The 115,343-nt window shown below is 46.8% G+C and carries 97 protein-coding genes, 14 tRNA genes, 6 rRNA genes and 1 riboswitch (2 of these 118 only partly in view); of the genes, 48 read left to right on the forward strand and 69 right to left on the reverse strand.

Annotated features, from left to right (window positions below):
* The 17 genes from thiH to DBX26_RS15195 all read right to left on the reverse strand — a co-directional run.
* Positions 1 to 694, reverse strand: the 5' portion of a protein-coding gene (thiH, locus tag DBX26_RS15115; RefSeq protein ID WP_014233368.1) for a 2-iminoacetate synthase ThiH. 434 nt of this gene lie to the left of the window's left edge; only the first 694 of its 1,128 coding nucleotides appear in the window; it begins with the start codon at positions 692 to 694; the stop codon falls past the left edge of the window.
* Between the two features lie 15 nt (positions 695 to 709).
* Positions 710 to 1,477: a thiazole synthase gene (locus tag DBX26_RS15120; protein WP_014233369.1), complete on the reverse strand. Its 768-nt coding sequence runs from the start codon at positions 1,475 to 1,477 to the stop codon at positions 710 to 712.
* Positions 1,478 to 1,482: 5 nt separating this feature from the next.
* Positions 1,483 to 1,746: a sulfur carrier protein ThiS gene (thiS, locus tag DBX26_RS15125; RefSeq protein ID WP_162889711.1), complete on the reverse strand. Its 264-nt coding sequence runs from the start codon at positions 1,744 to 1,746 to the stop codon at positions 1,483 to 1,485.
* 19 nt (positions 1,747 to 1,765) lie between these two features.
* Positions 1,766 to 2,542, reverse strand: coding sequence for a thiazole biosynthesis adenylyltransferase ThiF (thiF, locus tag DBX26_RS15130; protein WP_118119836.1), 777 nt, complete (start codon positions 2,540 to 2,542; stop codon positions 1,766 to 1,768).
* Complete coding sequence (locus tag DBX26_RS15135; protein ID WP_118119654.1) at positions 2,532 to 3,857, reverse strand: thiamine phosphate synthase; 1,326 nt, start codon at positions 3,855 to 3,857, stop codon at positions 2,532 to 2,534. The genes thiF and DBX26_RS15135 overlap by 11 nt, the downstream gene beginning before the upstream one ends.
* Positions 3,857 to 5,797: a phosphomethylpyrimidine synthase ThiC gene (gene thiC, locus DBX26_RS15140; protein WP_020333407.1), complete on the reverse strand. Its 1,941-nt coding sequence runs from the start codon at positions 5,795 to 5,797 to the stop codon at positions 3,857 to 3,859. Before thiC ends, DBX26_RS15135 begins: the two co-directional genes overlap by 1 nt.
* Positions 5,798 to 5,947: 150 nt before the next feature.
* Positions 5,948 to 6,046: riboswitch (TPP riboswitch) on the reverse strand.
* Positions 6,047 to 6,225: 179 nt separating this feature from the next.
* Positions 6,226 to 6,612 carry a fluoride efflux transporter CrcB gene (gene crcB / locus DBX26_RS15145; protein WP_020333408.1) on the reverse strand — a complete coding sequence of 129 codons (387 nt, stop codon included), beginning with the start codon at positions 6,610 to 6,612 and terminating at the stop codon, positions 6,226 to 6,228.
* Positions 6,613 to 6,750: 138 nt separating this feature from the next.
* On the reverse strand, positions 6,751 to 8,130 hold the full coding sequence (locus tag DBX26_RS15150; protein WP_118119656.1) for a multicopper oxidase family protein: 1,380 nt from the start codon (positions 8,128 to 8,130) through the stop codon (positions 6,751 to 6,753).
* 259 nt (positions 8,131 to 8,389) lie between these two features.
* A tRNA-Trp gene (locus DBX26_RS15155) sits at positions 8,390 to 8,466 on the reverse strand.
* A 168-nt stretch (positions 8,467 to 8,634) separates the two neighbouring features.
* A tRNA-Asp gene (locus tag DBX26_RS15160) sits at positions 8,635 to 8,711 on the reverse strand.
* Positions 8,712 to 8,752: 41 nt separating this feature from the next.
* A 5S ribosomal RNA gene (rrf, locus tag DBX26_RS15165) occupies positions 8,753 to 8,868 on the reverse strand.
* Between the two features lie 92 nt (positions 8,869 to 8,960).
* A 23S ribosomal RNA gene (locus DBX26_RS15170) occupies positions 8,961 to 11,850 on the reverse strand.
* A gap of 279 nt (positions 11,851 to 12,129) precedes the next feature.
* Positions 12,130 to 12,205: transfer RNA gene (locus DBX26_RS15175), tRNA-Val, on the reverse strand.
* Between the two features lie 13 nt (positions 12,206 to 12,218).
* Positions 12,219 to 12,294, reverse strand: a tRNA-Ala gene (locus DBX26_RS15180).
* A 14-nt stretch (positions 12,295 to 12,308) separates the two neighbouring features.
* Positions 12,309 to 12,384 (reverse strand) — tRNA-Lys (locus DBX26_RS15185).
* Between the two features lie 2 nt (positions 12,385 to 12,386).
* Positions 12,387 to 12,462 (reverse strand) — tRNA-Glu (locus DBX26_RS15190).
* A 90-nt stretch (positions 12,463 to 12,552) separates the two neighbouring features.
* A 16S ribosomal RNA gene (locus DBX26_RS15195) occupies positions 12,553 to 14,103 on the reverse strand.
* Between the two features lie 493 nt (positions 14,104 to 14,596).
* Between DBX26_RS15195 and DBX26_RS15200 the strand changes: the two genes are divergently transcribed.
* The gene (locus DBX26_RS15200; RefSeq protein WP_014233376.1) at positions 14,597 to 15,145 is read left to right on the forward strand and encodes a gamma carbonic anhydrase family protein; all 549 of its coding nucleotides are present in this window, start codon (positions 14,597 to 14,599) and stop codon (positions 15,143 to 15,145) included.
* Positions 15,146 to 15,161: 16 nt separating this feature from the next.
* Here the strand turns inward: DBX26_RS15200 and DBX26_RS15205 are convergent, their stop codons facing one another.
* From DBX26_RS15205 to DBX26_RS15220, 4 genes are all read right to left on the reverse strand, one after another.
* Positions 15,162 to 15,425, reverse strand: a complete 264-nt coding sequence (locus DBX26_RS15205; RefSeq protein ID WP_118119658.1) for a DUF1488 domain-containing protein — start codon at positions 15,423 to 15,425, stop codon at positions 15,162 to 15,164.
* A gap of 3 nt (positions 15,426 to 15,428) precedes the next feature.
* Entirely contained in the window at positions 15,429 to 16,262 is an 834-nt protein-coding gene (gene aroE, locus DBX26_RS15210) for a shikimate dehydrogenase (protein ID WP_020333538.1), read from the reverse strand.
* Between the two features lie 102 nt (positions 16,263 to 16,364).
* Positions 16,365 to 17,282 (reverse strand): oxygen-dependent coproporphyrinogen oxidase, encoded by a 918-nt coding sequence (hemF, locus tag DBX26_RS15215; protein WP_118119660.1) that lies wholly within the window; start codon positions 17,280 to 17,282, stop codon positions 16,365 to 16,367.
* A gap of 48 nt (positions 17,283 to 17,330) precedes the next feature.
* On the reverse strand, positions 17,331 to 17,888 hold the full coding sequence (locus tag DBX26_RS15220; RefSeq protein ID WP_065303036.1) for an L-threonylcarbamoyladenylate synthase: 558 nt from the start codon (positions 17,886 to 17,888) through the stop codon (positions 17,331 to 17,333).
* A 204-nt stretch (positions 17,889 to 18,092) separates the two neighbouring features.
* On the opposite strand from DBX26_RS15220, the gene purE reads away from it, so the two are divergent.
* Positions 18,093 to 18,578, forward strand: coding sequence for a 5-(carboxyamino)imidazole ribonucleotide mutase (gene purE / locus DBX26_RS15225; protein ID WP_005394016.1), 486 nt, complete (start codon positions 18,093 to 18,095; stop codon positions 18,576 to 18,578).
* A gap of 4 nt (positions 18,579 to 18,582) precedes the next feature.
* On the forward strand, positions 18,583 to 19,716 hold the full coding sequence (locus tag DBX26_RS15230) for a 5-(carboxyamino)imidazole ribonucleotide synthase (RefSeq protein ID WP_118119662.1): 1,134 nt from the start codon (positions 18,583 to 18,585) through the stop codon (positions 19,714 to 19,716).
* 60 nt (positions 19,717 to 19,776) lie between these two features.
* Here DBX26_RS15230 and DBX26_RS15235 read toward each other — a convergent pair whose 3' ends face one another.
* The 4 genes from DBX26_RS15235 to DBX26_RS15250 all read right to left on the reverse strand — a co-directional run bounded on the left by DBX26_RS15235 (position 19,777) and on the right by DBX26_RS15250 (position 23,096).
* Positions 19,777 to 20,346 carry a type I DNA topoisomerase gene (locus tag DBX26_RS15235; RefSeq protein WP_065297560.1) on the reverse strand — a complete coding sequence of 190 codons (570 nt, stop codon included), beginning with the start codon at positions 20,344 to 20,346 and terminating at the stop codon, positions 19,777 to 19,779.
* Between the two features lie 80 nt (positions 20,347 to 20,426).
* Positions 20,427 to 20,906 (reverse strand): DUF494 family protein, encoded by a 480-nt coding sequence (locus tag DBX26_RS15240; RefSeq protein WP_031779194.1) that lies wholly within the window; start codon positions 20,904 to 20,906, stop codon positions 20,427 to 20,429.
* Between the two features lie 2 nt (positions 20,907 to 20,908).
* Complete coding sequence (gene dprA, locus DBX26_RS15245) at positions 20,909 to 22,018, reverse strand: DNA-processing protein DprA (RefSeq protein ID WP_118119664.1); 1,110 nt, start codon at positions 22,016 to 22,018, stop codon at positions 20,909 to 20,911.
* On the reverse strand, positions 22,002 to 23,096 hold the full coding sequence (locus DBX26_RS15250) for a LysM peptidoglycan-binding domain-containing protein (RefSeq protein ID WP_118119666.1): 1,095 nt from the start codon (positions 23,094 to 23,096) through the stop codon (positions 22,002 to 22,004). Before DBX26_RS15250 ends, dprA begins: the two co-directional genes overlap by 17 nt.
* A 138-nt stretch (positions 23,097 to 23,234) precedes the next feature.
* Between DBX26_RS15250 and def the strand changes: the two genes are divergently transcribed.
* The 6 genes from def to DBX26_RS15280 all read left to right on the forward strand — a co-directional run bounded on the left by def (position 23,235) and on the right by DBX26_RS15280 (position 29,615).
* Positions 23,235 to 23,753 (forward strand): peptide deformylase, encoded by a 519-nt coding sequence (gene def, locus DBX26_RS15255; protein ID WP_014233386.1) that lies wholly within the window; start codon positions 23,235 to 23,237, stop codon positions 23,751 to 23,753.
* A 34-nt stretch (positions 23,754 to 23,787) separates the two neighbouring features.
* Positions 23,788 to 24,735: a methionyl-tRNA formyltransferase gene (fmt, locus tag DBX26_RS15260; RefSeq protein WP_118119667.1), complete on the forward strand. Its 948-nt coding sequence runs from the start codon at positions 23,788 to 23,790 to the stop codon at positions 24,733 to 24,735.
* 82 nt (positions 24,736 to 24,817) lie between these two features.
* The gene (rsmB, locus tag DBX26_RS15265; RefSeq protein ID WP_118119669.1) at positions 24,818 to 26,101 is read left to right on the forward strand and encodes a 16S rRNA (cytosine(967)-C(5))-methyltransferase RsmB; all 1,284 of its coding nucleotides are present in this window, start codon (positions 24,818 to 24,820) and stop codon (positions 26,099 to 26,101) included.
* A gap of 63 nt (positions 26,102 to 26,164) precedes the next feature.
* Entirely contained in the window at positions 26,165 to 27,541 is a 1,377-nt protein-coding gene (trkA, locus tag DBX26_RS15270) for a Trk system potassium transporter TrkA (RefSeq protein ID WP_014233389.1), read from the forward strand.
* Between the two features lie 9 nt (positions 27,542 to 27,550).
* Positions 27,551 to 28,996 carry a TrkH family potassium uptake protein gene (locus tag DBX26_RS15275; protein ID WP_014233390.1) on the forward strand — a complete coding sequence of 482 codons (1,446 nt, stop codon included), beginning with the start codon at positions 27,551 to 27,553 and terminating at the stop codon, positions 28,994 to 28,996.
* A gap of 25 nt (positions 28,997 to 29,021) precedes the next feature.
* On the forward strand, positions 29,022 to 29,615 hold the full coding sequence (locus DBX26_RS15280; RefSeq protein WP_118119671.1) for a DUF3157 family protein: 594 nt from the start codon (positions 29,022 to 29,024) through the stop codon (positions 29,613 to 29,615).
* Between the two features lie 33 nt (positions 29,616 to 29,648).
* On the opposite strand, the gene DBX26_RS15285 is transcribed toward DBX26_RS15280, so the two are convergent.
* Both DBX26_RS15285 and DBX26_RS15290 read right to left on the reverse strand, forming a co-directional pair.
* Positions 29,649 to 30,302, reverse strand: coding sequence for a hemolysin III family protein (locus tag DBX26_RS15285; protein ID WP_065297568.1), 654 nt, complete (start codon positions 30,300 to 30,302; stop codon positions 29,649 to 29,651).
* Between the two features lie 65 nt (positions 30,303 to 30,367).
* Positions 30,368 to 31,180, reverse strand: coding sequence for a sporulation protein (locus DBX26_RS15290; RefSeq protein ID WP_065297569.1), 813 nt, complete (start codon positions 31,178 to 31,180; stop codon positions 30,368 to 30,370).
* A 297-nt stretch (positions 31,181 to 31,477) separates the two neighbouring features.
* Between DBX26_RS15290 and DBX26_RS15295 the strand changes: the two genes are divergently transcribed.
* The 5 genes from DBX26_RS15295 to DBX26_RS15315 all read left to right on the forward strand — a co-directional run bounded on the left by DBX26_RS15295 (position 31,478) and on the right by DBX26_RS15315 (position 35,400).
* Positions 31,478 to 31,645, forward strand: coding sequence for a hypothetical protein (locus DBX26_RS15295; protein WP_014233394.1), 168 nt, complete (start codon positions 31,478 to 31,480; stop codon positions 31,643 to 31,645).
* A gap of 110 nt (positions 31,646 to 31,755) precedes the next feature.
* The gene (locus DBX26_RS15300) at positions 31,756 to 32,022 is read left to right on the forward strand and encodes a YihD family protein (protein ID WP_065303042.1); all 267 of its coding nucleotides are present in this window, start codon (positions 31,756 to 31,758) and stop codon (positions 32,020 to 32,022) included.
* Positions 32,023 to 32,301: 279 nt separating this feature from the next.
* The gene (gene ccoG / locus DBX26_RS15305) at positions 32,302 to 33,723 is read left to right on the forward strand and encodes a cytochrome c oxidase accessory protein CcoG (RefSeq protein ID WP_118119675.1); all 1,422 of its coding nucleotides are present in this window, start codon (positions 32,302 to 32,304) and stop codon (positions 33,721 to 33,723) included.
* 54 nt (positions 33,724 to 33,777) lie between these two features.
* Complete coding sequence (locus DBX26_RS15310) at positions 33,778 to 34,764, forward strand: serine/threonine protein kinase (protein WP_118119838.1); 987 nt, start codon at positions 33,778 to 33,780, stop codon at positions 34,762 to 34,764.
* Positions 34,765 to 34,797: 33 nt separating this feature from the next.
* Complete coding sequence (locus tag DBX26_RS15315; protein WP_118119677.1) at positions 34,798 to 35,400, forward strand: thiol:disulfide interchange protein DsbA/DsbL; 603 nt, start codon at positions 34,798 to 34,800, stop codon at positions 35,398 to 35,400.
* Positions 35,401 to 35,443: 43 nt separating this feature from the next.
* On the opposite strand, the gene DBX26_RS15320 is transcribed toward DBX26_RS15315, so the two are convergent.
* Positions 35,444 to 36,322 (reverse strand): acyltransferase, encoded by an 879-nt coding sequence (locus DBX26_RS15320; protein ID WP_118119679.1) that lies wholly within the window; start codon positions 36,320 to 36,322, stop codon positions 35,444 to 35,446.
* A gap of 239 nt (positions 36,323 to 36,561) precedes the next feature.
* Between DBX26_RS15320 and DBX26_RS15325 the strand changes: the two genes are divergently transcribed.
* A complete protein-coding gene (locus DBX26_RS15325) occupies positions 36,562 to 37,518 on the forward strand; it encodes a DUF2860 domain-containing protein (protein ID WP_118119681.1) in 957 nt (318 codons plus the stop codon).
* 31 nt (positions 37,519 to 37,549) lie between these two features.
* Here the strand turns inward: DBX26_RS15325 and DBX26_RS15330 are convergent, their stop codons facing one another.
* On the reverse strand, positions 37,550 to 39,073 hold the full coding sequence (locus DBX26_RS15330) for a YifB family Mg chelatase-like AAA ATPase (RefSeq protein WP_118119683.1): 1,524 nt from the start codon (positions 39,071 to 39,073) through the stop codon (positions 37,550 to 37,552).
* Between the two features lie 467 nt (positions 39,074 to 39,540).
* Here DBX26_RS15330 and ilvG point away from each other — a divergent pair, with 467 nt between their 5' ends.
* From ilvG to ilvA, 4 genes are all read left to right on the forward strand, one after another.
* Positions 39,541 to 41,187, forward strand: coding sequence for an acetolactate synthase 2 catalytic subunit (gene ilvG, locus DBX26_RS15335; RefSeq protein ID WP_020333557.1), 1,647 nt, complete (start codon positions 39,541 to 39,543; stop codon positions 41,185 to 41,187).
* A gap of 11 nt (positions 41,188 to 41,198) precedes the next feature.
* Positions 41,199 to 41,483, forward strand: coding sequence for an acetolactate synthase 2 small subunit (gene ilvM / locus DBX26_RS15340; RefSeq protein WP_014233403.1), 285 nt, complete (start codon positions 41,199 to 41,201; stop codon positions 41,481 to 41,483).
* A 167-nt stretch (positions 41,484 to 41,650) separates the two neighbouring features.
* Positions 41,651 to 43,492, forward strand: coding sequence for a dihydroxy-acid dehydratase (ilvD, locus tag DBX26_RS15345; RefSeq protein WP_020333559.1), 1,842 nt, complete (start codon positions 41,651 to 41,653; stop codon positions 43,490 to 43,492).
* Positions 43,493 to 43,494: 2 nt separating this feature from the next.
* The gene (gene ilvA / locus DBX26_RS15350; RefSeq protein WP_014233405.1) at positions 43,495 to 45,042 is read left to right on the forward strand and encodes a threonine ammonia-lyase, biosynthetic; all 1,548 of its coding nucleotides are present in this window, start codon (positions 43,495 to 43,497) and stop codon (positions 45,040 to 45,042) included.
* 47 nt (positions 45,043 to 45,089) lie between these two features.
* Here ilvA and punR read toward each other — a convergent pair whose 3' ends face one another.
* A complete protein-coding gene (gene punR / locus DBX26_RS15355; RefSeq protein ID WP_014233406.1) occupies positions 45,090 to 45,992 on the reverse strand; it encodes a DNA-binding transcriptional activator PunR in 903 nt (300 codons plus the stop codon).
* A gap of 153 nt (positions 45,993 to 46,145) precedes the next feature.
* On the opposite strand from punR, the gene punC reads away from it, so the two are divergent.
* Positions 46,146 to 47,345, forward strand: a complete 1,200-nt coding sequence (gene punC / locus DBX26_RS15360) for a purine nucleoside transporter PunC (RefSeq protein ID WP_118119685.1) — start codon at positions 46,146 to 46,148, stop codon at positions 47,343 to 47,345.
* Between the two features lie 63 nt (positions 47,346 to 47,408).
* Here the strand turns inward: punC and DBX26_RS15365 are convergent, their stop codons facing one another.
* Complete coding sequence (locus DBX26_RS15365) at positions 47,409 to 48,185, reverse strand: transporter substrate-binding domain-containing protein (protein WP_118119687.1); 777 nt, start codon at positions 48,183 to 48,185, stop codon at positions 47,409 to 47,411.
* 115 nt (positions 48,186 to 48,300) lie between these two features.
* Between DBX26_RS15365 and DBX26_RS15370 the strand changes: the two genes are divergently transcribed.
* Positions 48,301 to 49,044, forward strand: a complete 744-nt coding sequence (locus DBX26_RS15370; protein WP_118119840.1) for an amino acid ABC transporter permease — start codon at positions 48,301 to 48,303, stop codon at positions 49,042 to 49,044.
* 85 nt (positions 49,045 to 49,129) lie between these two features.
* Here DBX26_RS15370 and glmU read toward each other — a convergent pair whose 3' ends face one another.
* The 23 genes from glmU to DBX26_RS15485 all read right to left on the reverse strand — a co-directional run bounded on the left by glmU (position 49,130) and on the right by DBX26_RS15485 (position 69,372).
* The gene (gene glmU, locus DBX26_RS15375; RefSeq protein WP_014233410.1) at positions 49,130 to 50,491 is read right to left on the reverse strand and encodes a bifunctional UDP-N-acetylglucosamine diphosphorylase/glucosamine-1-phosphate N-acetyltransferase GlmU; all 1,362 of its coding nucleotides are present in this window, start codon (positions 50,489 to 50,491) and stop codon (positions 49,130 to 49,132) included.
* Between the two features lie 149 nt (positions 50,492 to 50,640).
* A complete protein-coding gene (locus tag DBX26_RS15380) occupies positions 50,641 to 51,063 on the reverse strand; it encodes a F0F1 ATP synthase subunit epsilon (protein ID WP_014233411.1) in 423 nt (140 codons plus the stop codon).
* Between the two features lie 18 nt (positions 51,064 to 51,081).
* Positions 51,082 to 52,485 (reverse strand): F0F1 ATP synthase subunit beta, encoded by a 1,404-nt coding sequence (atpD, locus tag DBX26_RS15385; protein ID WP_014233412.1) that lies wholly within the window; start codon positions 52,483 to 52,485, stop codon positions 51,082 to 51,084.
* 35 nt (positions 52,486 to 52,520) lie between these two features.
* Complete coding sequence (gene atpG / locus DBX26_RS15390; protein WP_014233413.1) at positions 52,521 to 53,387, reverse strand: F0F1 ATP synthase subunit gamma; 867 nt, start codon at positions 53,385 to 53,387, stop codon at positions 52,521 to 52,523.
* A gap of 44 nt (positions 53,388 to 53,431) precedes the next feature.
* Complete coding sequence (gene atpA / locus DBX26_RS15395) at positions 53,432 to 54,973, reverse strand: F0F1 ATP synthase subunit alpha (RefSeq protein WP_014233414.1); 1,542 nt, start codon at positions 54,971 to 54,973, stop codon at positions 53,432 to 53,434.
* Positions 54,974 to 54,986: 13 nt separating this feature from the next.
* Positions 54,987 to 55,520, reverse strand: coding sequence for a F0F1 ATP synthase subunit delta (atpH, locus tag DBX26_RS15400; protein ID WP_014233415.1), 534 nt, complete (start codon positions 55,518 to 55,520; stop codon positions 54,987 to 54,989).
* A 14-nt stretch (positions 55,521 to 55,534) separates the two neighbouring features.
* Positions 55,535 to 56,005, reverse strand: a complete 471-nt coding sequence (gene atpF / locus DBX26_RS15405) for a F0F1 ATP synthase subunit B (protein ID WP_014233416.1) — start codon at positions 56,003 to 56,005, stop codon at positions 55,535 to 55,537.
* A gap of 71 nt (positions 56,006 to 56,076) precedes the next feature.
* Positions 56,077 to 56,331 carry a F0F1 ATP synthase subunit C gene (atpE, locus tag DBX26_RS15410; RefSeq protein WP_002540812.1) on the reverse strand — a complete coding sequence of 85 codons (255 nt, stop codon included), beginning with the start codon at positions 56,329 to 56,331 and terminating at the stop codon, positions 56,077 to 56,079.
* 56 nt (positions 56,332 to 56,387) lie between these two features.
* On the reverse strand, positions 56,388 to 57,200 hold the full coding sequence (atpB, locus tag DBX26_RS15415) for a F0F1 ATP synthase subunit A (protein WP_014233417.1): 813 nt from the start codon (positions 57,198 to 57,200) through the stop codon (positions 56,388 to 56,390).
* Between the two features lie 8 nt (positions 57,201 to 57,208).
* A complete protein-coding gene (locus DBX26_RS15420; RefSeq protein WP_014233418.1) occupies positions 57,209 to 57,598 on the reverse strand; it encodes a F0F1 ATP synthase subunit I in 390 nt (129 codons plus the stop codon).
* Between the two features lie 189 nt (positions 57,599 to 57,787).
* Complete coding sequence (locus DBX26_RS15425) at positions 57,788 to 58,669, reverse strand: ParB/RepB/Spo0J family partition protein (RefSeq protein WP_118119690.1); 882 nt, start codon at positions 58,667 to 58,669, stop codon at positions 57,788 to 57,790.
* A 24-nt stretch (positions 58,670 to 58,693) separates the two neighbouring features.
* The gene (locus DBX26_RS15430) at positions 58,694 to 59,467 is read right to left on the reverse strand and encodes a ParA family protein (RefSeq protein WP_014233420.1); all 774 of its coding nucleotides are present in this window, start codon (positions 59,465 to 59,467) and stop codon (positions 58,694 to 58,696) included.
* A 12-nt stretch (positions 59,468 to 59,479) separates the two neighbouring features.
* The gene (rsmG, locus tag DBX26_RS15435) at positions 59,480 to 60,115 is read right to left on the reverse strand and encodes a 16S rRNA (guanine(527)-N(7))-methyltransferase RsmG (protein WP_020333571.1); all 636 of its coding nucleotides are present in this window, start codon (positions 60,113 to 60,115) and stop codon (positions 59,480 to 59,482) included.
* On the reverse strand, positions 60,115 to 62,010 hold the full coding sequence (gene mnmG / locus DBX26_RS15440; protein WP_065297604.1) for a tRNA uridine-5-carboxymethylaminomethyl(34) synthesis enzyme MnmG: 1,896 nt from the start codon (positions 62,008 to 62,010) through the stop codon (positions 60,115 to 60,117). The genes rsmG and mnmG overlap by 1 nt, the downstream gene beginning before the upstream one ends.
* A 476-nt stretch (positions 62,011 to 62,486) precedes the next feature.
* A complete protein-coding gene (gene mioC / locus DBX26_RS15445; RefSeq protein WP_118119692.1) occupies positions 62,487 to 62,921 on the reverse strand; it encodes an FMN-binding protein MioC in 435 nt (144 codons plus the stop codon).
* 96 nt (positions 62,922 to 63,017) lie between these two features.
* The gene (mnmE, locus tag DBX26_RS15450) at positions 63,018 to 64,379 is read right to left on the reverse strand and encodes a tRNA uridine-5-carboxymethylaminomethyl(34) synthesis GTPase MnmE (protein WP_014230416.1); all 1,362 of its coding nucleotides are present in this window, start codon (positions 64,377 to 64,379) and stop codon (positions 63,018 to 63,020) included.
* A 133-nt stretch (positions 64,380 to 64,512) separates the two neighbouring features.
* Entirely contained in the window at positions 64,513 to 66,135 is a 1,623-nt protein-coding gene (yidC, locus tag DBX26_RS15455; protein ID WP_014230417.1) for a membrane protein insertase YidC, read from the reverse strand.
* A gap of 2 nt (positions 66,136 to 66,137) precedes the next feature.
* Positions 66,138 to 66,395, reverse strand: a complete 258-nt coding sequence (gene yidD, locus DBX26_RS15460) for a membrane protein insertion efficiency factor YidD (protein WP_005378822.1) — start codon at positions 66,393 to 66,395, stop codon at positions 66,138 to 66,140.
* Positions 66,362 to 66,685: a ribonuclease P protein component gene (gene rnpA, locus DBX26_RS15465; protein WP_020333575.1), complete on the reverse strand. Its 324-nt coding sequence runs from the start codon at positions 66,683 to 66,685 to the stop codon at positions 66,362 to 66,364. The genes yidD and rnpA overlap by 34 nt, the downstream gene beginning before the upstream one ends.
* 46 nt (positions 66,686 to 66,731) lie before the next feature.
* The gene (gene rpmH / locus DBX26_RS15470; RefSeq protein WP_005378825.1) at positions 66,732 to 66,866 is read right to left on the reverse strand and encodes a 50S ribosomal protein L34; all 135 of its coding nucleotides are present in this window, start codon (positions 66,864 to 66,866) and stop codon (positions 66,732 to 66,734) included.
* Between the two features lie 241 nt (positions 66,867 to 67,107).
* Positions 67,108 to 67,845 carry an amino acid ABC transporter ATP-binding protein gene (locus DBX26_RS15475; RefSeq protein WP_020333576.1) on the reverse strand — a complete coding sequence of 246 codons (738 nt, stop codon included), beginning with the start codon at positions 67,843 to 67,845 and terminating at the stop codon, positions 67,108 to 67,110.
* On the reverse strand, positions 67,842 to 68,513 hold the full coding sequence (locus tag DBX26_RS15480; protein ID WP_118119694.1) for an amino acid ABC transporter permease: 672 nt from the start codon (positions 68,511 to 68,513) through the stop codon (positions 67,842 to 67,844). The genes DBX26_RS15475 and DBX26_RS15480 overlap by 4 nt, the downstream gene beginning before the upstream one ends.
* 112 nt (positions 68,514 to 68,625) lie before the next feature.
* Entirely contained in the window at positions 68,626 to 69,372 is a 747-nt protein-coding gene (locus DBX26_RS15485) for an amino acid ABC transporter substrate-binding protein (RefSeq protein WP_014230421.1), read from the reverse strand.
* Positions 69,373 to 69,797: 425 nt separating this feature from the next.
* Here DBX26_RS15485 and dnaA point away from each other — a divergent pair, with 425 nt between their 5' ends.
* The 5 genes from dnaA to DBX26_RS15515 all read left to right on the forward strand — a co-directional run bounded on the left by dnaA (position 69,798) and on the right by DBX26_RS15515 (position 76,760).
* A complete protein-coding gene (gene dnaA / locus DBX26_RS15495; RefSeq protein WP_014230422.1) occupies positions 69,798 to 71,204 on the forward strand; it encodes a chromosomal replication initiator protein DnaA in 1,407 nt (468 codons plus the stop codon).
* 63 nt (positions 71,205 to 71,267) lie between these two features.
* Positions 71,268 to 72,368: a DNA polymerase III subunit beta gene (gene dnaN / locus DBX26_RS15500; protein WP_014230423.1), complete on the forward strand. Its 1,101-nt coding sequence runs from the start codon at positions 71,268 to 71,270 to the stop codon at positions 72,366 to 72,368.
* A 9-nt stretch (positions 72,369 to 72,377) separates the two neighbouring features.
* The gene (gene recF / locus DBX26_RS15505) at positions 72,378 to 73,457 is read left to right on the forward strand and encodes a DNA replication/repair protein RecF (RefSeq protein ID WP_020333577.1); all 1,080 of its coding nucleotides are present in this window, start codon (positions 72,378 to 72,380) and stop codon (positions 73,455 to 73,457) included.
* A gap of 13 nt (positions 73,458 to 73,470) precedes the next feature.
* Entirely contained in the window at positions 73,471 to 75,888 is a 2,418-nt protein-coding gene (gene gyrB / locus DBX26_RS15510; RefSeq protein WP_065296039.1) for a DNA topoisomerase (ATP-hydrolyzing) subunit B, read from the forward strand.
* A gap of 434 nt (positions 75,889 to 76,322) precedes the next feature.
* Positions 76,323 to 76,760, forward strand: coding sequence for an Hsp20 family protein (locus DBX26_RS15515; protein ID WP_020333579.1), 438 nt, complete (start codon positions 76,323 to 76,325; stop codon positions 76,758 to 76,760).
* A gap of 64 nt (positions 76,761 to 76,824) precedes the next feature.
* Here DBX26_RS15515 and DBX26_RS15520 read toward each other — a convergent pair whose 3' ends face one another.
* The 4 genes from DBX26_RS15520 to glyQ all read right to left on the reverse strand — a co-directional run bounded on the left by DBX26_RS15520 (position 76,825) and on the right by glyQ (position 83,622).
* The gene (locus DBX26_RS15520; RefSeq protein WP_020333580.1) at positions 76,825 to 78,078 is read right to left on the reverse strand and encodes a valine--pyruvate transaminase; all 1,254 of its coding nucleotides are present in this window, start codon (positions 78,076 to 78,078) and stop codon (positions 76,825 to 76,827) included.
* A 226-nt stretch (positions 78,079 to 78,304) separates the two neighbouring features.
* The gene (locus DBX26_RS15525) at positions 78,305 to 80,389 is read right to left on the reverse strand and encodes an alpha-amylase (protein ID WP_118119696.1); all 2,085 of its coding nucleotides are present in this window, start codon (positions 80,387 to 80,389) and stop codon (positions 78,305 to 78,307) included.
* A gap of 231 nt (positions 80,390 to 80,620) precedes the next feature.
* Positions 80,621 to 82,687: a glycine--tRNA ligase subunit beta gene (gene glyS / locus DBX26_RS15530; RefSeq protein ID WP_118119698.1), complete on the reverse strand. Its 2,067-nt coding sequence runs from the start codon at positions 82,685 to 82,687 to the stop codon at positions 80,621 to 80,623.
* A 14-nt stretch (positions 82,688 to 82,701) separates the two neighbouring features.
* On the reverse strand, positions 82,702 to 83,622 hold the full coding sequence (gene glyQ, locus DBX26_RS15535) for a glycine--tRNA ligase subunit alpha (RefSeq protein ID WP_014230431.1): 921 nt from the start codon (positions 83,620 to 83,622) through the stop codon (positions 82,702 to 82,704).
* A gap of 483 nt (positions 83,623 to 84,105) precedes the next feature.
* Between glyQ and DBX26_RS15540 the strand changes: the two genes are divergently transcribed.
* A complete protein-coding gene (locus DBX26_RS15540; protein WP_020333583.1) occupies positions 84,106 to 84,660 on the forward strand; it encodes a TMEM165/GDT1 family protein in 555 nt (184 codons plus the stop codon).
* Positions 84,661 to 84,866: 206 nt separating this feature from the next.
* Complete coding sequence (locus DBX26_RS15545; RefSeq protein WP_020333584.1) at positions 84,867 to 85,127, forward strand: hypothetical protein; 261 nt, start codon at positions 84,867 to 84,869, stop codon at positions 85,125 to 85,127.
* Positions 85,128 to 85,160: 33 nt separating this feature from the next.
* Here DBX26_RS15545 and tusA read toward each other — a convergent pair whose 3' ends face one another.
* Entirely contained in the window at positions 85,161 to 85,409 is a 249-nt protein-coding gene (tusA, locus tag DBX26_RS15550; protein WP_014230434.1) for a sulfurtransferase TusA, read from the reverse strand.
* Between the two features lie 132 nt (positions 85,410 to 85,541).
* On the opposite strand from tusA, the gene DBX26_RS15555 reads away from it, so the two are divergent.
* On the forward strand, positions 85,542 to 85,724 hold the full coding sequence (locus tag DBX26_RS15555) for a hypothetical protein (RefSeq protein WP_065298927.1): 183 nt from the start codon (positions 85,542 to 85,544) through the stop codon (positions 85,722 to 85,724).
* 165 nt (positions 85,725 to 85,889) lie between these two features.
* Positions 85,890 to 86,831 (forward strand): LysR family transcriptional regulator, encoded by a 942-nt coding sequence (locus DBX26_RS15560; protein ID WP_065303049.1) that lies wholly within the window; start codon positions 85,890 to 85,892, stop codon positions 86,829 to 86,831.
* A 55-nt stretch (positions 86,832 to 86,886) separates the two neighbouring features.
* Here the strand turns inward: DBX26_RS15560 and DBX26_RS15565 are convergent, their stop codons facing one another.
* The 3 genes from DBX26_RS15565 to fadB all read right to left on the reverse strand — a co-directional run bounded on the left by DBX26_RS15565 (position 86,887) and on the right by fadB (position 91,488).
* The gene (locus DBX26_RS15565; protein ID WP_118119702.1) at positions 86,887 to 87,867 is read right to left on the reverse strand and encodes an MDR family oxidoreductase; all 981 of its coding nucleotides are present in this window, start codon (positions 87,865 to 87,867) and stop codon (positions 86,887 to 86,889) included.
* 258 nt (positions 87,868 to 88,125) lie between these two features.
* Positions 88,126 to 89,301: an acetyl-CoA C-acyltransferase FadA gene (fadA, locus tag DBX26_RS15570; protein ID WP_020333587.1), complete on the reverse strand. Its 1,176-nt coding sequence runs from the start codon at positions 89,299 to 89,301 to the stop codon at positions 88,126 to 88,128.
* Between the two features lie 15 nt (positions 89,302 to 89,316).
* On the reverse strand, positions 89,317 to 91,488 hold the full coding sequence (gene fadB / locus DBX26_RS15575; protein ID WP_118119704.1) for a fatty acid oxidation complex subunit alpha FadB: 2,172 nt from the start codon (positions 91,486 to 91,488) through the stop codon (positions 89,317 to 89,319).
* 272 nt (positions 91,489 to 91,760) lie between these two features.
* Between fadB and DBX26_RS15580 the strand changes: the two genes are divergently transcribed.
* The 9 genes from DBX26_RS15580 to rrf (DBX26_RS15620) all read left to right on the forward strand — a co-directional run bounded on the left by DBX26_RS15580 (position 91,761) and on the right by rrf (DBX26_RS15620) (position 100,198).
* On the forward strand, positions 91,761 to 92,384 hold the full coding sequence (locus DBX26_RS15580; protein ID WP_014230440.1) for a YigZ family protein: 624 nt from the start codon (positions 91,761 to 91,763) through the stop codon (positions 92,382 to 92,384).
* A gap of 46 nt (positions 92,385 to 92,430) precedes the next feature.
* Entirely contained in the window at positions 92,431 to 93,888 is a 1,458-nt protein-coding gene (locus tag DBX26_RS15585) for a TrkH family potassium uptake protein (RefSeq protein ID WP_014230441.1), read from the forward strand.
* A 9-nt stretch (positions 93,889 to 93,897) separates the two neighbouring features.
* A complete protein-coding gene (gene hemG / locus DBX26_RS15590) occupies positions 93,898 to 94,425 on the forward strand; it encodes a menaquinone-dependent protoporphyrinogen IX dehydrogenase (RefSeq protein WP_065301793.1) in 528 nt (175 codons plus the stop codon).
* 451 nt (positions 94,426 to 94,876) lie between these two features.
* A 16S ribosomal RNA gene (locus DBX26_RS15595) occupies positions 94,877 to 96,428 on the forward strand.
* Positions 96,429 to 96,519: 91 nt separating this feature from the next.
* Positions 96,520 to 96,595 (forward strand) — tRNA-Glu (locus DBX26_RS15600).
* 2 nt (positions 96,596 to 96,597) lie between these two features.
* Positions 96,598 to 96,673 (forward strand) — tRNA-Lys (locus DBX26_RS15605).
* Between the two features lie 28 nt (positions 96,674 to 96,701).
* Positions 96,702 to 96,777 (forward strand) — tRNA-Val (locus DBX26_RS15610).
* A gap of 321 nt (positions 96,778 to 97,098) precedes the next feature.
* A 23S ribosomal RNA gene (locus DBX26_RS15615) occupies positions 97,099 to 99,989 on the forward strand.
* A gap of 92 nt (positions 99,990 to 100,081) precedes the next feature.
* A 5S ribosomal RNA gene (gene rrf / locus DBX26_RS15620) occupies positions 100,082 to 100,198 on the forward strand.
* A gap of 286 nt (positions 100,199 to 100,484) precedes the next feature.
* On the opposite strand, the gene ilvY is transcribed toward rrf (DBX26_RS15620), so the two are convergent.
* Complete coding sequence (gene ilvY / locus DBX26_RS15625; protein WP_014230443.1) at positions 100,485 to 101,375, reverse strand: HTH-type transcriptional activator IlvY; 891 nt, start codon at positions 101,373 to 101,375, stop codon at positions 100,485 to 100,487.
* Positions 101,376 to 101,512: 137 nt separating this feature from the next.
* Here ilvY and ilvC point away from each other — a divergent pair, with 137 nt between their 5' ends.
* Positions 101,513 to 102,997 carry a ketol-acid reductoisomerase gene (gene ilvC, locus DBX26_RS15630; protein WP_014230444.1) on the forward strand — a complete coding sequence of 495 codons (1,485 nt, stop codon included), beginning with the start codon at positions 101,513 to 101,515 and terminating at the stop codon, positions 102,995 to 102,997.
* Between the two features lie 289 nt (positions 102,998 to 103,286).
* Here the strand turns inward: ilvC and DBX26_RS15635 are convergent, their stop codons facing one another.
* The 4 genes from DBX26_RS15635 to DBX26_RS15650 all read right to left on the reverse strand — a co-directional run bounded on the left by DBX26_RS15635 (position 103,287) and on the right by DBX26_RS15650 (position 108,526).
* Positions 103,287 to 103,538 carry an accessory factor UbiK family protein gene (locus DBX26_RS15635; protein WP_014230445.1) on the reverse strand — a complete coding sequence of 84 codons (252 nt, stop codon included), beginning with the start codon at positions 103,536 to 103,538 and terminating at the stop codon, positions 103,287 to 103,289.
* A gap of 148 nt (positions 103,539 to 103,686) precedes the next feature.
* Positions 103,687 to 106,809 carry a multidrug efflux RND transporter permease subunit gene (locus tag DBX26_RS15640; RefSeq protein WP_065298935.1) on the reverse strand — a complete coding sequence of 1,041 codons (3,123 nt, stop codon included), beginning with the start codon at positions 106,807 to 106,809 and terminating at the stop codon, positions 103,687 to 103,689.
* A gap of 11 nt (positions 106,810 to 106,820) precedes the next feature.
* A complete protein-coding gene (locus DBX26_RS15645) occupies positions 106,821 to 107,927 on the reverse strand; it encodes an efflux RND transporter periplasmic adaptor subunit (protein WP_014230447.1) in 1,107 nt (368 codons plus the stop codon).
* A gap of 17 nt (positions 107,928 to 107,944) precedes the next feature.
* Entirely contained in the window at positions 107,945 to 108,526 is a 582-nt protein-coding gene (locus tag DBX26_RS15650) for a TetR/AcrR family transcriptional regulator (protein ID WP_014230448.1), read from the reverse strand.
* A gap of 197 nt (positions 108,527 to 108,723) precedes the next feature.
* Here DBX26_RS15650 and rep point away from each other — a divergent pair, with 197 nt between their 5' ends.
* On the forward strand, positions 108,724 to 110,739 hold the full coding sequence (gene rep, locus DBX26_RS15655) for a DNA helicase Rep (protein WP_065298937.1): 2,016 nt from the start codon (positions 108,724 to 108,726) through the stop codon (positions 110,737 to 110,739).
* Between the two features lie 83 nt (positions 110,740 to 110,822).
* On the opposite strand, the gene DBX26_RS15660 is transcribed toward rep, so the two are convergent.
* The gene (locus DBX26_RS15660; protein WP_014230450.1) at positions 110,823 to 111,236 is read right to left on the reverse strand and encodes a cytochrome c5 family protein; all 414 of its coding nucleotides are present in this window, start codon (positions 111,234 to 111,236) and stop codon (positions 110,823 to 110,825) included.
* A gap of 336 nt (positions 111,237 to 111,572) precedes the next feature.
* Between DBX26_RS15660 and DBX26_RS15665 the strand changes: the two genes are divergently transcribed.
* The 5 genes from DBX26_RS15665 to DBX26_RS15685 all read left to right on the forward strand — a co-directional run bounded on the left by DBX26_RS15665 (position 111,573) and on the right by DBX26_RS15685 (position 112,133).
* Positions 111,573 to 111,649: transfer RNA gene (locus tag DBX26_RS15665), tRNA-Arg, on the forward strand.
* Between the two features lie 33 nt (positions 111,650 to 111,682).
* Positions 111,683 to 111,758 (forward strand) — tRNA-His (locus tag DBX26_RS15670).
* Between the two features lie 72 nt (positions 111,759 to 111,830).
* Positions 111,831 to 111,907: transfer RNA gene (locus tag DBX26_RS15675), tRNA-Pro, on the forward strand.
* Positions 111,908 to 111,956: 49 nt separating this feature from the next.
* Positions 111,957 to 112,032, forward strand: a tRNA-His gene (locus tag DBX26_RS15680).
* A gap of 24 nt (positions 112,033 to 112,056) precedes the next feature.
* Positions 112,057 to 112,133: transfer RNA gene (locus DBX26_RS15685), tRNA-Pro, on the forward strand.
* A gap of 410 nt (positions 112,134 to 112,543) precedes the next feature.
* Here DBX26_RS15685 and DBX26_RS15690 read toward each other — a convergent pair.
* Entirely contained in the window at positions 112,544 to 113,269 is a 726-nt protein-coding gene (locus tag DBX26_RS15690) for an HAD family hydrolase (protein WP_118119706.1), read from the reverse strand.
* Positions 113,270 to 113,717: 448 nt separating this feature from the next.
* Between DBX26_RS15690 and DBX26_RS25805 the strand changes: the two genes are divergently transcribed.
* Together DBX26_RS25805 and DBX26_RS15700 are read left to right on the forward strand one after the other, a co-directional pair.
* Positions 113,718 to 113,966, forward strand: coding sequence for a hypothetical protein (locus DBX26_RS25805; protein WP_118119708.1), 249 nt, complete (start codon positions 113,718 to 113,720; stop codon positions 113,964 to 113,966).
* Positions 113,954 to 115,343: the 5' portion of an ABC transporter ATP-binding protein gene (locus tag DBX26_RS15700; RefSeq protein WP_020336243.1), read on the forward strand. Its footprint extends 326 nt past the window's final position; the window shows 1,390 of its 1,716 coding nt (coding positions 1–1,390); it begins with the start codon at positions 113,954 to 113,956; its stop codon lies off the right edge, out of view. The genes DBX26_RS25805 and DBX26_RS15700 overlap by 13 nt, the downstream gene beginning before the upstream one ends.

The following is a 115,343-nucleotide window of genomic DNA, read 5'->3' on the forward strand; positions in this document are numbered from 1 at the left end:
TTCGCCACTCTTCTAACCCGATAAGCGCGCCAATACCTATTTTGTCGATTCCCGCCCTAGCTAACCGATCTGGTGTTTCTAAGCGGTATCGGAAGTCCATTTTGTTTCCGCGCAGGTGATGCTCCGCGTAGGTCGATGGATGATACGTTTCTTGATAAACCATCACGGCATCCAAACCCAGCGATTTAAGCTCGGCATATTCATCTTGATCCAGCGGCTGTACTTCCATCGCCAAATAGTTAAAGCGCTGTTTTATCATCGGCACCATTTCGCGAAAGTACTTCATTCCTACTTTGGTTTCATGCTCGCCGGTTACCAGCAAGACACTGTCGAATTTCATTCGCTTGATAGCTTCAATTTCCGCCGCCACTTCTTCTTTGTTTAGCGTTCTACGCTTAATGCGATTTTCCATAGAGAAACCACAATAAGTGCAGGCATTGGCACAAAGGTTAGAAAGGTACAATGGAATATAAAGCGACATGGTATTGCCGAAGCGCTTACGTGTCAGAGAATAAGAAAGCTTCGCCATCTGCTCAAGATACGGTTCTGCAGCGGGAGAAATGAGCGCTTTGAAATCTTCCAAATCTCGCTTGGGTTTTGCCAGCGCCCTTTCCACATCCTTGGCCGTTTTGGCGTATATCGACATGGAAATATCATCCCAGTTGAACTGCTTAAAGTGGTCATAAAAGCTCATGTTAAGACCTCTCTTTTACAGATCATCAAGAAAAGCCGTTAGCGGGCTTGAAGCAACTGCATGAGAAACCTGCCCTGCAAGACCTGCTTCATAAGCCATCCGACCCGACTCTACTGCCATCTTAAATGCTTTTGCCATAGCAACTGGATCGCTTGCTGCGGCGATCGCTGTATTGACGAGTACTGCATCCGCACCCATTTCCATCGCACGTGCAGCATGTGAAGGTGCACCAATTCCAGCATCAACCACGACAGGCACATTTGCCTGATCGATAATGATTTCTAGAAAGTCATGAGAAACAATGCCCTTGTTCGAACCGATCGGTGCACCTAACGGCATAACAGCTGCACAGCCAACTTCTTCTAGTCGTTTACACAACACAGGGTCGGCATGGCAATATGGCAAAACAATAAAGCCTTCTCGAACCAGTTGTTCTGCAGCAGCTAAAGTTTCAATCGGATCAGGCATTAAATATTTCGGGTCAGGGTGAATCTCGAGTTTGACCCAATTGGTTCCTAACGCTTCGCGCGCGAGCTGAGCGGCAAAAACTGCATCTTTAGCATTTTTGGCACCCGAAGTGTTCGGTAACAAATTAACGCCAGCATGAATCAAAGGCTGCAAAATATCATCTTGCTGATCATTTACGTCTACACGCTTAAGTGCCATCGTTGCCAGTTGAGAGCCTGAAACCTGAATTGCTTCAGCCATAAGAGCGCTATTGGAAAACTTGCCCGTTCCCGTGAACAAGCGAGATTGAAATTCTTTATCACCAATTTTCAGCATCGACATTATCCCCCTGCGATGGCTTGAAACAGAGAGATACTATCTCCCTCTGACAGTACCGTGCTTGCCCATTCGCTACGCGGTACAACTTGATTATTTATGGCAAAAACACAGCCTACCTCCGGTAGAGAAAACTGTGTGATGATTTGCTGTAAGTTAGCGTTTAACGCGACCTGCTGAGGTTGGTCATTAATAGTGATGATGACCAACTTATCTTTTCCACATGTGGCGTCGTTCAATTCAGTTATCGAATGATTTGGTGGTGTCATTTGTGACTCCTCTCCTAACTCAGTGCTGTGGCTCGTTCGCGTTTCTACAAACCTGGCATTCTTGGTCTTTGTTGATCACCATGGTTTGCCAAGTCATACGTGCACCATCAAACAGGTGCAAGTGACCACTAGCCACATGAAACTTACCTGTCGCCAGCTTTTGAATAGCAGCCAAGGCCTGGTAGTTTCCTAATGTTCCAACCACAGGACCGACAACCCCCATTTCGCCGCACTTCATGCCTTGCTTCAACTCATCAAATGGATACAGGCAACGGTAACACCCCGAACTCTGTTGTTCCTCTGAGTAATCAAACACAGCAAACTGACCCTGCCAACCAATAGCAGCCGCAGATATCAAAGGCGTATTTTGCTGAAAACAGACTTGATTAATCAGCTGCCGAGTTGGCATGTTGTCACTACAGTCGAGCACAACATCGGCAAGCATCACTTCCAATTGCAGCTGAGATTTATCGAGACGTTTCGGAATAGTTCTAACTTGAACCAGTGAATTGAGGGCACCTAACTGTTGAGCAGTAGCTTCAGTTTTCATCCGGTTGATATCATGCTCTCGATAAACAACCTGTCGTTGTAAGTTGCTACTATCGACATGGTCATCATCAACAACAACCAACTTACCCACTCCAGCGGCTGACAAATACAACCCCGCGGCGCTTCCTAGTCCGCCACACCCAATAACCAAAACGTGAGATTGGCTGAGTTTAGCTTGTCCTGATTCACCGATTTCAGGTAACGCAATTTGACGCTGATAGCGAATGAATTCTTTATCAGTAAGCACTTTCATTCTCCACTACCTGCAATGGCTGAGCGCTACCCATCAATTGATTGAAAAACTCAATCACCGATTTTGGCGACTCAGACAACGTTATGGCTCTCACCACAGCTAGACTGGATACACCGCATCGCCAAACAAGCTCTGCATTTGATTGATCAATACCGCCAATAGCGACAGTTGGATAGCCAACTTGCTTTCCATATGGAATGCTGTCTATCAGCTTTTGATACAAAGCTAAACGAATCAAACCTTGTGGCTTTGATGGCATTTGCTTAGTCGTGGTCGGAAAGATATGACCTAGCGCGATATAGCTTGGATTGATTTGGACAATTCGCAGCAGCTCATAGTAACCATGCGTTGACAGTCCTAAATGAATCCCCGCTTCACTCAACTGAATCAAGTTAGATTCTTCGATATCTTCCTGACCAAGGTGCACACCAAACGCGCCGTGCTGAATAGCAAGCTGCCAATAGTCATTAATAAAGACCTGCGCATCATATTGACGTCCCAGTTCAATAGCGCGAATAATCTGTTCTTCGAGATCAGACTGGTCAGGATTTTTGATACGCAGCTGGATGGTCTTAATACCCAACGGCAGAAGCCGCTCTATCCAACTGACGTCATCAACAACGGGATAAAGCCCTAAGCTCTCTTTATCAAGGCAGGGAAAACTGACCGCCTCGCTTTGCGATGACCAACCAACTGGAATACCCAAGCGAGCGTCTTCTAGAATCGGAGTTGGAAAATCAGTAAAGTGAGATGCCCACTCGTGAAGCGTGCATGTTTCACCGTTAAACAGTGTTTCACGTGAAACATTCGTCATTGCACGAGCTAATGTCAAAGCGTCTTCAATTGGAAATTCGAGAGCCAACAGCGTCACTGTCCAAGCTAAGTGATGCTCTGCTTGGAAGGTGTTTGATGCTGACAAATTCGCTGACAACGCTCTTACTTCATCAGTAATTGGATGACGCCAGATATCTAACAGAGCGGTGTTGTCATCGCTGTTTGGCGTTGGAGAAGTATCCGCAATACCAATAAAAATAGACGAGGAACTTTGCTGACTCGTTTCCTTCAAAGGTAAATTCGATTGGTAATAAAGCGTAAAATCACCAGTTAAAGCTTCATCGAATCCATCAACTAGATCCGTGCCTACGCTCAGTGTTTTATTTGGGTCGAGAACAAGCTGAATTAGATGAGTTGGGCTAATGCCCAACTCAAATTTTTCAGTACTAAAACCCTGTTCTTTCGCCAATAATAAACTTTGCTGAACGAAACCCGTTAGCTCTATTAATGGTGACGGAATAAGGATTTTAGTCATTACTCATCCACCTCAGCGTGTACAGCTGGGTGATAAAGTTCTGACCCTGTGGCACGAAACTCTTCTGACTTTTGACGCATGCCTTCTAACGGATCATCCAGCATTTTGATAGAAATCGCCTGATCAGCAGCAACTTGCTCAGTGTCTTTCGCGTATTCTCTTACTTCCTGAGAAATCTTCATCGAACAGAATTTAGGACCACACATTGAACAGAAGTGAGCCACTTTCCCAGACTCTTGCGGCAATGTTTCGTCATGGAAAGAACGCGCGGTATCAGGGTCCAATGACAAGTTAAATTGGTCTTCCCAACGGAATTCAAAACGTGCTTTAGATAGCGCATTATCACGGACCTGTGCACCTGGATGCCCTTTGGCCAAGTCAGCAGCATGAGCAGCCAGCTTGTAGGTGATCATGCCGGTCTTTACGTCTTCCTTGTTCGGTAGCCCCAAGTGTTCCTTAGGTGTGACATAACACAACATTGCACAGCCATACCAACCAATCATCGCCGCACCAATACCGGAAGTAATGTGGTCGTAGCCCGGGGCAATATCAGTAGTTAGCGGGCCTAAGGTGTAGAACGGTGCTTCATGACAATGCTCCAGTTGCTGATCCATGTTCTCTTTGATCATGTGCATTGGGATATGTCCTGGGCCTTCGATGATCACCTGTACGTCATACTCCCAGGCAATCTTAGTCAACTCACCAAGGGTTCTTAATTCAGCAAACTGTGCTTCGTCATTAGCGTCTGCGACTGAACCAGGACGTAGGCCATCACCCAACGAAAGTGCAACATCATACTTCGCACAGATTTCACAGATTTCGCGGAAGTGAGTGTAAAGGAAGCTCTCCTGATGATGCGCTAAACACCATTTAGCAATGATGGAGCCACCGCGAGAAACGATGCCAGTAACACGTTTAGCCGTCATCGGAACATAACGGAGTAACAAACCTGCGTGAATGGTAAAGTAATCCACACCTTGCTCTGCCTGCTCGATTAAGGTGTCACGCATCACTTCCCAGTTTAGGTTTTCCGCAATACCATTTACTTTTTCTAGCGCCTGATACATTGGAACTGTACCAATTGGCACCGGACTATTACGTAAAATCCATTCACGGGTTTCGTGGATGTTGCGCCCGGTAGAGAGATCCATAACGGTATCCCCACCCCAACGCGTGGCCCATACGAGTTTTTCTACTTCTTCTTCGATTGAAGATGTCACCGACGAGTTACCAATGTTCGCATTCACTTTGACTAAGAAGTTACGCCCGATAATCATTGGTTCTGATTCTGGGTGGTTGATATTTGATGGAATGATGGCACGACCTTCTGCCACTTCTTTGCGGACAAACTCAGCAGTAATGTCTTTTGGTAGATTGGCTCCAAAGTTTTGACCTGGGTGCTGCTGGTTTAGCACTTCATCACGATACTTAGCGCGCCCCATGTTTTCACGTAGAGCGATGAACTCCATTTCAGGCGTAATAATCCCTTTACGTGCGTAGTGAAGCTGAGTAACACAGTGCCCTTCTTTAGCACGTCGAATATGAGGCAGATTGCCGTAACGCAGCTCGTCCAACGTTTCATCTTCCAAACGCTCTTTTGCGTAAACAGAGCTGACATCTTGAAGAACTTCAGTGTCGTTTCGTTCTTCAATCCAGCCCTCTCTAAGCTTCGGTAAGCCATTGTAAAGGTCGATAGAGTGATTTGGGTCGGTGTATACACCAGAGGTGTCATAAACACGTACTGATTCGTTTGGCTCGAAAACAGGAGCCTCTTTGGTACCACCGATAAGGCTGTCAGCTAAAGAGATCTCACGCATCGGGACGCGGATATCCGGGCGTGAACCTTCTACATAGACTTTGTTTGAATTTGGGTACGGCTGTACCGAGAGAGTTTCAATAAACTGTTTTGCTTCCAGTCTCGCTTGCTTGCGATTCGACATAGCATTTTTCCTTGCTTGTTATTTTTAATAAAAAGTATTGGGATAAAAATGCTTGGCGGATAGATGCGACAAGAGGGGTCGAATAAAGAACTGACAGAGCTCTAAAACAACATTCGACGTTTTGATAGGTTAGCCAGATTAGATCTGGTGTAGGTATCTTCTCCTGTTCCCTTCGCTGGTACTAACCAGATCAGGTTCAACGGATCCCGAATTAACGGTCTCAGCCTTATGGCACTCCGACAAGTAAATCGATTATAGAGAAAGGAAATTAGTTAACCAAGTATAAAAGTCGTATTTTTAATCAATTTTATGTATCTCAAGTACCAAAAGGTGACATATGACTGGATTTAAATAGAGACAGGTTTGAATTAACTACAAGGCAGGAAAAGACCCAGGAGAGCAGAAACTCACCTGGGATGATTTGAAAATTACTTAGGTATAATCAACCAATGGTACGCGAACCATGCTGCAGAAATGCTTAACAGCACATTTAGTAGCACGTTAAATCCCATTTTTAAAAATGCGCCTTGTTGCATCAGTAACACGTTATCCATGGAGAAAGTAGAAAACGTAGTTAATGCGCCAAGAAAACCTAACCCAATAATTTGGCGCCATGGATATGGAGCTAACCACTCATTTTCTACCGCGGCAATAAGCAGCCCCATAATAAATGAACCGGCGATGTTAACGGTTAGCGTACCGTATGGGAAAGAGCGACCAAAAAGTGTCACACAATATTCAGATACTAGATAACGTGAACAAGCTCCTATCGCTCCACCGATTGCGATAAGCCCTAAAATTGCGAATTGTCCCATGGCCCCTCCAAATATAATTTCAACTATTGTACTTATTTATTAGGCTCAATTGGGACAAAACGAGTGAAAATAATGTTCTCAAAATACGCAACTTAGGCTTCAACAATTTGCATTTATAAAAAAGTTACAGGAGTCACTTTATGCAACTTCAATAAAACCCATCAATCCGGTTTTCATGTGTTCTATCACATGACAGTGATACATCCACTGACCAGGGTTATCTGCGACAAAAGCAGCTTTTGCTGATCCATTTTTACCTAATAAAACCGTGTCGGTATGAAATGGTTTTTCGACGGGCTTTCCATCAAGCTCCAATACGGTAAACGTATGACCGTGCAAGTGAATCGGATGATGGTATTGAGTGACATTACGTAAATTAAAAATGTAAGTTTTACCCAACTCCAATTTTGCGAGGGGCTCTGGAATACTTTCAGCACTCATGCCCTCCCAAGCCCTTTTATTCGTTAACCAAAATTTAGGTACCGCTTGTCCCGAGCTATCTGCAGGTGTGACCGCACCTTCCCACTCAAACACGAAGTCAATCAATTCAGCATTATCTAAATCAACAGCGGGAACAGGATTTAATGGTAAAGCGGGAATACTTTGGTTTTCAGCCAAGCTAGATTCCTGGCATTTAAAATCACATAGTGGGAATGGAAACTTTCCTTTCATCTGACGAACACTTACAAGGTTACCCGCAGGAGGAGCAATGAAGGCGACATCAAGCCGCATACCCGGACCAATCTTATGCTGAGTTAGCTTATAAGGCGTTTTAATCGGATTTCCGTCAATAGCAACGACCCAGGCATCAACCCCTTCGACAGCGATTGGGTACGTAATGGTGTTATCTACATTAGCTATGCGCAACCGTACTGTTGCGTTTTCCTTAAGGCTATAGGTTGGATTATGTTGACCATTAACTGTCCCCCACTCACCTGGAGTACCCATACGCGCACTATAGCGAGGGATCATTAAATCTTTCCACTGACCAGTTTTATTCAGGTGCCAGTGTTTAAGTGCCAGCTCGTGCTCTTCATCAAACTCAACGGGTTGTGCTTCTTCCACCACAATCAGGCCAACAAGCCCCATTCCTAACTGCTTTACGCTATTCATATGTGGGTGATACCAAAACGTACCAGCATCGGGCGGAGTAAATTCATAGACGAAAGTTTCACCGGGCATGATTGGTTTCTGACTTAGAAAAGGTACGCCATCCATACCTATTGGGATACGCAGACCATGCCAATGAATCGTTGTTGGTTCATCAAGCTTGTTGGTAAACCGGATAGTAACCTTCTCGCCTTGGCGACAACGTATTGTTGGAGCAGGGATAGAGCCATTAAAACCAAGTACTGGTGTCTGATGTCCAGGAACCAATTCAGCAGTTGCTGGTTCAGCAGTAAGCGCATAAGCATAACCTTGGCTGCTGACCGACTTCTTAAGAGAGCATGCAGGCAAAAGAGCTGACATACCCAAAATAGAGCTCATTGAAAGAAAGCGACGGCGAGTTAGTTCCATTTCTACTCCAACTGAAACAGTATAGTGAAGGGGTAATAAAACGTATTCTCACCATAATGTAAATATAAGAGGTCAGATAAAAGCAACGTTAAAGCGTTTTATCGTTAATTTACTTTATAACAGTACTATTTCTGCCATTGCGCTTTGCTATATACAAAGCAGAACCATACCAGCCATAAACATTGATTGATAATTGCAGGTTAAAATCGCCAAGTACAAACGCAAAAAAGCCCCAGTCTTTCGACTGAGGCTTTAAACATGGCAGGGGTGGAGAGATTCGAACTCCCAACACGCGGATTTGGAATCCGCTGCTCTGCCAATTGGAGCTACACCCCTAGAAATAGGTAATCAAATTGTCGATGGTTTAGGAGATTAAAACTCCCAACACGCGCCATCTCGCAAACTTTAGGGAATTCGCTGCTCTGTCAATTAGAGCTGCACCCTTAAAAATTTTGTATCTTTTAAATTCGACAAAACCTCGCATAAGCGAGGCTTCTGAATAAGTGGCGGAGTGGACGGGACTCGAACCCGCGACCCCCGGCGTGACAGGCCGGTATTCTAACCAACTGAACTACCACTCCGCAGTGGTATCACTCGCTGACGCAAGTGTCCAAAATTTAAAGCCTGGCGATGTCCTACTCTCACATGGGGAAACCCCACACTACCATCGGCGCTATTTCGTTTCACTTCTGAGTTCGGAATGGAATCAGGTGGGTCCAAAACGCTATGGTCGCCAAGCAAATTCTTTAATTCGGAAAGCTGTTTTTAATTCTCGTTATTACACATTCAACGTTCTTACATTGAGTCCATCAAAACCCCTTGGGTGTTGTATGGTTAAGCCTCACGGGCAATTAGTACAGGTTAGCTCAACGCCTCACAACGCTTACACACCCTGCCTATCAACGTCGTAGTCTACGACAACCCTTTAGGATACTTAAAGTATCAGGGAGAACTCATCTCAAGGCTCGCTTCCCGCTTAGATGCTTTCAGCGGTTATCGATCCCGAACTTAGCTACCGGGCAATGCGTCTGGCGACACAACCCGAACACCAGAGGTTCGTCCACTCCGGTCCTCTCGTACTAGGAGCAGCCCCTTTCAATTCTCCAACGCCCACGGCAGATAGGGACCGAACTGTCTCACGACGTTCTAAACCCAGCTCGCGTACCACTTTAAATGGCGAACAGCCATACCCTTGGGACCGACTTCAGCCCCAGGATGTGATGAGCCGACATCGAGGTGCCAAACACCGCCGTCGATATGAACTCTTGGGCGGTATCAGCCTGTTATCCCCGGAGTACCTTTTATCCGTTGAGCGATGGCCCTTCCATTCAGAACCACCGGATCACTATGACCTGCTTTCGCACCTGCTCGAATTGTCATTCTCGCAGTCAAGCGGGCTTATGCCATTGCACTAACCTCACGATGTCCAACCGTGATTAGCCCACCTTCGTGCTCCTCCGTTACGCTTTGGGAGGAGACCGCCCCAGTCAAACTACCCACCAGGCACTGTCCGCAACCCCGATAAGGGGTCGACGTTAGAACATCAACACTACAAGGGTGGTATTTCAAGGACGGCTCCACAGATACTGGCGTACCTGTTTCAAAGCCTCCCACCTATCCTACACATGTAGGGTCAATGTTCAGTGCCAAGCTGTAGTAAAGGTTCACGGGGTCTTTCCGTCTAGCCGCGGGTACACTGCATCTTCACAGCGATTTCAATTTCACTGAGTCTCGGGTGGAGACAGCGTGGCCATCATTACGCCATTCGTGCAGGTCGGAACTTACCCGACAAGGAATTTCGCTACCTTAGGACCGTTATAGTTACGGCCGCCGTTTACCGGGGCTTCGATCAAGAGCTTCGACCGAAGTCTAACCCCATCAATTAACCTTCCGGCACCGGGCAGGCGTCACACCGTATACGTCATCTTACGATTTTGCACAGTGCTGTGTTTTTAATAAACAGTTGCAGCCACCTGGTATCTGCGACTCTCAATAGCTCCATCCGCAAGGGACTTCACCGTCGAGAGCGTACCTTCTCCCGAAGTTACGGTACCATTTTGCCTAGTTCCTTCACCCGAGTTCTCTCAAGCGCCTTGGTATTCTCTACCCGACCACCTGTGTCGGTTTGGGGTACGATTCCTTACAATCTGAAGCTTAGAGGCTTTTCCTGGAAGCATGGCATCAATGACTTCACTACCGTAGTAGCTCGACGTCGTGTCTCAGCCTTAAAGAGAGCCGGATTTACCTAACTCTCAAGCCTACGCACTTGAACCTGGACAACCGTCGCCAGGCCCACCTAGCCTTCTCCGTCCCCCCATCGCAATTGTAAGAAGTACGGGAATATTAACCCGTTTCCCATCGACTACGCCTTTCGGCCTCGCCTTAGGGGTCGACTTACCCTGCCCCGATTAACGTTGGACAGGAACCCTTGGTCTTCCGGCGAGGAGGTTTTTCACCCCCTTTATCGTTACTCATGTCAGCATTCGCACTTCTGATACGTCCAGCATGCGTTACCACACACCTTCAACCGCTTACAGAACGCTCCCCTACCCAATGCACAAAAGTGCATTGCCGCAGCTTCGGTTTACTACTTAGCCCCGTTACATCTTCCGCGCAGGCCGACTCGACCAGTGAGCTATTACGCTTTCTTTAAATGATGGCTGCTTCTAAGCCAACATCCTGGCTGTCTGAGCCTTCCCACATCGTTTCCCACTTAGTAGTAATTTGGGACCTTAGCTGGCGGTCTGGGTTGTTTCCCTCTCCACGACGGACGTTAGCACCCGCCGTGTGTCTCCCGGATAGTACTTACTGGTATTCGGAGTTTGCAAAGGGTTGGTAAGTCGGGATGACCCCCTAGCCTTAACAGTGCTCTACCCCCAGTAGTATTCGTCCGAGGCGCTACCTAAATAGCTTTCGGGGAGAACCAGCTATCTCCAGGTTTGATTGGCCTTTCACCCCTAGCCACAAGTCATCCGCTAATTTTTCAACATTAGTCGGTTCGGTCCTCCAGTTGATGTTACTCAACCTTCAACCTGCCCATGGCTAGATCACCTGGTTTCGGGTCTATATCCAGAGACTGAACGCCCAGTTAAGACTCGGTTTCCCTACGGCTCCCCTAGATGGTTAACCTTGCCACTGAATATAAGTCGCTGACCCATTATACAAAAGGTACGCAGTCACACCACGAAGGTGCTCCTACTGCTTGTACGTACACGGTTTCAGGTTCTATTTCACTCCCCTCACAGGGGTTCTTTTCGCCTTTCCCTCACGGTACTGGTTCACTATCGGTCAGTCAGTAGTATTTAGCCTTGGAGGATGGTCCCCCCATATTCAGACAGGATATCACGTGTCCCGCCCTACTCGATTTCACTGAACACACATCGTCAACTACGGGACTATCACCCTGTATCGTCGGCCTTTCCAGACCGTTCGTCTAACGTGTGTAAAGCTTAAGGGCTAGTCCAATTTCGCTCGCCGCTACTTTCGGAATCTCGGTTGATTTCTTTTCCTCGGGGTACTTAGATGTTTCAGTTCCCCCGGTTCGCCTCCTGTTGCTATGTATTCACAACAGGATACTTACTTATGTAAGTGGGTTTCCCCATTCGGAAATCCCAGACTCAAGTGGCTTTTACTGCCTAATCTGGGCTTATCGCAAGTTAATACGTCCTTCATCGCCTCTGACTGCCAAGGCATCCACCGTGTACGCTTAGTCACTTAACCATACAACCCGAAGGAGTTTCGAATTGAAGTTAAACAACCAAAGTTGCTGTCTCATTATTTGAATGAGCGAGACAGCTTTCGATTTTGCCGGACTCAAATTCCAAGAACACTTGAATGTGTTTTTAGTTGTATTCCATTAGGAATACTTTGAGAACTTTACAATCAAACTTAAAAAGTTTGATTTGTCAGCTTTCCAAATTGTTAAAGAGCTAGATTCATTTAAGAACCATTTTTAAGAACACTTAAGACTTTCTGTTTCAAAAGAAATGCGCTTAAAGATGGTGGGCGATACCGGGCTCGAACCAGTGACCCCCTGCTTGTAAGGCAGGTGCTCTCCCAACTGAGCTAATCGCCCATTGAATCAAGAATGGTGGAGCTAAGCAGGATCGAACTGCTGACCTCCTGCGTGCAAGGCAGGCGCTCTCCCAGCTGAGCTATAGCCCCATATCTTGAGATAATGGTGGGTCGTGCAGGATTCGAACCTGCGACCAATTGATTAAAAGTCAACTGCTCTACCAACTGAGCTAACGACCCAATGGTATCCCGTAGGGGAGTCGAACCCCTGTTACCGCCGTGAAAGGGCGGTGTCCTAGGCCTCTAGACGAACGGGACACTAAGTTGAACATCTTGGGGATGTTCTATCTCTTAAACTTCATAAACCGTATCAATCTGTGTGGACACTCATCGTGAGTAATCATCGTATAAGGAGGTGATCCAGCGCCAGGTTCCCCTAGCGCTACCTTGTTACGACTTCACCCCAGTCATGAACCACAAAGTGGTAAGCGTCCCCCGAAGGTTAAACTACCTACTTCTTTTGCAGCCCACTCCCATGGTGTGACGGGCGGTGTGTACAAGGCCCGGGAACGTATTCACCGTGGCATTCTGATCCACGATTACTAGCGATTCCGACTTCATGGAGTCGAGTTGCAGACTCCAATCCGGACTACGACGCACTTTTTGGGATTCGCTCACTTTCGCAAGTTGGCCGCCCTCTGTATGCGCCATTGTAGCACGTGTGTAGCCCTACTCGTAAGGGCCATGATGACTTGACGTCGTCCCCACCTTCCTCCGGTTTATCACCGGCAGTCTCCCTGGAGTTCCCGACATTACTCGCTGGCAAACAAGGATAAGGGTTGCGCTCGTTGCGGGACTTAACCCAACATTTCACAACACGAGCTGACGACAGCCATGCAGCACCTGTCTCAGAGTTCCCGAAGGCACCAATCCATCTCTGGAAAGTTCTCTGGATGTCAAGAGTAGGTAAGGTTCTTCGCGTTGCATCGAATTAAACCACATGCTCCACCGCTTGTGCGGGCCCCCGTCAATTCATTTGAGTTTTAATCTTGCGACCGTACTCCCCAGGCGGTCTACTTAACGCGTTAGCTCCGAAAGCCACGGCTCAAGGCCACAACCTCCAAGTAGACATCGTTTACGGCGTGGACTACCAGGGTATCTAATCCTGTTTGCTCCCCACGCTTTCGCATCTGAGTGTCAGTATCTGTCCAGGGGGCCGCCTTCGCCACCGGTATTCCTTCAGATCTCTACGCATTTCACCGCTACACCTGAAATTCTACCCCCCTCTACAGTACTCTAGTCTGCCAGTTTCAAATGCTATTCCGAGGTTGAGCCCCGGGCTTTCACATCTGACTTAACAAACCACCTGCATGCGCTTTACGCCCAGTAATTCCGATTAACGCTCGCACCCTCCGTATTACCGCGGCTGCTGGCACGGAGTTAGCCGGTGCTTCTTCTGTCGCTAACGTCAAATCTATACGCTATTAACGCATAAACCTTCCTCACGACTGAAAGTGCTTTACAACCCGAAGGCCTTCTTCACACACGCGGCATGGCTGCATCAGGCTTGCGCCCATTGTGCAATATTCCCCACTGCTGCCTCCCGTAGGAGTCTGGACCGTGTCTCAGTTCCAGTGTGGCTGATCATCCTCTCAGACCAGCTAGGGATCGTCGCCTTGGTGAGCCCTTACCTCACCAACTAGCTAATCCCACCTAGGCATATCCTGACGCGAGAGGCCCGAAGGTCCCCCTCTTTGGCCCGTAGGCATCATGCGGTATTAGCCATCGTTTCCAATGGTTATCCCCCACATCAGGGCAATTTCCTAGGCATTACTCACCCGTCCGCCGCTCGACGCCGTTAACGTCCCCGAAGGTTCAGTTAACTCGTTTCCGCTCGACTTGCATGTGTTAGGCCTGCCGCCAGCGTTCAATCTGAGCCATGATCAAACTCTTCAATTTAAGATTTTGTTCGGCTCAATGAATACTGAACATTACATAAAGTAATGTTTGAATTGACTGTGCTGAATCCGAAGATTCAATGGTCACTTCGTATCATTGAAACCTAATTTGAAACCGAAGTTTCTAATTGGATTATCATCAACGAGTGCCCACACAGATTGATAGGTCTATATTGTTAAAGAGCTTTCCTATTGAGCTTCGCTCAAATCGGACGGCCATTTTAGCGAGTTAAAGTTTAGTGTCAATCACTTTTTTCAAACTTTTTTCAAGCGTTTCCGCTTGGCTAATTTGGCTTGCTAACCCTGGCTCGTTTCTTTCGAAGCGTTGCCGTGTCAGCGAGGTGGCATTATAGAGATTGCGATCACATTGGCAAGCCCTTTTTGAGGTTTTTTTTGATTTATTTGTCGTTTGGGTGTTTTTTATTCTAAAAGGCGAGTTTTTACTACTCTTCTACCCCTATATACCCTTTAATCGCCCATAATAAGGAGAAAAGATGAGTTCAATAAGAAGTTATAAAGGTATAAAGCCTCAGCTTGGTGAGCGAGTTTACGTCGATTCAACATCTGTTTTAGTCGGAGACATCGTTATTGGGGACGATTCTAGCGTTTGGCCGTTGGTTGCTGCGCGTGGTGACGTTAATCATATCCACATCGGCGAACGAACAAATATCCAAGATGGCAGTGTATTACACGTGACACACAAGAATCAGGAAAACCCAAACGGCTATCCATTAATTATTGGTAATGATGTCACTGTCGGTCACAAAGTCATGCTGCATGGTTGTGAGATTCACGATCGCGTATTAGTAGGTATGGGAGCAATCGTTCTTGATGGTGCAGTTATACAATCTGAAGTGATGATTGGCGCTGGCAGTTTAGTTCCGCCTGGCAAAGTATTAGAAAGTGGTTACCTCTATGTTGGTAGCCCGGTAAAACAAGCACGCCCACTGTCAGAAAAAGAGCGCGCTTTTTTACAAAAATCTTCAGATAACTACGTCCAGAATAAGAACGACTACATTAATGAAGTCGAAATCATTGGTTAGTCATCCGATAACCTAGTTAATCAATTACAATGTGGCCTTCTTCATTGAAGGCTTCATCTTCTATGAGCTCTTCGGCCATTTCTTCCAGATCAAAGCGTAAGGCTAAAAATGCTTCTACAGCTTTTTGCTCATCTTCAATATCCAAGCCACTCATTTTTGAGAGTTCTTGTTTCGTGACGTAGCATTCAATCAGTGCGCCCGATTGCTGCGCAGGAAAGTGGATTGATTGTGATGATTCATCCCAGGACTGGATGTCTGGGAATAAAATGGATTGATTCATCGATTATTGACCTTCAAGATTCTTTCTAAGCTCACGTAAAATCTGTTTAGCACCAGGACGCAAACCACGCCAGAGCATAAAGCTTTCAGACGCTTGACCGACCAACATTCCTAAACCGTCATAAGCTTGAGCTGCACCATGTTCTTTAGCCCATTGGTTAAACTTGGTATCACCACCGCCATACATCATGTCATAGCTTGTGCTGTTGGGAGCAAAGATAGCTGACGATATTTCAGGAAGTTCTCCACTCAGCGAAGCTGACGTTGAGTTAATAATGACGTCGTATTCTTGAGTAATACTATTCATCTCTTTCGCTGCCACAGGCCCGTAATCTGAAAACAGCGCTGCCAATTCTTTAGCTTTAGAAAATGTACGGTTGGTGACCGTCAATGAAGCAGGCCTTTGCTCAAGTAACGGCAGAATTACTCCTCTAGAAGCGCCACCAGCTCCGATGATTAGGATACGAGCGCCTTCTAAAACGACTTGGTGCTGCAGTAGGTCTTGCACCAGACCAGCACCGTCGGTGTTGTCACCGATGATTTCACCATCATCAAGCTTTTTGAGTGTATTGACTGCTCCGGCAAGTTGGGCACGCTCGGTCAAACGAGTGGCAAACTGATACGCCTGTTCTTTAAAAGGCAAAGTGACATTACATCCTTTACCACCTTCAGCAAAAAACACGTTCACGGCTTCAATAAACCCGTCGACAGGGGCACATTCGGCTGTGTAAGTCAGCGATTGATTCGTTTGGCGAGCAAAGAGTGTGTGAATAAATGGCGACTTGCTGTGCCCGATGGGATTACCAAACACCGCATAGCGATCAACTTGCTGAGTCATTTCCTTACCTTTATTCCTTACCTTAATATAGAGAAAAACAGGGCCATCTGATTAAAGATGACCCTATCACTATCTTTCTATATAGAAAAGGAGATTCAGCGCTTACCAGTCACGTGGTTTTAGGTATCGCTCGTAAAGCTCGGCTTCAGGTGTCCCAGCTTCAGGCTGATAACTGTATTCCCAGCGTGCTAGTGGCGGCATGGACATAAGAATCGACTCCGTACGTCCACCGCTTTGCAAACCAAACAAAGTGCCACGGTCATACACCAAGTTAAACTCAACATAACGGCCACGACGATACAACTGAAACTCTCGCTCTCGCTCGCCAAACTCAATATCTTTACGTCGCGCAACGATAGGCAGATAAGCCTGACAGAAGCCTTCACCCACCGCTTTGATGTAATCGAAACATTTGTCGAACTCCCAATGGTTCAAATCATCAAAGAACAAACCACCGACACCACGAGTTTCGTTTCGATGTGGAAGGAAGAAATACTTATCGCACCAAGCTTTGTGATCCGAATAGACTTCATCACCGAACGGGGCACAGATTGCCTTCGCGGTATCGTGCCATGACTGGCAGTCTTCTTCGAAAGGATAGAACGGCGTTAAGTCAAAGCCACCACCGAACCACCAAATCGGATCTTCTCCGTCTTTTTCTGCGATAAAGAAGCGCACATTGGCATGTGAAGTCGGCACATACGGGTTTTTAGGGTGGATAACCAAAGACACTCCCATCGCTTCAAAACGGCGCCCCGCTAATTCAGGACGATGCGCTGTTGCTGACGCTGGCATTTCTTTGCCTTCTACATGAGAGAAGTTCACTCCACCTTGCTCAAACACGTCGCCATCACGCAGAACACGTGAACGGCCACCACCACCAAGACGCTCTCCCGGTTCACGATGCCACGCATCTTCGACAAAGACGGCCTTTCCATCTTCTTTTTCTAACTGCTGACAAATGGAATCCTGAAGCGACATCAGGAACTGCTTTACGGCATGCTTATCGATTGCTGACATACGTTATTACCTATTATCTGGTACCTATTTGAAGGCTGGTAGGCAGGGTTAGCCCTGTCTTAATATTTGCGAGGTTTTGGCGTCACGAATTTCACTTGGCTTATCACGACCGCTGGTTTCACCACGAAGAATCGCCACCAGCTTATCACCCAGTTGCAGCTCAACTTCTTCCGTCGTCATACACGGCGGCAAGCCTGAAAGATTCGCGCTGGTAGAGGTTAACGGCTTTCCGAATGCATTACACATTTTTTGCACCAAAGGATGATCGGTCACACGAACTGCAATCGAATCAAACTGCCCTGAAACCCAATTAGAGACTTTATCGCTCGCAGGCATGATCCAAGTGTAAGGACCAGGCCAGGTAGCATGAACTTTATCTAACTGCGCTTGCGTCAGCTGAGACTCGTCAATGTAAGGTAATAGCTGATCATAGCTGGCAGCAATAAGGATGAGCCCCTTTTCTACCGGGCGCTGTTTTAGTTCCAGCAGCTTTTGGATTGCCTCTGGATTATCAGGATCACACCCGACGCCAAAAACACCTTCTGTTGGGTAGGCAATCACTTCGCCTTGCTGTAGTGCATTGAGCACCTGTTCAAAGTTATCCACCGATTACTTCCTGATTATCTGACTGTATTATTTTCTCTATACCTAAGTGTACAAAGATTCATTCTCAGAGACTAAAGCAATTTTTTATAAAATGTATCAATAGCATTTACAAAGGCGCGCAAACGTTTGCTTGAGATAAAAATCCCCGTATAATGCGCACAAATTTATCAGCTCACCTAATTTTGCAGCTTGAAGGAGTTTGAGATGAAAGTCGGTATCATCATGGGTTCTAAATCAGATTGGCCAACCATGAAACTAGCAGCGGACATGCTGGATCAATTTGGCGTGTCTTACGAAACAAAAGTGGTGTCAGCTCACCGTACTCCTCAACTATTGGCTGATTACGCAAGCAGTGCGAAAGAGCGCGGCATCAAAGTAATCATCGCAGGTGCGGGCGGCGCAGCTCACCTACCAGGTATGGCGGCGGCATTCACAAGCTTGCCAGTACTTGGCGTTCCAGTTCAGTCACGTGCTCTGAAAGGAATGGACTCTCTGCTGTCTATCGTACAAATGCCTAAAGGTATTGCGGTCGGCACGTTAGCGATTGGCGAAGCAGGTGCAGCAAACGCAGGTATCCTCGCAGCACAAATTCTGGGTACGCATGATGAAAGTATCATGGCGAAGGTAGAAGCATTCCGCAACGAACAGACGGAAACTGTGCTGGCTAACCCAAACCCAGCTGAGGACTAATCGGATGCACGTACTGGTTCTAGGAGCTGGTCAGTTGGCTCGTATGATGTCTCTGGCTGGTGCACCACTGAATATCCAAATCTCTGCTTACGATGTGGGTAGCGGCAATATCGTTCACCCTCTTACTCAACATGTGCTTGGTCATGGTCTGGAAAATGCCATTGAGCAAGTCGATGTTATCACCGCGGAATTCGAACATATCCCTCACGATGTACTCGACATCTGTGAAGAGAGTGGAAAGTTCCTTCCGAGCACAGAAGCGATCAAGGCAGGCGGTGACCGTCGTCTTGAAAAAGCTCTACTCGACAACGCTGGCGTGCGTAATGCGAAATACTACGTGATTGAAACACGTGAAGATTTTGACCGCGCGATTGAACACGTGGGTATGCCAATGGTACTGAAAAGTGCATTAGGCGGTTACGATGGTAAAGGCCAATGGCGCTTGAAAGAAGCTTCTCAGGTAGACGCTATCTGGACGGAAATGGCCGAGTGCATCGCAGCAACACCAACCCAAGCTATAGTGGCTGAAGAGTTTGTTCCATTTAACTGTGAAGTATCTTTAGTTGGTGCTCGCGGTAAAGATGGCAGCATTGAAGTTTATCCACTGGCAGAGAACGTGCACACTAATGGTGTACTGAGCCTTTCTACCGCCATTGATGAACCAGAACTTCAATCCCAAGCCAAGCAGATGTTTACTGCGGTTGCAGAAAGTCTGGGTTATGTTGGCGTATTAGCCCTAGAGTTTTTCGATGTTGATGGCACTTTACTGGTGAATGAGATCGCGCCACGCGTTCATAACTCAGGTCACTGGACACAGCAAGGTGCAGAAACCTGTCAGTTTGAAAACCATTTGCGCGCGGTTTGTGGTTTGCCACTAGGCAGCACGAAACTGGTTCGCGAAACGTCGATGGTTAATATTCTCGGTGAAGACACTTTGCCAGAAGCCGTATTAGCGATGGATGGTTGCCATATTCATTGGTATGGCAAAGAAAAACGTGCAGGACGCAAGATGGGCCACATTAATGTGTGTGGAGACTATCCTGGCGAACTTCATCGCAGACTATGTGCGTTAGGCAAAGTACTGGATGCAGAGGCTTTCCCTGCCGTGCATGATTTTGCCAAGCAGTCTCAAGCTTAGAATCCAGCTAAAAACAACAAAGGGTCGCATCATGCGACCCTTTTTAATTGGTAGTTTCGTTTACTTAGCTTGCGTATGCTGACACTTGCGGTTAGCGCACTGTAACTTCACCCCGCTGGCGAGCTTCTTTTCAACCAATAAAGTAAAGCCGCACGCTTCGCAACGGCCTTTGACCGGTGGCAGATTCACGGCAAACTTACATTTCGGGTAGTTATCACACGCATAAAATGTTTTGCCGAAGCGGGTCTTACGCTCAACTAAATGACCTTTACCACATTCAGGACAAGCATGCTGTTCTTGTGACTGCTTTTCCGGCTCTGGCTGGTTAATAGACTCAATATGATGACAAGCTGGGTAACTGCTGCACCCGACAAACATGCCATAACGACCCTGGCGCAACACCAACTCATTGCCACAGTCAGGGCAAGGTACGCCCAATTCTTTGACGATGTGACCATCGTTACTGTGTAGTGCTTTGATGTAATCACAACCTGGGTACTGGCTACAGCCAAGGAATGGACCGTGCTTACCGTGCTTGAGCGTCAAGTCTGACCCACACTTAGGACACGGCTCATGTTCGAGCGCATGTTCATGGGCAGAGAAAAGGCTGTTGTCGATTTTACTACTCATACTTACCGTTTAATTGAAAGACACCAAATACACAAGCCCGTGTTCACATTCAACGGAACACGAACTTGTTGGGATTAGGCTTAATGAAGGATCCCTTGTTCTTTGGTGTACAACAGCTCTTCCATCAGCGTATAAGCGTTCTCATTGCCGGGTACATTAAACAGCACCATCAGAATGATCCATTTGAGGTCTTCAAGCTCAAATTCGTTTGTTTCCAGTCCCATCACCCGATCAATCACCATTTCACGAGTTTCTGTTGTTAGGACATTAATTTGCTCGAGGAATAACAAAAAGCCTCGGCATTCCAGATCCAAACGCTGCATCTCTTTCGCAGTGTAGATACGAGTCGATGACGATGCGATACAAGCCGATATAGCAGAAGATGTATCACTTTGCTGCAGCGCGGCAAGCTCTTCTAACCAGACAAGGGCCTTGTAGATATCTTTTTGCTGGAAGCCTGCACGAAGCAACTCATCTTCCAACTCGTCTTGTTCGACCTGTAACTCTGCATCGCTATGGATGTAGGTTTCGAATAGATACATCAGTATATCCATCATCATAGCTAGCCCCTCCCCTTTCGAATATAGCCACCTGAAACTGCAACAACGTGCCCTGAGAGCTCAAGCTCTAAGAGCTGCATCATGACTTCCTGGACAGGTATATTGGTCCTGCTTGCAAGAATATCAACTGGTGTAGCCTCATGTCCTACGTTAGCTAACAGCTGAGGAAATGGCAATTCTTCTTCATCAATTAAGGTAGAAAATAAATCTCTGCTCTGATTAACAGACCAATCAAGCAATGACTGTATTTCATCGAGTACATCTTTTGTCTTTTCTACGAGGCAAGCACCATTGCGAATCAAATGATTTCCGCCACTGGCATTTTTCGCATTAATAGAAGCAGGCAGAGCAAACACTTCTCGTCCTTGCTCAAGCGCATAACGGGCCGTAATTAAAGAACCGCTTTTCTCTGCCGCTTCGACAACAAACACCCCCAGAGATAACCCACTAATAATTCGGTTGCGACGTGGAAAGTGTTCCGGCCTTGGTTTCGCATTGGGGCGAAATTCTGAAATCAGTGCACCGCTCTCTGCGACGCGCTGCGCCAACCCACGGTGCCGGGCAGGGTAAATATGAGCTAAGCCAGAACCAAGAACCGCGATCGTCTTTCCTCCCGCTTGCAACGCTCCGTCATGCGCATGGCCATCAATGCCCAAAGCTAATCCACTGGTTACAATAAGATCATTACTAACGAAGTCTGCAGCAAAATGACGAGCATAATGCAATCCGTCAACACTCGCGTTACGGCTTCCCACCATAGCAATCTGAGGCTGAGATAAACACGTAGGATCGCCTTGCAAAAACAATAGTGGCGGCGGTGCAACAATCTGTTTAAGTAGCGGAGGGTAAAGCGGGTCATCTAAAGTCAGAATATGGTGACTCGAAGCGAGCTCTTTCCAATTGAGGCAAGCTTCAACTTCTTTATCGGCTGACGTCCAAGCCTGAAGTTGCTTCTGACTTAATCCAAGGCGCTGCAGGTATTCATGAGAGGAGTTGATGATGTTTCGAGGTGTATCTTTAGCGAGTAACTTATTCAGCTTGACCCCACCTATGCCTGGCAAGCAACTTAGCTTTAGCCAGGCAACAAGGTCATTCTCATTGAGTGGTTTCATCTGTGACAGGCACTTCAGCGAGAGGCGAAACCACCGTTACCTCATTACTAATTGGTTTAGTACTGTTAGTGATCAAAGCCAAGCTGAAGTATTCATAAGGACGGATTACCAGCAGCTCACCTACCTTACTTTGGGGCAGAATGATTGGTTTATCGAACAACCCCACCTCTTTTTGGAAGCCATTGCCATCTTTAGCAACCGGATGAGCGTCTTCTTTGAGGTCAAAAACACTGCCTTGTTTCAGCTTATCCGCCGTTCCTTTATCAATCACAACAACCTGATTGGTTGAACTGAAGCGAATACCTTCGATATTTCCCAGGAGCTTCGCAGTGCTACCCTGCGGCGAAGGAAGGGGATAGAACGTCGTGGAAAACTCGCCACTCTCTACCATTTGATTTGGTAAGGCGATGTCATTACGGAGAATTTCTTGTAACTGAGCGGTGATTTTTAATCCAGAAAACGCTTCAGATGCATCCACCAACTCCCCTTTTGCGATCAAGCGCAATGCGGTGATTTCCTTTGAAACGTCTTCACGAGAGAAAGTCTCGACCGGACGGTAAATCGCCCATTCCGTCGCGGTCTGCTCACCGCTGATGTACAACACATCTTCTGCGGTCAAATACCGACTGCCTTTGGAACTGCCCATCACTTTGACTGCATTGTCGAGCGTCTCTTTATCCACCAGTCGGTCAGAACTGAGATAAGGCATCACCAGACCTTCCGCAACCGTCGGCACAGCCTTCTTTTCGGTAATACGAGCCTGTGGACTCAGTTTTTTAACGGGCTTTAAGCTCAGGACTGGCTGACCGTTAATCCATACCAGTGACAACTTATCGCCGGGATAAATCAAATGTGGATTATCTATCTCTGGGTTAATTTGCCACAAGCGGGGCCACAACCACGGACTGTCCAGGTACATCGCCGAAATGTCCCACAGGGTATCGCCTTTCACTACCACATAGGTTTGTGGGGCATCCGCTTTGACTGCGAGCGGTTTAGAGTCAGCATTTGCTGCTGCAGTGAAGGAGAATAGTAACGGCAACATAATGCTGGAAACATTGCGAAAAATGCGATTCATGCCCCTCATCCTTGGTCTATTAAGCAGTAGTTGGTATGGAAATTAATGCAAGGATGCTGTCATTTAGGTCATAAAATGTCTAGAATTGAGCCAACAAGGTTTGTGCTGTTTCGGCACAGTTCAATATTTCGAGTGAATATGTCTGTATTACAAGTATTAACATTTCCAGATGATCGCCTACGCACAGTAGCTAAGCCTGTGGAAGAGGTGACACCTGAAATTCAAAAAATCGTCGATGATATGATTGAAACCATGTACGACGAAGAAGGTATTGGCCTTGCTGCAACGCAGGTTGATATTCATAAGCGTATCGTAGTGATTGATATTTCAGAAACTCGTGATGAGCCAATGGTGCTTATCAACCCTGAGATTCTGGAAAAGCGCGGCGAAGATGGCATCGAAGAAGGCTGTCTATCGGTACCGGGTGCTCGCGCCCTTGTGCCTCGCGCGGCTGAGGTTACCGTTAAAGCATTGGATCGCGACGGCAAAGAATTTACCTTTGACGCTGACGACCTGCTAGCGATTTGTGTTCAACACGAACTCGATCACCTACAAGGTAAATTGTTTGTTGATTATCTATCGCCTCTGAAGCGTAAACGCATTCAGGAAAAGCTGGCGAAGATCAAACGCTACAACGAAAAGCAGCTAAACGCTTAATCGCGACCCATACCAATTTAGAAGGAAGTCTACCTTGAGTCAGTCTTTACGTATTGTCTTTGCAGGTACTCCGGATTTCGCCGCCCGTCACTTGGCGGCGTTGTTGTCTTCGGAGCACGAAGTAATTGCAGTGTATACTCAACCAGACCGCCCTGCGGGTCGCGGTAAAAAGCTTACTGCAAGCCCGGTTAAAAACATTGCACTAGAACACGACATCCCTGTTTATCAACCAGAAAACTTCAAATCAGATGAAGCGAAACAAGCGCTGGCTGATCTGAACGCCGATATCATGGTTGTTGTTGCTTATGGCCTTCTGCTACCACAAGCAGTATTAGACACGCCTAAGCTCGGTTGTATTAACGTACACGGTTCTATCCTGCCTCGCTGGCGTGGTGCGGCACCAATCCAACGTTCTATTTGGGCAGGTGATGCAGAAACAGGCGTAACCATCATGCAGATGGATATTGGCCTGGATACGGGTGATATGCTGAAAATCGCGACCCTGCCAATCGAAGCGACGGATACCAGCGCATCTATGTACGAAAAGCTTGCCGACCTTGGCCCGCAAGCGCTGATTGATTGTCTGGCAGATATCGCTGCGGATAAAGCAGTGCCAGTTAAGCAAGATGATGAGCTCGCAAACTACGCGAAAAAGCTCAGCAAAGAAGAAGCTCGCATCAACTGGAGCGAAGACGCAGCACACATCGAGCGTTGCGTTCGTGCATTCAACCCATGGCCAATGAGCCATTTTGAAGCGGCTGAGAACAGCATCAAGGTTTGGCAAAGCCGAGTGGCTGAGCAAACCAGCGATAAGCCAGCAGGCACGATTGTGCAAGCAGACAAAACAGGTATCTATGTAGCGACAGGCAATGGCGTATTAGTTCTGGAGCAACTACAGGTTCCGGGTAAAAAAGCCATGCCAGTTCAAGACATTCTGAATTCGCGTGCATCTTGGTTTGAAGTTGGCACCCAGCTGATTTAAGCCATACTAGGGTGAGTTATTCCCCTAATAATACGAACTTTTAGAGGGCAGAGATGCCCTCCTTTACTTTAAGGTACTCATCATGAATGTTCGCGCTGCGGCTGCCAACGTCCTGTATCTTGTCGTCGACAAGGGCCATTCTCTTTCTAGCGCTCTACCAGCGGCTCAACAAACCATCCGACCTCGTGATCACGCGCTTTTGCAAGAGATCTGTTACGGAGCACTTCGCTACTTACCTCGCCTTGAAACCATTTCAAGCCAGCTAATGGATAAGCCTCTGAAAGGTAAACAGCGTGTTTTCCATCACTTAATCCTGGTTGGTATTTATCAGCTGAGCTTTATGCGTATTCCTGCGCATGCAGCCGTTGGTGAAACCGTTGAAGGCACTAAAGATTTAAAAGGCCCTCGCCTGCGTGGTCTGATTAATGCGGTATTGCGTAATTACCAACGCAACCAGGAAGAGCTTGACCAGATCGCTGTTAGCCACAACGCTGGTAAATATGGCCACCCAAGTTGGCTACTTAAGCTGCTGCAAGACGCTTACCCAGAGCAGTGGGAAAGCATTGTCGAAGCCAACAATCAGAAAGCGCCAATGTGGCTGCGAGTAAACCACCAGCACCACACTCGTGATGAATATCTGGCACTACTCAAAAATGAAAACATTGAGGCCACGCCGCACACAAAGGCAATGGACGCGCTAAAATTGGCTGCGCCATGCGATGTGACCAAGTTACCTGGGTTTGAGAAAGGCTGGGTATCGGTACAAGATGCTGCCGCTCAACTTTCAATTAACTACCTAGAGCCAAAAGATGGTGAGTTGATTCTGGATTGCTGCGCAGCACCAGGTGGCAAAACCGCACATATTCTTGAGCGTACATCCGGTAGTGAAGTGGTCGCGATTGACTGTGACGACACTCGCCTGAAACGCGTACATGAAAACCTGAAGCGTCTCAATCTTCAGGCAAAAGTGGTTTGCGGCGATGCACGTAATCCTCAAGAATGGTGGCAAGGTGAGCAATTTGACCGCATCTTGCTGGATGCGCCGTGTTCTGCGACGGGCGTGATTCGTCGTCACCCTGATATCAAATGGTTGCGCCGAGCCGACGACATTGCGGCATTAGCAGAGCTGCAAAGCGAAATTTTCGATGCGATGTGGACACAACTAAAACCAGGCGGCACAATGGTTTATGCAACTTGTTCAATCACTCCACAAGAAAACGTAGAGCAAGTGAAAGCATTCTTAGCTCGCACCGCTGATGCGAAATTGCTGGATTCTGACCCTGAGCACCCTGGTCGTCAAATTCTACCAGGTGAAGAAGACATGGATGGATTCTACTACGCTGTGCTGACGAAAACACACGCGTAACAGCAGGCTAAATAGGGCGATTGGAGTCATTCAATCGCCTTTTTCAGATAACGAGAAAAGAGTATGAAGATCATTATTCTTGGTGCTGGTCAGGTTGGCGGCACACTGGCAGAAAACCTGGTTGGTGAGAACAACGACATCACCATCGTCGATAACAATTCTGACCGACTGCGTGAACTACAGGACAAATATGACCTGCGCGTGGTCAATGGTCACGCAAGCCATCCGGATGTACTCCACGAAGCTGGCGCGCAAGATGCCGACATGCTGGTTGCAGTCACCAACACTGACGAAACCAATATGGCAGCATGTCAGGTAGCCTTCACTCTGTTTAACACACCTAACCGTGTTGCACGTATCCGTTCGCCAGAGTATCTGGCAGAAAAAGAAGCCCTATTTAAGTCTGGTGCGATCCCCGTCGACCACCTGATTGCACCAGAAGAGCTGGTAACCAGCTATATCGAACGTCTGATCCAATATCCTGGCGCACTACAGGTAGTCAGCTTCGCTGAGCAGAAAGTCAGTCTGGTTGCTGTAAAAGCCTACTATGGCGGCCCATTGGTCGGTAACGCACTCTCGGCGCTACGAGAGCACATGCCTCATATCGATACCCGTGTAGCAGCAATCTTCCGTCAAGGTCGTCCGATTCGTCCGCAAGGCACGACTATCATTGAAGCTGATGATGAAGTGTTCTTTGTCGCGGCAAGTAATCATATTCGCTCCGTAATGAGTGAACTACAGCGCCTTGAGAAGCCTTACCGCCGTATCATGATTGTTGGTGGTGGTAACATCGGCGCAAGCTTAGCCAAACGCTTAGAGCAGACCTACAGCGTGAAATTAATCGAGCGTAACTACCAACGCGCTGAACAGCTGTCTGAGCAGCTCGGTAACACCATCGTCTTCTGTGGTGATGCAGCAGATCAAGAGTTGCTGACCGAAGAAAACATCGACCAGGTCGACGTGTTCATTGCGCTGACGAACGAAGATGAAACCAACATCATGTCCGCGATGCTGGCAAAACGCATGGGTGCCAAAAAGGTAATGGTACTGATTCAGCGTGGTGCCTATGTCGATCTTGTACAAGGTGGTGTGATTGATGTGGCTATTTCGCCTCAGCAAGCGACCATTTCCGCATTGCTGACCCACGTTCGCCGTGCCGATATTGTTAACGTATCTTCGCTACGCCGCGGTGCAGCGGAAGCGATCGAAGCCGTTGCCCACGGTGATGAAACCACATCGAAAGTTGTCGGTCGCGCCATTGGGGATATTAAACTTCCACCAGGAACCACCATCGGTGCCATTGTTCGTGGCGAAGAAGTACTTATCGCTCACGACCGCACTATCATCGAACAAGATGACCATGTTGTGATGTTCCTGGTCGACAAAAAATACGTACCAGACGTCGAAGCTCTGTTCCAGCCGAGCCCATTTTTCCTCTAGGACTCTCTTATGGTCAACTTACGTCCCGTACTGTTTGTTATCGGGCTGGTTTTATCCAAACTGGCCCTTTTCATGTACGTGCCTACTTTGGTCGCTTTCTTCACTGGTACGGGCGGGTTTCTCGACTTCGCCCAAGCCGTCTTGATTACGCACCTGGCTGCGTTTATCTGCCTGAGTATCGGCCGAACGGCTAAATTCAAACTCAGTGTGCGCGACATGTTCCTCATTACCAGCTTAGTCTGGACCATCGCCAGTGCTTTCGCAGCGTTACCGTTTGTTTTCATTAACCACATCAGTTTTACCGATGCCTATTTCGAAACTATGTCGGGGATCACCACCACGGGTTCAACCGTTTTAAGCGGCTTGGATGATATGGCACCGAGTATCTTATTGTGGCGTTCAATTCTGCAGTGGCTTGGTGGTGTGGGCTTTATCGTGATGGCGGTAGCCGTTTTACCTATGCTTAACGTCGGTGGTATGAAGCTGTTCCAAACGGAATCTTCTGACTGGTCTGATAAAAGTAGCCCAAGAGCCAAGACCGTGGCGAAAAACATCGTGCTGGTTTATCTGATCTTAACCGGAATGTGTATCGGCGGTTACATACTGACAGGTATGACGGTATTTGAAGCAATAAACCATGCTTTCACCACCCTGTCGACAGGTGGCTACTCGACCTCTGATGGCTCAATGAATCACTTCTCAAATGGAGCGCACTGGGTAGCAACAACCTTTATGTTCTTGGGCGGATTGCCTTTCTTGCTATTCGTGGCGGCACTGAGAAAACGTCGCATTGATATATTACTCAAAGACGCCCAAGTTCGTGGTTTTGCTTACCTGTTCCTCTTCTCAAGCCTAGTGATTGCCAGTTGGCTGGTGATTCGTGATGGTTACACCATGGTCGATGCACTGCGTGTCTCAATGTTTAACATCGTGTCCGTCGTGACGACCACCGGATTTGGCCTGGAAGACTTCACAGCATGGGGAGCATTACCAACCACACTATTCGCCTTCTTGATGATTGCAGGTGCTTGCTCAGGTTCAACATCTGGTGGGATCAAAATATTCCGTTTTCAGGTTGCCATGACCCTGCTGAACAAGCAGATGCTGAAACTGGTTCACCCTTCCGGTGTGTTCGTCCAGCGTTATAACCAACGCCCTGTGAATGACGACATTGTGCGCTCTGTAGTTGCATTTGTTTTGATGTTCTTTATCACCATCATCTTTATCGCTGGTTGTCTGAGTGCACTCGGTTTAGACCCAATAACCAGCATATCTGGCTCAATTACGGCAGTCGCCAACGTAGGCCCGGGGATGGGCTCTGTGATTGGCCCAACAGGTAACTTTGCTCCATTACCAGACTCCGCCAAATGGCTATTAAGTTTTGGCATGTTAATGGGCCGTCTGGAAATTCTGACTATTCTTGTATTGTTCTTTCCAGCCTTCTGGCGTCGTTAACGGCAATGAAATAAAAGGTACAACAATGAAAACTTGGATTACTTTGGCTACTCTGCTGGCCACATCATCGGTCTATGCTGCCGAGGTAGTAACGTTAGCTGATGGAAGAAACGTAAAGTTAAATGATGATTTTACTTGGGAATATGTGGTTGAGAACTCGGCACCTAAAGCTACTGCTGCTTCAGCAACCAAAGCGGTCACCGCAGCGACTGAATCAGTTGCTGTTCCAGTAATAGCGACCATTCCTGTCGTCTCGAAAACCGTGGGCACGACGGTTACCGTCAATGCAAAAAAACCAACCATGCAGCTATCAGATTCAGGTGTGGATATATTGATTGGCTCTGCAAGTTACGAAGGCGGCGAACTGGTTTTTCCTACTTCGATCACTAATCAAAGCTCGCAGTCAGTAATTCAGATTGAAGTCGAAGTTCAGGTGTTCGATATGTCTGGAGAGGCATTGGCGAAAGAAAAGGTCACTGTTTGGCAGTCAATCAAGCGTATGGCAGATACCTATCTTCGCCCACAACAAGCTGAGCAAGGTAAAACCATCAAACTGGCAGTGCCGCAATCGCAGCAATACCAGTTTTCGGCAAAAGTGGTCGAAGTACAAACGCGCTAATACGCCTACGTTGTCGAGCTGATTTAGCCAAGCTTAGATCGGCTCGACAAAATAGTAGATAGCGAAGAAGTGGCACACGCACCCCGCCAGAACAAAGCCGTGCCAAATCGCATGATTAAATGGAATACGTTTAGCCACGTAGAAAATAACACCAAGAGAATAGATCAAGCCACCTGCGGCTAGCAGCGTCAGACCTCCGATATCTAGGTTGATCGCCAACTCATAGATAACAATCAGCGATAACCAGCCCATCACCAGATAGCTCGTCAGTGACAGATGCTTAAAGCGATGAATGAACGCGACCTTCATGATGATGCCAAGCAAGGCAATACTCCAAATCACGATCATCAAACCAATCGCGAGAGGCGTACGTAAGCTCACCAATAAAAACGGCGTGTAGCTACCCGCTATCAATAAGTAGATAGCGCAATGGTCAAACGTTTTCAGCCAGCGTTTAGCTTTCGGGTGCGGAATAGCATGGTAGAGTGTTGATGCGAGAAACAGCACAATAATACTTGAGCCGTAGATCGCCATGCTGGTTATGGTCAGGGTATCAGCTTGCTGATCCAATGCTCTTACTAGCAGCAGAATCAGCCCTACAATACCTAGAACCATCCCGAGGCCATGGGTGAGAGAATTGGCAAATTCTTCACTCTGACTGTATTCAGGTTTCTGTGATGATGACATCGAAGCACCTATACTAGAGCGTGTGATTTCACTCTAGTATGGCACATTAGGCGTACACGTGTAAGCTAAAATTCAGAGTCGTGAGCGGCCGTAGTTTGGTCGAGATAATTTAGCACCATCTCTCCCACATCTTCAGGGCTGGTCGTCACTGGAATCGTCAGTTCTCGGTTGAGCTTACCGCTTCCGAGCAAGCTTGCCAGCATCCCTCCAGCACCGCTGCGCGTGCGGTCGACTTCAAACCATAGTTTCAACTCGTCCTCGCTGCGATGGGCAACAAATTCCAACTCACGCCATACACCATGGTACGGCCCATCAGTTGGCACCATTTCAAATTCCTGAACAAATGGCAGATCGAAACCATTCACTTCTTCACACTCCACTTGGCGAATACGTAATCCTTGCGCTTCAAATGCCGACAAAATGGCGTCCATAAGCGGATCAGGTCGAATGGTGAGCGTGTCTTTATCGGTTGGATCAAGTGAGGCGGCAACGTCCAACCCTGTTTCAAGCCATACTTTCGCATCGCCAATCGTGACTGGGGTATTCCAGGGAACATCGAGCTTCACATCAAAGGTACGCTCTTCTGCGGAATGAATGGTGAACGAGTAAGGGAGGCTCCATTCAGCCAAGACATGAGTCTGTGGCACTCGACGCATGTTATGCCCTTCTCGAGAGCCTCGGTCATCAGGTGCCTCAGCAATGTAGCGACAACAGAGCTTCATATCGATGTTATCGATCTTTTGTTCTGTCGCTCCACCATAAACATGGATAGACACATCCACACTCTGACCGGGGTATATCACATCCTGATTGAGGATCGAATCTACCTTAGCACTGCCGATACCAAAACTCGCAAGTGTCTTCTTTAAAAATGACATATGCACCTCCTTTGTAGAGATCTCATACTACTACTGCTGATCAGGGGATCAAAACAAATTTTTGCACTCATTTTCGGTTTAAAATGACAAAATCGAAAGAATTCAATTGCTCAAGTATCGACCAATTATAACAAGAGTGCTAACCTATTATTTGATATGCATGCATATCGTTATTCCTGACTCACTAACTGGATTGGCGCGAGCCAAAAGAGCGAAGCTTTAAGCAGTTTGAGACTAGCTCGTAGTGCTTCAGGGCATTAGAACGGCAATGGATATGCCTGACAGTTAGGTAACTAAATGCGCCCAACAACAGTCAGGTTCGCACACACCAATAGTAGTGCAATGCGTCGCCGCAGTGGCTTTGCTGCTGCACCAAAGGCACACCAAGTTGCGCCTGCTAAAACATTGGTTGAGAAAAAAGCGGTAACGTCGAAAGCTCCGTCCAAAGTTATCAAAGCAGCTTAATAAAAAGCGCGGCATCAGCTGCGCTTTTTCTTTTCCTCTCACGCCTATTTGTATCCTCTCTACAATTTGATACCTTAAACAAAATACCTATAAAATTTGTGGAGAAAGAAATGAAGTGTCATCGTATCGAAGAGCTACTTGAGCTGTTAGAGCCAGAGTGGCAAAAAGACCAAGACATGAATCTGCTACAGTTCATTATCAAGCTGTCTGAAGAAGCCGGTTATGAGGGCAAACTGGAAGACCTCACCGACGATGTTCTGATCTACCATTTGAAAATGCGTAACAGCAGTAAAGATGAAATGATCCCAGGTTTGAAAAAAGACCAGGAAGACGATTTCAAAACGGCTCTGTTGCGTGCACGTGGCATCATCAAATAAACCACCCACCGGCAAAATTCCAAGCGACTCAATTGAGTCGCTTTTTTACAACCGAACGTAAGAGATAATAGGAAGTTAAAACTGTTCAGCCAATTATCAGGTTAACTGTGCTGACTTTTGTTGTTAAACATTGACTACGTTAAAGAAAAGGAAATGTTATTGGTTGTATAATCACCGTTTATCAGCATTAACTAAAATAGTTAACGAATAGCAATGTCATAGAGCGACATCATCAGAAATGACGCCGAACATTATAAAAAGCCTAAGAAGGATGAGTACATGAGTCAGGATAAAATCGACATTAAAGATGTGACTCCGAAAACTTTTAACCCCAAAACCCACAAAGGTAACGGGGATCGTTTTAACCCAAGCAATCGCATCTATGTACGTGAAAGTAAAGGAACCTATCAAAAACTAAGACGCTACGGCGGCTGGTTTTTACTGCTACTGTTTGCTTTGACACCTTGGATTCCGTACGGAGATCGCCAAGCGATTTTATTGGATATCGGTAATCAGCAGTTCAACTTTTTTGGCACCACACTCTATCCGCAAGATCTTACTCTGCTGGCACTGCTGTTTGTTATCGGGGCATTTGGTCTGTTCTTCATCACCACCTTTTTAGGTCGGGTCTGGTGTGGTTATCTATGTCCACAAACCGTCTGGACTTTCATGTACATCTGGTTTGAAGAAAAACTCGAAGGCAGTGCGAATAAGCGCCGTAAACAAGACGCCAATAAGCTCACCGCCAACTTAGCCATGCGTAAAACGCTCAAGCATATCGCCTGGTTTTCGATAGCGCTGATCACCGGATTCACCTTTGTCGGTTACTTTGTGCCAATGAAGCAACTGGTGATCGATTTCTTCACGTTTAACTCCAGCTTCTGGCCTGTTTTCTGGGTGATGTTCTTTGCAATCTGTACCTACGGTAATGCCGGCTGGATGCGATCTATCATGTGTATTCACATGTGCCCTTACGCACGTTTCCAGTCCGCCATGTTCGACAAAGATACCTTTATCGTTGGTTACGACACCAAACGTGGTGAAAAACGCGGCCCACGCTCACGAAAGGCCGATCCAAAGCAACTTGGTTTGGGTGACTGTATCGACTGTGATTTATGTGTGCAGGTGTGCCCTACTGGCATCGATATCCGCGACGGTTTGCAATATGAGTGCATTAACTGTGGTGCTTGTATTGATGCGTGTGACCAAACCATGGATCGCATGGGTTATGAAAAAGGGTTGATCAACTACACCACCGAACACCGTTTATCTGGTAAACATACGAAGGTTATGCGTCCGAAACTGATCGGCTATGGTGCAGTATTCCTGATTATGATCGGCTTATTCTTCGCTCAAATTGCGTCCGTTGATCCGGCTGGTATGAGCGTGCTTCGAGACCGCAACCAACTGTTCCGCATCAATAGCGCGGGAGAAGTCGAGAATACTTATACGCTCAAAGTAATCAACAAGACCCAGCAAGTGCAAGAGTACCAACTGGATGTGAAAGGCATGAGCGATGTGAGCTGGTATGGAAAACAGACCATTCAGGTACAACCTGGAGAAGTATTGAACTTACCAATGAGTCTTGGCGCAGATCCTGACAAGCTAAACTCTGCGATAACCACAATTCAGTTTATACTCACCGATAAGAGCAATGAATTCACCATCGAAGTGGAAAGCCGGTTTATCAAGAAACTCTGATTTCAAATTCGATGACTAACGGAAAAAGGCTCAGTAATGAGCCTTTTTATTTATATGTCCCAAGGTACGTTTAACTTTGACGCACTCACACCCGATTTTATGTGGTATGCGTTAGAAAGCATTGGTATTCGCGCGGAATCTGGCTTTCTCCCTCTCAACAGTTATGAAAACCGCGTTTATCAGTTTACCGATGAAGAGCGTCGCCGCTATGTGGTGAAGTTCTACCGCCCTGAGCGTTGGAGCAACGAACAAATTCAGGAAGAGCACGATTTCACTTTAGAGCTTATCGAAAACGAAATCCCGGTCGCTCCACCTGTCATTCTTAACGGTCAAACATTACATCACTACCAAGGCTACGGTTTTGCCCTGTTTGAAAGTGTTGGCGGACGCCAGTTTGAAGTCGACAATCTAGATCAACTGGAAGGCGTCGGTCGATTTTTAGGTCGAATCCATAAGGTTGGCGGTAAAAAGACCTTTCAACACAGGCCAAGCATCGGTTTACAAGAATACCTCTATCAGCCTAGAGAGATTTTGCAAAATTCGAACATGATTCCAATGCATCTGGAGAACAGCTTCTTTAACGACCTGGATATCCTGATCAAAGCTATCGAAAACCACTGGCAGGACAGCTTTAGCACTATTCGTCTGCATGGCGACTGCCATCCAGGTAATATTCTTTGGCGCGATGGACCGATGTTCGTCGACCTGGATGACGCCCGAAACGGACCCGCAGTACAAGATTTGTGGATGCTGTTGAATGGTGAGCGACAAGATAAGCTGATGCAGCTGGATATCGTTCTGGAAGCTTATCAAGAGTTTTGTGATTTTAACTCCGCAGAATTGAAACTAATTGAACCACTTCGCGGTCTACGAATGGTGCATTACATGGCATGGTTAGCAAAACGTTGGCACGACCCTGCATTTCCGTTGGCTTTTCCATGGTTTAATGAGCCAAAATATTGGGAAGGTCAGGTTCTTGGCTTTAAAGAGCAGATTGCCAACTTAGAAGAAGCACCCCTTTCTTTAATGCCTCAATGGTAAGTCAGCCAACTAATTCAAAATGGAGATATATAAATGAAAAAGCTGTTCGCACTGTTTTCTATGCTGATGCTGAGCCTTTCAGCACAAGCCGCACAATTCAACGAAGGTGAACACTACAAAGTATTAGATCTAGAGGCTTCTAATAAGCCTGTAGTGACTGAATTCTTCTCATTTTACTGCCCACACTGTAATTCGTTTGAGCCAATTATTCAGCAACTTAAAAATCAGTTACCTGAAGGCGTGAAGCTACAAAAGAACCACGTATCCTTTATGGGTGGCAGCATGGGCCCTTCAATGAGCAAAGCATTCGCAACTATGGTTGCGCTTAAGGTTGAAGATAAAATGGTACCTGTGATGTTTAACCGCATTCACAATTTGCGCAAAGCGCCGCGCGACGATGCGGAACTGCGTCAAATCTTCTTAGATGAAGGTGTGGACGAGAAGAAGTTCGACTCAGCATTCAAAGGTTTTGCTGTCGACTCTATGGTTCGTCGTATGGACAAACAGTTTGAAGACAGTGGCCTGACAGGTGTTCCGGCAGTGATTGTAAACAACAAATACCTGGTACAAGCGCAAAGCATCAAAACCATGGATGAGTACTTTGCTCTGGTAAACTACTTATTAGAACTTAAATAATCCGTCTAGATTGCACAAAGGGGAGCTTCGGCTCCCCTTTGTTTTATCTGTGTATCTCTTGCAGTAACTGGTCTTTCTCTTGCCAGACATCACCCAACCACTGCTGAAACTGACGCTTGTAGGGTTTATCGTTAAAGTAATCACCCTGCACTTGTTCATCGACCGGCAGTACCTTCACACGAACCACTATCTTGCTCATACGGCCCATTAACATGTCTCTGAATGGTTTATGGGTATTTTCCGGATAAGCCAACGTGACATCAATAATACTATCAAACTGATCACCCATCGCAGCCAGCGTGTAAGCGATGCCACCAGACTTTGGCTGCAACAAATGTTGATATCGTGCTTTGCTCTGGCGTTGCTTTTCTAGTGTAAAACGCGTGCCTTCTACGTAATTGACTACCGTCGTGGGAGTATGCTTAAACTTAGCGCAAGAGCGACGCGTGGTTGCCAAATCCTGACCACGCTTATGCGGGTTACGGATAAGATATTCGCGCGAATAACGACGCATAAACGGCATATCCAGAGCCCAGCAAGCCATGCCAATAAATGGTACATACAACAGTTGCTGTTTGAGGAAAAACTTTGGCATTGGGATACGATCTTTAAACACACAACACAGCACCACAATGTCAGTCCAACTCAGATGATTGCTGATCAAAAGGTACCAACCATCTTTCTTTAGCTCATCGCCACCTTGCACATCCCATTCAACGCGATTGGACAGCGCGAGTATCCCCGCATTTACCGTTGCCCACGCCCACATCACCTTGTTAGCGGCTTCGGTTCCCTTCGCTTTTAGCTTTACGCCTGGAATTAACAGTTTAATCACGGCGATAAAGCAAATAACCAATGAACAGATCGCCGAATTGATTATGACTAGAGACGCATTAAGAAGAAGTAACAAATATGCCAACATGATAACAGCGCTAAGGTGTGAGTAATAAAACAGCGTGTAATTATACTGTCACATTGCTACATTGAAACATTTATGAGAATGGTCTGATTAGTTACCACTTATCCGCTTGACCTTGCACAATATGAAATAAAGGGAATATATTGTTGTATCAGTTGGGCAAAGAAATTAAGCCACTCTCCAATACAAATAAACGCTCAACCATTGCTCGAACCATTCATTCGCAAATAGGGAGATCATGAATGAAACCAAGACTAACGGTCTTGACCTTGGCCTTTATCGTCAGTTCAGCTCAAGCTCAGCTCGCAGAAACCGCTGGATTCAGCGGTGAGATTTCACTTAACGCTGCCTTTATTGCATCAGAATCTAACTTTAATACCGATAACAACAAGACCATCGATTCACTCAATCACAGTGCAGACAGCGATAGCTCGGTAGTCGCAGCGCCGCTTGGAAACATCGCCTATACCTTCGGTACGCAGCTCAACCAGCAAGTCTATGCAGGTACCACTCGCTCAGATGTGGCCATTGGAACACTTGCATTTCAGCTAGGCTATCAATACCAATTGCCATCAGGCACCGTACTCGATGTATCGTACTTGCCAACCATATTAGAAGGCGAAACCTGGCGTAATCCGTATCAGGTGGGCGTGGCTAGGCGCACAACCGATGAGGGCGGTAACGCGTACCGTTTTCAGGTTAAAGGGCTGATTGATAAAAACTTCAATCTTGATCTTGCCTATGCCAACAAAGAAATTGATAAAGAGGAAGTGACGGATCGCTCGTTGACTCGTGATGCTGATATTTACTACATTAAAGGTGACTATCGAATTTCGCTTGATCGGACTTCCATCCTGCAACCTGCATTTACTTACATTAACCAAGATGCCGATGGTAAAGCAGAATCCTTCGACTCGTATGGGTTTGAACTGAGCTGGTTTAAGTTCATCAATCGTCACCGCTTAGCACTCACTGGTGGTTATACCCTTGAGGATTATCAATCTAAAAGCCAGACCTTCACCAAGACGCGCAGTGACGATACGTTGAGCCTGTTTGCCGCTTACGAATACCAAAATGTGTTTGATTGGCAAGACTGGTCTTTCATTTCATTCGCTGGCTATAGTCAAACCGACTCAAACATTACTTTCTATGACGAGAAGGAATACCTGTTCTCGTTAGGCTTCAGCTATCGCTTTTAATTCGCTGGCCGCTATTTTGGGTAAGGACTGATTACACAGCCTGAGCAGTAAGCTGTTTCAGTAATCGGTCCATTGCTCGATATCCAAGGGCTTCCGCCAGATGGGAGCGCTCAATCCGCTCTTCCCCATCCAGATCAGCAATAGTGCGGGCAACTTTAATGATTCGGTGATACGCACGAATGGACAGTCCCAGTCTGTGTAAGGCTGTCTCCAGAAACTCAGCATCACTTTTTTGTAATGGGCAAAACGCTTCTATCTCACGACTACCCAGCAAAGCGTTCACCTTACCGCTGCGATTTAACATCTGCTGACGTGCGTCATTCACGCGCTCTTTCACAACCACTGTTGGCTCACCGCGGTCCCCACCCTCAGATAATGTGCCCTTTGGCAAAGCAGGAATTTCCAGAGACATATCGAATCGATCCAGTAGCGGTCCCGACAGACGACCTAAATAACGCAGAATGGCTTGTGGGTTAGTGCGTGCCTGATTGCCTTCGTAGTAGCCAGTCGGGCTGGGGTTGAGAGCGCCCACCAGCTGAAAGCGGGCAGGAAATCGGGTTTTGCCCTGAGCCCGAGAGATGATAATTTCGCCCGACTCCAGCGGTTCTCGCAGCGAATCCAGCACCTTACGATCGAACTCCGGCATTTCATCCAGAAACAACAAGCCATTGTGAGCCAGAGAAATTTCTCCCGGCCTCGGAACCGAACCTCCGCCGACTAAAGCCGCCATCGAACTGGAGTGGTGTGGAGAACGAAACGGCCGTATCTTCCAGTTATGCTCATTGATTTCGCTTTGTGTTAATGACGCGACGGATGCGGTTTCCATCGCTTCATCATCACTCATTTCAGGTAACAAATCGCATAAGCGCGACGCTAACATGGTTTTTCCGGTACCGGGTGGTCCTAAAAATAATAAGTTATGGTTACCTGCCGCCGCGATCTCAAGCGCTCGCTTACCCTGTTGCTGGCCAATGATGTCCTGTAAATCTCGGTTATGGCTTTGTGGTGTTTTACGCTTAGGTGATATATGCAAATTAAGCCGATGTTGACCACACAATTCAGCACACACCTCAAGCAGCGACTGAGCGGATTTATGCTGTTCTTTACCCACCAGCGCCGCCTGATCACCATTCACATGTGGCACGACCAAATGGCGCTGAAACTTGCTTGCAGCGAGTGCGGCAGGTAGCACCCCTTTTACTGGCCTTAAGCCTCCAGACAAAGCTAACTCACCAACAAATTCGTAGTTTTTGAGCTTATCTGTCGCGATTTGCTCTGAAGCGGCCAAAATACCCAGCGCAATGGGTAAATCAAAGCGTCCACCCTCTTTGGGTAGATCCGCCGGAGCTAAGTTGACCGTAATGCGCTTGGCAGGAAATTGAAAATTGGAATTGATAATGGCACTGCGTACCCGATCTTTCGATTCTTTTACCGTGGTTTCTGGCAGCCCAACCAGAGTAAAGCCCGGCATACCGTTACTAATATGTACTTCCACACTAACTGACGGCGCTTGTACACCGACGCTTGCCCGACTATGAATGATTGCCAGCCCCATACGATCCCCAACCAGTTATTGATTGCTTTATAAACAAATGTTTTCACTATGTGTTTATGTTATATACCGCGTCTTAATTGGGAGTTAATGTGAAAAAAGAATGACTTTTTGCTTGTCATGCAGAGGAATTGTGTGATACCACTAATGACGCAAACAATTTCGTAGAACATTACACAACAAAATTTAACGAAAACAGAACGACAGACAGATGAATCTTTTCGCTTACATTAACTCACTGCTAGCCCTGATTATCGTGGTCATTATTGGCACCGCGCGGGGTATTGTGGGCGAAAGATAACCACAAATTACAAAAAACCCCCGCACTGAAAGGTCCGGGGGTTTTTTTACAACTACAAGTTGTCATCTGTCTAACCCTTAGACAGTTTAACGGGAAGAATGGGAGTGCACATGAAGTGCAAAACAAATGGTAATAGCTACGAGCCGCAACGTAGCAAAGGAGGTTTACGATGACTGGTGCACAACTTGTCGTAGCCGCTTTAAGACAGCAAGGTATCAAGACCATCTTTGGTTACCCCGGTGGGGCGATCATGCCAATCTACGATGCTTTGTATGACGGAGGTGTAGAGCACATCTTATGTCGTCATGAACAAGGGGCAGCCATGGCTGCAATCGGTATGGCTCGCTCGACTCAGGACGTTGCAGTTTGTATGGCAACTTCTGGCCCTGGCGCGACCAACCTAGTGACCGGCCTTGCCGACGCTTTCCTTGATTCAGTTCCACTGGTAGCCATCACAGGTCAGGTTGCCAGCTCTCATATCGGTACCGACGCTTTCCAGGAAATGGATGTGATTGGTATGTCTCTAGCCTGTACTAAGCACAGCTATCTGGTTACCGAGATCGAAGATCTTGCCCCGACTCTGGCTGAAGCCTTTGAAGTAGCGAAAACCGGACGTCCGGGTCCTGTCATTGTTGATATCGCGAAAGATGTTCAACTCGCTCAAGCACCAACCGATTTACTGACTCCATACGTTGCTCCAGCAATTGAAGATGTCGCTGCCGAAGATATTAAACGTGCGCAAGAAGTGCTAGCAGCTTCTACTCGCCCGGTTTTATACGTGGGTGGTGGTGTTCAGTTAGCGAAAGCGACCGATGCAGTACGAGAGTTCTTACGTCTGAACCCGATGCCAGCGGTAAGCACTCTGAAAGGCCTAGGCACGATTGAACGCCATGACCCTCACTATCTAGGCATGTTAGGCATGCACGGCACTAAAGCGGCCAACCTCGTCGTTCAGGAAGCCGATCTGCTGATTGTGGTCGGTGCACGCTTTGACGACCGTGTGACGGGCAAGCTTGATACTTTTGCACCCAATGCGAAAGTGATTCACATCGATATCGATGCGGCAGAAATTCATAAATTGCGCCACGCAAACGCACCACTACGTGGCGATATCAATACCATTCTTCCTCAGCTTGAACTTACACAAGACATCACACCTTGGGTTCACCACAGTGAAAGCTTACGCAGTGGCTTCAAGTGGCGTTACGACCATCCGGGTGAACTGATCTACGCACCACTGCTGCTTAAGCAGTTGTCTGACATGATGCCGGATAGCTCTATCGTCTCAACAGACGTAGGCCAACACCAAATGTGGGCAGCGCAGCATATTCAGCCACGTGATCCACAAAACTTCATCACTTCTGCCGGTCTGGGCACCATGGGTTTTGGTCTTCCAGCCGCAATGGGCGCTGCAGTCGCACGTCCGGATGATCAGTCTATCCTTATTACTGGTGACGGTTCATTTATGATGAACGTACAGGAATTAGGTACGCTAAAACGTCGCCAGATTCCGGTGAAGATTGTTCTTCTTAACAACCAACGTCTTGGCATGGTCCGCCAATGGCAGTCATTGTTCTTTGATGGCCGACACAGTGAAACTATCCTTGATGACAACCCTGACTTCGTGATGCTGGCAAAAGCATTCGACATTCCGGGCAAAACCATCACCAAAAAAGAAGAAGTGGAACCGGCTCTGAAAGAGATGCTGGAAAGCAAAACTTCTTACATGCTTCACGTGTTAATCGACGAAGAAGAAAACGTGTGGCCTTTGGTGCCACCTGGCGCATCAAACAGTGATATGTTGGAAAACACCTAGGAGACGATCACATGGACAGATATTTACTCGACATCAAAGCCGATGACAAACCGGTATTGTTAGAGCGCGTTCTACGTGTGATTCGTCACCGAGGCTTCGTGATCAAACAAGTTGCTGCGACTCAAAACCACGAAAGTAAAGTTGCCAGTGTGGAAATCATCGTCGACAGCGATCGACCAATCTCATTTTTGATCAATCAAATTGAAAAACTGTGGGATGTTCGCAAAGTTGAGGTACTAAAAATCCGCAACGATGAACTGCCAAATCACAACTTACAACAACAGGTAAGTGCATAAGAGCCCTGTGGCAACAAGCGAAACAATGGAAATGGACAGCGCCGAGCGTTGTCCAACAACTAAACTACTGCAAGAGGCCGACGATGGCCTATTTAACAGCACCACGAAAGAGAAGTGGGCTGTTTAGACTGTGTGTACTCAGAGCAGAAGTAAGAAGGAATTAGGAAATGCCAAAATATAGATCAGCAACCACCACACATGGTCGTAACATGGCGGGCGCACGCGCGCTTTGGCGTGCAACTGGCGTAAAAGATGAAGACTTTGGTAAGCCAATCATCGCTGTGGTGAACTCGTTTACTCAATTTGTACCTGGCCACGTACACCTGAAAGATATGGGTCAATTGGTTGCAGGTGAAATCGAAAAAGCAGGTGGCATCGCAAAAGAATTCAATACCATTGCTGTCGACGACGGTATCGCAATGGGTCACGGCGGTATGCTTTACTCACTGCCTTCACGTGAATTGATTGCCGACTCTGTAGAGTACATGGTCAATGCACACTGTGCCGATGCTATGGTGTGTATCTCTAACTGTGACAAAATCACTCCAGGAATGATGATGGCCGCTATGCGCCTGAACATTCCGGTTATCTTTGTTTCTGGCGGCCCTATGGAAGCTGGTAAAACCAAGCTTTCTGATCAAATCATCAAGCTAGATTTGGTTGATGCGATGATCCAGGGCGCAGATCCAACCGTGTCAGATCAACAGAGCGAACAGGTAGAACGCTCGGCTTGTCCAACCTGTGGCTCATGCTCAGGCATGTTTACCGCCAACTCAATGAACTGCCTGACAGAAGCGCTAGGCCTCTCTCAACCAGGCAATGGTTCGATGCTGGCAACACACGCAGATCGTGAACAACTGTTTATTAACGCTGGTAAACGTATCGTTGATCTGACTCGACGCTACTACGAACAAGATGACGAGTCCGCCTTACCACGCAACATTGCTAACCGCGACGCCTTTGAAAACGCAATGGCGCTGGACATCGCAATGGGTGGCTCAAGCAACACCGTTTTACACCTTTTAGCTGCGGCTCAGGAAGGTGAAATAGACTTCGATATGAACGATATCGATGAAATGTCTCGTCGCGTACCACACTTGTGTAAAGTGGCGCCATCGACACAGAAATACCACATGGAAGATGTACACCGTGCGGGTGGCGTAATGGCTATCTTAGGTGAACTCGACCGTGCTGGTTTGCTAAACGGCAGTACGAGTACGGTATTGGGCATGACTATGCAGCAGCAGCTTGCCGAGTACGACATCATGCAAACGGAAAACGAAGAAGTACTTAAGTTCTTCCGAGCAGGCCCTGCGGGTATCCGCACCACCCAAGCATTCTCACAAGACTGCCGCTGGGATCGCCTAGACGATGACCGTGAAAATGGCTGTATCCGTTCAAAAGAGAACGCATTCAGTCAAGAAGGTGGCCTAGCCGTTCTCTCAGGCAACATTGCGGTTGATGGCTGTATAGTCAAAACGGCTGGTGTTGATGAGGAAAACCTTAAGTTCCAAGGCCCTGCGATTGTTTTTGAAAGCCAAGATTCAGCAGTTGATGGCATCTTAGGTGGTAAAGTTAAAGCGGGTGAAGTCGTAGTTATTCGTTATGAAGGTCCTAAAGGCGGTCCGGGTATGCAGGAAATGCTCTACCCAACTACTTACCTGAAATCGATGGGATTAGGCAAATCTTGTGCCTTGCTAACAGATGGTCGCTTCTCAGGTGGCACATCGGGTCTGTCAATTGGTCATGCATCCCCAGAAGCAGCCAGTGGCGGTACGATTGGCTTGGTTCAAGATGGCGACATCATCACCATTGATATCCCAAGTCGCTCTATCACCCTCGATGTAGCAGAAGATGAGCTGGCAGCACGTCGTGCAAAACAAGATGAACTCGGTTGGAAACCAGTTGATCGCCAACGTGAAGTTTCTTTTGCACTTAAAGCGTACGCTAGCATGGCAACCAGTGCTGACAAAGGTGCAGTACGAGACAAGTCTAAGCTAGAGGGCTAGCAATGATGGAATCTCAACCCGCAAAGAAAGTAAATCAAACTGGCGCAGACTATCTGCGCCAAATCCTGCGTGCGCCAGTTTATGAAGTCGCAACGGTTACGCCACTGCAAGATATGCCGCGTCTGTCGGCACGCATTGGCAACAATGTGCAAATCAAACGTGAAGATCGCCAGCCAGTGCACTCTTTCAAGCTGCGTGGCGCTTACAACATGGTTGCCAGCCTGTCTGAAGAGCAAAAAGCTGCTGGTGTCATTGCTGCGTCGGCGGGCAACCATGCTCAAGGGATGGCGTTATCGGGCACTAAACTAGGCATCAAAACCACGATCGTAATGCCAAAAACCACGCCGGACATCAAGGTTGATGCGGTACGTAGCTTTGGTGGTAACGTTGTGCTGCATGGCAACAACTTTGATGAAGCAAAAGCAGAAGCTGAACGCCTGTCAGAAGAACATGGCTACACCTTTGTGCCACCGTTCGATCATCCATTGGTGATTGCTGGTCAAGGCACCATTGGTATGGAAATGCTGCAGCAAAATGGCCATCTGGACTACATCTTTGTTCCGGTTGGCGGTGGTGGTCTGGCGGCAGGTGTCGCGGTATTGGTTAAACAACTGATGCCGGAAATCAAAGTGATTGCTGTCGAGCCAGAAGATTCTTCTTGTTTGAAAGCTGCCTTAGATGCCGGAGAGCCTGTCGTACTTGATCAAGTCAGTATGTTTGCCGATGGTGTGGCGGTAAAACGCATCGGTGAAGAGACATTCCGTTTATGTCAGAAATACATTGATGGGCATATTGCGGTATCAAGCGACGAAATCTGCGCAGCCGTGAAAGATATCTTTGAAGATACACGAGCGATAGCAGAGCCTTCAGGCGCGCTTGCTCTGGCAGGTTTGAAGAAGTTTGCTGAACAGAACAAACTCAAAGACAAAAACCTCGGTACAGTACTGTCTGGTGCCAACACCAACTTCCATGGCTTACGTTATGTCTCTGAACGTTGTGAACTAGGTGAAAAGCGTGAAGGCTTACTCGCTGTCACGATCCCAGAACGCCAAGGCGCTTTCTTTGAGTTTTGTAACTTGATTGGTGGCCGAGCGGTTACTGAGTTCAACTACCGTTACAACGATGATGAACTGGCAAACATCTTTGTTGGTGTACGTCTTCAGGGCGGCCAGGAAGAGCTGGATCATATTATTCGCGATCTACGCGAAGGTGGTTATCCGGTGGTGGATCTATCTGATGATGAAATGGCAAAGCTACACATTCGCTACATGATCGGTGGAAAACCTTCCAAGAAGCTCAAGGAACGTCTTTACAGCTTCGAGTTTCCGGAATATCCGGGCGCGCTGCTGAAGTTCTTAAGCACACTTGGTACCCACTGGAATATCAGCCTGTTTAACTACCGCAACCATGGTGCAGATTACGGGCGTGTTCTTTGTGGTTTCGAGCTAGATGAAAGCGATTTAGCCCAATTTTCCGCACATTTACGCGAACTTGGCTACCAGTGTAAAGACGAAACGGATAACCCATCCTATAAGTTCTTCTTATCATAAACAGCCCAAAAAACACCTCGCTATAGCGAGGTGTTTTTATTTGATATTTAAGCCTGCAACCAATCCTGATGTAGCTGACTGGATGATCCTAAGTAATCCACCATCCATTGGATCAAATTATGGTTCTCATCTTTACGCCATACTAAACAACAACGGCTTACGGGCTTGTCGTCCGGTAGAACCTTCTCCACCAGCACGCCATCATTGATCAATGGCATTGCGATATGGCGCGGCATAAACCCGACCCCAACTCCATTTTTCAGACATTCAATCGCGGCGTACCAGTTTGGCAGTAATAGACGACGCTGATGGGGATAATGACCTGTGTGTCGCTTAGGCAATACGTTAGAAGTATCATCCAGGCAGATAGCAGGAAACTGGCTGACATAGGCTTCCGTTAACGCCTGCTGACGTACACAGGGATGCGCTGGAGACATAACGAATGCCCAGTCCAGCATTCCCATGTCTCTGACTTCAAAGTCACCACCAACCGGAATGGCACTTGTTGCTCCAATCACAATATCCGCCCGCCCCTGCGCAATTGCCTCCCAAGAGCCGTTAAACACTTCCATGTTGATCTGCAGCTCGGCAAACTCAAATTCGCGATAAAAATCTTCAATCAATGGTTTTAGCTTTTCCAGTTTCACCACGTTATCCAAAGTCAGCTTGAGCGTCGTCTGCCAGCCATGTGCCGCCCGGCGAGTCTGGGCTTTAACCTCTTCCATTTGACGCAATAACACTCGCGCCTCTGAGATAAACAACTCTCCCGCAGGTGTCAGCTCAACCTTTCTTGGCAAACGGCGAAACAGCACTACGTCCAGATCTTGCTCTACCTGACGGACACCATAACTGATTGCTGAAGGCACTTTGTGCAACACCTCAGCAGCAGCGGTAAAGCTCCCCAACCGGGCAACGGTATCCAGCATTTCTAATGAAGATTTGGAAAACATCACTAAGTACCTTTCAAATTTTTTGATTGATAGTGAACAATTTTAACGTTTTATTTTTTGTAAATCGAAAAATAGAATAAAAGAACAAGTAAATCAGGGTTGGCGCCAACTGATATTGGTTAAAAAGTAATTAAATAATTTGATTGGTTAATAATGAAAATATCAAAACTACAACTCGTTTATCTTGCAGTGCTGTCGATGCTTGGCTTTGTTGCTACCGACATGTACCTGCCAGCTTTTAAAGCAATGGAAATCGACTTCGCGACAGGTCCGGAACAAATTGCCCTGTCTCTTACCGTATTTTTAGGGGGAATGGCATTTGGTCAGCTGATGTGGGGGTTGGCTTCGGATAAGTTTGGCCACCGCAATACACTAGCCGCAGGTTTAGTTGTATTTACTCTTGCTTCATTCGGTCTGGCATTCTGCGATCAGGTTTGGCAGCTACTCACGCTGCGATTTGTCCAAGCTATCGGCGTCTGCGCACCAGCGGTTATCTGGCAAGCGATGGTTATTAAACGTTACTCGAGCAGCAGCCAGCAGATTTTCGCCACTATTATGCCTTTGGTTGCCTTATCACCAGCGCTTGCTCCTCAATTAGGTGTGGTACTTGCGGACAACTTTGGCTGGCACAGTATTTTTATCACTTTAACACTGGTTGGCGTATTGCTTGTCGTGGCAACCATGATGCAGAAAGACGAAAAGGTGGAAGTAAAGCAGACCAGCATCTCAACAGATATTAAAGCACTGCTGGGCTCTAAGACTTACCTTGGCAACGTGACTATGTTTGCCACCGCTTCTGCTGCATTCTTTGCTTACCTAACCGGTATGCCAGAAATCATGGCGCAACTGGGTTATGAAGCCAAAGACATTGGTATGAGCTTTATTCCACAAACTATTGCGTTCATGGCTGGTGGCTACTTAGGCAAAGTCGGTGTGCGAAAATATGGCGACAAAAACGTTTTACGCCAGTTGATAGGCTTATTTAGTGTCGCGGCACTGATGGTATTCGTTGCGTCACAATGGACGTTAACCTCTATCTGGCCAATTCTGGCGCCTTTCTGTCTGATCGCTGTCGCAAACGGTGCGCTATACCCAATCGTAGTAAACCGAGCGCTAGAGAGTGCTCATCAAAGCCCAGCAACCGCAGCTGGTTTGCAAAACAGCTTACAGATCTGCGTGAGTAGTCTTGCCAGCGCATTTGTTGCTGCGATGGCCAGCCAGGCTCAATCAGTCACTGGTATCGCGATTGTGATTTGTATGGCTGGTTTGTGGGTCGGCTACATTCTGTCTAATCGAGAGCTGGCTAAGCACTTTGCTGCACCAGACAATTCTCGCGTGGTCAGCGAAGAGTAACGCTAAACCAGAGTTCGATGACAACCTAGTTAACAAGAGCCGTTCTATACGGCTCTTTGCATTTTATAGGCTTTTTAAACCCCACTTTTCAGCAACTTGTTTGAAGAACCCTTGGGTTTCTTTCAGCTTCACCCAGTGATTGATGTAGTTAATCCAGACTTGATCATCTTGTGGCAGTAACATGGCTATCGGTGTTGGCCTGCGCGGCGTTTCAACTGGGACTATCGCCAACTGACTAAATTTCTCCACCAGCGTGGCGGCTTCTACATTCGACGTCACTGACACGTCAGCGCGGCGGGCTAATAGCTCCTGAAAATCTCGCGCGGGCGCTTCTATCACAATATGTTGCGCGGAAGGGAAAAACTCTTTCACCATCTTTTCTTGTACCGTGCCTAATGTCGCCGCGACTTTCACCTCAGAGTTATCAAAATCAGCCCAATCGGTATATTTCCCAAGATCGCTCTTCTGTACAACAGGCACAAACGCAAGATAAAAATAAGGCTGACTATATCCGGCCACTTTGGCACGTGACATATTTAATGACGCGCTTCCGGTGATGTCATACTTGTTGGCGGTAATTCCGTTCACCAACGTCTTCCAGTCTGTGGCTACGTATTCCACTTTTACCCCAAGATCTTTAGCTAGCTCCGTCATCACATCAATATCGAACCCTCGATAACTATTCGTTGCGGGATCTTTCATTGTCATCGGGTTCCAGTCACCCGTAGTGCCGACTCTCAATACCCCTTTATCTAAAATATCTTGAAGACGACTCTGGGCGTACGCAACTTGAGTCATGGTGAGTAAACATATGCCTAAAGTGAGCAAAATTTTTTTCATGTTTATTCCCTTAACATTAATGACCTTATACAGGTTACTGATTAACCTTTATTACAACCCCATTGAAAAACATAGCAGTAACAATGGAAATGTTTGGTTAATTCAGGAAATCAACGTGAATTATCGATATCTATGGCTCACCACTTCACTACCATTACTGACTGGCTGCTCTGATTATCAATGGGGCTGGTACGTGCTCGACCCCTCAACAGAACAAGGACGGACAAACCTTCGATTCCTGGTGTCTGGGTTTAATGACACGATTCAAGTATCACTTCTGAGTATGCTGTTTGCCATGACTCTGGGGTTACTCATCGCCTTACCCGCCCTATCTAATTCGCCTGCGCTTAAATGGATAAACCGTATTTATGTTGAAGTGATTCGCGCAATTCCGGTCCTGGTACTGCTGCTGTGGGTGTATTACGGCATGCCTACGTTACTTTCAGTCTCACTCAATCACTACTGGGCAGGCGTGATCGCGTTAACCATTGCAGAGAGTGCATTTATGGCAGAAGTGTTTCGTGGTGGGATTCAGGCAATCAGTCGCGGTCAGCATGAAGCGGCAGAGTCGATAGGTTTAAATTACTGGCAAAAGATGCGCTTGGTTATTTTGCCTCAGGCGTTCAGGCAAATATTACCGCCGCTGGGCAATCAGTTTGTCTATATCCTCAAAATGAGTTCACTGGTCAGTGTCATTGGACTGAGTGATCTTACACGTCGGGCTAACGAGCTGGTGGTCAATGAGTACTTACCATTAGAGATATACTCTTTCTTAGTGTTGGAGTACTTATTATTGATTCTCTTGGTCTCTCAGGCTGTACGCTGGCTGGAGAAACGCATCGCAATTCCAAGCTACTAATCCAAACAGTGTAATCGGAAAGGAAAACAACAAAGCCGCTCAAATTGAGCGGCTTTGGTTTAAATTTGTTTTACGCTGAGATGTGTTACTTTTTCTTTACCGGACGTTGCCAGCCTGTGATTCTGCGCTCTTTAGCACGAGTAATCACTAACTCACCTTCGGCTACGTCTTTAGTCAGCGTCGTACCTGCACCAATAGTCGCACCATCAGCGATAGCCACAGGTGCCACTAACTGGCTATCCGAACCAACGAAAACATCATCACCGATGATGGTTTTGAACTTGTTCGCACCGTCGTAATTACACGTAATCGTGCCAGCGCCAATGTTAGTGCGTTGGCCGATTTCAGCATCGCCCAGATAAGTCAGGTGGTTCGCTTTAGAGCCTTCACCAATACGCGCATTCTTCACTTCCACAAAGTTACCAACGTGAGAGTCGTTACGCATATCCGCGCCAGGACGCAGACGAGTGAATGGACCAACGGTACAATCTTCACCAACGGTCGCGCCTTCAATCACGCTGTATGGACGTACGATCGTGTTGTCATCAATCTCACAATCTTTCAACACACAGCCAGCACCGATAACCACGTTATCACCAAGCGATACACTACCTTCGATAATAACGTTCACATCAATTTCGCAGTCCATACCGCATTGAAGTTCACCACGAAGATCGAAACGAGCTGGATCACGTAGCATAACGCCCTGTTCAAGCAGCTTTTGCGCTTGCATCGATTGGAATGCGCGCTCTAGACGAGCAAGCTGGGCACGATCATTCACGCCTTCAACTTCAATCGCATTAACAGGATGGACAGCTTCCACTGCACGACCTTCATCGTGAGCAGCAGCAATGATGTCAGTAAGGTAGTACTCACCTTGCGCATTGTTGTTGTTTAAGCCTGACAACCAGCGCTTCAGATCACCACCAGTCGCAACCATCACACCTGTGTTGATTTCTTTGATCTGTTTTTGTTCTTCGGTGGCGTCTTTCTGCTCGACGATAGCAACGACAGGACCATTCTTACGCACGATACGTCCATAACCAGTCGGGTTATCCAGAACTACCGTCAGCAACGCGATACCACCCGTTGGCTGGGCATCAAGTAAGCTCTCAATAGTTTCCGCAGAAATCAGTGGTACATCCCCATACGAGATAAGAATTTTCTCGTCATCTTCGAACTGTGCTGAAGCCTGATCCACCGCATGACCAGTACCTAGCTGCTCCGCCTGAAGTACCCAGTTTACTGGCTCTTCCGCTAGCACCTGTTTCATTTGATCACCACCATGACCATAAACTAGGTGAATATTTTGAGCACCAAGACCGGTACACGTATCAATGACATGTTTTGCCATTGGCTTCCCTGCCAAAGTATGAAGCACTTTAGGCATGTTCGAATACATACGGGTTCCTTTACCCGCAGCAAGAATTACAGCACTGAATTTCATGGACAACCTATTGACGTTATTTATTTAATCGGCGGATATTTTAGACAGCTTGAAGGGATAAGTTAATGGTGAAAGGTCAATTTCTAACTAAAAATAATCAAAAAGGCGACCATTTGGCCGCCTTTTTCATGCAACGTTGCTAATTGAGCTTAGCGACGCTTTTTGGTCAGCTCGATAACTCGTAGCTGAGCAATGGCTTTAGCCAGTTCACTGGCCGCTTGTGCGAAGTCCATATCGCCATGCTGATTCTGGATATTCTCCTCAGCACGACGCTTAGCTTCTTCTGCCTTCGCTGCGTCTAGATCTTCACCACGAATCGCTGTATCAGCCAGTACTGTAGCAGTACCAGGCTGAACTTCGACCATACCACCAGAGACATAAATGAACTCTTCGTGGCCGTGCTGTTTCACAATACGCACCATACCAGGCTGAATAGCGGTCAGAAGCGGAGTATGGCCATGGAAAATACCAAGCTCACCTTCGCTACCGGTCACCTGAAACGTCTCTACACGACCAGAGAAAATGCGTTTCTCAGCGCTTACTACGTCTAGGTGAAAGGTTATTGGTGCCATATCGCCTCCTAGTTAGCCTTATAGCTTCTTAGCATTCTCAATAGCATCATCGATGCTACCGCAGTACATAAATGCCTGCTCTGGAATGTCATCGTATTCACCAGCTAGTAGACCTTTAAAGCCACGTAGAGTCTCTTTAAGAGGTACGTAAACGCCCGGGTCACCTGTAAATACTTCCGCTACGTGGTAAGGCTGAGTAAGGAAACGCTCAATCTTACGTGCACGAGATACAACTTGCTTATCTTCTTCAGATAGCTCGTCCATACCTAGAATCGCGATGATGTCTTTCAGCTCTTTGTAGCGCTGAAGTGTCTGCTGAACGCCACGAGCGATGTCGTAGTGATCTTGACCTACTACTAGCGGGTCTAGCTGACGAGACGTTGAATCTAGTGGGTCGATCGCTGGGTATAGACCCATTGCTGCGATGTTACGGTTAAGTACAACCGTTGCATCCAAGTGCGCGAACGTTGTTGCTGGAGACGGGTCAGTCAAGTCATCCGCAGGTACGTATACCGCCTGTACAGACGTGATAGAACCTTGCTTAGTTGACGTGATACGCTCCTGAAGTACACCCATCTCTTCTGCAAGAGTTGGCTGGTAACCTACCGCAGAAGGCATACGACCTAGAAGTGCTGATACCTCTGTACCTGCAAGTGTGTAACGGTAGATGTTATCAATGAACAGTAGTACGTCACGACCTTCGTCACGGAAACGCTCTGCCATTGTAAGACCAGTCAGTGCAACACGTAGACGGTTGCCCGGTGGCTCGTTCATCTGACCGTAAACCATTGCTACTTTAGATTCTTCAGGATTCTCAACGTTTACAACGCCCGCTTCCTGCATTTCAAAGTAGAAATCGTTACCTTCACGAGTACGCTCACCAACACCAGCAAATACTGATAGACCTGAGTGTTGTAGTGCGATGTTGTTGATAAGTTCCATCATGTTAACGGTCTTACCTACACCTGCACCACCGAATAGACCGATTTTACCACCCTTAGCGAATGGACAAATTAGGTCGATTACTTTAACACCCGTTTCTAGAAGTGCTGTTTCGTTTGATTGCTCTTCGTAGCTTGGTGCTGCACGGTGGATAGAGTAAGTCTCTTCCGCACCGATTTCACCACACTCATCAATCGCGTCACCTAGGACGTTCATGATACGACCTAGAGTTTTAGTACCTACTGGTACTGAAATTGGAGCGCCAGTGTTAACCACTTCTACTCCACGACGTAAACCATCAGAGCTACCCATTACGATACAACGAACTACGCCACCGCCTAGCTGTTGTTGAACTTCAAGAACTAGACGCTCTTTTGAGTCCGTTACGTTTAGAGCGTCATATACACTAGGTACATCGCTCTGTGGGAACTCTACGTCGACTACCGCACCGATGATCTGTACGATCTTACCTGTAGCCATCGTTAATCCTCTAAACTATTTCGTTTTACCTAAGCTTAAACCGCAGATGCACCACCAACGATTTCCGACAGTTCTTGTGTGATCGCAGCCTGACGGGCTTTGTTGTACACAAGTTCCAAATCATCAATCAAGTTGGTTGCGTTATCCGTTGCAGCCTTCATCGCAATCATTCGAGCCGCTTGCTCACAAGCAAGATTCTCTACCACACCTTGGTATACCTGAGACTCTACATAACGCACTAGTAGCGTATCCAGTAGAGGTTTTGGCTCAGGCTCATAGATGTAGTCCCATGAGTGCTCACGCTGCATCTCTTTGCTGTCCGATTTAGGCAAAGGTAGCAATTGATCGATCGTTGGTTGCTGAACCATAGTGTTCACAAATTTGTTGAACACTACGTATAGACGGTCCAGTTCACCTTCATCGTATTTCTTAAGCATTACGCCAACAGAACCGATTAGGTCTTCCAGACTTGGATTATCACCAAGGCCAGAAACCTGTGCCGCAACTTTTGCGCCACCATGTTTAAAGAAACCGGTCGCTTTTGAGCCAATTACCGCTAGCTCAATTTCCGCACCTTTTTCTTTCCATGCTTGCATGTCTGTAACGGCTTTCTTGAACACGTTAATGTTCAAACCACCACACAGACCACGGTCTGTCGAAACGATGATGTAACCAACACGTTTAGCTTCACGCTCTTCTAGGTACGGATGACGGTACTCTAGATTTGCGTTTGCCACATGACCGATCACTTTACGCATTGTTTCAGCGTATGGACGAGAAGCTTCCATTGCATCTTGAGAGCGACGCATTTTTGAAGCTGCTACCATTTCCATCGCTTTCGTAATTTTCTGCGTGCTTTTAACACTACCGATTTTATTACGTATCTCTTTTGCGCCGGCCATCGTTACTCTCCGTTAGTTGGTGGCAGAAACTGCCACCGACCTAATTACCAAGTTTGGGTTGCTTTGAAGTCGTCAGTCAGTTTCTTCAACTGAGCTTCGATTTCATCGTTGTAAGCACCAGACTTGTCGATCTCAGCTGCTAGTTCAGCGTATTGACCGCGAGCGTACGATAGTAGAGCCGCCTCGAAATCTAGAACTTTGTTCAGTTCTATATCATCAAGGTAACCGCGCTCTGCCGCGAAGATAGTTAGCGCTTGGTCAAATACAGACATTGGAGCGTACTGCTTCTGCTTCATTAGTTCTGTAACTTTTTGACCATGGTCTAGCTGTTTCTTCGTTGCTTCATCAAGGTCAGAAGAGAACTGAGCAAATGCTGCTAGTTCGCGGTATGCAGCTAGTGCTGTACGGATACCACCTGATAGTTTCTTGATGATTTTCGTCTGAGCTGAACCACCTACACGAGATACTGAGATACCTGGGTCAACAGCTGGACGTACGCCTGCGTTGAATAGCTCAGTTTGTAGGAAGATCTGACCATCGGTAATTGAGATTACGTTAGTCGGTACGAATGCTGAAACGTCACCTGCTTGAGTTTCGATGATAGGAAGAGCAGTCAAAGAACCAGTCTTACCTTTCACTTCACCGTTAGTGAAACGCTCTACGTACTCTTCGCTTACACGAGCTGCACGCTCTAGTAGACGAGAGTGTAAGTAGAATACGTCACCTGGGAATGCCTCACGGCCTGGTGGACGTTTAAGTAGTAGAGAGATCTGACGGTAAGCTACTGCTTGCTTAGATAGATCATCGTAAACAATCAGTGCGTCTTCGCCGCGATCGCGGAAGTATTCACCCATCGCACAACCTGCGTATGGCGCTAGGTATTGTAGCGCTGCAGATTCAGAAGCGGATGCAACTACAACGATAGTGTTTTGTAGTGCGCCGTGCTCTTCTAGTTTGCGAACCACGTTAGCAATAGTCGATGCTTTCTGACCGATTGCTACGTAGATTGAGAAAATACCAGAGTCTTTCTGGTTGATGATCGCATCGATCGCCAGTGCTGTTTTACCAATCTGACGGTCACCGATGATAAGCTCACGCTGACCACGACCGATTGGGATCATTGAGTCAACTGACTTATAACCAGTTTGCACAGGTTGGTCTACCGATTTACGGTCGATTACACCTGGTGCGATCACTTCAACAGGCGAAGTCATTTTCGCTTCGATTGGACCTTTACCATCGATAGGCTCACCCAGCGTGTTTACTACGCGGCCTAGTAGTTCTGGACCAACTGGCACTTCAAGAATGCGGCCAGTACCTGTAACTTTCATGCCTTCCCTAAGGTCAGCATATGGGCCCATTACAACTGCACCAACCGAGTCACGCTCAAGGTTAAGTGCCAGTGCAAAACGGCCACCCGGTAATTCAATCATTTCACCTTGCATCACGTCCGCTAGGCCGTGGATGCGGATGATACCATCGCTTACCGATACGATAGTACCCTCGTTACGAGCTTCACTAACAACTTCGAAAGATTCGATACGTTGTTTGATCAGATCGCTAATTTCCGTGGAATTAAGTTGCATGCTCCAATCCCCATTAAGACTGCAATGCATCGCTCAGGCGGTTCAAACGACCACGCGCTGAGTCATCGATGACTAGGTCTCCGGCTCGAATAATAACCCCACCAAGTAGGGTCTCATCTACACTGCAATTCAGCTTCACTTTACGTTCAAGACGCGCTTCAAGTTTGCTGCCGATATTTGCAAGCTGCTCATCAGAAAGTTCTGACGCTGAAATTACTTCAACATCAATTTCTTTCTCATGCTCTTTCTTCAGAATGAAGAATTGCTCACAAACATCGGGAAGGGCCGTTAAACGACCATTCTCAGCCATTACCTTTAAAAGGTTTTGACCGTTTGCATCAACTTGGTCACCGCAAACTGCAACAAATATTTCTGCCATTTTTTCAGCAGAGAATGAACTGGTTAGCAGTTCACTCATTTGTTCGTTTTTAGCAACTTCAGCAGCAAAAGACAGCATTTGACCCCATTGGTCTAGTTGGTCTTTTTCTACCGCAAAGTCGAAGGCTGCTTTAGCATAGGGGCGTGCGATTGTAGTCAAATCAGACATATGCGCCCCCAGACTTAAAGTTTTGCAGTAATGTTGTCGAGAATATCTTTTTGCGCATCTTTATCGATAGTACGCTCAAGGATTTTCTCAGCACCAGCTACAGCCAGAGTAGCAACTTGTTTGCGCAGCTCATCGCGTGCACGATTACGCTCAGCTTCAAGTTCAGCTTCTGCTTGCGTTAGGATTTTCTGGCGTTCTGCCTGAGCTTCCTCGCGAGCTTCTTCTAGAATTTGAGACTTACGCTTATTCGCTTGCTCGATGATCTCAGTTGCTGTGCGCTTCGCTTCTTTCAACTGATCAGAAGCGTTGGCTTGTGCTAGATCCAAGTCTTTAGCAGCACGTTCAGCTGCTTGAAGACCGTCAGCGATTTTCTTTTGACGTTCTTCGATCGCTTGCATCAATGGTGGCCATACATACTTCATGCAGAACCACACAAATAGTGCGAACGAGATTGCTTGACCTAGCAGAGTTGCGTTTATGTTCACAACAGCTACCCCTCTATTTGGACTTAGTGTTAATCAGTGACAAGCCGAAGCTCGTCCCGAGTTAAAGGTGATTAACCTAGTTGACCAACGAATGGGTTTGCGAAAGTGAATAGTAGCGCGATTACGATACCGATCATTGGAACCGCATCAAGTAGACCTGCGATGATGAACATCTTAACTTGTAGCATAGGAGCCATTTCTGGTTGACGTGCTGCACCTTCTAGGAATTTACCACCTAGCAGTGCGAAACCAATCGCTGTACCAAGAGAAGCAAGACCGACGATAATACCTACGGCGATTGCAGAAAAGCTCAGTAAAGTTTCCATTACTATCTCCAATTTATAGTTGTTGGCTTAGTGCCCAAATAAAAAAGCTAAAAAAATTAATGATCAGGATCTTCGTGTGCCATTGACAGGTAAACAATTGTCAACATCATGAATACGAAGGCTTGAATCGTAATAACCAAGATATGGAAGATTGCCCACGGTAGTGAACCCATCCATTGTAAGTACCATGGTAGCATTGCCGCACAAAGAATGAATACAACCTCACCCGCGAACATGTTACCGAATAGACGCATACCAAGTGATAGAGGTTTCGCAAGTAGCGATACCACTTCAATCAGTAGGTTAAACGGAATCATCAGTGGGTGATTGAATGGATGTAGTGCAAGTTCTTTTGCGAATCCACCTAGACCTTTCACTTTGATGCTGTAGAAAATCATCAATGCAAAAACGCCTAGAGCCATAGCCATGGTGATATTCACATCAGCAGACGGTACGACCTTAAGGTAAGGAATACCAAGCCAATGTTCTGCTGGGTATGGTAAGAAGTCGATCGGGACTAAGTCCATCACGTTCATCAAAAATACCCAACAAAAGATAGTCAGTGCTAAAGGCGCGATCAGTGGGTTGCGTCCATGGAACGTATCTTTGACGTTATCAGCGACAAATTCTACGATCATTTCTACAGCACACTGAAGCTTACCCGGTACACCCGCTGTTGTTCTCTTCGCTACTTTGTAAAAAATTCCGAGGAAAATTAAACCAGTAAACCAAGAAAAAAACAGGCTATCGATATGTACGTTCCAGAAACTTGTCTCCTCCGCAACTAAGCCTAACTTGTATAACGATAGGTTAGAAAGGTGGTGGGCAATGTATCCGGACGATGTTAGCGCTTCACCTGGCGCAGCCATAACTCATCCTATTTTTTGTTGTTAATGAATAGCACTGGTGCAAAGATATTAATACCTAGTACCAGCAAATAGGTTAGTTTGAGGGGAACAAGTTCCACCTGCATATACATGTAGGCGACATAGAACAGTGCAACCGTGATGAGAATTTTCAGTACTTCACCTGTATAGAAGGAGGCAGCGATGCGCTTGGCAGCGCGAGCTCCACTAAACATGAAAGCACATAATGCGAAAACTGCATTGGCAATGACAAAAATGCCCCCACCAATTAACGCTGAAAGTCCCCAATCAGGATTTACGGCTAACGCCATTCCTGCAGCCACAAAAATAACCGCGCCAGACTCGATCATTAACAATTGCCTTGCAAGCTCTCGTCCTGGTCTAGCTAACGCAGCTACCATGTATTCGTACCTCTAGTAATATCCACTTCGCACTAAACTCTCTGTGCAGGGAAATTGGCGAAAATTATACGTTCAGTCCAACCGAATGCAATTAAATTGCATCAAAAACTTACAGTTTTGTTTACAAAACGACAACTTTCGCACAAAATTCGAATTATTCAGTTAATTGACCTAAATCAATTATCTCACTTAGGCCTCAAGCTTGGCAATAAGTTGCTCTAATTTGTGAGGTTCATCAATACTTATCGTCAGTTTCGCTTTTCCGCTTGCAGAACGAACCAAAGAAACTTTAGCGTCAAGCATCTGGCTTAATTTATGCGACATTTGCATAGCTTCGGTATCTTCTTGTTGCCCTTTTTGCTCATTTTGTGGCGCTAAACACTTTTTTACTAACTGTTCGGTTTGACGAACAGTCATTTGTTTGTTTGCAACCTGCAAAGCGACTTCGATTTGCTGCTCACCTTCAAGAGCTAAAAGTGCACGGGCATGGCCCATTTCTAGTTTTTTATCAGCAACTAAGCGCTTTACTTCAAGCTTAAGCTGATTCAAACGCAGTAAGTTACTGACCGTCGTTCTTGATTTACCAATCACGTCAGCAACCTGCTGGTGAGTCAGGGTAAACTCATCTTGCAAACGCTCCAGAGCCTGTGCCTCTTCGATGACATTGAGGTCTTCACGTTGAATGTTCTCAATCAACGCCATTGCAATCGCAGCGCGGTCTTCTACCTTTTTCACTAGGCATGGAACACGCTTCAATCCTGCTTGCTTAGCAGCGCGCCAACGTCGTTCACCGGCAATGATCTCGTATTGGCCACTATTCACCTGACGGACCACAATCGGCTGAATGATGCCTTGCGATTGAATTGAAGCCGCCAATTCTTCCAGCGCTTCTGGTGCCATATCTTTACGCGGTTGGTAGACACCCGGCTGCAATTGACCAATCGCGAGTTCAATTAACTCACCGTCTGCTGATAAGGCTTGGCTTTGCGATGCAATATGCTGTTTCTCACGAGCAAATGAACTGGTCGACAACAACGCATCCAGTCCTTTTCCTAGACCACGCTTAGACATGGGATTGAATTCCTTAGGTTAGAGTTAAACTGGGATTTCTTCGCGGCGAAGCATCTCACCCGCTAAGGCAAGATACGCTTTGGCACCCGCAGAGTACTTATCGTAATACATGGCAGGTTTACCATGGCTAGGCGCTTCGGCCAGACGAACATTACGTGGAATCACTGTGCGGTAAACTTTGGTACCAAAGTGCTTTTTAAGTTGATCGGATACTTCATTAGATAAGCGGTTACGCGGATCGTACATAGTGCGTAACAAACCTTCAATTTTAAGGTTTTCATTCACTACCGCCGCTAATTTGCTAATCGTATCCATAAGAGCAGTTAAACCTTCTAACGCAAAGTATTCACATTGCATTGGCACCAACACTGAATCAGCTGCAGCCATAGCGTTGATTGTAAGAAGGTTTAGAGAAGGGGGACAATCGATAAAGATGAAATCATAGTTATCACGAACTGACGATAACGCATTTTTCAGGCGAACTTCGCGTGCGAAAACTTCCATCAGTTTGATTTCTGCTGCGGTAACATCACCGTTTGCTGCGATAAGATCATACTTTCCGGTTGTTTCAGAGCACACCACTTGTTCAAATGGCGTGTCTTCCACTAAAAGATCGTATGCGGTGGCATCCACCATGTACTTATCAACACCACTGGCCATCGTAGCATTACCTTGAGGGTCAAGATCGATAACCAAAACTTTGCGCTTTGTTGCCGCCATCGAAGCCGCTAAGTTAATGCACGTTGTTGTTTTGCCGACCCCACCTTTCTGGTTGGCGATTGCTACAATTTTACCCACACGACTACCTCGCTAATTTTCCTTGCGCGATAAGATTACTAGATGACGATCCCCTTCCAACTCAGGAACAGTCAAAGATACGACATCGGTCACATAACACCACTCAGGAAGCAGATCTATTTCATCTTTAGGGTGCTGACCTTTCAATGCAAGAAACAATCCATTTTCCTGTTTTGGCAGATGGTGACACCATTCCACCATATCCGTCATTGAAGCAAAAGCACGACTCAACACACCATCGAATTTTTCTTCAGGCTGGAACTCTTCTACGCGGCTTTGGACCGGAGTGACGTTCTTCAGACCTAGTGTGTGCACGACCTGTTTTAGAAAACGAATGCGTTTACCCAAGCTATCGAGCAGGTAGAATTCTTTGTCCGGATTCATGATCGCTAATGGGATACCCGGTAATCCAGGGCCAGTGCCAACGTCGATAAAGCGCTTACCTGGTAAGTGAGCGCTAACCACTATGCTATCAAGAATATGTTTCACTAACATCTCAAGTGGGTCACGTACTGACGTCAAATTGTACGCTTTGTTCCATTTGTCGAGCAGTTCAACATAACCGACCAGCTGATCACGTTGCTTCTCTGAAACTTCAAGGTCGGTTTGAGCAATCAATGCATCCAGTTTAGTTCGAAGTACACTCATTACTCATCCTCACCTTTTTTCAGTAAGCCATGCTTCTTCAGGTGAACCAGTAGAATAGAAATAGCAGCTGGTGTAATTCCTGAAATACGAGAAGCAATACCGATGCTTTCCGGCTTCGCTTCACTTAATTTTGCCACTACCTCGTTCGATAGACCTTTTACTTGTTTGTAATCCAGATCAACCGGTAACTTGGTGTGTTCGTGGCGGAGTGACTTCTCGATCTCATCTTGCTGACGCTTGATGTAGCCATCGTATTTCACCTGGATTTCAACCTGCTCAGCAGCCTGTTGATCGTCCAAAGCTGGTGCAAATGCGTCTAATTGAGTCAACTGAGAGTATGAGATCTCTGGTCGACGCAGCAGATCCTCACCACTGGCTTCACGCGCCATTGGTGTTTTTAGCAGTTTGTTGAGCTCATCAATGCCCGCTGAGTTTGGATTCATCCAGGTTGACTTAAGGCGTTGACGTTCCGTTTCCATGTTTTCGATTTTTTCATTGAATCGTGCCCAACGCACATCATCAACCAAACCAAGCTCACGCGCTTTTTCCGTTAAACGTAAATCAGCATTGTCTTCACGTAGCAACAGACGGTATTCCGCGCGAGACGTAAACATGCGGTACGGTTCTTTGGTGCCCATGGTGGATAGGTCATCAATCAATACGCCCATGTAAGCCTGATCACGACGTGGGTTCCAGCCTTCTTTGCCCTGGCTGTACAAACTTGCGTTCAAACCCGCCATCAAGCCCTGAGCGGCCGCTTCTTCGTACCCGGTTGTACCGTTAATTTGGCCTGCAAAGAACAAACCATGGATAAATTTCGTTTCGTACGTCTGCTTCAAGTCACGAGGATCAAAGAAATCGTACTCAATCGCGTAACCCGGACGCACAATGTGTGCGTTCTCAAAACCTTTCATTGAACGAACAATTTGTACCTGAACATCAAACGGCAAGCTGGTCGAAATACCATTCGGGTACAGCTCGTTGGTTGTCAGGCCTTCTGGCTCGATAAAAATCTGGTGACTGTTTTTGTCAGCAAAACGCATCACTTTGTCTTCAATCGATGGACAGTAACGAGGACCAATGCCTTCGATAACGCCAGCGTACATCGGACTGCGATCAAGGTTAGCGCGGATCACATCGTGTGTACTTTCGTTGGTGTGAGTGATGAAACACGGAATTTGACGTGGATGTTGCTCACGATTACCCAGGAATGAGAATACTGGTGTTGGGTTATCTCCGTGTTGCTCTTCGAGTACAGAGAAATCAACGGTGCGAGCATCAATACGTGGTGGTGTCCCTGTTTTGAGACGATCCACGCGGAATGGCAGTTCACGTAGACGATCAGCAAGTGCGATCGATGGTGGATCACCTGCACGGCCACCAGAAGAACTTTCCATACCGATATGGATCTTACCACCCAGGAAGGTACCAACAGTCAATACAACCGATTTGGCGTGGAATTTAAGACCCATTTGAGTCACGACGCCAACCACATGATCCTGTTCAACAATCAGATCATCTACCGATTGTTGGAATAGCGTTAGGTTTGGTGCATTTTCTAATGCACTGCGAACGTAGGCTTTGTAAAGGGCACGATCAGCTTGAGCACGAGTTGCTCGTACTGCCGGGCCTTTAGAGGCATTAAGCGTTCTAAATTGAATACCTGCATGGTCAATAGCTTGCGCCATCAAACCGCCCATTGCATCCACTTCTTTAACTAAATGACCTTTACCAATACCACCAATCGCCGGATTACAAGACATTTGGCCTAATGTATCGATGTTATGGGTAAGGAGAAGCGTTTTTTGTCCTGTACGTGCAGATGCGAGTGCGGCTTCCGTTCCAGCATGTCCGCCACCAACAACAATGACGTCAAAATTTTCGTGATAAAGCATGAACCGACCTCAGGTATTCAAAGGATTTATTGGACAGATAAAGGAGCAGCATTTTACCTGCTTTATGCCACAGAGAAAATCGTTTTCTCGCTTTATCCATTTTAAGCTCCAAGTAATATATATATAAGATCTATATATATGATCTTTTATTAGATCTATTATTAGGATCGACCGTTTCTGTGGATAACCGAAAAATGATCAATAAGATCATGGATCTTCTTTGGATCATATCTTGTGATCTTGCTTGGATCTGATCGAGGATTAGCTGGGATCAAAATGGGTGGTTATACACAGGGGGGTAAAAAGATCAAAGTTGTTCTTTGGATAACTAAAGGAAAGTAACTGGATACTAGCTTACTTATCCACAGTCTGGTTGCTCATTTTTTAATCGGTTGATTGGCTGCTTAGAGAAAAAGTTATTCACATTGGGTAGGACAGAGCCGCAATGCGACTCTGTAAGTAGGAGAAAATGGCAGTTAAAATCGTTCGATGTTCTCTTTTAGCCATTCTTCTGCGGCGTCTTCTGGCACTTCATGGCTAAGGACATCAATCGTTAAGCAGTCGGTGATTGGTGTTGCACCAATGTCTTCCAGTAAATCATACGCATGCTGTCCAGCGGCACAGAACGTATCATAGCTTGAGTCACCAATTGCAATCACAGCAAACTTAACATCCGTCATCTTTGGCGGTGTATTCTGTAGTGCGGCGATAAAAGGCTGAATGTTATCTGGGTATTCACCTGCACCGTGAGTAGAGGTGATCACCAGCCAGGTGCCGTGATTGTCAATTGACGCCAATTCCGGTTGGTTGTGGATCGTGGTTTCAAATCCTTTCTCGATAAGTAGATCACTCAGGTGATCCCCCACGTATTCAGCGCCACCCAGGGTACTGCCTGTAATTATGTGGATCATTTATCTTCCTTATAAGCCATACTTGCGCTCGTACAGATGAGCGAGGGTACAAAAAGAAACGCGGTGATAAACCTAAGCTTAACACCGCGCGTTATATTATTTGCCGATACAGAATGAAGAGAAAATACGGCCGAGCAGATCGTCTGAGCTGAACTCCCCGGTAATCTCGTTCAGATGTTGCTGAGTGATGCGCAGCTCTTCTGCGAGTATCTCACCCGCCATATAGCCTTCAAGCTGCTCCTGACCGATTTGAAGGTGCTGTGCAGCACGTTCTAATGCATCCAGATGACGGCGACGAGCCATAAAGCCACCCTCGGTATTACCCGAGAAGCCCATGCACTCTTTCAAATGTGCACGTAAGGCGTCAACACCAGTCCCTGTTTTTGCCGACAGGCGGATCAAAGTGGGGTTATTCACATGACAGATCCCCATCTCTTCACCGGTTTGATCGGCTTTGTTGCGGATCACCGTCATACCAATACTGTCTGGCAGGCGATCGACAAAGTCGGGCCAGATGTCCTTTGGATCGGTCGCATCAGTTGTGGTGCCGTCGACCATAAACAGAACTCGGTCTGCTTGTGCTATTTCATCCCAAGCGCGCTCAATACCGATTTTCTCGACTTCATCGGAGGCGTCACGCAAGCCAGCAGTATCGATGATGTGCAGTGGCATACCATCAATGTGGATGTGTTCTCTCAGTACGTCACGAGTGGTGCCCGCGATATCAGTCACGATGGCTGATTCTTTACCAGAGAGTGCGTTCAGAAGACTGGATTTACCTGCGTTAGGGCGACCCGCGATAACCACCTTCATACCTTCGCGCATAATTGCGCCTTGATTGGCTTCACGGCGCACGGCATCAAGGTTATCGATGATAGTTTGCAGATCTCCAGCCACTTTGCCGTCGGCAAGAAAATCAATTTCTTCTTCTGGGAAATCAATGGCAGCTTCTACATAGATACGCAGGTGAATCAGTGATTCCACCAGCGTTTGAATGCGTTGAGAGAACTGACCTTGCAGTGATTGCAGGGCTGATTTCGCCGCTTCTTCAGAACTGGCATCAATCAGGTCAGCAATCGCCTCTGCTTGCGTCAGGTCCATTTTATCGTTGAGGAATGCACGTTCAGAGAATTCCCCCGGGCGCGCAGCACGCACGCCTTCAATGCCCAGAATACGTTTAATCAGCATGTCCATGACGACAGGGCCACCATGGCCTTGCAGTTCAAGTACATCTTCGCCGGTAAACGAATGTGGGTTAGGGAAGTACAGAGCGATGCCCTGGTCAAGCACTGTCCCGTTCTCTGCCTGAAATGGCAGATATTCTGCGTAGCGAGGTTTGAGTGTTTTACCCGTCACTTCCTCTGCCACCAAATTGGCCTTGGGGCCGGAAACACGAATAATGCCGACACCGCCACGACCAGGTGCGGTCGCTTGAGCGACAATCGTATCTGTAGTCATAATCTTGCCTTTTGAGCTGGGCTGTAGGGTTTATCTCCCTAGGGAGCCAGAACCAATTAATTAGCTGAATTGTAATCAGCCAAAAACAAAAAGGCGACCTTTTGGCCGCCTTTCTCAATCATTTCCTAAAGGATTACTTAGTGTGTAAGCCTTTTTTCTCTAATCCTTTATAGATCAGAGTTTGCTGGATAAGCGTAACGATGTTCGAAACCAACCAGTAAAGAACCAGACCTGATGGGAAGAACAGGAAGAAGAAGGTAAACATAACCGGCATGAAGGTCATGATCTTCTGCTGCATAGGATCCGTTACTGTTGTTGGGCTCATCTTCTGGATCATGAACATTGAAGCACCCATCAGTAGTGGCAGGATGTAGTATGGGTCCTGCGCTGAAAGGTCATGAATCCAACCGAAGAATGGAGAGTGACGTAGCTCAACCGACTCCATTAGTGCCCAGTATAGCGAGATGAAGATTGGCATCTGCAGGATAAGAGGTAGACAGCCACCAAGTGGGTTTACTTTCTCTTTCTTGTACAGTTCCATCATCTCTTGGCTCATACGCTGGCGGTCATCACCGATACGTTCACGCATTGCTTGCAGCTTAGGCTGTAGCATGCGCATTTTCGCCATAGATGTGTATTGAGCTTTTGTCAGTGGGTACATTGCACCACGAACCACGAAGGTCAACAGGATGATTGCCACACCCCAGTTAGACACGAAGCCGTGAATCATAGACAGTAGCCAGTGTAGTGGCTTCGCGATGAACCATAGCCAGCCGTAATCCACAACAAGGTCTAGGTTAGGCGCAACGGCTTCCATTTGGTCCTGAAGTTTTGGACCTACCCATAGCGTTGCTTCAAACTTCGCTTGGTCACCATTTGCAATGGTCTTGTTCGGCATACGTACGCCGATATCGCCCATATTACCGATTACACGAGTGTAAAGGTTTGTGCCTGGCTCGTTACGTGGAATCCAAGCAGCAGCGAAGTAGTGTTGGATCATTGCTGCCCAACCTTGGCCGTCTGCTAGGTTGATAGACAGGTTACGATCCTGCATATCATCAAAGCTGTATTTTTTGTAACGCGTGTCTTCTGTAGAGAAAGCACCGCCGCGGTATGTTGGCATCGTGATGCTGCCGCCATCGTCCATTAGGTTTTGACGCAGGTGAGCGTACATACCAAATGTTGCGTTGTTACCTGAGTTGTTAACTACATCGTACTCAACGTTAAGTGCGTAGCTGCCGCGCTTAAAGATGTAAGTCTTCGTGTACTCAAGGCCGTTTGCTGTGAAAGTCATCGGAACGCGTAGTTCGTCTTGACCATCAGCAAGCGTAAAGCTGTCTGCACTTACATTGTAGTGAGGGCGGTTAGTGCTGCTAAGGTCGATACCCTGTGGACCCACAAGGCCGCTTTGCGCGATGAACTGGTGACCTTGAGTGTCTTTTAGCAGAACAAACGGGTCAGCAGAATCAAGTTCAGCAGAATATTGATTTAGGTCGGCATGTACCACATCGCCACCAACGGTGTCGATCGACAGAGTTAAAACATCAGTCGTTACTGTGATAGTTTTTGCAGAAGCTTGCTGGTGTCCCGGAGCTGGGTCTAGATCATCAGCAAAAGATGGTGCAGGTAGACTGCTGTTTGATTGAGCCTGTTCAACTGCTTGAGGTTCTGGATTCTTCGCTACTTGCCATTGTTGAAACAGCAAAAAAGAAACCAGGGCCAAACCGATGAGCAGGATATTACGTTGAGAATCCATCGTTAGTTATCTCTGTCTTGTTTTTGGACTGGTGGAACGGGGTCATACCCCCCTTCATTCAAAGGGTGGCATTTTAATAGACGTTTGCCTGATAACCAACATCCTTTTACAAAACCGTGAGCTCTCAAAGCTTCTAGCGCGTAAGTGGAACAAGTTGGTGTGAACCGGCAACGAGGACCAATCAAAGGGCTGATAAACCAGCGATACAGATAAACGAGCCCAATGGCTATCCACGTGAAGGGCGAGACAGGCGTTGCCATAGCTTATCAAACAATTTAAATAATTCCTCATTGCTTAAATCTTGCGCGCTTTTCTTCGCGATCACAACAAAATCTTTGTTTGGAAGTTGATGTTGCTTATTACGGAAGCTTTCACGAGCCAGGCGCTTAAATCGGTTACGACCGACGGCAGTTTTAATCTGCTTTTTCGGAACGGCTAGACCTAATCGTGGATGAGAAAGAGTGTTATTGCGAGCGATGATGGTGAAATGAGGCGAGCCAGCACGATGAGCCTGCTGGAAGACGTTTTGATAATGCTCGGGAGTTAACAAACGTAACTCCCGATTAAACGCGTACGTGTTCAAAATAAACTAGCGATTATTTTGATAGGCGCGCACGGCCTTTTGCACGACGTGCGTTGATAACTTTACGACCGTTCTTAGTTGCCATGCGAGCACGGAAGCCGTGAGTACGCTTGCGCTTTAGAACTGTAGGTTGAAAAGTGCGTTTCATGATAATTACCTTTACTGATCAGTAGTTTTAGGTTCTTGTTAAACCCGGCGTGGGCACATGCTTTCTTATATAAAGAAGCTCTTTACATAGAGAAGGCAACCGACGCCTCTCAACAAAGAGGCGGAATTGTAATCACACTCACATAATGTGTCAATGACTCAATGCGTATGAAATTCCGGCCGGGCGATTATACGTAGTGTGAGTAAAATCTCAAGGATCAATCGATCCTATACCTTGATCGTTACTCTATTCCCACTTGGTTAAGGAATTTTTTCAAACGAGGATCTTGTGGATTATCGAAGATATCCTGTGGAGAACCTTGTTCAACAATATTGCCTTCCGCCATGAAGATCACCCGATCGGCGACTTCTTTGGCAAATTGCATTTCATGTGTCACCACCAGCATGGTTTGATGCTGATTAGCTAACTTCTTCATTAATGACAACACTTCGCCAACCCATTCTGGATCCAGAGCGGAAGTGGGTTCATCAAAGAGCAGAAGCTCTGGTTGCAGAGCCATAGCTCGGCCAATGCCGACACGCTGCTGCTGGCCACCAGATAGCGCTGCCGGATAGCTGTCGCCTTTGTCGCCAAGGCCAATATCATCCAGAATCTGCTGAGCACGAGTCAGTGCTTCCTGTTTCTTCCAGCCACGTACGGTAATCAAACCTTCGGCAATATTCTGACGAGCGGTCATATGAGCAAACAGCGCGTAGTTCTGGAACACAAACCCAGTGCGACGGCGTAAAGCCAGTACTTCGGCTTTGGTGTGCTTATTTACATCTACCGACACATCATCAATTGTGATGCGCCCTTCGTCAGCTTGTTCTAAAAAGTTAACTGTGCGTAATAAGGTGGATTTACCAGTACCACTGGAGCCAATGATAACGATGATTTCACCTTGTTTGATGTCGATATCGATGCCTTTAAGTACTTCAGTATCACCAAAGCGCTTATGAATATTCTCTAATTTAATCATCGAACGTACGCCTTATTCAGTTTCGCTTCAGCCCAAATTTGAACGCGGGTCAGAATCACGACCACGCCCCAGTAAATCAGAGCGACGGCAAGGAAAGCTTCAAAGAATCGGAAACTGGATGATGCTTCCATCTGCGCTTTAGCCATGATTTCTGCCACGCCCAGCGTAAAGGCGAGGGAGGTCGATTTAATCATATCGATGAAGTAGTTCATCAGAGATGGCAGCGCAACACGAGTCGCTTGCGGCAAGATAACTCGACGCATCGCCTGAGTGATCGTCATGCCCACCGATAAGCTCGCTTCCATCTGGCTGCGATCAATACCGATGATTGCCGCTCGAATACTCTCTGCCATGTAGGCGGCAAAGTGGAGGGTTAAACCGATCACGGCCGCAGAGAAAGCGTCGAGGCCAACCATAAATGGAAAGATTTGCGGTAAGCCGTAATAAAGCAGGAACAGCTGAACTAAAAGTGGGGTTCCTCGGAAAAAGCTGATGTACAGCTGGCTCAATTGATCGAGTACTGGAACCTTAAAAACGCGGATATTGGCTAAAATGATGGAAAGAATCAGTGAAAACACCAATCCCCATGTTGCCATTTCCATGGTTGTGCCAAGATATTTGAGCAATATCGGCAACAGTTCCAACATGTAATTAAAATCAAATCCCATTCGGCATACCTGAACGCTAGAGAAAAGAAAAGGTGGAAAACTATGTTCCACCTTCACGTAAATTTATAGAGGTGAGGAGGGTATCTCTCCGCACCTTATATTTCAAAGTGTTTTATTTGGTAATGTCGGCACCAAACCACTTCACGGAAATCTTCTCAACCGTACCGTCTGCACGCATTTCTGCAAGTGCTTTGTTAACTTCAGCTTGTAGCTTTTGACCTTTTTCGTTGTTTACAAACGGCCAAGCGTTTTGAATGGTTTCAAATGGTTCGCCAGCTAATTCTAGTGGAAGACCGGTTTTCTTGATCAGCTCTAGTGCTGACAGACGATCCATAACAAAAGCGTCAGAACGACCTAAAGCAACATCGTGCTCGATACCGGTATCGTATGTCTTGATGTTGATTTTGCCGTCTTTATCGTACTTACGAAGAAGTTGCTCAAAGTTCGAACCTAGGTTTACTGCTACGGTTTTGCCAGCCAGATCATCGATGCCTTTGATGCTGTCGTTACCTTTACGTACTGTGATTTGTGCACCGTCAACCACGTATGGGTCAGCAAACAGGTATTTTGCCTTACGTTCTTCTGTCATGGTGATCTGGTTTGAGATCGTGTCGATTCGACCCGTTTCTAACAGACCAAACAAACCAGAAAAGTTCGCAGTGACGTATTCGATCTTGTAATCATTGCGTTTACCAATCTCGTCCCACATATCCACTTCAAAGCCTTGTAGCTTATCTTGCTTTACAAAAGTGAATGGGAAGTAGCGGCCTGACATGCCAACTTTTACTTCTGTTGCTGCTTGAACAGTAGCCGCAGATAGTGCAATAGCCGCCACAGCAACCTTAATCCAGTTTTTCATCATAAATCTCCACAATTTTATGGTCAGATATACTACTGTTAAATAACTCAATTAAATAATAACCAAGTGCAATAATCTAGACCGTAGTGTAATAAGTTATTTGTCTAATCTATCATAATTACATTTTTACAAACTACTAACAAAATCGATCTCATTGATGACTGGAGATCAAAAAATCCCTGCCTGAAATAAAATAATACACAGAGTTATCACCAATCACATGATCTGGCCATTTTTGCCCAATTGTGGATCGTTATGTGGGCAAAGTTGGGGCAAGGTGTGTTGATCTCACTATGTTTGACGAAATAATTGTGAATAACTTCGATCTTATTCACTGGATCGTCGATCAATTGCTGGCGATCTTGGTTATCAACAGGTAAAATTGCCAGTCTTTTCCGATAATTCAACTACTCAGTGGGGGCGCCGTGTCATCTTCGCTTTGGCTGCAATGCTTGCAGCAGCTTCAAGAAGAGCTACCAGCAACAGAATTCAGTATGTGGGTTCGTCCGCTACAAGCGGAGCTCAATGACAATACGCTCACTCTATTCGCACCAAACCGTTTTGTGTTGGATTGGGTGCGTGATAAGTATCTGAACAGTATTACACGCTTACTGCAGCAATATTGCGGTAACGACATCCCTAATTTACGTTTTGAAGTGGGTAGTCGTCCTGTTTCAGCACCTAAGCCTGCGCCGACGCGTACGCCTGCGGATGTTGCCGCTGAATCTTCAGCGCCAGCACAATTACAGGCTCGTAAACCGGTTCATAAAACCTGGGATGATGACGCACAAGCGATCGCAGACATCAATCACCGCTCTAACGTGAACCCAAAACATAAGTTCAACAACTTTGTCGAAGGTAAATCGAACCAGTTAGGTTTGGCTGCGGCACGTCAGGTATCGGATAACCCGGGCGCAGCGTACAATCCATTGTTCCTTTATGGTGGTACTGGTCTGGGTAAAACTCACTTGCTCCACGCGGTGGGTAATGCGATTGTGGATAACAACCCGAACGCGAAAGTGGTGTACATGCACTCTGAGCGTTTCGTACAAGACATGGTAAAAGCGCTGCAAAATAACGCGATTGAAGAGTTCAAACGTTACTACCGCAGTGTTGACGCACTTCTTATCGATGATATCCAGTTCTTTGCCAATAAAGAGCGATCGCAGGAAGAATTCTTCCATACCTTCAACGCGTTATTGGAAGGCAACCAACAGATCATCCTGACTTCTGATCGTTATCCAAAAGAGATCAGTGGGGTAGAAGATCGCCTGAAATCTCGTTTCGGTTGGGGTCTGACGGTTGCGATCGAGCCACCTGAGCTGGAAACGCGCGTAGCGATTTTGATGAAGAAGGCAGAAGATCACCAAATTCACCTGGCCGACGAAGTGGCATTCTTTATTGCTAAGCGCCTGCGTTCAAACGTGCGTGAGCTGGAAGGTGCACTAAACCGAGTTATCGCCAATGCGAACTTTACTGGTCGCCCAATTACGATTGATTTTGTACGTGAAGCACTGCGCGATCTACTGGCTCTGCAAGAAAAGCTGGTGACTATCGATAATATTCAAAAGACCGTTGCGGAATACTACAAAATTAAAGTGGCGGATCTACTGTCTAAGCGTCGCTCTCGTTCAGTCGCTCGTCCTCGTCAGCTAGCGATGGCATTGGCGAAAGAACTGACTAACCACAGCTTGCCAGAAATTGGCGATGCGTTTGGTGGTCGTGACCACACCACGGTACTGCATGCATGTCGCAAGATTGAGCAGCTGCGTGAAGAGAGCCACGATATTAAAGAAGATTACTCTAACTTGATTCGCACCCTGTCCTCTTAATCGGTTAGAATAACGGTATTCTAAGCAAATCATTTATTGAGCTGACAGCGTAAAGAGCCAAGCATGAAATTTACTATTGAACGTAGTCATTTAATCAAACCGCTACAACAGGTCTCGGGTGCTTTAGGTGGCCGACCAACCCTGCCTATTCTGGGTAACTTACTACTTAAAGTAGAAGAGAACGTGCTTTCAATGACCGCGACCGATTTGGAAGTGGAATTGGTGAGCAAAGTGACTCTGGAAGGGGATTTTGAAGCGGGCAGCATTACCGTTCCTTCGCGTAAGTTTCTCGACATCTGCCGCGGTTTACCTGACGATGCGATCATTACCTTCGTATTAGAAGGCGATCGCGTACAAGTTCGCTCTGGCCGCAGTCGTTTCTCATTGGCGACGCTACCTGCGAACGATTTTCCAAACATTGAAGACTGGCAAAGTGAAGTAGAAGTCTCACTGAGCCAGGCTGATCTGCGCACACTGATCGACAAAACTCAGTTCTCGATGGCGAACCAGGATGTTCGTTACTACCTCAACGGTATGTTGTTTGAAATTGATGGCACGACATTGCGCAGTGTCGCGACCGATGGTCACCGTATGGCGGTGTCTCAAACTGAACTGGGCGCGGACTTTGCACAAAAGCAAATTATTGTGCCACGTAAAGGTGTCCAGGAACTCGTGAAGTTAATGGATGCTCCAGAGCAACCGGTCGTATTGCAAATTGGTAACTCTAATGTACGTGCTGAAGTGAACAACTTTATCTTCACTTCTAAGCTGGTTGATGGTCGTTTCCCTGACTACCGCCGCGTATTGCCGCAAAGCACCAACAAAACGTTAATCGCAAGCTGTGATGAGTTGCGCCAGGCATTTTCACGTGCTGCGATTTTATCCAATGAAAAATTCCGTGGCGTGCGAGTGAACCTGGCAGATACGGAAATGCGCATTACTGCCAACAACCCAGAGCAAGAAGAAGCTGAAGAAATGCTGGACGTAAGCTTTGATGGCGAACCGATCGAAATCGGCTTCAACGTCAGCTACGTACTGGATGTGCTGAATACGCTACGTTGTGAAAACGTGCGAGTGTCGATGTCGGACGCGAACGCAAGTGCGCTGATTGAAAACGCCGACGATGACAGTGCCATGTATGTGGTGATGCCAATCCGTCTATAAGCGAACAGAATGCCTCTTTCTCGCCTTATTATTCAGCAATTTCGAAACATTAAAGCCTGTGATATTCAGTTATCAACAGGCTTTAACTTTCTTATCGGGCCTAATGGCAGCGGTAAAACCAGTGTTCTGGAAGCGGTCTATTTACTTGGACATGGTCGCTCGTTCAAAAGCTCTCTGACTGGCCGGGTGATTCAAAATGAGTGTGATGAACTGTTTGTTCACGGGCGTTTTTTGAACTCTGATCAATTTGAGCTACCAATCGGCATTAATAAGCAGCGCGATGGTTCAACAGAGGTTAAAATAGGCGGTCAATCCGGGCAAAAACTCGCTCAGTTGGCACAAGTATTACCACTGCAGTTGATACATACGGAAGGGTTTGATTTACTTACTGATGGCCCTAAACATCGGCGCGCATTTATCGATTGGGGTGTGTTCCATACTGAACCCGCTTTTTATGATGCGTGGGGTCGTTTTAAGCGTCTCAATAAGCAGAGAAACGCGTTATTAAAAACAGCCACCAGTTACCGAGAGCTCAGTTACTGGGATCAGGAAATGGCACGTTTGGCTGAAAACATCAGCCAGTGGCGCGCGTTGTACATCGAACAGATGAAAAGCGTCGCAGAAACGATCTGTCAGACATTTTTGCCAGAATTTGAGATCCAATTAAAGTATTATCGAGGTTGGGATAAAGACACTCCGTACCAAGATATACTGGAAAAGAATTTCGAGCGTGATCAGTCGTTGGGGTACACCTTTAGTGGCCCAAATAAAGCTGATTTGCGCATTAAAGTGAACGGAACACCTGTTGAGGATGTTCTTTCACGCGGTCAATTAAAACTCATGGTGTGTGCATTGCGAGTAGCGCAAGGGCAGCACCTGACAGAGATGACCGGTAAACAATGCATTTACCTAATTGACGACTTTGCGTCGGAATTAGATAGCCAACGTCGCAAGCGTCTTGCTGACTGCTTGAAAGAGACGGGCGCACAAGTATTTGTAAGCTCTATCACTGAAAACCAAATCGCCGACATGTTGGACGAGAATGGAAAATTGTTTCATGTGGAACATGGCAGGATAGAGTCAAACTAGAAGAGAGAAACTCATGTCTGAAAATTACGATTCATCGAGTATTAAGGTACTGAAGGGTCTGGATGCGGTACGTAAGCGTCCAGGTATGTACATCGGCGATACGGACGACGGGACCGGCCTGCACCACATGGTTTTCGAGGTGGTGGATAACTCAATTGATGAAGCGTTGGCAGGTCACTGTAAAGACATCGTTGTGACAATTCATGAGGATAACTCGGTTTCCGTTAGCGACGATGGTCGTGGCATTCCAACAGAAATGCACCCAGAAGAAAAAGTATCAGCAGCCGAAGTTATCATGACGGTACTTCACGCTGGTGGTAAGTTCGATGATAACTCATACAAAGTATCGGGTGGTCTGCACGGTGTAGGTGTTTCGGTAGTAAACGCACTGTCTGAAAAGGTTGAACTGACCATTCACCGTGGTGGCCATATCCATACTCAAACCTACCGTCACGGTGAGCCTCAGGCTCCTCTAGCTGTTGTTGGTGATACGGACAAAACCGGTACACAAATTCGCTTCTGGCCAAGTAGTGAGACTTTCACTAACACAGAATTCCATTACGACATTCTAGCTAAACGTCTGCGTGAACTATCGTTCCTGAACTCTGGCGTTTCTATCAAGCTGTCAGATGAGCGTGAAGAAGATAAGCATGACCACTTCATGTACGAAGGTGGTATTCAGGCATTTGTTCAGCACTTAAATACCAACAAAACGCCAATCATCGAGAAAATCTTCCACTTCAACTTTGAACGTGAAGACGGCATTTCAGTAGAAGTTGCAATGCAATGGAACGATGGCTTCCAAGAGAACATCTTCTGTTTTACTAACAACATTCCACAGCGTGATGGTGGTACTCACCTAGCTGGTTTCCGTGCTGCGCTGACGCGTACACTGAACACTTTCATGGATAAAGAAGGTTTCTCTAAGAAAGCGAAAACAGCAACCTCAGGCGATGACGCACGTGAAGGTCTGACTGCTGTTGTTTCTGTAAAAGTGCCTGATCCAAAATTCTCGAGCCAAACCAAAGACAAACTGGTGTCATCAGAAGTGAAATCAGCAGTTGAGTCGGCGATGGGTGAAAAGCTTTCTGAGTTCTTAGTTGAAAACCCGAGTGAAGCGAAGATGGTTTGTTCTAAAATCATCGATGCAGCACGTGCTCGTGAAGCCGCGCGGAAAGCTCGTGAAATGACTCGTCGTAAAGGTGCGCTAGACTTAGCAGGTCTTCCAGGCAAACTTGCTGACTGTCAGGAAAAAGATCCGGCACTCTCTGAACTATACATTGTGGAGGGTGACTCTGCGGGCGGTAGTGCTAAGCAGGGTCGTAACCGTAAGAACCAGGCTATCCTGCCACTGAAAGGTAAGATCCTGAACGTAGAGAAAGCACGTTTCGACAAGATGCTTTCTTCACAAGAAGTAGCGACGCTTATCACAGCGCTAGGTTGTGGTATTGGGCGTGACGAATACAACCCGGACAAACTGCGTTACCACAACATCATCATCATGACCGATGCCGACGTCGATGGTTCTCACATCCGTACGCTACTGTTGACTTTCTTCTACCGTCAAATGCCAGAGCTTATCGAGCGTGGCTACGTGTACATCGCTCAGCCACCACTATACAAAGTGAAAAAAGGCAAACAAGAGCAGTACATCAAAGATGAAGAAGCGATGAACCAATACCAGGTATCACTGGCACTGGACAACGCATCACTGCACGTTAACGCAGAAGCGCCAGCTCTTGCGGGTGAATCGTTGGAGAAACTGGTACAGCAATACAATGCTGGCATTAAGCTAGCCGATCGTATGAGCCGTCGTTACCCTAACGCATTGATGCATGAGCTGATTTACACGCCGCGTTTGACACCAGAACAATGTCACGATGCAGCAGCTGTTGAAGCGTGGACTAAGCAGCTTGTTGAGCAGCTTAATGCAAAAGAAGTGGGCGCGAGCCAATACAGCTTTGAGGTTGAACAGCACGCAGAGCTTGGTCTGAGCCTACCTAAGATTATCGTACGTACTCATGGTGTGACACATGAGCATGCACTAAGCATCGACTTCCTGAATTCGAAAGAATACAGCAAGTTGGCGGATCTATCTGAAGAGCTTGATGGCCTGATCGAAGAAGGTGCTTACATTAAGCGTGGTGAGCGTACTCTGGCAATCTCAAGCTTTGCAGAAGCACTAGCGTGGCTGGTTAAAGAGTCCATGCGTGGTCTAAGCCGTCAGCGCTACAAAGGTCTGGGTGAGATGAACCCAGATCAGCTTTGGGAAACCACAATGGACCCAGAGACGCGCCGTATGATGCAAGTAACCATCGAAGATGCTGTTGGTGCAGACCAGTTGTTCACAACATTGATGGGTGATCAGGTTGAGCCGCGTCGTAACTTCATTGAAGAGAACGCACTGAAGGTTGCTAACCTAGACGTGTAGTCGAAAGCTTGCAACTTCATTGTGATTAAAAACGTCATCTCGAAAGAGATGGCGTTTTTGTTTTTGGAGAAGGTCGAAGATAAACGGAGGTCCTAGGGGCTAGAAACTCTGATCTCAACATCCATAAATTTTTTTCTTATTATCCCTTGAAAGCGTATTTTCAGACCTTATATCTAGAATTGAAGAGGTTAGCTGACTTGCTAGAGACTAGAAGAACAGCCCTCTGCAACCGCTAAAACAAGATCGCTCAAAAGAGGATGCTTTGTTTTAGCACACAACTTAACTTAATGATTCCTGTCATGTCTCGGTGAAACGCGTTTTCACTAGCGGAATGATTTGGATTCCTTAGCTCGGCGCTGGTTTTTGCATAAACACGCCAATTAGATGAGCGTCATCTGAGCTAAGACTATTGCTTGATTAAGAGGATAGATTTTATGCGTAATGTAGATTTCTCACCACTATACCGTAATGCAATTGGCTTCGACCGTCTGTTTAACCTGATGGAAGCAAGCTCTGCGAAAAATTCTTCTGGCGGTTACCCTCCATATAACATTGAGCAAAAAGACGAGCATAACTACCGTATTACAATGGCGGTTGCAGGATTTGCTGAAGAACAGCTCGATCTGACTCAAAATGAAAACATGTTGATCGTAAAGGGTGAGCGTAAAGCGGAAGAAGGTAAAAACTACGTTTACCAAGGTATTGCAGAGCGCGACTTTGAACGTAAGTTCCAGCTTGCTGACTACGTAAAAGTAATTGGCGCATCAATGGAAAACGGCCTACTACACATTGATTTGGTTCGTGAAATTCCAGAAGCGATGCAACCACGTAAAATTGCTATCGGCGGCAATAACTTGCTAGAAAACAACTAATCAGCAAGTAGCTTGCACATAGAGTGAGAAAGAGCGCCAGTTGGCGCTCTTTTAGTTTGTTTTTCTATTTACCTTCTTGGTAAGCTTTTTCAACTTCTTCAGCGATAATTGCGATACCTTTCTGCATCATCTCGTCATCCTGAACATAGTTCATACGCAGGCATTGATGCGCATGATCCCATTCATCTTCCTGACCGATGAAGAAGTATTCACCCGGTACAATCAGGACTCCACGATCTTTCAGGCGTTGGTACAGTTCCATAGTGGTGATTGGCAGTTCGTCAAACCACAGCCATAAGAAGATAGCGCCTTCAGGTTTGTGAATACGAAAACGTGGGTCGGTGATCGCTTGCTGCAGCAGTTCTACCGCACGTAGAGATTTCTGCTTGTAATAAGGCTTAATAACATCCGAACTCAATCTGAGCAGGTCGCCATTACCAATGATATGGTTGGCCAGTGCAGGACCGACACTACCTGGAGCCAGGCTGATAATGCCATTCATATTGGTCAAAGCCTGGGTAATCGCTTCATTGGCAATTACGATACCGCAGCGCACGCCCGGTAAGCCAAGTTTGGACAGGCTCATACACAGGATCGTATTGTCATTCCAGAATGGTTCAACATCTTCAAAAATGATGTTCGGGAACGGCAAACCGTAAGCGTTATCAATGATCAACGGAATGTTGTTCTCACGCGCGAGTTTATCCAGCTTGCGGACTTCTTCATCCGTTAGCACGTTGCCTGTTGGGTTGGTTGGGCGAGAAGCACAGATAGCCGCGACAGAGTCATCAACTTTCAGTTGTTCAAAATCAACGTGATACTTAAACAAACCATTGTCGAGCAACTCGATCTCCGGGTGGTAAGAGACGAAAATATCTTCATCAATACCGGCATCGCCGTAGCCAATGTACTCTGGTGCGATCGGCAACAGCACTTTTTTGTGTGAACCGTCAGGCTGTTGGCCAGCGAGTAAATTAAATAGGTAGAAGAAACCGCTTTGGCTGCCATTGGTCAGACTGATGTTCTTCTCACTGATGTCCCAACCGTAGGTTTCACGAAACAGTTTTGCCAGGGCTTTAATAAACGCATCTTTACCTTGGGGACCATCATAGTTGGTGAGTGCGGCGATGAGTTCTCCGCTGGCGAGCATTTCCTCACTGGCTTGGTGAAAGTAATCGAGCATGGCAGGAATGGCGGCAGGGTTACCTCCACCGAGCATGATGGCACCTGGTGTGCGCAGACCATCATTTAAATCATCCATTAACTGTGTGATACCTGAATACTGATTAAATTTTTCGCCAAACTTTGAGTACTGCATGTTTACTTATACCTAATTCATTGTGATTGCTTTGTGTAATCTTGCTGACTGAACATCAGCTTATAGTGTAATACTTGACCTTACCCTAATGTTATTACGACGCAAAGTGTGAATTCACTCGAAGAAGAAAAAAGTGTCTGTTCAGACCAGATGAATGGATTATAAAGCGAAAAGAGCAATAAAAAGGGAAGCCTACGCTTCCCTTGCTGGTGGAGAGATGGATGTGCTATTCGCCAGTGTAGACAATAAGCACCTTGTCATCCTGATATTGGCGCTCGAACGCGTAGTAGCCTTCCTGATTACGTGTAATGTGCTTACCTTGAGCAACGGCTGGGTGACGCTTACGGAATTCGCCCAGTTTTTGCCAGTGCTGCAGTAAGTCTTCACGTTCGCCATGAATCTTATCCCATGGCATGTCGGAGCGGGTTCCCTGATGGGTATCTGAACCGGTATGACCGAAGTCACGGGCAATCTCATCACCGTAATAGATTTGAACTGCACCCGGCGCCAACATTAACGCATTTGCTGCGCGTGCCTGATCATCGAAGCTGCGGCTACGTGCAGACCAGAACAGCTGAGTGTCATGAGAAGAAAGGTAACTCAACACATTGAACTCGGGGTCGTTGTTGATTTGCTCTGCATAGCGTCGGTAATCACTGTCGAGGTTGGCAAAGCATTTGAGCGCTTTTGGTGCGACATCTGACTGGAATTCGAAATTAATTATCGAATCGAATCCGCTATCGAAGTAAGGGCTCTTCACCACACTGTGTGCCCAGACTTCTCCGGTCATCCAGAATGGCAAATCGTCCAGCGCTTTCTCTGGGTTGTTCTGTTTCCATTCGGCAAGAGCTTGTGTGGTACTGGCTTTCAATTCTGACCACGCGTCCATTTCGACGTGTTTGGCGGTATCGACACGGAAGCCATCAACGCCATAATCGCGGACCCAATCGGATAGCCAAGTGATCAGATGTTCGCGCGGCGTCTTTTGTTCATCACGTGCGCCGGTATCTTTGTTGTGGAAGAAGTTTGGCAAACCGGTTTTCTGAGTCGACTCGGTTTTCAGATCCGGTAAGTAGTTCAGAGACATGCTGATATCGTTGTATCCCGGCGCATCGTAATTACCGATGTCGGTGCGAATCCACGCTTTGCCCCACCATTTTTCCCACGCTTCGTTATCGCTGTATTTGACGTAGTCGTTGAAGCTATGCCAACTCTGCCCCGATTTTGGCTGCCAGTCGGTCCATTTTTCACCCAGTACTTGTTTCGCTTCTTGGTCATCAAGGTAAAGTTGACCAAAGCCAAACTCCTGCATGTCGGCCAGTGTGGCGTAGCCAGTGTGATTCATCACGACATCCCAAATGATGCGAATGCCTTTCTTATGCGCGGTATCGATGAAGGTTCGCAGCTCATCTTCGGTGCCCATATTGGCATCAAGCTTAGTCCAGTCTTGGTGGTAGTAGCCGTGGTAGCCGTAGTGTTTGAAATCGCCTTTGTCACCGCCCCCAACCCAGCCGTGAATTTGCTCCAGCGGTGAGGTTATCCAAATCGCGTTAACACCGAGAGATTCAATGTAGTCGAGCTTTTTGGTCAGACCCGCCAAGTCTCCACCGTGGAAGGTGCCGATTTCGTACTTACCGTCTTTACTGCGGCCATAGCTGTTGTCGTTGTTTGGATTACCATTGTAAAAACGGTCGGTCATGACGAAGTAAACTGTGGCGTTATCCCAGCTGAATGGTTTATTCGCTTGTTGTTCAACTTCCTCTAGCAGTAGGAGCCCCTGACTCATTGGGCCTGGCTGAAGGGTGACTGCACCATCGGTTACGGTTGCCTCTTGTCCAGTCAGTGCATCTCGAACTAAAGTCCCATCACTAAAGGTTTCCGCGACGTTGATGGTTTTAGCCGTATCGGTTGCGACAGGGCAAGTGAAGCTGGTTACCTGAGACTGTTTTGGTTTGATCTTAACCGTCAGCTCATTGGTCGTTGGGTTGAGCGTAAATTGGTAGGTATTGGCTTTGAAAATGCGCAGCGGCATAGTGGCATCCGTTGCACAGTTATCCATTTTTAATGGTGTGTTGAATTTGATGCGGCTTTCTTCTGCCAGAGCGAAGCTACTGCCACAGCTTTGTTTGCTGTCGGCAATCGTAAAGGTGTAATTGCCTTTATCCAGTTTCTGTTCTGCGACGAGTAATCCTTGATCGTTTTGTTCGAACATGGCTTTGTCATCACCGACGCTTAATACGATGGCATTTTCTGGAATTTGGCTGCAGGCACTAAGCAGACCAATAGAGAGTGCGAGAATTGTTTTTTTCATTGTGTCCTTCCCCCGAATAAACAGATCTTTTATAACAAAAAGAAGCCTCTACAATCCGAGTGATGCACCAACAAGTTAAACCTCTCTCACCCTACAAATTTTTGTCCTGTTCACAAAATGAGTAATATTTTTCTCCAACCTTGTATTTTTGCCAACAAAAAAGGGAAGCAGATGCTTCCCTTTTAGTTATTTTGTGACTTCTTTTTCAGTCAGTAACTCAGTTTCGGTTACTTATTTTTGCAGAAGCGAGATGTCTGCGATCTGTAGGAACAGGTTACGCAGATTGTTCAGAAGGGTCAGACGGTTCTTCTTAAGTGCTTCGTCGTCTGCCATTACCATTACGTTGTCGAAGAACGCATCCACTGGCTCACGCAGATCAGCAAGTTTGCTTAGGGCTTCTTGGTAGTTACCTGTTGCAAAAGCTGGCTCAAGTGCTTCAGTCATCACTTCAACGCTTTCTGCTAACGCTTTTTCTGCATCTTCTTGTAGAAGAGACAAGTCAATCTCTTCTGCTAGTTCGCCATCGAATTTCGCTAGGATGTTACCTACACGTTTGTTCGCTGCTGCCAAAGATTCTGCTGCTTCTAGCTCACGGAAGTGAGATACCGCTTTCACGCGTTGGTCGAAATCAGCTGGTTTAGTCGGGCGACGCGCCAGTACAGCTTGAATAATATCGACACTGAAACCTTCATCTTTATACCATGCATTGAAACGACCAAGCATGAACTCAATGACATCTTGCTCAACGTTGTCGTTAGTCAGTTTAGAGCCAAACTGTACTTTCGCTTCACGGATAAGGTCTAGAAGGTCTAGGTTGTAGCCGTTTTCAACGATGATACGCAGTACGCCCAGAGAAGCACGACGAAGTGCAAACGGGTCGCTGCCTTTAGGTGCTTGGCCAATACCGAAGATACCAACGATAGTGTCCAGCTTGTCAGCCATTGCCACTGCAGAAGAAATCGCAGTGCTTGGCAGAACATCACCAGCGAAACGCGGCATGTATTGCTCGTACAGTGCAAGCGCTACTTGCTCATCTTCACCGTCGTGAGTTGCGTAATGCATACCCATTACACCTTGAGTGTCCGTAAACTCGAATACCATTGAGGTCATTAGGTCACACTTCGCCAACAAACCTGCGCGAGTCGATTTCTCAACATCGGCACCAATTTGTTTCGCGATGTAGCCAGAAAGCGCTGTGATACGATCGGTTTTGTCTTTGATTGTGCCCAGTTGCTTCTGGAAAATCGCGTTTTCTAGCTCAGGAAGACGGTCAATCAGTGGACGCTTACGGTCAGTGTTGAAGAAGAACTCGGCATCAGCTAGACGTGGACGTACAACTTTCTCGTTACCTTCGATAACGTGGCGAGGTTCTTTCGACTCAATGTTTGATACGAAGATGAAGTTAGGCAGTAGTTTCTTGTCTTCAGAGTAGACAGGGAAGTACTTCTGGTCACCTTTCATGGTGTAAACCAATGCTTCAGAAGGCACTTTCAGGAATTCTTCTTCGAATTTCGCTGTTAGTACTACTGGCCATTCAACCAGAGAGGTCACTTCTTCTACTAGGTCATCTTCTAGATCAGCGATACCGCCAACCGCGGCTGCCGCTTTTTTTGCGTCAGCTAGGATGATAGCTTTACGAGCTTCGTAATCCGCCATAACTTTACCGCGTTCTTCAAGAATCGCAGGGTATTGCTCAGCAGAGTCGATAGTGAATTCTTGCTCACCCATGAAGCGGTGACCGCGAATAGTGCGTGCAGAAGCGACGCCAAGGATTTCACCTTCGATTAGGTCGCTGCCCATTAGCATCGTTAGCGTTTTAACTGGACGAATAAATTGAGTCGTCTTGTTACCCCAGCGCATTGGTTTTGCGATAGGTAGGTTTGCTAGTGCTTTTGCTGCTAGTTCAACGATGATCTCAGATGCTGGCTGACCTTTCACTTCTTGTTTGAACAGTAGCCATTCACCTTTGTCTGTTACCATGCGATCCGCTTGGTCAACCGTAATGCCACAACCACGAGCCCAGCCTTGAGCCGCTTTGGTTGGGTTACCGTCAGCATCAAATGCTGCAGAGACTGCAGGGCCGCGTTTTTCAACGACTTTGTCAGATTGGCTTTCTGCCAATGCTGCTACTTTAAGTGCCAGACGGCGAGGTGCTGCATACCACTTGATGCCTTCATGAGCAAGTTCTGCACTTGCCAGTTCAGCTTCAAAGTTTGCTGCGAATGCTTCAGCCAGAGTACGAAGTTGCGTTGGTGGTAGCTCTTCTGTACCCAGCTCGATTAGAAATTCTTTTGCCATGTTAGATCGACCCCTTACGCGTTATCTTCTTTTTTACACATTGGGAAGCCAAGCGCTTCACGTGATGCGTAGTATGCTTCTGCTACTGACTTAGTCAGGTTACGGATGCGTAGGATGTAGCGTTGACGCTCAGTTACTGAGATCGCCTTGCGTGCATCTAGCAGGTTGAACGCGTGGCCAGCTTTCAGGATGCGTTCGTAAGCAGGAAGTGGAAGAGGCTTTTCAAGTGCAACGAGCTCTTGACACTCTTTCTCACACTGTTCGAAGAAGCCGAATAGGAAATCAACGTCAGCGTGTTCGAAGTTGTAGGTTGATTGTTCCACTTCGTTTTGGTGGAAGATATCACCATAAGTAACTTTGCTGCCGTCTGGCGCAATGTTCCAAACCAGGTCGTAAACTGAATCTACTTCTTGGATGTACATTGCAAGACGTTCTATACCGTAAGTGATCTCGCCAGTTACTGGTTTACACTCAAGGCCACCAACTTGTTGGAAGTAAGTAAACTGAGTTACTTCCATGCCGTTTAGCCATACTTCCCAGCCTAGACCCCATGCGCCTAGTGTTGGGTTTTCCCAGTTGTCTTCTACGAAACGGATGTCGTGTACAAGTGGGTCAATACCAAGAACTTCAAGGGAACCAAGGTACAACTCTTGGATATTGTCTGGCGATGGTTTTAGCGCTACTTGGAATTGGTAGTAGTGCTGAAGACGGTTAGGGTTTTCACCATAACGGCCATCAGTAGGACGACGTGAAGGTTGTACATAAGCTGTCGACATTGGCTCTGGGCCAATCGCTCGTAGACAGGTCATTGGGTGAGAGGTACCCGCACCAACTTCCATATCTAGTGGTTGAACAATGGTACAACCATTTTGAGCCCAATAATCCTGCAGCGCGAGGATCATTCCCTGGAAGGTTTTGATATCGTATTTTTGCATAAGTCAGGTTCGCGCGATTCTCTTGTTACTCGTTAATTCGCCGTCTATGCCGAGTTTTACAACTCTAACAAGGGCGATAAGGAGTAATTACGGTTGAATAAATTAACAATCTAGTATACCCAGATATTGAGCATGGGAGTAGAGCTAATCTTGATTAATTCGTGGGCAACTTTCTCCTTTAATGGATTTTTACCGAGTTATCTACCGTATTTTTCTTAAAAGGGAGTTTTCGTCTGATTTGGTGCTTGAGATGCGCTACAAGGTTGGCTAGAATTGCGCCTGTCTTTGGGGAGTAGCTTACCCGATGGAGTTTCTATTTCATCCGGTTCGTTCGTCAACATAATTGGTGCAAAATCACCATGGCGCTCGAGACTCGAAGCCTTTCGAGTTTAGCAAGACCTTAGACAAATCATCACGAACCGGGGTGGGGCGTGAGGTTTGTCTATGGTTAAATATTATAATCCCTGCCCCAAAGAGCATGTCGTGAGCGTTTTAGCTATTTCAATTACTACTGTCGCGTTAGCAGAAATTGGCGATAAGACCCAATTGCTTTCGTTGTTACTTGCTAGTCGATACCGTAAACCGGTTCCTATTATTGCAGCCATCTTTTTAGCCACTATTGCTAACCACGCTTTAGCTGCATGGTTAGGTGTCGTTGTAGCCGATTATCTTTCTCCTGAAGTTTTAAAATGGGTGTTGGTGGTCAGTTTTGTTGCCATGGCGGCTTGGATTCTGATTCCGGATAAACTCGATGACGATGAAGAGATCTCCAACCGCGGCCCGTTCATTGCCAGTTTTATTGCCTTTTTTGTTGCTGAGATTGGAGACAAAACTCAAATAGCAACCTCTATTCTGGGCGCGCAGTATGCCGATGCTTTGAGTTGGGTGGTATTAGGTACGACGATAGGTATGTTACTGGCGAATGTGCCTGTGGTTCTGATCGGTAAGTTATCTGCGGATAAAATGCCATTGGATCTTATCCGTAAAGTGACCGCCTTTTTGTTCGTCTTATTGGCGATTGGTGCGGCAGTCTTCTAGTTTGACCTATGTGGGTAAAGCTAACGGCTTGGCGTTACTTTGCCCCGAAACGTCGTTGAAAATGGAGCGAATTATCAATAACTAGTGAATTCGTGGCTTACTTCAAACTCTGGCATAAATTCGTTCAATAGCGTGACGAGTGGCATATTAGTGTCATACTTGTCATGGTAGTTTAGTGCTGTGAATGATAGCGAGAGGGCAAGTTTATGCTTACACGTTACATGGGGATGACCCCAAAGAGTCAGAGTTATTTATTCACTTTTGGTTTAGTGCTGTGCTTGTTGGCATTGGTGCTAACCGATATGTGGTTACCGATTGTAGCGGGAACTTTCATACTCACCGGGTTAACGGTAGAAGCATGGATTCGAGTTGCACACATCATACCGATGCATGAAGAAATGCGGGCGATGAAGAAACAGCTCAATAAGCTACAGTCAGAAATACGCACATTAGAATACGACGAATAAGTAAACGGCAGCCAGATAGGCTGCCGTTTTTGATTATTCCAAACCTTTCTTTATCAGGTATTGATAGGGCAACTGCTCTGTTTGTGCCGCTATCAACTGATGATCCATAAATCGGCAGAAACTCGGAATATCTCGAGTCGTCGATGGATCGTCCGCTTTCACCAGCAAAATTTCACCATCTTGCATGTTGCGAATTGTCTTCCTGACCATCATCACTGGCTCTGGGCAGCGCAGTCCCTCTGCTTCTAACGTCTTGGTTGCCAGTTCAGGATTAAAGCTCATAGTGTGACTCTCGTAGCTAACTTAGCGTTGAATTTTACGTTCGTGGAAAAAATATTCAATAACCACTTGGCAAAGTGTTATTTTTGCTTTACCTTAAATTAACAAATTGGTAACAAGTAGTAAGGAGAGGCGATGCTGACAGCTTTAGACAGACTAACGATATATTCTGTGCTGTGCTTTATTTCGTTCTGCGCGTTAGTGCTCAGAACTCCAGCTGAAACCTCACTGATGCCTATAGTAGGCGTGATTGCAACGATTTTGGGTATTTGGATTGAGATGCATAAATGGTCAGATGCATCCGAGCAAGAAAATTAATTTTGCTTAACTCAATCAAGATACATTGATTTTGCCATCTTCTTTTTACCAACACTTCATTCCGACACTATCCCCATTTTTTCTTGGGCTTCCCCGCTGAAAGGCGGGATTTTTTTTGCCTGAAGAGTACAATTTATCTAAACCCATTCATAATATATGGTCATTGTGGAATTAGAAGACATTTATCGCCGAGATCTCAATTTACTAGTCGCATTACGTGTTCTTATAGAAGAAAGCAGTGTTAGTAAGGCAGCAACCCGTTTGAATTTAAGCCAGTCGGCGATGAGTCGAGTACTTGGGCGACTACGTGACTTATTAGGCGATCCTCTTTTTACTCGTCAGGGGCAGCACTTGATTCCGACGCAAAAGGCTCTGGAAATTGATCGTTCTCTGGGAGAGCCGTTAGAGTCGCTGCGCCAATTGCTTTCACCTATTGAGTTTGATCCGTTGCAATGCGACCAGACTTTTACTATCGCCACGACAGACTACGCCATGCAGACCATCTTGCCTTTTGCCTTGCCGCGTATTTATCAGGAAGCGCCCAATGTGTCGTTTAACTTCCTGCCATTGCAGCACGATAGGCTGTCTGATCAACTTACTTATGAAGGCGCCGATCTCGCCATTTGCCGACCGACCGGTCCCATTGAGCCATTGCGTAGTGAAATATTAGGCCGGGTTGGTGTGTTGTGTTTATTGTCGAAGCAGCACCCGCTGGCAGATAAAGAGATGAATCTCGAAGATTATTTGGGGCATCCACATGCAATGATTGCAATCAGTGATGGGGTAAATGCGCTGATTGAACAAGCTCTGATTGATAAGCCACAACGTAAAATGGTGCTGCGTGCTTATCACCTGGAAGCGGCATTGGCGATTGTTGATACCTTGCCAATCATTATCACCGTTCCGGCAGATTTAGCGTATTTGGTAGCGGAGCGTTATGACCTGATGGTGAAACCTCTGCCGTTTGAATTTACTCCGTTTGATTACTCGATGATCTGGCATGCGCGTTGTGAGCATTCACCTGCGCAAGAATGGCTGAGAGGGATTGTGAAAGAGGAGTGCGGACGTTTGATTGCCAAGCGCATCGAAGACATGGGATTAGGTTGATCAAAAAGAGCCAGCAATGCCGGCTCTTAGTCTGTCTAATTTGTGACTTTTGATCTTAAAGCTTGATAACCACACGACCAGTAACCTGGCCATTAGTGATGTCTTCAGCGTACTTCGGAGCTTCTGCAAGTTCGACTTCGGTACAAGCTTGCTCAAAGTAGCTATCAGGTAATAGCTCAACCAGCTTTTCCCATGCGGCGATACGTTTTTCAGTTGGGCACATAACTGAGTCCACACCTTGTAGGCGCACGTTACGTAGGATAAATGGCATCACAGTTGTTGGTAGATCAAAGCCACCAGCCAGGCCACATGCTGCGACTGCGCTGTTGTAATCCATTTGTGCCAGTACTTTTGCCAGCACTTTGCTGCCGACAGTATCAACTGCACCTGCCCAGATTTGTTTCTCAAGTGGACGAGCTGGTTCTTCAAACTCAACGCGGTCGATGATGCGACTAGCGCCCAGCTTTTCTAGCAGTGGACCGTTTTGTTCTACGCGACCAGTAACGGCTGCGACTTTGTAACCCAGTTGAGCCAACAATGCGACCGCGACTGAGCCCACGCCACCACTTGCGCCAGTAACAAGGATTTCGCCTGCTTCTGGTTTGATATCAGCATCAAGCAGCGCTTGAACACACAGCATTGCGGTAAAGCCAGCGGTACCGACCATCATTGCTTTTTTGCTGTCTAGACCTTTTGGTAGCGGTACTAACCAATCGGCTTTCAAGCGAGCACGTTGCGCCATACCACCCCAGTGATTCTCACCTACGCCCCAGCCTGTTAGTACCACTTTGTCGCCAGCCTGGTAGCGTCCATCTTCAGATCTCACCACGGTACCAGCCAGGTCAATGCCTGGAACCATTGGGAAGTTACGGATGATTTTACCTTTTCCCGTAATCGCCAAACCGTCTTTGTAGTTTAACGATGAGTAGTCAACGTCAATCAGGACGTCACCTTCAGGGAGTTGGGTTTCATCAATTTGTTCGATGTTGGCGATAGTACGTTTGTCTTCTTGGTTTAGAACTAGAGCATTAAACATGAGGTTCTCCGAGTGTGCGGTAGTGTGGCTGGGATGCCACAGCAGCAAGATATTAACTGCCTCTAAGTGTATGTCTTGTTTAGTTATGAATAAAATGAAAGTTCATCATTTAATCTATGCGTTTAGTGCATAGATTTCTGGTAAAAACTTAAAAATAAAGGGCGACACAACATGTCGCCCTTAAGTCTAATACTAAATGACTTTAGCATCGGTGCATTTCATCAGGATGCCGAGTGGATCACTCTGTCGTTCAAAGACCTAAGGTCTCTCAAAAACAGTCGCGATACCCTGACCAAGACCGATACACATGGTCGCAAGGCCGTATTTCGCGTCTTTTGCTTCCATTAGGTTGATCAGCGTCGTAGAGATACGAGAGCCAGAACAGCCTAGTGGGTGGCCCAGAGCGATAGCGCCGCCATTCAGGTTTACTTTTTCGTCCATCACATCAAGCAGACCCAGGTCTTTAGCACATGGTAGTGACTGTGCTGCGAACGCTTCGTTTAGCTCGACTACGTCCATATCTTCGATAGACAGACCTGCACGTTTTAGCGCTTTTTGTGTTGCTGGTACCGGACCGTAACCCATGATTGACGGATCGCAGCCTGCAACCGCCATGCCCTTGATACGCGCGCGAATCTTCAGGCCAAGCTCGTTGGCTTTTTCTTCACTCATGATCAGCATTGCTGATGCACCATCTGACAGAGCAGAAGACGTACCTGCCGTCACGGTACCATTTGCCGGGTCGAATACCGGACGAAGTTGAGACAGGCCTTCGACTGACGTTTCTGGACGGATAACTTCATCGTAATCCAGAGTGAATAATGTGCCGTCTGCCGCATGACCTTCGATAGGTAAGATTTCGTTCTTAAAGCGACCTTCAACCGTTGCTGCATGAGCACGAGCATGAGAGCGCGCGGCAAACTCATCTTGTTGCTCACGGCTAATACCGTGCAGTTTACCCAGCATTTCGGCCGTTAAACCCATCATGCCTGCGGCTTTTGCTACGTTCTTCGCCATACCCGGGTGGAAGTCCACACCGTGGTTCATTGGTACGTGACCCATGTGTTCGACACCACCGATCAGGCAAATCTCGGCATCGCCAGTCATAATTGCGCGTGTACCGTCATGCAAAGCCTGCATTGAAGAACCACACAAACGGTTTACGGTAACCGCGCTAATTTCAATTGGCAGACCAGCCAGCAGCGCTGCGTTACGTGCAACGTTAAAGCCTTGTTCCAGCGTTTGTTGTACACAGCCCCAGTAGATGTCTTCGATCTCACTTGGGTTTACTTGCGGGTTACGCGCCAGAATGCCTTTCATCAGTTGTGCTGATAGGTCTTCAGCACGAGTATTACGGAAAGCGCCACCTTTAGAGCGACCCATTGGGGTACGTAGACAATCTACTACGACAACATTTCTTGTTTGATTAGTCATTTTGGGAATCCCTCCTTAGATAGAGCCTTGCTGTTGTGCGCCGTAGAAGGTCTCGCCTTTGGCTGCCATATCAATCAGCATTTGCGGTACTTGGTACATCGCGCCTAGTTCAGCGTGTTGTTTTGCTGTTTCGATGTACTCAGCAATACCAACGCTGTCTAGGTAGCGGAATACACCGCCGCGGAATGGAGGGAAGCCCAGACCGTAAACCAGAGCCATGTCCGCTTCTTGTGGTGTCGCGATAATGCCTTCCTGTAGACACAGCACCACTTCGTTGATCATAGGAATCATCATACGCTGGATAATGGTTTGCTCGTCGAAGTCACGTTTATCTGCACATACGTCAGCTAATAGTGGCAAGATTTCTTCAGAGAAGGTCTTCTTCGGTTTGCCTTTCTTATCAACTGAATAGCTGTAGAAGCCGCTGCCATTTTTCTGGCCAAACTTGTTGGCTTCAAACAAAGTATCAATCGCATCGCGACCTTGCTTGCCCATACGTTCTGGGAAGCCTTCAGCCATGACGGCTTGTGCGTGGTGAGCGGTATCGATACCTACAACGTCAAGCAAGTATGCTGGACCCATTGGCCAACCAAACTTGCGTTCCATGATTTTATCGATTTGTGTGAAGTCAGCGCCGTCACGAAGTAGCATGCTGAAACCACCAAAGTACGGGAATAGTACGCGGTTTACGAAGAAACCAGGGCAGTCATTAACAACGATTGGTGATTTACCCATTTTCGCTGCGTAAGCCACAACACGGTTGATTGTTTCATCTGACGTTTTTTCACCGCGGATGATCTCAACCAAAGGCATGCGATGCACAGGGTTAAAGAAGTGCATACCACAGAAGTTTTCTGGGCGTTGTAGTGACTGAGCCAGTACGTTGATTGGAATGGTCGATGTGTTCGACGTGATAACCGTATCTTCGCCCACGTTTTGCTCGACTTCGCTAAGTACCGCAGCCTTCACTTTCGGGTTCTCAACAACGGCTTCGACAATCACATCTGAGTTTTCGATGCCAGCGTAGTGCAAGCTTGGAGTAATAGACGCGAGGATGCCCGCCATCTTGAAGCCGTCAAGACGACCTGTAGCAAGACGCTTATTCAGCAGTTTCGATGCTTCATTCATGCCCAAATCTAATGAGGCCTGAGCGATGTCTTTCATCAGTACAGGCACACCTTTCAGTGCTGACTGGTAAGCGATACCGCCACCCATGATACCTGCGCCAAGTACAGCAGCACGTTTAGTGTCTTTGTTTGCTGATTTTGCCGCTTTTTTAGCGATGCCTTTAATGTACTGATCACTAAGGAACAGACCGACCAGTGATTTCGCTTCTTCTGATTTTGCCAGTTTAACGAAGTGCTTACGTTCAACATCCAGCGCTTCATTACGTGCAAATCGAGCGCCTTCTTCAATAGTAAGGACTGATGTGATTGGAGCTGGGTAGTGTGGACCCGCTTTTTGTGCCACCAGGCCTTTTGCCATGGTGAAGCTCATCATCGACTCTAGCTTGCTTAGTGTTAGTGGTGATGTCTTTTGTTTGCGGCGAGCTTGCCAATCAAGTTTTTCGTTGATTGCAGACGTCAGTGTTTGCAGAGCGGATGCATGCAGAGAGTCTGAATCGACAACCGCATCTAACAGGCCAAGTTTTAGTGCTTCATCAGCACGGAGCGCTTTACCTTGTGTAATGATTTCCATCGCGTTATCAGCACCGATAACACGAGGTAGACGTACACAACCACCAAAGCCTGGCATGATGCCAAGTTTCGTTTCTGGTAGACCGATGCTGGTGGTTTTATCACCGATGCGCATGTCTGTTGCCAATACACACTCGCAGCCACCACCAAGAGCGTGGCCCTTGATGACTGAGATGGTTGGGACTGGAAGGTCTTCAAGTTTGTTGAAGATGCTGTTGGCGAATTGTAGCCACTGATCCAGTTCTTCATCAGTCTTAGCAAACAGGCCTAAGAATTCAGTAATATCTGCACCTACAATGAACGCATCTTTATCTGAAGTCAGCATTACGCCTTTCAGACCTTGGTGTGCGATAAGTGCATCAAGGGCTTCGTCTAGTGACTCAAGTGTCGCTAAATCGAGTTTATTTACGGATTTTGGCGAGCAGAAACTCAGCTCTGCAATGCCATCCTGTATTTCCTTTACCTGTAGGGTTTCGGCTTGGTAAATCATTGTCTATCTCCATGACATACAATCTGGGATTGTCTGTATACCTATTAAAATGGTGCCCTTCCTCGTATAAATAGCTTCGGATAAATAGGTATCGAGGAAGTGTTTTATTCTAATTCTGGCTTGACCATTGATGTTAGTTTTGATCGGTGGATGTTTAATTTCAATACATTTTTCAAACAAGTGTTTAACATTGTGCGCTGAGCCAGATCTTATGCGACTTGTAAATCGCACTCGTGGTAGACTTCAGGCAAAGAGACAAGCGACCTAATTCTATGAATGACCAGCCTTATTTGATTCCTGCACAACCGACTCAATTTGAAGAAGAGATCAAAAAGAGTGTGTTTATTACTTATCTTGCCCATACGCCAAGTGTCGATGCTGCGAAAGCGTTTGTGGAACAAGTAAAAACAAAACACGCGGATGCGAGGCATAATTGCTGGGGATTTGTCGCCGGAAGACCAGAAGACTCGATGAAGTGGGGCTTCAGTGACGATGGCGAACCGTCTGGAACGGCAGGTAAGCCTATTCTCGCGCAGCTCTCTGGTTCAGGGGTTGGAGAAATTACGGCGGTTGTCACCCGTTACTCGGGCGGCATCAAATTAGGCACGGGTGGTTTAGTGAAGGCCTATGGTGGTGGTGTACAACAAGCACTCAGGCAGCTTCAAACTATTGAGAAAAAAATAACCACAAAGCTCAGACTAGCGTTAGACTATGGGTTTATGCCTATCGCACAGTCTATTATGCCTCAGTTTGGGGCGGTTGAAGTTGATGCTGAATACAGCGATCAGGTCGTGCTGGTGGTAGAAATTGAGCTTCGTGAAGTGAGCGGATTTACCCAAGCTATCATTAATAAAAGTGGGGCGAAGGCAATTGTTACCCCACTAGACGGAAAATAATGAAAAACAGTAAGCGACAGGGACAGCTTCGCTAGTCAATCAATCCATGCAATTTCGTTCAATTATTCGTATCGTCGGGCTATTGCTCGCGCTTTTTAGTGTCACAATGCTCGCGCCTGCGCTTGTCGCGCTGACTTACCGAGATGGTGCTGGTGTGCCTTTTGTCACGACCTTTTTTGTTCTGCTGTTTTGCGGGGCGGTGTGCTGGTTTCCGAACCGTAGGCATAAGCATGAGCTAAAAGCGCGTGACGGATTCCTTATCGTAGTCTTATTCTGGACCGTATTGGGCAGTGCGGGCTCCATTCCTTTTTTGATCGCTGATAATCCTAACATATCGGTAACGGACGCTTTTTTTGAGTCATTTTCCGCTTTGACGACCACCGGTGCGACGGTGATTGTTGGTCTGGATGAATTACCCAAAGCGATTTTGTTCTATCGTCAGCTACTCCAGTGGTTTGGTGGAATGGGGATCATCGTATTAGCGGTGGCTATTTTGCCTGTGCTAGGTATCGGTGGTATGCAGTTGTATCGTGCTGAAATCCCAGGGCCGGTAAAAGACACCAAAATGACGCCGCGAATTGCTGAGACCGCCAAAGCGCTTTGGTATATCTACTTAAGCCTGACGATTGCATGTGCGACAGCATTTTGGTTGGCAGGGATGACACCGTTTGACGCCATCAGCCATAGTTTCTCTACCATCGCGATTGGCGGTTTCTCAACGCATGACGCAAGCATGGGGTATTTCGACAGTTACGCAATCAACCTCATTACCGTCGTATTTCTCCTGATCTCAGCGTGTAACTTTACTTTGCACTTTGCGGCATTCTCGTCCGGCGGGGTACATCCTAAATACTATTGGAAAGATCCCGAGTTTCGCGCATTCATCTTTATACAGGTGATACTGTTTGTTGTTTGCTTCCTATTACTACTGAAGCACCACTCATACACGTCCACGTACGATGCTTTCGACCAAGCGCTTTTCCAAACGGTCTCTATCTCAACCACGGCTGGTTTTACGACAACAGGCTTTGCGGATTGGCCATTGTTCTTACCCGTCTTGCTGCTGTTCTCATCTTTTATTGGTGGATGTGCTGGCTCGACGGGCGGTGGTATGAAAGTGATTCGCATATTGCTGCTTACCTTACAAGGTGCTCGTGAGCTGAAGCGTCTGGTTCACCCTCGCGCGGTCTACACCATTAAAGTTGGTGGTAGCGCGCTACCACAACGAGTCGTTGATGCCGTTTGGGGATTCTTCTCTGCGTATGCGTTGGTGTTTGTTGTGTGTATGTTGGGACTGATCGCGACCGGAATGGATGAACTGAGTGCATTCTCTGCCGTCGCCGCTACTTTGAATAACCTTGGTCCGGGCCTTGGAGAAGTGGCGCTTCATTTTGGTGATGTAAATGACAAAGCAAAATGGGTTCTGATCGTGTCCATGTTGTTTGGTCGTCTAGAAATCTTTACCTTACTCATTCTACTCACGCCAACGTTTTGGCGTAGCTAAGGGGATATCGTGGCAAAAGCATTGTTCTTATACTCTTCTCGTGAAGGGCAAACAAAAAAAATCTTCCACTATATAGATGAGAAGCTAACGGACTTCGATTGTGATTTAGTGGATCTACATAATGTAGACACTATTAATTTCGAACCCTATGACAAAGTGCTGGTTGGGGCTTCTATTCGCTATGGGCATTTGAATAAGAAGTTGTACCAATTTATTGAACGCCACCTTACTCAACTGGAAAAGCATAAAGTCGCTTTCTTCTGTGTGAACCTAACGGCACGTAAAGAAGACCAAGGTAAAGATACGCCAGAAGGCAGTGCGTATATTCGTAAGTTCTTGATGAAATCACCTTGGAAACCAGAGTTAATAGGCGTGTTTGCTGGCGCCCTTTATTATCCGCGCTACGGATGGTTCGACAAAATGATGATTAAGTTCATCATGTCGATGACGGGTGGAGAAACGGATACAACGAAAGAGGTGGAATACACCAACTGGGAAAAAGTGACTCTTTTCACGGATAAATTCAAAGAACTGTAGAAATAACGTGCTCTTTTAAGTGTTTTTGATGCTATTTCATTCGAATGATAGAAAATTCAAAAAAAACCTCAAAAAGGGCTTGCCAATGTGATCGCAATCTCTATAATGCCACCTCGCTGACACGGCAACGCTTCGAAAGAAACGAGCCAGAGTTAGCAAGCCAAATTAGCCAAGCGGAAACGCTTGAAAAAAGTTTGAAAAAAGTGATTGACACTAAACTTTAACTCGCTAAAATGGCCGTCCGATTTGAGCGAAGCTCAATAGGAAAGCTCTTTAACAATATAGACCTATCAATCTGTGTGGGCACTCGTTGATGATAATCCAATTAGAAACTTCGGTTTCAAATTAGGTTTCAATGATACGAAGTGACCATTGAATCTTCGGATTCAGCACAGTCAATTCAAACATTACGTTATGTAATGTTCAGTATTCATTGAGCCGACAAAATCTTAAATTGAAGAGTTTGATCATGGCTCAGATTGAACGCTGGCGGCAGGCCTAACACATGCAAGTCGAGCGGAAACGAGTTAACTGAACCTTCGGGGGACGTTAACGGCGTCGAGCGGCGGACGGGTGAGTAATGCCTAGGAAATTGCCCTGATGTGGGGGATAACCATTGGAAACGATGGCTAATACCGCATGATGCCTACGGGCCAAAGAGGGGGACCTTCGGGCCTCTCGCGTCAGGATATGCCTAGGTGGGATTAGCTAGTTGGTGAGGTAAGGGCTCACCAAGGCGACGATCCCTAGCTGGTCTGAGAGGATGATCAGCCACACTGGAACTGAGACACGGTCCAGACTCCTACGGGAGGCAGCAGTGGGGAATATTGCACAATGGGCGCAAGCCTGATGCAGCCATACCGCGTGTGTGAAGAAGGCCTTCGGGTTGTAAAGCACTTTCAGTCGTGAGGAAGGTAGTGTGTTTAATAGATGCATTATTTGACGTTAGCGACAGAAGAAGCACCGGCTAACTCCGTGCCAGCAGCCGCGGTAATACGGAGGGTGCGAGCGTTAATCGGAATTACTGGGCGTAAAGCGCATGCAGGTGGTTTGTTAAGTCAGATGTGAAAGCCCGGGGCTCAACCTCGGAATAGCATTTGAAACTGGCAGACTAGAGTACTGTAGAGGGGGGTAGAATTTCAGGTGTAGCGGTGAAATGCGTAGAGATCTGAAGGAATACCGGTGGCGAAGGCGGCCCCCTGGACAGATACTGACACTCAGATGCGAAAGCGTGGGGAGCAAACAGGATTAGATACCCTGGTAGTCCACGCCGTAAACGATGTCTACTTGGAGGTTGTGGCCTTGAGCCGTGGCTTTCGGAGCTAACGCGTTAAGTAGACCGCCTGGGGAGTACGGTCGCAAGATTAAAACTCAAATGAATTGACGGGGGCCCGCACAAGCGGTGGAGCATGTGGTTTAATTCGATGCAACGCGAAGAACCTTACCTACTCTTGACATCCAGAGAACTTTCCAGAGATGGATTGGTGCCTTCGGGAACTCTGAGACAGGTGCTGCATGGCTGTCGTCAGCTCGTGTTGTGAAATGTTGGGTTAAGTCCCGCAACGAGCGCAACCCTTATCCTTGTTTGCCAGCGAGTAATGTCGGGAACTCCAGGGAGACTGCCGGTGATAAACCGGAGGAAGGTGGGGACGACGTCAAGTCATCATGGCCCTTACGAGTAGGGCTACACACGTGCTACAATGGCGCATACAGAGGGCGGCCAACTTGCGAAAGTGAGCGAATCCCAAAAAGTGCGTCGTAGTCCGGATTGGAGTCTGCAACTCGACTCCATGAAGTCGGAATCGCTAGTAATCGTGGATCAGAATGCCACGGTGAATACGTTCCCGGGCCTTGTACACACCGCCCGTCACACCATGGGAGTGGGCTGCAAAAGAAGTAGGTAGTTTAACCTTCGGGGGACGCTTACCACTTTGTGGTTCATGACTGGGGTGAAGTCGTAACAAGGTAGCGCTAGGGGAACCTGGCGCTGGATCACCTCCTTATACGATGATTACTCACGATGAGTGTCCACACAGATTGATATGGTTTATGAAGTTTAAGAGATAGAACATCCCCCAAGATGTTCAACTTAGTGTCCCGTTCGTCTAGAGGCCTAGGACACCGCCCTTTCACGGCGGTAACAGGGGTTCGACTCCCCTACGGGATACCATTGGGTCGTTAGCTCAGTTGGTAGAGCAGTTGACTTTTAATCAATTGGTCGCAGGTTCGAATCCTGCACGACCCACCATTTCCTTCCACGGAAATCAAAATAATGTGGGCGATTAGCTCAGTTGGGAGAGCACCTGCCTTACAAGCAGGGGGTCACTGGTTCGAGCCCGGTATCGCCCACCATTCTCTAAGCATTTTTGGAATAAAACATCCAAACCAGAGCAAGCAATTGATACTGGTTGGCATTTTTGACTCTGAAAGTCTTTAGAAAATGTACTTCCTTGTGAAGAAACATAGCTCTTTAACAATTTGGAAAGCTGACAAAATAATCTTTAAGATTATTTGTAAAGTTCTCAAAGTATTCCTAATGGAATACAACTAAAAACACATTCAAGTGTTCTTGGAATTTGAGTCCGGCAAAATCGAAAGCTGTCTCGCTCATTCAAATAATGAGACAGCAACTTTGGTTGTTTAACATCAATTCGAAACTCCTTCGGGTTGTATGGTTAAGTGACTAAGCGTACACGGTGGATGCCTTGGCAGTCAGAGGCGATGAAGGACGTATTAACTTGCGATAAGCCCAGATTAGGCAGTAAAAGCCACTTGAGTCTGGGATTTCCGAATGGGGAAACCCACTTACATAAGTAAGTATCGTTATGTGAATACATAGCATAACGAGGCGAACCGGGGGAACTGAAACATCTAAGTACCCCGAGGAAAAGAAATCAACCGAGATTCCGAAAGTAGCGGCGAGCGAAATTGGACTAGCCCTTAAGCTTTACACGCGTTAGACGAACGGTCTGGAAAGGCCGACGATACAGGGTGATAGTCCCGTAGTTGACGATGTGTGTTCAGTGAAATCGAGTAGGGCGGGACACGTGATATCCTGTCTGAATATGGGGGGACCATCCTCCAAGGCTAAATACTACTGACTGACCGATAGTGAACCAGTACCGTGAGGGAAAGGCGAAAAGAACCCCTGTGAGGGGAGTGAAATAGAACCTGAAACCGTGTACGTACAAGCAGTAGGAGCAGGCTTTGTCCTGTGACTGCGTACCTTTTGTATAATGGGTCAGCGACTTATATTCAGTGGCAAGGTTAACCATCTAGGGGAGCCGTAGGGAAACCGAGTCTTAACTGGGCGTTCAGTCTCTGGATATAGACCCGAAACCAGGTGATCTAGCCATGGGCAGGTTGAAGGTTGAGTAACATCAACTGGAGGACCGAACCGACTAATGTTGAAAAATTAGCGGATGACTTGTGGCTAGGGGTGAAAGGCCAATCAAACCTGGAGATAGCTGGTTCTCCCCGAAAGCTATTTAGGTAGCGCCTCGGACGAATACTACTGGGGGTAGAGCACTGTTAAGGCTAGGGGGTCATCCCGACTTACCAACCCTTTGCAAACTCCGAATACCAGTAAGTACTATCCGGGAGACACACGGCGGGTGCTAACGTCCGTCGTGGAGAGGGAAACAACCCAGACCGCCAGCTAAGGTCCCAAATTACTACTAAGTGGGAAACGATGTGGGAAGGCTCAGACAGCCAGGATGTTGGCTTAGAAGCAGCCATCATTTAAAGAAAGCGTAATAGCTCACTGGTCGAGTCGGCCTGCGCGGAAGATGTAACGGGGCTAAGTAGTAAACCGAAGCTGCGGCAATATACTTTTGTATATTGGGTAGGGGAGCGTTCTGTAAGCGGTTGAAGGTGTGTGGTAACGCATGCTGGACGTATCAGAAGTGCGAATGCTGACATGAGTAACGATAAAGGGGGTGAAAAACCTCCTCGCCGGAAGACCAAGGGTTCCTGTCCAACGTTAATCGGGGCAGGGTAAGTCGACCCCTAAGGCGAGGCCGAAAGGCGTAGTCGATGGGAAACGGGTTAATATTCCCGTACTTCTTACAATTGCGATGGGGGGACGGAGAAGGCTAGGTGGGCCTGGCGACGGTTGTCCAGGTTCAAGTGCGTAGGCTTGAGAGTTAGGTAAATCCGGCTCTCTTTAAGGCTGAGACACGACGTCGAGCTACTACGGTAGTGAAGTCATTGATGCCATGCTTCCAGGAAAAGCCTCTAAGCTTCAGATTGTAAGGAATCGTACCCCAAACCGACACAGGTGGTCGGGTAGAGAATACCAAGGCGCTTGAGAGAACTCGGGTGAAGGAACTAGGCAAAATGGTACCGTAACTTCGGGAGAAGGTACGCTCTCGACGGTGAAGTCCCTTGCGGATGGAGCTATTGAGAGTCGCAGATACCAGGTGGCTGCAACTGTTTATTAAAAACACAGCACTGTGCAAAATCGTAAGATGACGTATACGGTGTGACGCCTGCCCGGTGCCGGAAGGTTAATTGATGGGGTTAGACTTCGGTCGAAGCTCTTGATCGAAGCCCCGGTAAACGGCGGCCGTAACTATAACGGTCCTAAGGTAGCGAAATTCCTTGTCGGGTAAGTTCCGACCTGCACGAATGGCGTAATGATGGCCACGCTGTCTCCACCCGAGACTCAGTGAAATTGAAATCGCTGTGAAGATGCAGTGTACCCGCGGCTAGACGGAAAGACCCCGTGAACCTTTACTACAGCTTGGCACTGAACATTGACCCTACATGTGTAGGATAGGTGGGAGGCTTTGAAACGAGTACGCCAGTATTCGTGGAGCCGTCCTTGAAATACCACCCTTGTAGTGTTGATGTTCTAACGTCGACCCCTTATCGGGGTTGCGGACAGTGCCTGGTGGGTAGTTTGACTGGGGCGGTCTCCTCCCAAAGCGTAACGGAGGAGCACGAAGGTGGGCTAATCACGGTTGGACATCGTGAGGTTAGTGCAATGGCATAAGCCCGCTTGACTGCGAGAATGACAATTCGAGCAGGTGCGAAAGCAGGTCATAGTGATCCGGTGGTTCTGAATGGAAGGGCCATCGCTCAACGGATAAAAGGTACTCCGGGGATAACAGGCTGATACCGCCCAAGAGTTCATATCGACGGCGGTGTTTGGCACCTCGATGTCGGCTCATCACATCCTGGGGCTGAAGTCGGTCCCAAGGGTATGGCTGTTCGCCATTTAAAGTGGTACGCGAGCTGGGTTTAGAACGTCGTGAGACAGTTCGGTCCCTATCTGCCGTGGGCGTTGGAGAATTGAAAGGGGCTGCTCCTAGTACGAGAGGACCGGAGTGGACGAACCTCTGGTGTTCGGGTTGTGTCGCCAGACGCATTGCCCGGTAGCTAAGTTCGGGATCGATAACCGCTGAAAGCATCTAAGCGGGAAGCGAGCCTTGAGATGAGTTCTCCCTGATACTTTAAGTATCCTAAAGGGTTGTCGTAGACTACGACGTTGATAGGCAGGGTGTGTAAGCGTTGTGAGGCGTTGAGCTAACCTGTACTAATTGCCCGTGAGGCTTAACCATACAACACCCAAGGGGTTTTGATGGACTCAATGTAAGAACATTGAATGTGTAATAACGAGAATTAAAAACAGCTTTCCGAATTAAAGAATTTGCTTGGCGACCATAGCGTTTTGGACCCACCTGACTTCCATTCCGAACTCAGAAGTGAAACGAAATAGCGCCGATGGTAGTGTGGGGTTTCCCCATGTGAGAGTAGGACATCGCCAGGCTTTAAATTTGCAAAAAAGCCCGCTAGTAATAGCGGGCTTTTTTGTTATTTACGCTTTCCAAAATACGCTTCATAAGATTAATAAAACTTAATCTACGCACAACCGCCCCTTAATTATCAATCACGTATCCTCTCTCTAGAATCAAAAAGTAAGAGGATACAACGTGAACATTTTAGGATATTTACAGAACGCTTATGGTGCCAATCGTCGTACTGCCGGTCGGAGGTTTAATGCTTGGTTTTTTCGACGGTGACTGTAGAGATAAACTCCAGGGAATTTGGAGCGACTACTGAGCAATAAAGCTTCCCTCGGCTAACTCCCACAACGCTTTGACTAATGAGTTTTCCAATTGCGATCGTTTGCAACACACACCGAGTTGGAATGGTTTGATTGGGGCAAACGAGAGACGCTGAATGCTATCTCGTACAGGGCTGTTATTAATCACCACATCTGGCGCGATTCCGACGCCACAACCTAACGCCACCATACTGACAATGGCTTCATGACCAGAAATTTGCGCGTAGATGTTGGGCTTAATTTTCATTTTTTTAAACCAGGCATTGGCTCGGTCCCGAGCGGTACCAGATTCAGGCACAATGAAAGGAATCTTATTCCAGTCGGGATGTTCTTTGTGTAGCTCTTCAACCCAAGAACTGATGCCTATGGGGGCTATTACGGACAGTGGAATTTCAGTGATAGTGGTGAACTCCACTTTAGATGAAAGGTGCTCTGGCATGGCTGAAATGGCAATATCGGCCTCATCATTCATTATCTTATCGATGGCCTGAGCCGGGTCGCCTGTCAAAAGCTTGAATTCAATGTAAGGGTGCTTTAAGCGAAACGAGTTGAGCAGCTGAGGCAAGTGGCTGTAGCTGGCGGTCACAGAGCAGAACAATCGAACTTCACCTTTCAGAACGTCGTCTTGCACATTTATTTGAGATTGGAATTGTGTCCAGTCGTGAACCATCTTCATTGCTACTGGCTGAAATTTCTCGCCAGCGGGCGTTAACTCCACACTCCGGTTGTCCCTGACAAAAAGCGGGTGGCCTATCTCTTCTTCTAATTTTTGAATCTGACGACTCAAAGCAGATGGACTCACGTGCATAGTGGCTGCTGTCTTACTAAAATTCTTGCTGTCACAAATATCAAGGAACAGTCGGATGGTTTTTATATTCATGAAATTACCGTGTTGCACTTTTTGCAATTACTAATTGTGAATATATCACTTTAAGCAATTAAATGTCTGTTCTAGTATGAACTCATTCGGTAAGACCAATACCGACCTCTACGGAAGAATCTTAAAGGAGCACCCTAATGGCTAACTATTTCAATACTCTAAACTTGCGTGAGCAATTGGACCAACTAGGTCGTTGTCGTTTTATGGACCGCAGTGAGTTTGCTTCAGAAGCAGACTACCTAAAAGGTAAGAAGGTTGTCATCGTAGGTTGTGGTGCTCAAGGCCTGAACCAAGGTCTAAACATGCGTGATTCTGGTCTGGATGTGTCATACGCACTTCGTCAGGCTGCAATCGACGAGCAACGTCAGTCATTTAAAAATGCAAAAGACAACGGTTTTGAAGTAGGCAGCTACGAGACTCTAATCCCTCAAGCGGATCTAGTTGTTAACCTAACTCCAGACAAGCAGCACTCTAACGTTGTTGAGACAGTAATGCCTCTAATGAAAGAAGGCGCTGCACTAGGTTACTCACACGGCTTCAACGTTGTTGAAGAAGGCATGCAAATCCGTAAAGACCTAACGGTTGTAATGGTTGCACCTAAGTGTCCTGGTACTGAGGTCCGTGAAGAATACAAACGTGGTTTCGGTGTTCCAACTCTAATTGCGGTTCACCCAGAGAATGACCCTAAAGGCGATGGTCTGGAAATCGCGAAAGCATGGGCAGCAGCAACTGGCGGTCACCGCGCAGGTTGCCTAGAGTCATCTTTCGTTGCAGAAGTAAAATCTGACCTAATGGGTGAGCAAACTATCCTATGTGGCATGCTTCAAGCTGGTTCTATCGTATGTTACGAGAAGATGGTTGCGGAAGGTATCGACCCAGGTTACGCAGGTAAACTACTTCAGTACGGTTGGGAAACAGTAACAGAAGCACTGAAATTCGGTGGCATCACGCACATGATGGACCGTCTGTCTAACCCAGCGAAAATCAAAGCGTTTGAGCTTTCTGAAGAGCTAAAAGATCTAATGCGTCCACTTTACAACAAGCACATGGATGACATCATTTCTGGTCACTTCTCTAGCACTATGATGGCTGACTGGGCGAACGACGACGTGAACCTACTAGGCTGGCGTGAAGAGACTGGTCAAACAGCATTTGAAAACTACCCAGAAACTGACGTTGAAATCTCTGAGCAAGAGTACTTCGACAACGGTATTCTAATGATTGCGATGGTTCGCGCAGGGGTTGAGCTAGCGTTTGAAGCAATGACTGCATCAGGCATCATCGATGAGTCAGCGTACTACGAGTCACTACACGAACTACCGCTAATCGCAAACACAATTGCACGGAAGCGTCTATACGAGATGAACGTAGTAATCTCTGACACTGCAGAATACGGTAACTACCTATTCGCAAACGTAGCAACGCCGCTACTACGTGAGAAGTTCATGCCTTCAGTAGGTACTGATGTTATCGGTAAAGGCCTAGGTGAGACTTCAAACCAAGTTGATAACGCAACACTTATCGCGGTTAACGAGAAGCTTCGCAACCACCCAGTTGAGTACATTGGTGAAGAGCTACGCGGGTATATGACTGATATGAAGCGTATCGCTGTAGGCGGCTAAATTACTGGCCTTGAGGTTCCATTTCGGTGTCGAAGGTGCTCATTTACTATCGTAAACTCCGCGCCTTCTCCTAGAAATGAAATCTTAATACTGCGTAATTTACATACTCTAAAGTAACGCAGTAAAAGAACTCCAGGCAGACTGGGGTCAATAAATACAAAACACAACATCTAATCAAAAGGCTTGGTCGCCGTTGACCAAGCCTTTTTTATTTATGGCTCGTTTGGTTGGAGCACAAAAAAGGCTGACACCTGAGTGTCAGCCTTTGAATATTATCGGAAGGCGATGTTTATTTGTCTGCCAGTTTCGCTTCAAGTTCTGCCAGTTTTGCTTCCATCTCAGTTAGCTTTTGGCGAGTACGAAGCAGAACCTGAGTCTGAACATCAAACTCTTCACGGCTAACAACATCAAGCTTGTTCAGCTGACCTTGAATCACTTGGCGAACTTTCTGATCAACATCTGCACCTAGCTCTTTCACTGGTGCTGGCATAGAGTCATGAATCTGCTTAGCGATTTGCTCTAGTTTCTTTGGATCAAACATAGTGGTTAAAACTCCTTTTGATTTGTGCTCATTTTAAGTAATTGATACGGGAAAGTCGCTAGTTGGAATGCAAAAAATCGAGATAGGTACGGCAAACGCAAGGCAATAAAAAAGGCCACCGAAGTGACCTTTTTAGCTTGGCAGGGAATTAGTGGTTGTCCGCTAATCCTCGTTGCGCCGCTTTTGCTTCATCAACACGGGCCAACTTTTCCAGATCTTTGTCTTCAACAAACACTGGAAGTGGTTTGTGTTTCTCAGCTAAGTAGCTGTAGATAACAGGCAGTACGAATAGGGTAAACAGAGTACCAATCGCCAGACCAGCAACGATTACGATACCGATACTAAAGCGCTGAGCCGCGCCTGCACCAGTCGCGTACATCAGTGGGATAAGACCCGCGATCATCGCTGCAGTTGTCATCAGAATAGGACGCAGACGAACTTTCGCCGCTTCCATTACTGCTTCTGTTTTACCCAGTTTGTTGTGCAGCTGCTCTTCTTTCGCTACTTCACAAATCAGGATACCGTGCTTGGTGATAAGACCAACCAGAGTAATCAAACCAACCTGAGAGTAAATGTTCATCGATGCAGCACCCCAGGCAAGCGCAATCAACGCGCCACAAATTGCCAATGGCACAGACACCATGATAACCAGTGGATCTTTCACAGATTCAAACTGAATCGCCAGAACCAAGAAGATGATCGCTAGTGCTAAACCAAATGTCGCGTATAACGCACTCCCTTCAGTCACAAACTGACGAGCTTCACCCATGTAGTCATGGTTGTAGCCGCTTGGCAGTTTCGTTTCAGCGATGTTTTCAAACCAGTTAATCGCATCGCCCATTGCTGTGCCCGGAGCTGGTACTGCACCTACCGTTGCTGAGTTCAGCTGGTTGAAGTGAGGCAGCGAGCGTGGCTCTGCAATCACGTCAATCGTCACTAGGTTACTCAGCGGAACCGCGTTGCCGTCAGCTGCACGTACGTAGTAGTTGTTCATCGACTCTGGGTTTAGACGCCACTTACGCTCTACCTGAGGAATAACTTCGTAAGAGCGGCCATTAAGGTCGATACGGTTTACGTAGCCATCTGCCATCATGGTGCTCAGTGTCACACCGATGTCTTGCATGGTTACGCCGTATGCGCCCGCTTTGTCTTTGTCGATGTTGATTTTCATCGTCGCCGAGTCGTAGTTCAGATCAAGATCCGAATAAACGAACATTGGGCTAGATTTCACTTCCGTTAATACGTCTGTCGCGATAGAGAATAAACTCTCAAATGCGTTTGGTGTGGTCAGAACAAACTGAATTGGAAGACCACTACCCGCACCTGGCAACTCAGGCATTTGGAACGCCGTTACCGCCATTCCCGGTACGTCTGCAACCAATCCGCCTACACGGCCCGTTACGTCTGCCTGGCTTGCTTCACGCTCACTCCAAGGCACCATAGAGGCAATACCGAACGCTTGGTGAGAGTTTGGTACACCTGAGAAAACCTGTGCAAACTGAACTTCTGGCTGTTCAGACAGAATGTTGTTTACCTGGTTCATGGTGTTCTGGATAAAGTCTAAGTTCGAATTAGATGGAGCAGTACCCATCAATACAACCACGCCCTTATCTTCAGATGGAGCCAGTTCACTTGGGATGAACTTGAACAGCATCGGTAAGCTGGCAAATACAATCAACGCAAAACCAATCACAACTGGACGGTGTTGCATGACCGCACCCAACATTTTGGCGTATCGGCTGGTCATGCGCTCTAACACGCTATGCACTTTCTGTTCAAACTTGCTTGGTGCCTGATGAGCTTTCAGCATTTTTGAACACATCATTGGTGATAGCGTCAGTGCCACGATACCTGATACAAATACCGCACCCGCCAGAGTTAACGCGAACTCTTTAAATAATGAGCCCGTGATACCGCCCATCAACGCGATCGGGGCGTATACCGCACCCAACGTTAGTGTCATCGCGATAACCGGAACTGCAATTTCGCGCGTACCGATAATGGCCGCTCGAAATGGTGATTCACCAAGCTTGATATGTCGGTCAACGTTTTCCAGTACAACGATCGCATCATCTACCACCAGACCAATGGCGAGAACCATTGCCAGTAGGGTCATCAGGTTCCACGAGAAACCCATGGATTGCATTACCATCGCCACACCGATCAAAGAGAGTGGGATGGTTACAATAGGGATCACTACGGCACGGAATGAACCAAGGAATATAGTGATAACAATCAGTACGATCACTGCAGCTTCAGCGATGGTTTTGATTACTTCGTTAATGGATTCGTTAATTGCGATAGTCGAATCATAAAGCACATTCATCTTGATCGTACTAGGCAAATTGCGCTCTAGCTGAGGTAACAGATCAAGTACATCTGCTGCGATATTGATTGGGTTGGCACTTGGCGCTGCGTTAATTGCGGCAACAACCGCCTCCTGACCATTTGCACTCGCTCGATATGAGTCGTGGCTCTTTTCTAGCGTCACTTTAGCAATATCGCTTAAGCGAGTGACATTGCCATCGTCGTTGCTAACAACAAGGTTCTTCAACTCATCAACATTGGATACCTGTGTATCTGCACTGCCGTTATAAAGTACAAACTCACCGATAGCCTGACCCGTAGCAGACTGATAGTTGTTGGCACTTAACACACCCATCACGTCAGTCGCGGTTAAGTTAAACGCTGCCATTTTTGCAGGGTCTAGCCAAACACGTAGCGCGTATTTCATACCACCGTATAGGTCGACTTTCGATACACCGTTAACGGTAAACAACTGTGGGTTGATTACACGCTCAAGGTAATCGGTGATCTGACTTGAAGACAACTCATCACTGGTAAAACCGATATACAGTACCGCTGTTGTCGAGCCAGTCGACATAGTAACGGTAGGGTCTTCGGCTTCTTTCGGTAGTTGCGAGCGAACCGAGTTGGTTTTTGCCAGAATGTCCGAGAGTGCCGCATTCGGGTCAGTGTTCAACTTCATTTTTACAGTGATGGTGGATTTACCCAGCACCGATTGAGAAGTCATATAATCGATATTATCAGCCTGTGCGACCGCTTGTTCCAATGGCTGAGTAATAAAGCCCTGGATTAGGTCGGCACTGGCACCGTAGTAACTGGTCGAAACCGTTACTTCCGTATTCGTCATTTCAGGGTATTCACGAACCTGCATTTTGAAGATTGCTTGCAGACCAAGCAATGCGATCAAAAAGCTGATTGATACCGCTAAAACTGGACGTTTAATAAAAACATCAGTAAAGCGCATGAAGCCTCCGATTACAGCATTGGTGTTTCAGTTGGTGGAGTCGTTGCATCGCTTTCTACGACACGGACTTTAGCGTGGTTACTCAGACGAATCTGACCTGAGGTCACTACTACATCACCTGGCTTAACGCCTTCAAGAATGTGTACGATGTCTTTTGTACGCTCACCCACTTTAACCACTTGCTGTGTTACACGCTTTTCGCCATCTTCTTCAGATACGATGTAAATGCTGTCACCGTAAAGTGTGTAAGTAATCGCGGTTTGTGGCAGAGTCACCTGGTTTTCAAGTTTAGGCAGGATGATATTCGCTCGAGCGAACATACCACTACGTAGTTTTCCGTCGTTATTTGGAATATCTGCTTGTACTTGGATCAGGCCACTCTGTACATTAACCGCTGGCTCAATGGCTGTAATTGAACCTTTGAAGGCGATTTCTGGGTACGCATCGACAAAAATATCGACAGCTTGGCTGATGTGGATACGAGAAATATCGGTCTGCGGCACTGTGAAACGTAGACGCATAACGCTGGTATCTTCAAGACGCACGATATCTGTACCCGCTTGCAGGTACTGACCTAGGTAAACATTACGGATACCAACCACGCCTGAAAACGGTGCTTTGATTTCACGACGGTCGATCGCCGCTTTCAAGCTCTCGATGTCAGCGCTAAGAGAAAAATAATTCGCTTCTGCTTCATCATAAGACTCTTTAGAAATCGACCCTTTTTTGTACAGGCCTTGGTAACGCTTGTATTTTGCTTCAGCAGCTGGAAGCTTCGCTTGTGCACTTTTCAGGTTGGCTTTCTCAACAGCTGAATCAAGAAGTACCAAATCCTGGCCTTCTTTCACTTGAGTGCCAGATTCAAAAGCGATTTGGTCAATGACGCCACTTGTCTCGTTCGCTACCGTTACCCCTTGGTTAGGCTCGATAAAGCCAATTGCCTCAATCACCGGTACCCAATCAACTGACTGTACGTCAGTTACGGTTACGGGAAATTCAGGTTCCGGGCGATTCGCCATGTATTCGGCAATCTTCTGTTGCTTGAATAAGTTGAAACCTATCACACTGCCGAACAGCAAGATTGCGATAAGTAACATAAAAAAAGTCCACTTTTTCATTCTGGTCAGAACTCCAATTAGTGTTGAATGATTGCGTCCCAACTGGCTTCAATGGCAGCTTCTATGGCTGCTTCGTCCAGTTGATAAAACCCCAGGGCATGATGTCGGGCGAGTGCAACGGTCGCCTCGAAACTCAGTCCCGAAAGGATCATATTGTCGAGTGGCTTAAACACTCCTTGCTCTTTACCTTGGTCAAATAGTCGGTCTACCTGATCAAACATTTTACGCTCAAGTTCCAGCGTTACTCTATTGCTTGCATAGGGCAGGGATTGATATTGAACTCTATTGTTCAATGTGTCCACATTTGAGCCAGCTAAACACCAAATGTTAAGCCACATTTTTGTATAACGTTCTTTTAAAGGCATATCGTCGCTCACGCCCGCTTGCACTTCTATTGCAATGCGCTTTGCGACGTTTAATCTAACTTCGTCTAAAAGGTGGTTCTTATCGGAAAAGTAACGATAGATAGTGCCAGCCGCCACACCCGCTTCTTTGGCTAGCTTTTGCATCGAAAATCCCTGAAAACCCAGCTCAGCAATCAGTTTTTCCGCCGCACAAAGAATCTGAGCTTTTTTATCTAAAGTTGTATTACTCGACATAGTTCCACTTCTAGTGAATGAACGTTCATTCATTATAGATCTAAAGCTATACGAGTGTGCAATAAAAAATAATTAAATTTTTACTTTGCTATAAATGGAGTTAGCAAACACTGACAAACTGAGGGCTGATAAACGTGGTAATCGTTCATACTCACTATTATCATAGGCGCCACGTTTATTGCCCGCTGAGAAATTCTATGAAGCTGAACCCTAGTCAAGATGAAGCCGTAAAGTACGTATCTGGTCCATGTTTGGTGCTGGCAGGTGCTGGCTCGGGTAAAACTCGTGTTATCACCAATAAAATTGCTTATTTGGTTCAGCAATGTGGCTACAAAGCGCGAAATATTGCAGCGGTAACCTTTACCAATAAAGCCGCACGAGAAATGAAAGAGCGGGTGGGTCAGACATTAGGTAAAGCGGAATCTAAAGGCTTGATGGTGTCGACCTTCCACACCTTGGGCTTGAACATCATTAAGCGCGAGTACAAGCAGCTTGGTTTAAAAGCAGGCTTCTCCTTGTTTGATGATCAGGACCAGCTCGCATTACTCAAAGAACTAACGGAAAAGCAGCTCGACGGCGATAAAGATCTGCTACGTCAGCTGATGAGTTCAATCTCTAACTGGAAGAACGACATGCTAACGCCAGAGCAGGTGAAAGCTCAGGCGAAAGGTGAGCAACAACAGTTGTTTGCCTTCTGCTTCGACATGTACCAGAAGCAGATGAAAGCGTACAACGCGCTCGATTTTGATGATTTGATTCTGATGCCAGTACTGTTGTTACGTACTAATGAAGACGTACGTCAGCGTTGGCAGAGCCGCATCCGCTACCTATTGGTGGACGAATACCAAGATACCAATACCAGCCAATACGAGCTGGTAAAACATATTGTCGGTGAGCGTGGCCGCCTAACCGTAGTAGGGGATGACGACCAGTCTATCTATTCATGGCGTGGTGCGAAGCCACAGAACCTGGTGCTATTGGGTGAAGACTACCCGAACTTGCGCCTGATTAAACTAGAGCAAAACTATCGCTCTACTAGTCGTATTCTTCGTGCTGCCAATATTCTCATTGCCAACAACCCGCACGTGTATGAGAAGACGCTATTCTCTGAGATCCCTGACGGTGAAAAACTCAAAGTATTGCTGGCAAAAAATGAAGAGCATGAAGCGGAGCGTGTTACGGGTGAGCTGATCGCACACAAGTTCCTCAATCGCACCGAATACCGAGACTACTCGATTTTGTATCGTGGTAACCATCAATCACGCTTAATAGAAAAGTCGCTGATGCAAAACCGCGTACCATACAAAATTTCGGGTGGTACCTCTTTCTTTGCTCGTTCAGAGATCAAAGACATCATGGCGTATCTTCGAGTTCTGGTGAACCCGGACGATGACAATGCTTTTCTGCGCATCGTAAACACGCCCCGACGTGAAATTGGACCGGTTACACTAGAAAAACTGGGCAGTTACGCCAATATGCGTGGCAAAAGCCTGTTTGAAGCCAGCTTTGAAATGGGGCTCGAACAGCATCTAACAGGGCGTGGTCTGGAGAATTTACGCCGCTTCACTCAGTGGTTAGTCGCTATTGCTGATCAGGCGGAAAGAGGCGATACCGTGACTGCGGTCCGTTCACTGGTTCGTGACATCAATTACGAAGACTGGTTATACGAAACCTCCGCTAGCCCCAAAGCGGCTGAGATGCGCATGAAGAACGTATCAGATCTCTATTCCTGGATTGTGGCTGATTTAGAAGGCGATAATTACGATCAGGAAGAGAAGACATTAAAAGAGGTGGTTCAGCGTTTAACCTTGCGTGACATGATGGAGCGCGGGGAAGAGGACGAAGACAGCGATGCGGTACAATTGATGACACTGCATGCGTCAAAGGGTCTGGAATTCCCGTACGTTTATCTGATTGGTTCAGAAGAAGGCATTTTGCCGCATCAAACCAGCATTGATGAAGACAACGTAGAAGAAGAACGTCGCCTGATGTACGTGGGGATTACTCGTGCCCAAAGAGAGCTGACTTTTACGATGTGTAAAGAGCGCCGTCAGTATGGTGAGTTAATCAAGCCGACACAAAGTCGCTTTCTTGATGAATTGCCTTTCGATGATGTGGAATGGGAAGTCAACAAAAAGCCCGTTTCGCAAGAGGAGAGAATGGCAAAAGGCCAGGCTCACATTGCCAACTTACGCTCGATGTTTAAGAAGTAGCATCATCCAAATCATCAAACAGCAAATAAAAAGGCTTGCCAAGTGGCAAGCCTTTCTCTTTTAAAGCTTTGATTCAAGACGAATTACAGACCTGCAATCATATGATCGATAGCGGCTGTGATCTCGTCGTCAGAACAGTCCATACACGTACCTTTAGCTGGCATCGCGTTGAAGCCTTCAAGTGCATGTTTGATCAGTACATCTTTACCTTGAGCGATACGAGGCGCCCATTCGTCAGCATTGCCAATCTTTGGAGCACCATTCACACCAGATGCGTGACAAGCAATACAAAAAGTACCGTAAACTGTTGCGCCATCACGAGGACCGGTTGGTTCTGCTTTTACAGGCTCAGAGCCTGCTAGATAAACATCGCCGACAGGTTTGATGCGTTCTGCGATCGCATCGTATTCACTTTGGCTGATGTCAGAAGCTAAAGCTGCCGTAGAAAACGTTAAGGCAGCGAACAAAACGCTAATCATTTGTCGAGACATATCCATTAAACCCACTTCACATTCCCGAGGTAAGTGACTTACCTATTTATATAGTTAGAGTATTGATACCGATTAAAGAAGCCCGATAAAACCACTTCAATGGCATAGAATGATTAGACAACTTGGTTGCAGCTGTTAAATCAATGTAAATAATGAGTGATTATATCCCGATAGCTTGTTGCATTAAACAACAAGTTATCGATGACAGGGCGTGAATCACATCAAAAATTCTCTTTAAAGGCATATAACTGTCGAAAAAGAGACCAAACGATAAAAAAAGTAAAAAAAGTACTAGACGGCATAGTGTGATATCCGTATTATTCCACTCCGCCGATAGGGCATGCGCCCGTAGCTCAGTTGGATAGAGCGTTGGCCTCCGGAGCCAAAGGTCGAAGGTTCGAATCCTTTCGGGCGTACCATTACCCCGGAGGATAAGTCGGTAAAACTCAGTGGTGGCTATAGCTCAGTTGGTAGAGCCCCGGATTGTGATTCCGGTTGTCGCGAGTTCAAGTCTCGTTAGCCACCCCATTCTTTCTTTTTTAGGAAGAACAAGGTAGCATTGCTTCCTGTCTTGATTTAGAGTCGAGATAAAACATAAGTCGGTGAATAGCGCAGCTTGGTAGCGCATCTGGTTTGGGACCAGAGGGTCGGGGGTTCGAATCCCTCTTCACCGACCACTATTAAAGTTTATGGCTTAAAGTAAGCGGTAAACATGACAATTTGATGGTGGCTATAGCTCAGTCGGTAGAGCCCCGGATTGTGATTCCGGTTGTCGCGAGTTCAAGTCTCGTTAGCCACCCCATTCTTTCTCTAAAGAATACATGCTCGGTGAATAGCGCAGCTTGGTAGCGCATCTGGTTTGGGACCAGAGGGTCGGGGGTTCGAATCCCTCTTCACCGACCACTATTAGAAAGCCCCGATAGAAATATCGGGGCTTTTTTACGTCTGCAGATCGAGAATAGAGCAGCTTGATAGCACATCTCATTCTTTGAAATATAGCGGACCAGAGGGTCGGGGGTTCGCCTGATGTTCAAATTCTAGCTCTTCACCGACCACCATTTGAAAGCCTCAACTAGCCGTCCGCGAAAGAAATATCGGGGCTTTTTTGCATTCTGAGTTTAGTCATTGATTGCAAAGGACCGGGGGCTGGATCGCCAGTCCGATCGAATCCCTCTTCACCGACCATCATTCAAAAAGCCTTAACTGTCAGGTCAAAGAGCTTTTGACCACCAGTAACCCAAAAGCTTTCTCAGCCGATAAAATAAACCCCAGCACAGTGGCTGGGGTTTTGTGTTTTTACCATTCAATCCATTCTACTGAGCGAGCGTTTTGAGGATTTCTTTTAGCTCTACGGTGTTTTTTACTTCGTAGTCAGGCTCAATATCCGTCTGATTATCGGTACCTTTTGGATTCACCCAAACGCTGAGAATATCCATATCGTTAGCGCCCGCAATATCTGCTGCTAAAGAGTCACCGATATGAAGCGCTTCTTCTGGTTTAACGTCTGCTAGCTTAAGAGCCTTATGGAAGATGCTTGCCGCTGGTTTTTCTTCAGGCTCTTCGCCACCAACAATAATGTGATCGACCCATTCACTCATCTCTGTCGCCGCCAGTTTTGGATGTTGAGAGAAGATCGGACCGTTTGTAATGACAACGAGAGTGTAGTGTTGACGCAGTTCAATCAGCATTTCCTTTACTCCTGGTAGGAAGGAGAATGCATTCATGCGTGCAGAGTCAAAAAAACTTTGTGCCTGTTGAGCTTGCTCTGCGCTTATTTCGATACCTTGTTCCGCAAGGATGGTTTTTATCAGGCCACAACGGAATGCATTTTCATCCGGTAGCAAGGCTACAAGCTGAGGGAACTCTGCATTGAGCTTTTTATACACGCCTTGTAAGTAACGTTGTAAGAAGGCATTAGAATCCGCGAGCTGTGGATAGGTTTCTTTCATCCAGTTTGCAAATTCTTGCCCTGCCACTTTATCGGCTTGAGATGTGCCACATAAAGTCTCGTCCATATCAAAAAAAATCGCTTTAAGCACAGGGGCTCCTATCATTTACAACTTTGCTACTGGGGCTTCTATTTAATCTATTATCTCATGCTCGATAGTATCGTAAAGCCTTAAAACCAAAGTATGGCAGAGCCCGCTGCTATCAATCGATTCAAACCGAGTGGACGATTTCAGTGCCATTCATTGTACGTTTGGCCACCAAATTCGAATAACTGACCTAAAATAGAATATTAATCTTTTTTGCAGGACCGCTCACGTTTTACTTCAGCCTATTGTTATTGATACTTGGTTTTTTATTTCTCTCTACTATTTTTAGATGAAATTTTATGCCTAAGAGATCGATTTCATGCCAGATATTGTTTGCTAAATGTTAACAATGACCTGTGAATAATGTGGCTATTTGTAATGTTGGGTTTCTGCCTAAATTTAGAGCATTTTTCTGCTTTTATTGGTGCATAGCGCACAAAAATAGGTTGATATGAAAATGGTTAAATACTTGTTAATGCATTTTTATTCGCCAAATATGCGTTTAATTAACATTTTCATGGCGGAATATACTTTAATTGTTGCTTTTTTGTGTGATTTTTGCCAAATTGTGTCCGCATTAAAATTTCAGAGCATTATTCTGAATTTGAACGGATTCATTCAGGTGATGAATAGCGCCCTAGGTGGGCGAGATTCAATACCACACAGACAAGGTAGTAGAGGTCTGAAATGTCACTATTAGAAGTGAAAAACCTTCGTATTGAGTATCCATCCCGACACGGTGTTCACGCAGCCGTGAAATCTCTTTCGTTCCAAATTGAACGTGGTGAGATTGTGGGTGTTGTCGGCGAATCAGGTGCGGGTAAATCCACCGTTGGTAACGCTGTTATTGATTTGCTTAGTCCTCCGGGTCGCGTTGCCAGTGGCGACGTATTTCTGGATGGAGAAAAGATTTCCGGTTTATCTCCGGAAGCGATGCGTAAGGTTCGTGGTTCGAAGATAGGCTTTATTTTCCAAGACCCAATGACCTCTCTTAACCCTTTGTTTACGGTTGAGCAGCAGCTTAAAGAAACCATTCATGCCAACATGAAAGTGTCGGATGAAGAGGCTTATCAACGTGCGCTTTCTCTTATGCAGCAAGTGGGCATCCCTCAACCGGAAAACCGTCTCAAACAATATCCTCACCAATTCTCAGGTGGTATGCGTCAGCGTGTGGTTATTGCCATCGCGCTAGCAGGTGAACCTGATCTGATCATTGCCGATGAGCCAACGACGGCATTGGATGTTTCAATCCAAGACCAAATCCTGAGCCTGATTCGTGAGTTGTGCATCAAAAACAACGTAGGTTGTATGTTGGTGACGCACGATATGGGGGTGGTTTCGAACGTCACTGACCGTGTGGCAGTTATGTATCGTGGTGACCTGGTTGAATTTGGTCCGACTGCAAAAGTGCTGGGCAACCCTGATCACCCATATACTCGCAGCTTGATCTCAGCGGTTCCTCGCTCAGACAGAAAGCTCGATCGCTTCCCTCTGGTAAGTTACATCGAAGAAGCGACAGAAATGAAGTCGCTAGACATTAAGAATCACTGGTTAGGACAAAGTCAGGATCAACGTGAGTACACAGGTCCGTTGTTGGACGTGAAAAACGTAAACCTAAGATTCGTAACCAAAGACTCTCTGTTTGAAAGCCGCCGTGAGTACGTACAAGCGTCGAATAATGTCAGCTTTGAAGTCCATGAAGGTGAAACTTTTGGTCTGGTGGGTGAATCTGGCTCTGGTAAGTCGACAATCGCACGCGTGATCGCAGGCTTGTATGAACCAAACTCTGGTCAGGTAAAATTTGAAGGCCTGGACCTGACTGCAATGAAGTCAGAAAAAGAGCGTCGCCCAGTTCGTCGTCAAATGCAGATGGTATTCCAGAACCCATATACGTCGATGAACCCTCGTATGAAGGTGGCGGATATCATTGCTGAGCCTATTCGTTTCCATAAGCTAACTAAAAACGAATCAGAAACACGCCAAATCGTGAATGATTTGCTTGATCACGTTGGTTTGGGTCGTATGGCTGGTCTTAAATATCCACACGAATTCTCAGGTGGTCAGCGTCAGCGTATTT

Source organism: Vibrio sp. dhg (assembly GCF_003443775.1).
Classification (GTDB): Bacteria; Pseudomonadota; Gammaproteobacteria; order Enterobacterales; family Vibrionaceae; genus Vibrio; species Vibrio natriegens.

Coding starts and splice junctions, on each gene's coding strand:
- DBX26_RS15120 (WP_014233369.1), bottom strand. CDS start 1,477: ATGCTGAAAATTGGTGATAAAGAATTTCAATCTCGCTTGTTCACGGGA.
- thiS (WP_162889711.1), bottom strand. CDS start 1,746: ATGACACCACCAAATCATTCGATAACTGAATTGAACGACGCCACATGT.
- DBX26_RS15135 (WP_118119654.1), bottom strand. CDS start 3,857: ATGACTAAAATCCTTATTCCGTCACCATTAATAGAGCTAACGGGTTTC.
- thiC (WP_020333407.1), bottom strand. CDS start 5,797: ATGTCGAATCGCAAGCAAGCGAGACTGGAAGCAAAACAGTTTATTGAA.
- crcB (WP_020333408.1), bottom strand. CDS start 6,612: ATGGGACAATTCGCAATTTTAGGGCTTATCGCAATCGGTGGAGCGATA.
- DBX26_RS15150 (WP_118119656.1), bottom strand. CDS start 8,130: ATGGAACTAACTCGCCGTCGCTTTCTTTCAATGAGCTCTATTTTGGGT.
- DBX26_RS15200 (WP_014233376.1), top strand. CDS start 14,597: ATGAGTTCAATAAGAAGTTATAAAGGTATAAAGCCTCAGCTTGGTGAG.
- DBX26_RS15205 (WP_118119658.1), bottom strand. CDS start 15,425: ATGAATCAATCCATTTTATTCCCAGACATCCAGTCCTGGGATGAATCA.
- aroE (WP_020333538.1), bottom strand. CDS start 16,262: ATGACTCAGCAAGTTGATCGCTATGCGGTGTTTGGTAATCCCATCGGG.
- hemF (WP_118119660.1), bottom strand. CDS start 17,282: ATGTCAGCAATCGATAAGCATGCCGTAAAGCAGTTCCTGATGTCGCTT.
- purE (WP_005394016.1), top strand. CDS start 18,093: ATGAAAGTCGGTATCATCATGGGTTCTAAATCAGATTGGCCAACCATG.
- DBX26_RS15230 (WP_118119662.1), top strand. CDS start 18,583: ATGCACGTACTGGTTCTAGGAGCTGGTCAGTTGGCTCGTATGATGTCT.
- DBX26_RS15235 (WP_065297560.1), bottom strand. CDS start 20,346: ATGAGTAGTAAAATCGACAACAGCCTTTTCTCTGCCCATGAACATGCG.
- DBX26_RS15240 (WP_031779194.1), bottom strand. CDS start 20,906: ATGATGATGGATATACTGATGTATCTATTCGAAACCTACATCCATAGC.
- dprA (WP_118119664.1), bottom strand. CDS start 22,018: ATGAAACCACTCAATGAGAATGACCTTGTTGCCTGGCTAAAGCTAAGT.
- DBX26_RS15250 (WP_118119666.1), bottom strand. CDS start 23,096: ATGAATCGCATTTTTCGCAATGTTTCCAGCATTATGTTGCCGTTACTA.
- def (WP_014233386.1), top strand. CDS start 23,235: ATGTCTGTATTACAAGTATTAACATTTCCAGATGATCGCCTACGCACA.
- rsmB (WP_118119669.1), top strand. CDS start 24,818: ATGAATGTTCGCGCTGCGGCTGCCAACGTCCTGTATCTTGTCGTCGAC.
- trkA (WP_014233389.1), top strand. CDS start 26,165: ATGAAGATCATTATTCTTGGTGCTGGTCAGGTTGGCGGCACACTGGCA.
- DBX26_RS15275 (WP_014233390.1), top strand. CDS start 27,551: ATGGTCAACTTACGTCCCGTACTGTTTGTTATCGGGCTGGTTTTATCC.
- DBX26_RS15280 (WP_118119671.1), top strand. CDS start 29,022: ATGAAAACTTGGATTACTTTGGCTACTCTGCTGGCCACATCATCGGTC.
- DBX26_RS15285 (WP_065297568.1), bottom strand. CDS start 30,302: ATGTCATCATCACAGAAACCTGAATACAGTCAGAGTGAAGAATTTGCC.
- DBX26_RS15290 (WP_065297569.1), bottom strand. CDS start 31,180: ATGTCATTTTTAAAGAAGACACTTGCGAGTTTTGGTATCGGCAGTGCT.
- DBX26_RS15295 (WP_014233394.1), top strand. CDS start 31,478: ATGCGCCCAACAACAGTCAGGTTCGCACACACCAATAGTAGTGCAATG.
- DBX26_RS15300 (WP_065303042.1), top strand. CDS start 31,756: ATGAAGTGTCATCGTATCGAAGAGCTACTTGAGCTGTTAGAGCCAGAG.
- ccoG (WP_118119675.1), top strand. CDS start 32,302: ATGAGTCAGGATAAAATCGACATTAAAGATGTGACTCCGAAAACTTTT.
- DBX26_RS15310 (WP_118119838.1), top strand. CDS start 33,778: ATGTCCCAAGGTACGTTTAACTTTGACGCACTCACACCCGATTTTATG.
- DBX26_RS15315 (WP_118119677.1), top strand. CDS start 34,798: ATGAAAAAGCTGTTCGCACTGTTTTCTATGCTGATGCTGAGCCTTTCA.
- DBX26_RS15320 (WP_118119679.1), bottom strand. CDS start 36,322: ATGTTGGCATATTTGTTACTTCTTCTTAATGCGTCTCTAGTCATAATC.
- DBX26_RS15325 (WP_118119681.1), top strand. CDS start 36,562: ATGAAACCAAGACTAACGGTCTTGACCTTGGCCTTTATCGTCAGTTCA.
- DBX26_RS15330 (WP_118119683.1), bottom strand. CDS start 39,073: ATGGGGCTGGCAATCATTCATAGTCGGGCAAGCGTCGGTGTACAAGCG.
- ilvG (WP_020333557.1), top strand. CDS start 39,541: ATGACTGGTGCACAACTTGTCGTAGCCGCTTTAAGACAGCAAGGTATC.
- ilvM (WP_014233403.1), top strand. CDS start 41,199: ATGGACAGATATTTACTCGACATCAAAGCCGATGACAAACCGGTATTG.
- ilvD (WP_020333559.1), top strand. CDS start 41,651: ATGCCAAAATATAGATCAGCAACCACCACACATGGTCGTAACATGGCG.
- ilvA (WP_014233405.1), top strand. CDS start 43,495: ATGATGGAATCTCAACCCGCAAAGAAAGTAAATCAAACTGGCGCAGAC.
- punR (WP_014233406.1), bottom strand. CDS start 45,992: ATGTTTTCCAAATCTTCATTAGAAATGCTGGATACCGTTGCCCGGTTG.
- punC (WP_118119685.1), top strand. CDS start 46,146: ATGAAAATATCAAAACTACAACTCGTTTATCTTGCAGTGCTGTCGATG.
- DBX26_RS15365 (WP_118119687.1), bottom strand. CDS start 48,185: ATGAAAAAAATTTTGCTCACTTTAGGCATATGTTTACTCACCATGACT.
- glmU (WP_014233410.1), bottom strand. CDS start 50,491: ATGAAATTCAGTGCTGTAATTCTTGCTGCGGGTAAAGGAACCCGTATG.
- DBX26_RS15380 (WP_014233411.1), bottom strand. CDS start 51,063: ATGGCACCAATAACCTTTCACCTAGACGTAGTAAGCGCTGAGAAACGC.
- atpD (WP_014233412.1), bottom strand. CDS start 52,485: ATGGCTACAGGTAAGATCGTACAGATCATCGGTGCGGTAGTCGACGTA.
- atpG (WP_014233413.1), bottom strand. CDS start 53,387: ATGGCCGGCGCAAAAGAGATACGTAATAAAATCGGTAGTGTTAAAAGC.
- atpA (WP_014233414.1), bottom strand. CDS start 54,973: ATGCAACTTAATTCCACGGAAATTAGCGATCTGATCAAACAACGTATC.
- atpH (WP_014233415.1), bottom strand. CDS start 55,520: ATGTCTGATTTGACTACAATCGCACGCCCCTATGCTAAAGCAGCCTTC.
- atpE (WP_002540812.1), bottom strand. CDS start 56,331: ATGGAAACTTTACTGAGCTTTTCTGCAATCGCCGTAGGTATTATCGTC.
- atpB (WP_014233417.1), bottom strand. CDS start 57,200: ATGGCTGCGCCAGGTGAAGCGCTAACATCGTCCGGATACATTGCCCAC.
- DBX26_RS15420 (WP_014233418.1), bottom strand. CDS start 57,598: ATGGTAGCTGCGTTAGCTAGACCAGGACGAGAGCTTGCAAGGCAATTG.
- DBX26_RS15425 (WP_118119690.1), bottom strand. CDS start 58,669: ATGTCTAAGCGTGGTCTAGGAAAAGGACTGGATGCGTTGTTGTCGACC.
- rsmG (WP_020333571.1), bottom strand. CDS start 60,115: ATGAGTGTACTTCGAACTAAACTGGATGCATTGATTGCTCAAACCGAC.
- mnmG (WP_065297604.1), bottom strand. CDS start 62,010: ATGCTTTATCACGAAAATTTTGACGTCATTGTTGTTGGTGGCGGACAT.
- mioC (WP_118119692.1), bottom strand. CDS start 62,921: ATGATCCACATAATTACAGGCAGTACCCTGGGTGGCGCTGAATACGTG.
- mnmE (WP_014230416.1), bottom strand. CDS start 64,379: ATGACTACAGATACGATTGTCGCTCAAGCGACCGCACCTGGTCGTGGC.
- yidC (WP_014230417.1), bottom strand. CDS start 66,135: ATGGATTCTCAACGTAATATCCTGCTCATCGGTTTGGCCCTGGTTTCT.
- yidD (WP_005378822.1), bottom strand. CDS start 66,395: ATGGCAACGCCTGTCTCGCCCTTCACGTGGATAGCCATTGGGCTCGTT.
- rpmH (WP_005378825.1), bottom strand. CDS start 66,866: ATGAAACGCACTTTTCAACCTACAGTTCTAAAGCGCAAGCGTACTCAC.
- DBX26_RS15475 (WP_020333576.1), bottom strand. CDS start 67,845: ATGATTAAATTAGAGAATATTCATAAGCGCTTTGGTGATACTGAAGTA.
- DBX26_RS15480 (WP_118119694.1), bottom strand. CDS start 68,513: ATGGGATTTGATTTTAATTACATGTTGGAACTGTTGCCGATATTGCTC.
- DBX26_RS15485 (WP_014230421.1), bottom strand. CDS start 69,372: ATGAAAAACTGGATTAAGGTTGCTGTGGCGGCTATTGCACTATCTGCG.
- dnaN (WP_014230423.1), top strand. CDS start 71,268: ATGAAATTTACTATTGAACGTAGTCATTTAATCAAACCGCTACAACAG.
- recF (WP_020333577.1), top strand. CDS start 72,378: ATGCCTCTTTCTCGCCTTATTATTCAGCAATTTCGAAACATTAAAGCC.
- gyrB (WP_065296039.1), top strand. CDS start 73,471: ATGTCTGAAAATTACGATTCATCGAGTATTAAGGTACTGAAGGGTCTG.
- DBX26_RS15515 (WP_020333579.1), top strand. CDS start 76,323: ATGCGTAATGTAGATTTCTCACCACTATACCGTAATGCAATTGGCTTC.
- DBX26_RS15520 (WP_020333580.1), bottom strand. CDS start 78,078: ATGCAGTACTCAAAGTTTGGCGAAAAATTTAATCAGTATTCAGGTATC.
- DBX26_RS15525 (WP_118119696.1), bottom strand. CDS start 80,389: ATGAAAAAAACAATTCTCGCACTCTCTATTGGTCTGCTTAGTGCCTGC.
- glyS (WP_118119698.1), bottom strand. CDS start 82,687: ATGGCAAAAGAATTTCTAATCGAGCTGGGTACAGAAGAGCTACCACCA.
- glyQ (WP_014230431.1), bottom strand. CDS start 83,622: ATGCAAAAATACGATATCAAAACCTTCCAGGGAATGATCCTCGCGCTG.
- DBX26_RS15545 (WP_020333584.1), top strand. CDS start 84,867: ATGCTTACACGTTACATGGGGATGACCCCAAAGAGTCAGAGTTATTTA.
- tusA (WP_014230434.1), bottom strand. CDS start 85,409: ATGAGCTTTAATCCTGAACTGGCAACCAAGACGTTAGAAGCAGAGGGA.
- DBX26_RS15555 (WP_065298927.1), top strand. CDS start 85,542: ATGCTGACAGCTTTAGACAGACTAACGATATATTCTGTGCTGTGCTTT.
- DBX26_RS15565 (WP_118119702.1), bottom strand. CDS start 87,867: ATGTTTAATGCTCTAGTTCTAAACCAAGAAGACAAACGTACTATCGCC.
- fadA (WP_020333587.1), bottom strand. CDS start 89,301: ATGACTAATCAAACAAGAAATGTTGTCGTAGTAGATTGTCTACGTACC.
- fadB (WP_118119704.1), bottom strand. CDS start 91,488: ATGATTTACCAAGCCGAAACCCTACAGGTAAAGGAAATACAGGATGGC.
- DBX26_RS15580 (WP_014230440.1), top strand. CDS start 91,761: ATGAATGACCAGCCTTATTTGATTCCTGCACAACCGACTCAATTTGAA.
- DBX26_RS15585 (WP_014230441.1), top strand. CDS start 92,431: ATGCAATTTCGTTCAATTATTCGTATCGTCGGGCTATTGCTCGCGCTT.
- ilvY (WP_014230443.1), bottom strand. CDS start 101,375: ATGAATATAAAAACCATCCGACTGTTCCTTGATATTTGTGACAGCAAG.
- ilvC (WP_014230444.1), top strand. CDS start 101,513: ATGGCTAACTATTTCAATACTCTAAACTTGCGTGAGCAATTGGACCAA.
- DBX26_RS15635 (WP_014230445.1), bottom strand. CDS start 103,538: ATGTTTGATCCAAAGAAACTAGAGCAAATCGCTAAGCAGATTCATGAC.
- DBX26_RS15640 (WP_065298935.1), bottom strand. CDS start 106,809: ATGCGCTTTACTGATGTTTTTATTAAACGTCCAGTTTTAGCGGTATCA.
- DBX26_RS15645 (WP_014230447.1), bottom strand. CDS start 107,927: ATGAAAAAGTGGACTTTTTTTATGTTACTTATCGCAATCTTGCTGTTC.
- DBX26_RS15650 (WP_014230448.1), bottom strand. CDS start 108,526: ATGTCGAGTAATACAACTTTAGATAAAAAAGCTCAGATTCTTTGTGCG.
- rep (WP_065298937.1), top strand. CDS start 108,724: ATGAAGCTGAACCCTAGTCAAGATGAAGCCGTAAAGTACGTATCTGGT.
- DBX26_RS15660 (WP_014230450.1), bottom strand. CDS start 111,236: ATGGATATGTCTCGACAAATGATTAGCGTTTTGTTCGCTGCCTTAACG.
- DBX26_RS25805 (WP_118119708.1), top strand. CDS start 113,718: ATGAAAATGGTTAAATACTTGTTAATGCATTTTTATTCGCCAAATATG.